The sequence below is a fragment of the Bradyrhizobium sp. CCBAU 11434 genome (genome assembly GCF_028128895.1).
Classification (GTDB): Bacteria; Pseudomonadota; Alphaproteobacteria; order Rhizobiales; family Xanthobacteraceae; genus Bradyrhizobium; species Bradyrhizobium zhengyangense.
The window spans coordinates 169,066-283,274 of sequence record NZ_LBJX01000098.1; the positions used below are offsets into that span (position 1 = coordinate 169,066).

Annotated in this window: 103 protein-coding genes and 1 other RNA gene (2 of these 104 only partly in view); 44 read left to right on the plus strand and 60 right to left on the minus strand. The window is 64.8% G+C overall.

What is annotated here, in order from left to right:
• Positions 1-773 carry the 5' portion of an FAD-binding oxidoreductase gene (locus XI06_RS30135; RefSeq protein ID WP_271607113.1) on the minus strand. 652 nt of this gene lie to the left of the window's left edge, so 773 of the gene's 1,425 nt are visible here — the first part of the coding sequence; its start codon is at positions 771-773; the stop codon falls past the left edge of the window.
• Between the two features lie 87 nt (positions 774-860).
• On the opposite strand from XI06_RS30135, the gene XI06_RS30140 reads away from it, so the two are divergent.
• Positions 861-1,364, plus strand: coding sequence for a thioesterase family protein (locus XI06_RS30140; RefSeq protein WP_237866153.1), 504 nt, complete (start codon positions 861-863; stop codon positions 1,362-1,364).
• A 53-nt stretch (positions 1,365-1,417) separates the two neighbouring features.
• On the opposite strand, the gene XI06_RS30145 is transcribed toward XI06_RS30140, so the two are convergent.
• Positions 1,418-1,588, minus strand: coding sequence for a DUF1328 domain-containing protein (locus XI06_RS30145; RefSeq protein ID WP_128950323.1), 171 nt, complete (start codon positions 1,586-1,588; stop codon positions 1,418-1,420).
• Between the two features lie 240 nt (positions 1,589-1,828).
• Here XI06_RS30145 and XI06_RS30150 point away from each other — a divergent pair, with 240 nt between their 5' ends.
• The 9 genes from XI06_RS30150 to XI06_RS30190 all read left to right on the plus strand — a co-directional run bounded on the left by XI06_RS30150 (position 1,829) and on the right by XI06_RS30190 (position 10,230).
• Positions 1,829-4,417, plus strand: coding sequence for an ATP-dependent helicase (locus XI06_RS30150; RefSeq protein ID WP_271607114.1), 2,589 nt, complete (start codon positions 1,829-1,831; stop codon positions 4,415-4,417).
• Positions 4,418-4,425: 8 nt separating this feature from the next.
• Positions 4,426-4,707 (plus strand): type II toxin-antitoxin system HicB family antitoxin, encoded by a 282-nt coding sequence (locus tag XI06_RS30155; RefSeq protein ID WP_237866155.1) that lies wholly within the window; start codon positions 4,426-4,428, stop codon positions 4,705-4,707.
• A gap of 88 nt (positions 4,708-4,795) precedes the next feature.
• Positions 4,796-5,212, plus strand: coding sequence for a hypothetical protein (locus tag XI06_RS30160; RefSeq protein ID WP_237866191.1), 417 nt, complete (start codon positions 4,796-4,798; stop codon positions 5,210-5,212).
• Entirely contained in the window at positions 5,212-5,880 is a 669-nt protein-coding gene (locus XI06_RS30165) for an OmpA family protein (RefSeq protein ID WP_237866192.1), read from the plus strand. The genes XI06_RS30160 and XI06_RS30165 overlap by 1 nt, the downstream gene beginning before the upstream one ends.
• Before the next feature lie 152 nt (positions 5,881-6,032).
• Positions 6,033-6,569, plus strand: coding sequence for an Mpo1 family 2-hydroxy fatty acid dioxygenase (locus XI06_RS30170; RefSeq protein WP_271607115.1), 537 nt, complete (start codon positions 6,033-6,035; stop codon positions 6,567-6,569).
• A gap of 29 nt (positions 6,570-6,598) precedes the next feature.
• Positions 6,599-7,630: an NAD-dependent epimerase/dehydratase family protein gene (locus XI06_RS30175; RefSeq protein ID WP_271607116.1), complete on the plus strand. Its 1,032-nt coding sequence runs from the start codon at positions 6,599-6,601 to the stop codon at positions 7,628-7,630.
• A 30-nt stretch (positions 7,631-7,660) separates the two neighbouring features.
• Positions 7,661-8,287, plus strand: a complete 627-nt coding sequence (locus XI06_RS30180) for a methyltransferase family protein (RefSeq protein WP_237866158.1) — start codon at positions 7,661-7,663, stop codon at positions 8,285-8,287.
• A gap of 202 nt (positions 8,288-8,489) precedes the next feature.
• A complete protein-coding gene (locus XI06_RS30185) occupies positions 8,490-8,699 on the plus strand; it encodes a hypothetical protein (RefSeq protein ID WP_237890556.1) in 210 nt (69 codons plus the stop codon).
• A gap of 226 nt (positions 8,700-8,925) precedes the next feature.
• Positions 8,926-10,230 carry a PQQ-dependent sugar dehydrogenase gene (locus XI06_RS30190; protein WP_237890555.1) on the plus strand — a complete coding sequence of 435 codons (1,305 nt, stop codon included), beginning with the start codon at positions 8,926-8,928 and terminating at the stop codon, positions 10,228-10,230.
• Positions 10,231-10,233: 3 nt separating this feature from the next.
• On the opposite strand, the gene XI06_RS30195 is transcribed toward XI06_RS30190, so the two are convergent.
• Positions 10,234-11,058: an aspartate dehydrogenase gene (locus XI06_RS30195; RefSeq protein WP_271607117.1), complete on the minus strand. Its 825-nt coding sequence runs from the start codon at positions 11,056-11,058 to the stop codon at positions 10,234-10,236.
• A 38-nt stretch (positions 11,059-11,096) separates the two neighbouring features.
• Positions 11,097-12,014 (minus strand): LysR family transcriptional regulator, encoded by a 918-nt coding sequence (locus tag XI06_RS30200; RefSeq protein WP_237890553.1) that lies wholly within the window; start codon positions 12,012-12,014, stop codon positions 11,097-11,099.
• Positions 12,015-12,168: 154 nt separating this feature from the next.
• Between XI06_RS30200 and XI06_RS30205 the strand changes: the two genes are divergently transcribed.
• Positions 12,169-13,242, plus strand: coding sequence for a tartrate dehydrogenase (locus XI06_RS30205; protein WP_237866163.1), 1,074 nt, complete (start codon positions 12,169-12,171; stop codon positions 13,240-13,242).
• Between the two features lie 7 nt (positions 13,243-13,249).
• On the opposite strand, the gene XI06_RS30210 is transcribed toward XI06_RS30205, so the two are convergent.
• The gene (locus XI06_RS30210; protein ID WP_237866164.1) at positions 13,250-14,212 is read right to left on the minus strand and encodes a LysM domain-containing protein; all 963 of its coding nucleotides are present in this window, start codon (positions 14,210-14,212) and stop codon (positions 13,250-13,252) included.
• A 176-nt stretch (positions 14,213-14,388) separates the two neighbouring features.
• Complete coding sequence (locus XI06_RS30215) at positions 14,389-14,991, minus strand: CGNR zinc finger domain-containing protein (RefSeq protein WP_237866165.1); 603 nt, start codon at positions 14,989-14,991, stop codon at positions 14,389-14,391.
• A gap of 136 nt (positions 14,992-15,127) precedes the next feature.
• Between XI06_RS30215 and XI06_RS30220 the strand changes: the two genes are divergently transcribed.
• A complete protein-coding gene (locus tag XI06_RS30220) occupies positions 15,128-15,823 on the plus strand; it encodes an alpha/beta fold hydrolase (protein WP_237890551.1) in 696 nt (231 codons plus the stop codon).
• A gap of 59 nt (positions 15,824-15,882) precedes the next feature.
• Positions 15,883-16,734 carry an alpha/beta fold hydrolase gene (locus tag XI06_RS30225; RefSeq protein WP_271607118.1) on the plus strand — a complete coding sequence of 284 codons (852 nt, stop codon included), beginning with the start codon at positions 15,883-15,885 and terminating at the stop codon, positions 16,732-16,734.
• Between the two features lie 21 nt (positions 16,735-16,755).
• Here the strand turns inward: XI06_RS30225 and XI06_RS30230 are convergent, their stop codons facing one another.
• Entirely contained in the window at positions 16,756-17,745 is a 990-nt protein-coding gene (locus tag XI06_RS30230) for a zinc-binding metallopeptidase family protein (RefSeq protein ID WP_237866168.1), read from the minus strand.
• Positions 17,746-18,160: 415 nt separating this feature from the next.
• Positions 18,161-18,880, minus strand: coding sequence for a hypothetical protein (locus tag XI06_RS30235; protein ID WP_237866169.1), 720 nt, complete (start codon positions 18,878-18,880; stop codon positions 18,161-18,163).
• A 276-nt stretch (positions 18,881-19,156) separates the two neighbouring features.
• Here XI06_RS30235 and XI06_RS30240 point away from each other — a divergent pair, with 276 nt between their 5' ends.
• Together XI06_RS30240 and XI06_RS30245 are read left to right on the plus strand one after the other, a co-directional pair.
• On the plus strand, positions 19,157-20,080 hold the full coding sequence (locus XI06_RS30240) for an ABC transporter ATP-binding protein (protein WP_271607119.1): 924 nt from the start codon (positions 19,157-19,159) through the stop codon (positions 20,078-20,080).
• A complete protein-coding gene (locus XI06_RS30245; RefSeq protein ID WP_237866171.1) occupies positions 20,077-20,838 on the plus strand; it encodes an ABC transporter permease in 762 nt (253 codons plus the stop codon). The genes XI06_RS30240 and XI06_RS30245 overlap by 4 nt, the downstream gene beginning before the upstream one ends.
• A 29-nt stretch (positions 20,839-20,867) precedes the next feature.
• Here XI06_RS30245 and XI06_RS30250 read toward each other — a convergent pair whose 3' ends face one another.
• Entirely contained in the window at positions 20,868-21,191 is a 324-nt protein-coding gene (locus tag XI06_RS30250) for a hypothetical protein (protein WP_271607120.1), read from the minus strand.
• 313 nt (positions 21,192-21,504) lie between these two features.
• Between XI06_RS30250 and XI06_RS30255 the strand changes: the two genes are divergently transcribed.
• Complete coding sequence (locus XI06_RS30255; RefSeq protein ID WP_237890541.1) at positions 21,505-22,293, plus strand: L,D-transpeptidase; 789 nt, start codon at positions 21,505-21,507, stop codon at positions 22,291-22,293.
• A 2-nt stretch (positions 22,294-22,295) separates the two neighbouring features.
• Here the strand turns inward: XI06_RS30255 and XI06_RS30260 are convergent, their stop codons facing one another.
• Positions 22,296-23,561, minus strand: coding sequence for a hypothetical protein (locus tag XI06_RS30260; RefSeq protein ID WP_237866174.1), 1,266 nt, complete (start codon positions 23,559-23,561; stop codon positions 22,296-22,298).
• 54 nt (positions 23,562-23,615) lie between these two features.
• A complete protein-coding gene (locus tag XI06_RS30265) occupies positions 23,616-26,804 on the minus strand; it encodes a CHAT domain-containing tetratricopeptide repeat protein (RefSeq protein WP_271607121.1) in 3,189 nt (1,062 codons plus the stop codon).
• Positions 26,805-26,940: 136 nt separating this feature from the next.
• On the opposite strand from XI06_RS30265, the gene XI06_RS30270 reads away from it, so the two are divergent.
• Positions 26,941-27,939: a glycerophosphodiester phosphodiesterase gene (locus XI06_RS30270; RefSeq protein ID WP_237866176.1), complete on the plus strand. Its 999-nt coding sequence runs from the start codon at positions 26,941-26,943 to the stop codon at positions 27,937-27,939.
• A gap of 108 nt (positions 27,940-28,047) precedes the next feature.
• Here the strand turns inward: XI06_RS30270 and XI06_RS30275 are convergent, their stop codons facing one another.
• Positions 28,048-30,330 carry a spermidine synthase gene (locus XI06_RS30275; RefSeq protein ID WP_271607122.1) on the minus strand — a complete coding sequence of 761 codons (2,283 nt, stop codon included), beginning with the start codon at positions 30,328-30,330 and terminating at the stop codon, positions 28,048-28,050.
• A gap of 215 nt (positions 30,331-30,545) precedes the next feature.
• Here XI06_RS30275 and XI06_RS30280 point away from each other — a divergent pair, with 215 nt between their 5' ends.
• The gene (locus tag XI06_RS30280; RefSeq protein WP_237871316.1) at positions 30,546-32,156 is read left to right on the plus strand and encodes a phytoene desaturase family protein; all 1,611 of its coding nucleotides are present in this window, start codon (positions 30,546-30,548) and stop codon (positions 32,154-32,156) included.
• A gap of 306 nt (positions 32,157-32,462) precedes the next feature.
• On the opposite strand, the gene XI06_RS30285 is transcribed toward XI06_RS30280, so the two are convergent.
• Positions 32,463-32,618 (minus strand): Flp family type IVb pilin, encoded by a 156-nt coding sequence (locus XI06_RS30285; RefSeq protein WP_377802943.1) that lies wholly within the window; start codon positions 32,616-32,618, stop codon positions 32,463-32,465.
• A gap of 160 nt (positions 32,619-32,778) precedes the next feature.
• On the opposite strand from XI06_RS30285, the gene XI06_RS30290 reads away from it, so the two are divergent.
• The gene (locus XI06_RS30290; RefSeq protein ID WP_237890533.1) at positions 32,779-33,666 is read left to right on the plus strand and encodes a 50S ribosomal protein L11 methyltransferase; all 888 of its coding nucleotides are present in this window, start codon (positions 32,779-32,781) and stop codon (positions 33,664-33,666) included.
• A 159-nt stretch (positions 33,667-33,825) separates the two neighbouring features.
• On the opposite strand, the gene XI06_RS30295 is transcribed toward XI06_RS30290, so the two are convergent.
• The gene (locus tag XI06_RS30295; protein WP_237866181.1) at positions 33,826-34,005 is read right to left on the minus strand and encodes a hypothetical protein; all 180 of its coding nucleotides are present in this window, start codon (positions 34,003-34,005) and stop codon (positions 33,826-33,828) included.
• A gap of 185 nt (positions 34,006-34,190) precedes the next feature.
• On the opposite strand from XI06_RS30295, the gene XI06_RS30300 reads away from it, so the two are divergent.
• A complete protein-coding gene (locus XI06_RS30300) occupies positions 34,191-36,020 on the plus strand; it encodes an aminopeptidase P family protein (protein WP_271607123.1) in 1,830 nt (609 codons plus the stop codon).
• Between the two features lie 300 nt (positions 36,021-36,320).
• Positions 36,321-37,601, plus strand: coding sequence for a multidrug effflux MFS transporter (locus tag XI06_RS30305; protein WP_271607124.1), 1,281 nt, complete (start codon positions 36,321-36,323; stop codon positions 37,599-37,601).
• Between the two features lie 118 nt (positions 37,602-37,719).
• On the opposite strand, the gene ligA is transcribed toward XI06_RS30305, so the two are convergent.
• The 20 genes from ligA to rsmH all read right to left on the minus strand — a co-directional run bounded on the left by ligA (position 37,720) and on the right by rsmH (position 63,939).
• Positions 37,720-39,867, minus strand: a complete 2,148-nt coding sequence (ligA, locus tag XI06_RS30310) for an NAD-dependent DNA ligase LigA (RefSeq protein ID WP_271607125.1) — start codon at positions 39,865-39,867, stop codon at positions 37,720-37,722.
• 96 nt (positions 39,868-39,963) lie between these two features.
• Positions 39,964-41,637 (minus strand): DNA repair protein RecN, encoded by a 1,674-nt coding sequence (recN, locus tag XI06_RS30315; protein WP_271607126.1) that lies wholly within the window; start codon positions 41,635-41,637, stop codon positions 39,964-39,966.
• Between the two features lie 24 nt (positions 41,638-41,661).
• Positions 41,662-42,549 (minus strand): outer membrane protein assembly factor BamD, encoded by an 888-nt coding sequence (locus XI06_RS30320; protein ID WP_237865935.1) that lies wholly within the window; start codon positions 42,547-42,549, stop codon positions 41,662-41,664.
• A 244-nt stretch (positions 42,550-42,793) separates the two neighbouring features.
• The gene (gene lpxC, locus XI06_RS30325; RefSeq protein WP_237865934.1) at positions 42,794-43,756 is read right to left on the minus strand and encodes a UDP-3-O-acyl-N-acetylglucosamine deacetylase; all 963 of its coding nucleotides are present in this window, start codon (positions 43,754-43,756) and stop codon (positions 42,794-42,796) included.
• A 363-nt stretch (positions 43,757-44,119) separates the two neighbouring features.
• Positions 44,120-45,910 (minus strand): cell division protein FtsZ, encoded by a 1,791-nt coding sequence (ftsZ, locus tag XI06_RS30330; RefSeq protein ID WP_271607127.1) that lies wholly within the window; start codon positions 45,908-45,910, stop codon positions 44,120-44,122.
• 87 nt (positions 45,911-45,997) lie between these two features.
• Complete coding sequence (gene ftsA, locus XI06_RS30335; protein ID WP_237865932.1) at positions 45,998-47,320, minus strand: cell division protein FtsA; 1,323 nt, start codon at positions 47,318-47,320, stop codon at positions 45,998-46,000.
• Complete coding sequence (locus XI06_RS30340) at positions 47,317-48,333, minus strand: cell division protein FtsQ/DivIB (protein ID WP_237865931.1); 1,017 nt, start codon at positions 48,331-48,333, stop codon at positions 47,317-47,319. Before XI06_RS30340 ends, ftsA begins: the two co-directional genes overlap by 4 nt.
• Positions 48,334-48,681: 348 nt before the next feature.
• Positions 48,682-49,668 (minus strand): D-alanine--D-alanine ligase family protein, encoded by a 987-nt coding sequence (locus XI06_RS30345; RefSeq protein WP_237865930.1) that lies wholly within the window; start codon positions 49,666-49,668, stop codon positions 48,682-48,684.
• A 128-nt stretch (positions 49,669-49,796) separates the two neighbouring features.
• Positions 49,797-50,717 (minus strand): UDP-N-acetylmuramate dehydrogenase, encoded by a 921-nt coding sequence (gene murB / locus XI06_RS30350; RefSeq protein WP_237871320.1) that lies wholly within the window; start codon positions 50,715-50,717, stop codon positions 49,797-49,799.
• A gap of 4 nt (positions 50,718-50,721) precedes the next feature.
• The gene (gene murC, locus XI06_RS30355) at positions 50,722-52,125 is read right to left on the minus strand and encodes a UDP-N-acetylmuramate--L-alanine ligase (protein WP_237865928.1); all 1,404 of its coding nucleotides are present in this window, start codon (positions 52,123-52,125) and stop codon (positions 50,722-50,724) included.
• Between the two features lie 117 nt (positions 52,126-52,242).
• Positions 52,243-53,343: an undecaprenyldiphospho-muramoylpentapeptide beta-N-acetylglucosaminyltransferase gene (gene murG, locus XI06_RS30360; protein WP_237865927.1), complete on the minus strand. Its 1,101-nt coding sequence runs from the start codon at positions 53,341-53,343 to the stop codon at positions 52,243-52,245.
• Positions 53,344-53,488: 145 nt separating this feature from the next.
• A complete protein-coding gene (gene ftsW, locus XI06_RS30365) occupies positions 53,489-54,640 on the minus strand; it encodes a putative lipid II flippase FtsW (protein ID WP_237865926.1) in 1,152 nt (383 codons plus the stop codon).
• 180 nt (positions 54,641-54,820) lie between these two features.
• Positions 54,821-55,213, minus strand: a complete 393-nt coding sequence (locus XI06_RS30370) for a hypothetical protein (protein ID WP_237865925.1) — start codon at positions 55,211-55,213, stop codon at positions 54,821-54,823.
• A 2-nt stretch (positions 55,214-55,215) separates the two neighbouring features.
• Positions 55,216-56,613: a UDP-N-acetylmuramoyl-L-alanine--D-glutamate ligase gene (gene murD / locus XI06_RS30375; RefSeq protein WP_237865924.1), complete on the minus strand. Its 1,398-nt coding sequence runs from the start codon at positions 56,611-56,613 to the stop codon at positions 55,216-55,218.
• Between the two features lie 10 nt (positions 56,614-56,623).
• Entirely contained in the window at positions 56,624-57,727 is a 1,104-nt protein-coding gene (gene mraY, locus XI06_RS30380) for a phospho-N-acetylmuramoyl-pentapeptide-transferase (RefSeq protein WP_237865923.1), read from the minus strand.
• A 159-nt stretch (positions 57,728-57,886) separates the two neighbouring features.
• Complete coding sequence (locus XI06_RS30385; protein ID WP_271607128.1) at positions 57,887-59,266, minus strand: UDP-N-acetylmuramoyl-tripeptide--D-alanyl-D-alanine ligase; 1,380 nt, start codon at positions 59,264-59,266, stop codon at positions 57,887-57,889.
• On the minus strand, positions 59,263-60,735 hold the full coding sequence (locus XI06_RS30390) for a UDP-N-acetylmuramoyl-L-alanyl-D-glutamate--2,6-diaminopimelate ligase (RefSeq protein WP_237865921.1): 1,473 nt from the start codon (positions 60,733-60,735) through the stop codon (positions 59,263-59,265). Before XI06_RS30390 ends, XI06_RS30385 begins: the two co-directional genes overlap by 4 nt.
• A gap of 82 nt (positions 60,736-60,817) precedes the next feature.
• Positions 60,818-62,557, minus strand: coding sequence for a peptidoglycan D,D-transpeptidase FtsI family protein (locus tag XI06_RS30395; RefSeq protein ID WP_237865920.1), 1,740 nt, complete (start codon positions 62,555-62,557; stop codon positions 60,818-60,820).
• Entirely contained in the window at positions 62,554-62,946 is a 393-nt protein-coding gene (gene ftsL / locus XI06_RS30400) for a cell division protein FtsL (protein WP_237865919.1), read from the minus strand. Before ftsL ends, XI06_RS30395 begins: the two co-directional genes overlap by 4 nt.
• Before the next feature lie 3 nt (positions 62,947-62,949).
• Entirely contained in the window at positions 62,950-63,939 is a 990-nt protein-coding gene (rsmH, locus tag XI06_RS30405) for a 16S rRNA (cytosine(1402)-N(4))-methyltransferase RsmH (RefSeq protein ID WP_237865918.1), read from the minus strand.
• Positions 63,940-64,451: 512 nt separating this feature from the next.
• On the opposite strand from rsmH, the gene XI06_RS30410 reads away from it, so the two are divergent.
• Both XI06_RS30410 and XI06_RS30415 read left to right on the plus strand, forming a co-directional pair.
• On the plus strand, positions 64,452-65,234 hold the full coding sequence (locus XI06_RS30410; protein ID WP_237865917.1) for an N-acetylmuramoyl-L-alanine amidase: 783 nt from the start codon (positions 64,452-64,454) through the stop codon (positions 65,232-65,234).
• Between the two features lie 100 nt (positions 65,235-65,334).
• A complete protein-coding gene (locus tag XI06_RS30415; RefSeq protein WP_237865916.1) occupies positions 65,335-66,357 on the plus strand; it encodes a D-cysteine desulfhydrase family protein in 1,023 nt (340 codons plus the stop codon).
• On the opposite strand, the gene XI06_RS30420 is transcribed toward XI06_RS30415, so the two are convergent.
• Together XI06_RS30420 and XI06_RS30425 are read right to left on the minus strand one after the other, a co-directional pair.
• Positions 66,354-67,586 (minus strand): RNA polymerase sigma factor, encoded by a 1,233-nt coding sequence (locus XI06_RS30420; protein ID WP_237865942.1) that lies wholly within the window; start codon positions 67,584-67,586, stop codon positions 66,354-66,356. The two genes, XI06_RS30415 and XI06_RS30420, sit on opposite strands and share 4 nt — an antisense overlap.
• Positions 67,586-67,936 carry a YciI family protein gene (locus XI06_RS30425; protein ID WP_237865915.1) on the minus strand — a complete coding sequence of 117 codons (351 nt, stop codon included), beginning with the start codon at positions 67,934-67,936 and terminating at the stop codon, positions 67,586-67,588. Before XI06_RS30425 ends, XI06_RS30420 begins: the two co-directional genes overlap by 1 nt.
• 150 nt (positions 67,937-68,086) lie before the next feature.
• Here XI06_RS30425 and rnpB point away from each other — a divergent pair.
• An RNA gene (gene rnpB / locus XI06_RS30430) (RNase P RNA component class A) lies at positions 68,087-68,513 on the plus strand.
• Positions 68,514-68,571: 58 nt separating this feature from the next.
• Here rnpB and XI06_RS30435 read toward each other — a convergent pair.
• Both XI06_RS30435 and XI06_RS30440 read right to left on the minus strand, forming a co-directional pair.
• Positions 68,572-69,285, minus strand: a complete 714-nt coding sequence (locus XI06_RS30435) for an alpha/beta fold hydrolase (protein ID WP_237865914.1) — start codon at positions 69,283-69,285, stop codon at positions 68,572-68,574.
• Between the two features lie 76 nt (positions 69,286-69,361).
• Positions 69,362-69,823, minus strand: coding sequence for a DUF983 domain-containing protein (locus tag XI06_RS30440; protein WP_271607129.1), 462 nt, complete (start codon positions 69,821-69,823; stop codon positions 69,362-69,364).
• Positions 69,824-69,872: 49 nt separating this feature from the next.
• Here XI06_RS30440 and XI06_RS30445 point away from each other — a divergent pair, with 49 nt between their 5' ends.
• Entirely contained in the window at positions 69,873-71,249 is a 1,377-nt protein-coding gene (locus tag XI06_RS30445; protein ID WP_237865912.1) for an aminotransferase-like domain-containing protein, read from the plus strand.
• A gap of 6 nt (positions 71,250-71,255) precedes the next feature.
• On the opposite strand, the gene XI06_RS30450 is transcribed toward XI06_RS30445, so the two are convergent.
• The gene (locus tag XI06_RS30450) at positions 71,256-71,534 is read right to left on the minus strand and encodes a hypothetical protein (RefSeq protein WP_237865911.1); all 279 of its coding nucleotides are present in this window, start codon (positions 71,532-71,534) and stop codon (positions 71,256-71,258) included.
• A 267-nt stretch (positions 71,535-71,801) separates the two neighbouring features.
• Here XI06_RS30450 and XI06_RS30455 point away from each other — a divergent pair, with 267 nt between their 5' ends.
• Positions 71,802-72,545, plus strand: coding sequence for a sulfite exporter TauE/SafE family protein (locus tag XI06_RS30455; protein ID WP_237865910.1), 744 nt, complete (start codon positions 71,802-71,804; stop codon positions 72,543-72,545).
• On the opposite strand, the gene XI06_RS30460 is transcribed toward XI06_RS30455, so the two are convergent.
• From XI06_RS30460 to XI06_RS30480, 5 genes are all read right to left on the minus strand, one after another.
• Entirely contained in the window at positions 72,542-73,801 is a 1,260-nt protein-coding gene (locus XI06_RS30460) for an O-antigen ligase family protein (protein ID WP_237865941.1), read from the minus strand. The genes XI06_RS30455 and XI06_RS30460 overlap by 4 nt on opposite strands.
• 72 nt (positions 73,802-73,873) lie before the next feature.
• A complete protein-coding gene (locus tag XI06_RS30465; RefSeq protein ID WP_237871322.1) occupies positions 73,874-75,277 on the minus strand; it encodes an MATE family efflux transporter in 1,404 nt (467 codons plus the stop codon).
• A gap of 53 nt (positions 75,278-75,330) precedes the next feature.
• Complete coding sequence (locus tag XI06_RS30470; protein ID WP_237871324.1) at positions 75,331-77,130, minus strand: ABC transporter ATP-binding protein; 1,800 nt, start codon at positions 77,128-77,130, stop codon at positions 75,331-75,333.
• A gap of 510 nt (positions 77,131-77,640) precedes the next feature.
• Positions 77,641-79,230: a DHA2 family efflux MFS transporter permease subunit gene (locus tag XI06_RS30475; RefSeq protein ID WP_237865907.1), complete on the minus strand. Its 1,590-nt coding sequence runs from the start codon at positions 79,228-79,230 to the stop codon at positions 77,641-77,643.
• A 30-nt stretch (positions 79,231-79,260) separates the two neighbouring features.
• The gene (locus XI06_RS30480; protein ID WP_271607130.1) at positions 79,261-80,568 is read right to left on the minus strand and encodes an HlyD family secretion protein; all 1,308 of its coding nucleotides are present in this window, start codon (positions 80,566-80,568) and stop codon (positions 79,261-79,263) included.
• A 197-nt stretch (positions 80,569-80,765) separates the two neighbouring features.
• On the opposite strand from XI06_RS30480, the gene XI06_RS30485 reads away from it, so the two are divergent.
• Positions 80,766-81,401 (plus strand): TetR/AcrR family transcriptional regulator, encoded by a 636-nt coding sequence (locus tag XI06_RS30485; RefSeq protein WP_237865905.1) that lies wholly within the window; start codon positions 80,766-80,768, stop codon positions 81,399-81,401.
• A gap of 55 nt (positions 81,402-81,456) precedes the next feature.
• Positions 81,457-81,807, plus strand: a complete 351-nt coding sequence (locus XI06_RS30490; protein WP_237865904.1) for a DUF6665 family protein — start codon at positions 81,457-81,459, stop codon at positions 81,805-81,807.
• 18 nt (positions 81,808-81,825) lie between these two features.
• On the opposite strand, the gene XI06_RS30495 is transcribed toward XI06_RS30490, so the two are convergent.
• The 7 genes from XI06_RS30495 to XI06_RS30525 all read right to left on the minus strand — a co-directional run bounded on the left by XI06_RS30495 (position 81,826) and on the right by XI06_RS30525 (position 88,988).
• On the minus strand, positions 81,826-82,569 hold the full coding sequence (locus XI06_RS30495) for a Crp/Fnr family transcriptional regulator (protein ID WP_271607131.1): 744 nt from the start codon (positions 82,567-82,569) through the stop codon (positions 81,826-81,828).
• 70 nt (positions 82,570-82,639) lie between these two features.
• Positions 82,640-83,995: an amidase family protein gene (locus tag XI06_RS30500; RefSeq protein WP_237871330.1), complete on the minus strand. Its 1,356-nt coding sequence runs from the start codon at positions 83,993-83,995 to the stop codon at positions 82,640-82,642.
• Positions 83,996-84,057: 62 nt separating this feature from the next.
• Positions 84,058-85,068 carry a taurine ABC transporter substrate-binding protein gene (locus XI06_RS30505; RefSeq protein ID WP_237871332.1) on the minus strand — a complete coding sequence of 337 codons (1,011 nt, stop codon included), beginning with the start codon at positions 85,066-85,068 and terminating at the stop codon, positions 84,058-84,060.
• Between the two features lie 23 nt (positions 85,069-85,091).
• Positions 85,092-85,925, minus strand: coding sequence for an ABC transporter permease (locus XI06_RS30510; RefSeq protein WP_237871334.1), 834 nt, complete (start codon positions 85,923-85,925; stop codon positions 85,092-85,094).
• A complete protein-coding gene (locus tag XI06_RS30515) occupies positions 85,922-87,220 on the minus strand; it encodes a M20 family metallopeptidase (protein ID WP_271607132.1) in 1,299 nt (432 codons plus the stop codon). Before XI06_RS30515 ends, XI06_RS30510 begins: the two co-directional genes overlap by 4 nt.
• Positions 87,221-87,502: 282 nt before the next feature.
• A complete protein-coding gene (locus XI06_RS30520) occupies positions 87,503-88,705 on the minus strand; it encodes an extensin-like domain-containing protein (RefSeq protein WP_237865898.1) in 1,203 nt (400 codons plus the stop codon).
• Positions 88,706-88,763: 58 nt separating this feature from the next.
• Positions 88,764-88,988, minus strand: coding sequence for a hypothetical protein (locus XI06_RS30525; RefSeq protein WP_237871338.1), 225 nt, complete (start codon positions 88,986-88,988; stop codon positions 88,764-88,766).
• Positions 88,989-89,244: 256 nt separating this feature from the next.
• Between XI06_RS30525 and XI06_RS30530 the strand changes: the two genes are divergently transcribed.
• Both XI06_RS30530 and XI06_RS30535 read left to right on the plus strand, forming a co-directional pair.
• On the plus strand, positions 89,245-90,015 hold the full coding sequence (locus XI06_RS30530) for a DUF2147 domain-containing protein (RefSeq protein ID WP_237871340.1): 771 nt from the start codon (positions 89,245-89,247) through the stop codon (positions 90,013-90,015).
• Positions 90,016-90,208: 193 nt separating this feature from the next.
• Positions 90,209-91,678 (plus strand): FecR domain-containing protein, encoded by a 1,470-nt coding sequence (locus XI06_RS30535; RefSeq protein ID WP_237871490.1) that lies wholly within the window; start codon positions 90,209-90,211, stop codon positions 91,676-91,678.
• A 157-nt stretch (positions 91,679-91,835) separates the two neighbouring features.
• Here the strand turns inward: XI06_RS30535 and XI06_RS30540 are convergent, their stop codons facing one another.
• Complete coding sequence (locus tag XI06_RS30540; RefSeq protein ID WP_237871342.1) at positions 91,836-92,405, minus strand: NUDIX hydrolase; 570 nt, start codon at positions 92,403-92,405, stop codon at positions 91,836-91,838.
• A 69-nt stretch (positions 92,406-92,474) separates the two neighbouring features.
• Positions 92,475-93,338, minus strand: coding sequence for an archaetidylserine decarboxylase (gene asd / locus XI06_RS30545; protein WP_237865894.1), 864 nt, complete (start codon positions 93,336-93,338; stop codon positions 92,475-92,477).
• Positions 93,339-93,373: 35 nt separating this feature from the next.
• On the opposite strand from asd, the gene XI06_RS30550 reads away from it, so the two are divergent.
• Positions 93,374-95,038 (plus strand): aminotransferase class III-fold pyridoxal phosphate-dependent enzyme, encoded by a 1,665-nt coding sequence (locus tag XI06_RS30550; RefSeq protein ID WP_237865893.1) that lies wholly within the window; start codon positions 93,374-93,376, stop codon positions 95,036-95,038.
• A 290-nt stretch (positions 95,039-95,328) separates the two neighbouring features.
• Here the strand turns inward: XI06_RS30550 and XI06_RS30555 are convergent, their stop codons facing one another.
• The 3 genes from XI06_RS30555 to XI06_RS30565 all read right to left on the minus strand — a co-directional run bounded on the left by XI06_RS30555 (position 95,329) and on the right by XI06_RS30565 (position 97,917).
• Positions 95,329-95,988 carry a hypothetical protein gene (locus XI06_RS30555; protein WP_237865892.1) on the minus strand — a complete coding sequence of 220 codons (660 nt, stop codon included), beginning with the start codon at positions 95,986-95,988 and terminating at the stop codon, positions 95,329-95,331.
• A 153-nt stretch (positions 95,989-96,141) separates the two neighbouring features.
• Entirely contained in the window at positions 96,142-96,831 is a 690-nt protein-coding gene (locus XI06_RS30560; protein ID WP_237865891.1) for a class I SAM-dependent methyltransferase, read from the minus strand.
• A 33-nt stretch (positions 96,832-96,864) separates the two neighbouring features.
• Complete coding sequence (locus tag XI06_RS30565) at positions 96,865-97,917, minus strand: glycosyltransferase family 4 protein (RefSeq protein ID WP_237871344.1); 1,053 nt, start codon at positions 97,915-97,917, stop codon at positions 96,865-96,867.
• Between the two features lie 274 nt (positions 97,918-98,191).
• Here XI06_RS30565 and XI06_RS30570 point away from each other — a divergent pair, with 274 nt between their 5' ends.
• Entirely contained in the window at positions 98,192-98,896 is a 705-nt protein-coding gene (locus tag XI06_RS30570) for a L,D-transpeptidase (RefSeq protein WP_237871346.1), read from the plus strand.
• A 92-nt stretch (positions 98,897-98,988) separates the two neighbouring features.
• Positions 98,989-99,486 carry a GNAT family N-acetyltransferase gene (locus tag XI06_RS30575; protein WP_271607133.1) on the plus strand — a complete coding sequence of 166 codons (498 nt, stop codon included), beginning with the start codon at positions 98,989-98,991 and terminating at the stop codon, positions 99,484-99,486.
• A gap of 51 nt (positions 99,487-99,537) precedes the next feature.
• Here XI06_RS30575 and XI06_RS30580 read toward each other — a convergent pair whose 3' ends face one another.
• Complete coding sequence (locus tag XI06_RS30580) at positions 99,538-99,795, minus strand: hypothetical protein (RefSeq protein ID WP_237865887.1); 258 nt, start codon at positions 99,793-99,795, stop codon at positions 99,538-99,540.
• Positions 99,792-100,577: a DUF899 domain-containing protein gene (locus XI06_RS30585; RefSeq protein ID WP_237865886.1), complete on the minus strand. Its 786-nt coding sequence runs from the start codon at positions 100,575-100,577 to the stop codon at positions 99,792-99,794. The genes XI06_RS30580 and XI06_RS30585 overlap by 4 nt, the downstream gene beginning before the upstream one ends.
• 99 nt (positions 100,578-100,676) lie before the next feature.
• Between XI06_RS30585 and XI06_RS30590 the strand changes: the two genes are divergently transcribed.
• The 9 genes from XI06_RS30590 (at position 100,677) to XI06_RS30630 (ending at position 111,118) form a co-directional block, all read left to right on the plus strand.
• The gene (locus tag XI06_RS30590) at positions 100,677-101,897 is read left to right on the plus strand and encodes a helix-turn-helix domain-containing protein (RefSeq protein WP_237865885.1); all 1,221 of its coding nucleotides are present in this window, start codon (positions 100,677-100,679) and stop codon (positions 101,895-101,897) included.
• Positions 101,898-101,983: 86 nt separating this feature from the next.
• Positions 101,984-102,622, plus strand: a complete 639-nt coding sequence (locus tag XI06_RS30595) for a Vgb family protein (RefSeq protein ID WP_237871354.1) — start codon at positions 101,984-101,986, stop codon at positions 102,620-102,622.
• 77 nt (positions 102,623-102,699) lie between these two features.
• On the plus strand, positions 102,700-103,545 hold the full coding sequence (locus XI06_RS30600) for an SMP-30/gluconolactonase/LRE family protein (RefSeq protein ID WP_237871356.1): 846 nt from the start codon (positions 102,700-102,702) through the stop codon (positions 103,543-103,545).
• 110 nt (positions 103,546-103,655) lie between these two features.
• Entirely contained in the window at positions 103,656-105,224 is a 1,569-nt protein-coding gene (locus tag XI06_RS30605) for a DUF4403 family protein (RefSeq protein ID WP_237865882.1), read from the plus strand.
• A 133-nt stretch (positions 105,225-105,357) separates the two neighbouring features.
• Positions 105,358-106,467 (plus strand): ABC transporter ATP-binding protein, encoded by a 1,110-nt coding sequence (locus tag XI06_RS30610; protein ID WP_237871358.1) that lies wholly within the window; start codon positions 105,358-105,360, stop codon positions 106,465-106,467.
• A gap of 47 nt (positions 106,468-106,514) precedes the next feature.
• Positions 106,515-107,585 (plus strand): ABC transporter substrate-binding protein, encoded by a 1,071-nt coding sequence (locus tag XI06_RS30615; protein ID WP_237871359.1) that lies wholly within the window; start codon positions 106,515-106,517, stop codon positions 107,583-107,585.
• 69 nt (positions 107,586-107,654) lie between these two features.
• Positions 107,655-108,917 (plus strand): ABC transporter permease, encoded by a 1,263-nt coding sequence (locus XI06_RS30620; protein WP_237871361.1) that lies wholly within the window; start codon positions 107,655-107,657, stop codon positions 108,915-108,917.
• A complete protein-coding gene (locus XI06_RS30625) occupies positions 108,914-109,741 on the plus strand; it encodes an ABC transporter permease (protein ID WP_237865878.1) in 828 nt (275 codons plus the stop codon). The genes XI06_RS30620 and XI06_RS30625 overlap by 4 nt, the downstream gene beginning before the upstream one ends.
• A gap of 168 nt (positions 109,742-109,909) precedes the next feature.
• Positions 109,910-111,118: an ABC transporter substrate-binding protein gene (locus XI06_RS30630; RefSeq protein WP_237865877.1), complete on the plus strand. Its 1,209-nt coding sequence runs from the start codon at positions 109,910-109,912 to the stop codon at positions 111,116-111,118.
• A gap of 105 nt (positions 111,119-111,223) precedes the next feature.
• Here the strand turns inward: XI06_RS30630 and XI06_RS30635 are convergent, their stop codons facing one another.
• Positions 111,224-111,751, minus strand: coding sequence for a PRC-barrel domain-containing protein (locus tag XI06_RS30635; protein ID WP_237865876.1), 528 nt, complete (start codon positions 111,749-111,751; stop codon positions 111,224-111,226).
• A 217-nt stretch (positions 111,752-111,968) separates the two neighbouring features.
• The gene (locus tag XI06_RS30640; protein ID WP_237871363.1) at positions 111,969-112,547 is read right to left on the minus strand and encodes a hypothetical protein; all 579 of its coding nucleotides are present in this window, start codon (positions 112,545-112,547) and stop codon (positions 111,969-111,971) included.
• Positions 112,548-112,728: 181 nt separating this feature from the next.
• Between XI06_RS30640 and XI06_RS30645 the strand changes: the two genes are divergently transcribed.
• Both XI06_RS30645 and XI06_RS30650 read left to right on the plus strand, forming a co-directional pair.
• Positions 112,729-113,469, plus strand: a complete 741-nt coding sequence (locus tag XI06_RS30645; RefSeq protein ID WP_237865874.1) for a response regulator — start codon at positions 112,729-112,731, stop codon at positions 113,467-113,469.
• Positions 113,470-113,484: 15 nt separating this feature from the next.
• A protein-coding gene (locus XI06_RS30650; protein WP_237871365.1) for an ATP-binding protein crosses the window boundary here: on the plus strand, positions 113,485-114,209 show its 5' portion. Its footprint extends 613 nt past the window's final position; only the first 725 of its 1,338 coding nucleotides appear in the window; it begins with the start codon at positions 113,485-113,487; its stop codon lies beyond the right edge, outside the window.

Consider the following 114,209-nt stretch of genomic DNA (forward strand, 5'->3'; position numbering starts at 1 on the left):
ACGGGAATGCCGGTCTGGATCGCCAGAATCACCGCCTGACACGCCCCGTGCACGGTCTCGAACGACACCGCGCCAGCGGCGATCGTATCCGGGATGCCGCGCAGGCGAATGGTCAGCTCGGAGATGATGCCGAGCGTGCCTTCGGCACCGACGAACAGATGCGTCAGGTCGTAGCCGGCCGACGACTTTTTCGCACGCGTCCCTGTCGTGATGATCTCGCCGTCGCCACGCACCACCTTCAGCGCCAGCACGCTGTCGCGCATGGTGCCGTAGCGCACCGCGTTGGTGCCGGAGGCACGGGTCGAGGCCATGCCGCCGAGCGAGGCATCCGCGCCGGGATCGATCGGGAAGAACAGGCCCTGGTCGCGCAGATGCTCGTTGAGCGCCTTGCGGGTGACGCCGGGCTGGATCACGCAGTCGAGATCCTCGGCATGGACCGCGAGCACCTTGTTCATGTCGCGCAGATCGATCGAGATGCCGCCGGCGGGCGCGTTGACCTGGCCTTCGAGCGAGGTGCCGGTGCCGAAGGGAATGACGGGCACGCCGTTCCTCGCGCAGATCCGCACCACGTCCTGGATGTCGGCCGTCTCCTGCGCCATCACCACGCCATCGGGCGGCTGGTTGACGATCCATGTCGTGGTATGGCCGTGCTGTTCGCGGACGGCCTGCGAGGTGATGAGGCGGTTGCCGAAGCGTGCGGCAAGCTGCTCCAGCGCGCTTGCAAGGGCTTTCGGCTCCGGCCGCGGCGGATTATTGGTGATTGATGTACCCACGGATCGTCCTCCCGACAGAAGAAACCGTGGCAAAGGACATCTCACCGGTCAAGTCAAGCGACCGGACGCATAGCCAGGGAATGAGACATGCCGGAGAGTGCCGCTTCGAAGCCCGCCGAGCCGTTCCGCAGTTCGATCATGCAGATCGAGCCGCAATGGATCGATTATAACGGCCATCTCAACATGGCCTATTACAACGTGATGTTCGACCGGGCGATCGACCAGATGTGGCTGCAGCTCGGGATCGGACCAACCTATATGAAGGACCGCAACGGCTCGACCTTCACGGCCGAATGCCACGTGCGGTATTTGCGCGAGATTCATCTCGGCGATCCCGTGCAGGTCTCGGTCTGGCTGCTGGAAGCCGACGACAAGCGCCTGCACACATTCCAGGAACTGCGTCACGCGACCGAAGGCTGGCTGTCGGCCACCTCCGAGAACATGTCGCTGCACATCGACATGGGCTCGCGAAAGGTGGCGGCGTTTCCGCCAGATATCCGCGAGCGCATCGCAGCCGTCGTCAAGACCCACAGCGCCGTGCCGCGGCCCGAGGGCATCGGCCGGAACGTGGCGATGCCCTCGAAGCGATAAGAGAAGATGCTGCCGTCCACCTCTCCCCGACGGGGAGAGGTGAAGAGCGCGCGCTAGATCCTGCGGCCGCGGGCGAGGCCGACCACGGCCGAGACCAGGAACAGCACGACCGCGACGAAGAAGATGATCTTGGCGATTTCGATCGACGCGCCGGCGAGGCCGCCAAAGCCCAGGATACCGGCGATCAGTGCGATAATCAGAAACGTCACAACCCAGCTCAGCATGGTCAAAACCTCTGTTTCGATGACTGCCTGCGTTCGGCGCGACTGAGGCGCCTCACTTGCAGAAACAATCGCCGGCTCGGAACATTGGTTCCGGCCGCCGGCCGCCGGAAATTCGCTCGGCGTCCAGGAACAAATCGGCCCGCCGTGCACGTGGAAAACCTCGTCGGGCCGCCCCATATAGGGGCCAATCCCTGTTAAGAAGGCTCCCTTCCGCCACCCCGCGGTGCCATCGTGGGGCCAATGATTCGCATGACCGAGCCGAGCAAGATCACCAGCGTACCCGACCACCAGCCCGCAGCCGGCGGCATCGCCGCGCGTGCGCGCGCCTCCGTGGGCCCGAAATACCTCTCCGGCCTCAATCCCGAGCAGCGCGAGGCCGTGGAGACGCTGGACGGCCCGGTCCTGGTGCTGGCCGGCGCCGGCACCGGCAAGACCCGCGTGCTGACCACGCGCATCGCGCACATCCTGAGCCAGGGCCGCGCCCGCCCCGCCGAGATCCTGTCGGTGACCTTCACCAACAAGGCCGCGCGCGAGATGAAGCACCGGCTCGGCCAGATGCTCGGCCATGCCGTCGAGGGCATGCCGTGGCTCGGCACCTTCCACTCCATCGGCGGCCGCATCCTGCGCTTCCATGCCGAGCTGGCGCAGCTCAAGTCGAACTTCACCGTGCTCGACGTCGACGACCAGGTGCGGCTGCTCAAGCAGCTCCTGCAAGCCGAGAACATCGACGACAAGCGCTGGCCGGCGCGCATGCTGGCCGGACTGATCGACGGCTGGAAGAACCGCGGCCTGACGCCGTCGCAGGTACCGTCAGGCGAAGCCGCGATGTTCGCCAACGGCAAGGGCGGCAAGCTCTATGCGAGCTACCAGGAGCGGCTGAAGATCCTCAACGCCGCCGATTTCGGCGATCTCTTGCTGGAGAACATCCGCATCTTCCGCGAGCACCCGGATATTTTGCGGCAATATCAGCAGCGCTTCAAATTCATCCTGGTCGACGAGTACCAGGATACGAACGTCGCGCAATATCTGTGGCTGCGGCTGCTGTCGCAGGCGCCGTCGTCTCTCGCCTCTCCCCGCGTGCGGGAAGAGGCCGACGCGCAAAGCGCGGCGGGTGAGGGGGACTCTCCGCAAGCTGGGTTCGTGGAAGCAGCCCCTCACCCCAACCCTCTCCCCGTAAAGGACGGGGAGAGGGAGAAGAACCACGTCAAAAACATCTGCTGCGTCGGCGACGACGATCAGTCGATCTATGGCTGGCGCGGCGCCGAGGTCGACAACATCCTGCGCTTCGAGCACGATTTCCCGGGCGCGAAAGTGATCCGCCTCGAGCGCAACTACCGCTCGACCGGCCACATCCTCGCCGCCGCCTCGCACCTGATCGCGCATAATGAAGGCCGGCTCGGCAAGACGCTGCGCACCGAGGACCATGACGGCGAGAAGGTCACGGTCACGGGCTCCTGGGATTCCGAAGAGGAAGCTCGCGGCATCGGCGAGGAGATCGAGCAGATCCAGCGCAAGGGCGAGAAGCTCAACGAGATCGCCATTCTCGTGCGCGCGTCCTACCAGATGCGCGAGTTCGAAGATCGCTTCGTCACGCTCGGCCTGCCCTATCGGGTCATCGGCGGCCCGCGCTTCTACGAGCGCGCCGAAATCCGCGATGCGCTGGCCTACTTGCGCGTCATCAATTCGCCCGCGGACGATCTCGCCTTCGAGCGCATCGTCAACGTGCCCAAGCGCGGCCTTGGCGATGCCACCATACAGTTGCTGCACGATCACGCCCGCAAGCGCCGCATTCCCTTGTTCGACGCGGCGCGCGCGGTGATCGAGACCGACGAGCTGAAGCCGAAGGCGCGCGGGTCCTTGCGCGACGTCGTCGCCCAGTTCGATCGCTGGCGCGCCCAGCGCGAGGTTACCGCGCATACGGATCTCGCCCAGATCGTGCTCGACGAGAGCGGCTATACCGAGATGTGGCAGAAGGACCGTTCGGCCGATGCCGCGGGCCGGCTGGAGAACCTCAAAGAGCTCGTGCGCTCGATGGAGGAGTTCGAGAACCTGCAAGGATTCCTCGAGCACATCTCGCTGGTGATGGACCGCGAGGGCGGCGCCGAGGACGACGCAGTGTCGCTGATGACACTGCACTCGGCCAAGGGCCTCGAATTCGACAACGTGTTCCTGCCCGGCTGGGAGGAAGGCCTGTTCCCGAGCCAGCGCACCCTCGACGAGCAGGGCCGCGCCGGGCTCGAGGAAGAACGCCGGCTCGGCCATGTCGGCCTGACCCGCGCCCGCCGCCGCGCCATGATCTATTTCGCCACCAACCGCAGGATCCATGGCACCTGGTCGACCACGATCCCGTCGCGCTTCCTCGACGAACTGCCGGCGGCCAATGTCGAGATCACGGAATCCAAGGGCGGCTCGGCCTGGGGCGGCACCGGCGGCTACGGTGCTTCGCGCTTCGACGACATGGAAGCCTTTGGCTCGACCTATTCGACGCCGGGCTGGCAGCGCGCGCAGGCCAATCGCAACCGCGGTGGCGGCCGCAATGGCGGTGGCGGGCGCGGCGGCTTCGAGGAAGAAGCCGCAACGTTCTCCTCGTCGTCGTCAGGCCCCGATTTCGGCAGCTTCTCCTCGCGCCGCCGCGGTCCCCTGACGATCGAAGGCGAGTTGGTCGCCAAATCCACCGGCACGACGTCGGAATTCTCGCTCTCCGACCGCGTCTTCCACCAGAAATTCGGGTACGGCCGCGTCACCAAGATCGACGGCAACAAGCTCACCATCGCCTTCGACAAGGCCGGCGAGAAGAAGGTCGTGGACAGCTTTGTGCAGCGGGCGTGAGCGCCGACATGGCGCACTACGTGGCCATCATTGAAGACAACGGCCCTGACGACGTCAGCCTGTGGTTTCCGGACCTGCCCGGCTGCATGTCCGGCGGCGACGACATCGACGAGGCCCTGGAGAACGCACCCGAGGCCATCGCATTCTATGCCGAGGAGGTGATCGCGGACGGTGGCGAGCTTCCTCCGCCGCGAACACTGGACGAGCTCAAAGCTGCCCCGGAATTTGCCGACGCGATCCGGAACCACACGGCCGTCCTGATCGAATGGCCACCCCTCGCCGAGGAGTGAGGACTGTTCGCCGCACTCGCCGGACTCTCGACAGTTCGGGGGCGATCAGCCCTTGACCATGGCGAACTTCCCCGTATCAGATGCAACCATGATCCGGGGCTTCATCACACTGATCGTGCTTGCATTGGGGACGCCGTCGCTCAGCGCGGCGGAGACCATGAGCTTTGGCGATTCGATCGGGCTCCTGGCCAGGAGCTGCGGTGCGGAGATCGTCGCCAATTGCCGCGGCGTCAATCCGGACTCGACCCGCCTGAAGGAATGCCTGTCCCGCAACCGGGACGTGCTCTCCCAGCAGTGCCAGAGCGATTACCTCACCGCGTTCGACGCCATCCAGAAGCGCGTCGCCGCCCGTGTCACGGTCGCGAACGCCTGCCAGCGCGAGATCGTCAAGGTCTGCGGCGGCTCGACAAAGGAGACCAGCAAGTCGATCCCCTGCCTGATCTCGACGCCCAAGGGCATCAGCAACAACTGCCTGAAGGCCGTCGACGAGGCGGGGTATCGATGATGCGCGCAACCGGGCACAGCACCGCCGGCATCGGCATCGCCTTGGGCCTCGCGCTGCTCGCAGGCGCCGCGGCCGCGCAGACTGCGCCGACCCGCGACGACATCGTCGGCAAGCTCAATCATTTCGAGGAGGCCCCCGAGGTCGACCTGCCCGCGCTGAAGCAGCAGGTGATGGAGCGGGCCAAGGCGAGGATCAAGAACGATCCGGGTCCGGTGAACCGGCCGCCGATCGCGCCCGACCTCGCCAAGCTGCCCGCCTTCAACGCGCAGATCCAGTTCGACGCCGATACGCCGATCATCCAGCCGGAGTCCTACCAGACCGTCGGCCGGATCGCCGACGCGCTGGTTCACGCGTCGCTGCTTCCCTACACGTTTCTCATCGTCGGCCACGTCGAGTCCAATCAGAAGACGCGCGAGGCCAACGCGATCCTGAGCCAGCGCAGGGCGGATGCGATCCGCGACGTGCTGGTGAACACGTTCAAGATTTCGACCAAGCGGCTCCAGCCGATCGGCCTCGGCGAGGAGCAGTTCCTGGACCGCGCCAAGCCGACCTCGGCCGTCAACGGCCAGTTGCAAATCCTGACCTTTGCCAAAGTGCCCGAAGAAGCGCCTGCGCATCCGGCGGCGGCCCCTGCGCCTGCGGCGAAAAAGCCCGCCAAGAAACGCTGAGCGCCCGGCCTTCACGGCAGCGGAACCCGTTGAAGTTTTGATTATTTTGTGACCTGTCTCACAGCGCGACATCAAGGTCTTGCGCGACAATAGTGCCGGTTTGTGCACTGCCCTGTCAGGTGCTATAGGCTGTTTTCGCCCTTCCCGACCCCGTGCTGCACGAGACTGAAATGGCTGGCTATTTTCAACGCCAACTGGCCGACTATGTCGAATATCATCGCGATCCCTGGAATTGCGCGATGCATGTGGTCGGCATTGTCCTGCTCTTCACTGGCGCGACGCTGCCGCTGACCCTGGTCCATTTCTCCGTGTTCGGGGTCGAGGTGAGCCTGGCGGTGATTTTGGCCCTGCCAGTGCTGGTATACTGGCTGATGCTGGATGCCGGCGTCGGGCTCGGCATCCTGGTGTCGATGATCGTGCTGCTATCGGTCGCAACCGCGATCGGCAATCAGGTTTCGACCGCCATGATGTGGTCTATTTTTGTGGTGCTGATCGGGTTCGGCGTCGCGGCCCAGACCGTTGGTCACAAGGTGTTCGAGGAACGACAACCGTCCATGGTCGACCACCCCACGCATTTCCTGCTTGGACCGATGTTCGTTATGGCAAAATTATTCATTGCATTGGGCTTCCGTCGCGACCTTGCCGCGATTCTGGCGCCAGTTCCGACCAATTCCCTTTCGACCCGTTAGTTCTAGAAGCGAAACAGCAAACCTTCTGCATGACTCTCGTACTGGTTACCGGTGGCAGCGGTTTCATCGGACAGCATCTCGTCGAAGCGCTCCGCGCCCGTGGGCAGCGGGTACGTGTTCTCGATGTCAGGCCGCCGGCGACCGCGAATGCGGACGTCGAGTATGTGCGCGGCTCGGTGCTGGACGCTGCCACGGTCGATGCTGCGGTTTCGGGAGTTGATCAGGTCTATCACCTTGCCGGCCTGCCCGGCATGTGGGTCGCCAACAAGCAGGACTTCCACGACGTCAATTTCCGCGGCACCGAGGTCGTGCTTGGAGCTGCGATGAAGCGCAACATCTCGCGCTTCCTGCATTGCTCGACGGAATCGATCCTGTTCCCCTACGCCAACCTCAACGGCGTGGCCGCCGAGGAAGCCTTGCAGCCGGCCGACGCGATGCCCGGCGCCTATACGCGTTCGAAATCGCTCGCAGAGCATCACGCCGCGAAGGCCGCGGCCAGCGGCTTCCCGCTCGTGATCGGCACCCCGACCATGCCGATCGGCGCTGCCGACCACAATCTGACGCCGCCGACGGCGATGCTGTGGTACTTCCTGCAGAAGAAGGTGCAGCCGCATCTCGACTTCCTGGTCAATCTCGTCGACGTCCGCGACGTCGCCATGGGCCTGTTGCTGACGATGGAGCGTGGCCGCATCGGCCAGCGCTACATCCTCGGCGGCGATTGCGTCAGGCTCGGGCAGATCCTGCGCATGATGTCGGCGATGAGCGGACGGCGACAATATCCGGTCGTCGTTCCCGGCAAGATCGCCGAGCTCTCCGCGATCATGCTCGAGAAGGTCTCCGATCACATCACGCGCCGTCCGCCCAACGGCACCGCCGAGGGCGTGCGCATCGCGCTGGCCGCGAGCGACCTTTCAATCGGCAAGGCGCGTGACGAGCTCGGCTATGCGCCGCGCCCGATCGAGCCGGTGCTGCGCGAAACCATCACCCACCTGCTCACCCGCAACGGCCAGCAGCCCTCCGGCGCCATCGAGCATCACGCGCTCTCCTCGCGCGCGAGCTGATCTGCCGCCCAAACCAAAGAACCTTTCCGCATGTCCTTTGATTTCAGCAAGCTTCTCTCCGTGGCCTGGGGTGGCTGGACCACGACCTGGCCGACCGAGCTCCTGGCCCTGATCTGGCTCGCCTTTCTCGCCAGCTGGGTGGGCGCTTCGTTCTGGCAGGGACAGACCAAGAAGCAGGTCATGACGCTGGAGTCGCAGCGCTATCGCCTGCCGATCCTGGTCGGCGGCATCCTGTACACGCCATTCATTGCGGAGGTCATGGGCTGGAAGCCGCTCTGGGTGCTCGGCAACACCGGCATCGCCATCGCCGCGATCCTCTCGGTCGCCGGCATCGCCTTCGCATGGTGGGGGCGGCTGCATCTCGGGAAGTTCTGGTCCAACACCATCACCCACAAGGAAGACCACCGCGTCATCGACACCGGCCCCTACGGCATCGTCCGTCATCCGATCTACACCGGGTTGATCTTCGGCATGCTGGTGACCGGCGTTGCGATCGGCATGGTGACGACGATCCTCGGCGCCATCCTGATCTCGCTCGGCATGTGGCAGAAGGGCCGGATGGAAGAGGTGTTCCTCTCGAAGGAGCTCGGCGAGGACGCCTACGGCGCCTATTGCCGCCGCGTGCCGATGATCATCCCGTTCACGTCGCCGCGGTGAAGCTGCGGACGTCCGCCTATCGCATTCGCCGCAGAGCGCTCCCCTCGTCCCGTCATCCTGAGGTGCGAGGTTTGTGATGCGCATGCATCGCAAGCCGAGCCTCGAAGGATGACGGATTGGTAAGCGCGGGATCAGGCAGGAACCGCCTCTCCACTCACCCGTTAGCCCCGTGACACCTGCTCCAGACGCAGAGCATTGCGCCATGTCGGACGCCTACGATTATTTTCGCGCGCACGCGATTGCGGCACTCTGCAAGGCGCGGGCGCTGCCGCCAGGGCGGCCGAAGCTGAAGCAGCGCACCGTCGCGCGCGTCTATCATCTCCTGTCCAAGGAGGCAGCGCTCACGCCGAACGTCCATCATCTCGATGATTTCAGGCATGCCCGACGGCTGGAGCAGCAGGTTCGGCACTGATCCGCATCCCCCCTATGCAAATTCGATCAGCAGCCATTCCACGGGAATAGCCACGGATCGAGTTCCGGCCCGGTTGACCTTTTGACCGTCACCCAGTTGGATGCGCGCGCAAAAAGGGCACGTCGACGTTCCATCGTCGATCTGGCGAGATCGACGGTCAGGCCTCAAGCCCGCGCGGGGCTTGGTGCGATCCGGACTGTGCCGCAGGGTTCGACAGGGGCTTCTCATGACTTTTTCCAGCATCTTTGCGCAGTTCGTCGCAGTGCTCGGCGGCATCGCGCTGCAATGGCGGAAGCTGACCGGCACTGAAGCGGCGCCGGCCTGGGGCCAGGCCCCTTCCATTCCCGAGGCCAAGCCGCAAGGCGCGATCCCGACCTTGAAGATGCCGACCGCGCGCGGCTGGAGCCAAGGCCAGAAGCCGACGGTCGCAGCCGGGCTCAAGGTCAACGCGTTCGCGAGCGAGCTCGACCATCCGCGCTGGATCGAGGTGCTGCCCAATGGCGACGTGCTGATCGCTGAAGCGACGCAGATCGCGGGCGCCCCGCGCAGCGTGTTCCACTACGCGATGCAGGCGACGATGCGGCGCGCCGCGGCGCTGGGCGTCTCCGCCAACCGCATCACACTGTTGCGCGACAAGGACGGCGACGGCGTTGCGGAAGTCCGCGGCGCCTTCATGGAGAACCTCAACCAGCCCTTTGGCATGGCGCTGATCGGCGACACCTTCTATGTCGGCAACACCGACGGCGTGATGGCCTTTCCTTATGTCGCCAATGCCGACAGCATCACCGCGCCGGGCAAGCGGCTCACCACGTTCAAGCCGAGCGGCCACTGGACGCGCAGCCTGCTCGCCAGCCCCGACGGCAAGAAGCTCTATGCCGGCGTCGGCTCGCTCAGCAACATCGCCGAAATGGGCATGGAGGTCGAGCAAGGCCGCGCCGCGGTCTACGAGCTCGATCTCGCCGCCGGCACGCATCGCATCTTCGGCGCGGGCCTGCGCAATCCGGTCGGGCTTGCGTGGGAGCCAACGACGGGCGTGCTCTGGACCGTCGTCAACGAACGTGACGGTCTCGGCGACGAGACGCCGCCCGACTATCTCACCTCGGTGCGCGACGGCGGCTTCTACGGCTGGCCCTATTGCTATTGGGGCAAGACGGTGGACGACCGCGTGCCGCAGGATGCGGCGATGGTCGCCAAGGCGCTGCAACCTGATTACGCGCTCGGCGGCCATACCGCTTCGCTCGGCCTGTGCTGGATGCCCGCAGGGACCCTGCCCGGCTTCGGAGACGGCATGGTGATCGGCCAGCACGGCTCGTGGAATCGCAGCACGCTGTCCGGCTACAAGCTGGTCTTCATCCCGTTCGCGAACGGAAAACCCTCCGGCCCCGGTCGCGACATCCTGTCGGGCTTCCTGTCCCCGGACGAGAAGGAGTCCTACGGACGCCCGGTGGGCGTCGTGATCGGCCCCGACAAGAAGTCGCTGCTGATGGCCGACGACGTCGGCAACGTGATCTGGCGCGTGACGGGCGCTTAAGAATTACGTTCCAACGCAAAGCGTGGCGCGCTGCTTGCGGAGCAGCGCGATCACGGACAGTGCGGTGATCATTCCGGTCTTGGGATTCTCGGACGGGATGTTCTCGATGCTCATCGAGAACCGCGCCGAATCCGCTTCGACCTCGATACGGTGAACGTTGCGCGTCACGGTGGGATCGGCCCACACCTGCATCTGGGTGCGATCAGGCCCGATGCCCGCCAGCGACAGCGCAACGGCGACATTGACGTTCGCCGGAAAGCCCTTTGCGGCGTCACGTGCGGATCCCTCGAACAGCTTGAGCGGCTCGCGCAGATTGTCGATGTCGATGTTGTTCTGAACGATGAACGGCGCGCCCCTCAGCCCGTCGATCGGCTTGCGCGTGACCATCTTCACCGAATGGATGGTGCCGACTGCCGCGGCGTTGACGGCATCGAGCCCGATCAGCGCACCGGTCGGGACAAGAATGCGACCGCCCTTGACGCGGGCCAGATCGACGAGATCGAAATTGTCGAGCAGCCCGCCGACGCTGACGACGACCGCGGACCTGCCGCGCTTCACCGCGGGCTCGACGATCGCGCGTAACTGGCTGCTCGGCGCGCATTCGACCACGATGTCGGCGGCGTCGCCAAGCTGGTCGATCGGCAGGATTTGCGGCCGATGACGCAGGCCACTGAGGAAAGCCTGATGCTTGGCGGGATCGCGCACCGCCACGGCTGATAGCGCCAGTCCTTCGATGCCCTGATCGAGCGCGGTCACAATCTTGCTGCCGATCGAGCCCAGGCCCGCGATCGCTACCCGCAAGTCGTTCGAGGCTTTCTGATCGGTCATCGCATCCACCTTTTTATCCAGACCAGTGTCATAGCCGCTCACGCCTCCCGCGCATAGAAGCGCAGGCGCGCCTCCAACACCGCCAGCATCGCATCGCGGGCCGGATCACGCGAGCCGCGCAGCCAGGCCGCCGCCAGCGGCAGCCGGCCGACCGGTCCGCTCTGCTTCGGTCGGAGCGACACGAAGCGCACGCCCGTCACCGCCATCCGCGTGGTCCAGCGCGGAACGATGGCAACACCGAGCCTCGTTGCCACGAGATTGATGATGGTCTGCTTCTCATCGGCGACCTGCACGATGCGCGGCGTCAAGCCCGCCTGCTCGAACAGTTTGATCGTGAGGTCGTGGCTGTGCGGCCGCGATCGGCGGTCCGGCACCAGCATCGCCTCGCCGGCGATATCAGCCAGCGTGATCGATTTCCGTGCCGCGAGCGCGTGCCGCTGCGGAAACGCCACGATCGCGGTCTCCTGGAGCAGCGGGCGTAACTCGAGCCGCTTGTCCGCCGGGTCGGGAGGGCGAACGAAGGCGAGATCGAGCGCCCCTGTCAGGATCTTTGGCAATAACCTGATGGTCTTGTCCTCGATAAGCTGGACCGCGACGTCGGGATGCCTGGCGCGGAAGTCGCGCAGCAATGGCGGCAGCAACCCTGCCGCCGCGCTATCGACGGCACCGATCCGCAGCCGCCGCGCGGCACCTGCGCGCGAGCGGTTGCGCAAATTGCTCTCGACGGCCTCAACTCTAGCAAGGATGGCGCGGGCGTCGCGCAGCAACGTGTTGCCGTCCTCGGTGAGCGAGACCGCGCGGGTCGTGCGCGCGAACAGTCGCGCTCCCAGATCCTCTTCCAGCAGCCTGATCTGGCGGCCGAGCGCAGACGGCAGCATCTGCAAATGCTGCGCGGCGCGGCCGAAATGCAGCTGCTCGGCGGCCGCCACGAAGCATCGAAGCTGATGCAATTCCATAAAAGGACTTTCCTCGTTTCGCCAAGCGATGATTATATCATTTTTTTGTATAAACCAGCGCCAATTGAGTAACCCGACACGCCCGCCTAGACTCGGTGGCGAGGTGGACCATCCAGTTTCTGCAACTCCACCGCCATCTTCAACGGAGCTTCCCATGCGCACCCATTCGATCGCAGCAATCCCCGCCGACGGCATCGGCCCCGAGGTGATCTCTGCCGGTGTCCGCGTGCTGGAGGCGCTGGCCAGGCGCAGCGGCGACATCGCCTTCAACGTGAGGACGTTCGACTGGGGCTCGGACTATTACAAGAAGCATGGCGTGATGATGCCGGCCGACGGTCTCACGGAGCTGAAGAAGTTCGACGCGATCTATTTCGGCGCGGTCGGCGCCCCCGACGTGCCCGATCACATCACGCTGTGGGGCCTGCGCCTGCCGATCTGCCAGGGCTTTGACCAGTACGCCAACGTGCGTCCGACCAAGATCCTGCCGGGCGTGGCCTCACCGCTGCGCAATGTCGGCGTCGGCGATCTCGACTGGGTGATCGTGCGCGAGAACTCGGAAGGCGAATATGCCGGCATGGGCGGCCGCGCGCATAGGGGCCTGCCAGAAGAAGTAGGCACCGAAGTCGCCGTCTTCACCCGCGTCGGCGTCACGCGCATCATGCGCTATGCGTTCCAGCTCGCGCAGTCGCGTCCGCGCAAATTCCTGACCGTGGTGACCAAGTCGAACGCGCAGCGCCATGGCATGGTGATGTGGGACGAGATCGCAGCCGAGGTCGCGACCGAATTCCCTGGTGTGACCTGGGACAAGATGCTGGTCGATGCCATGACCGTGCGCATGACGCTGCATCCGAAGAGCCTCGACACCATCGTGGCGACCAACCTCCACGCCGACATCCTCTCCGATCTCGCCGGCGCGCTTGCCGGCAGTCTCGGCGTGGCGCCGACCGGCAACATCGATCCGCAGCGCCGCTTTCCTTCGATGTTCGAGCCGATCCACGGCTCGGCCTTCGACATCACCGGCAAGGGTATCGCCAACCCGGTCGCGACGTTCTGGACCGGCGCACAGATGCTGGAGCATCTCGGCGAGAAGGATGCAGCCGCGCGGCTGATGAAGGCGGTCGAGCAGGTCTGTGCGGCCGGCGTGCTGACACCCGATGTCGGCGGCAAGGCGACGACAAGGGAAGTGACCGACGCCGTGATCGACGCGATCCACGGATCGAACGTCTGAGCGAAAGCTACTTCTTCCGTCCAGAAGGTGCCGCCGGCGGCGGCACCGCCATCGCGGCCGCGGCCGCTGTGTCCGGCGGCGTCAAATGCCTGGGAACAATGATCGACTGGCCCGGCGTGAGCGTCGCATTCTCCGTCAGCGAGTTGCTCTGCGCGATGGCCCAGACCGGCACGCGATGGGTTGCCGCGATGCTCTCCATCGTATCGCCTGTGCGGACCGGTATACGGACGCCGCTGTCCCACAATTCGACCAGCGTGTCCCCGGGGACCTGATAACGCAGCGGCACGGCATCGGCCTCGGTCTGCCCCGCCTGGATGCGCGGCAACTGCGTCACCATTTCGACGATCTGGCGGTGGATGTCGTCCGACTTCTCGATGTTGATGTGCGTGACGCGGCTGTTCAGCTTCAGATCGTAGCTCGCGTAATGGCCGCGAAAGCCGGGCACCGCCACCACATCGCCGCCGCCGAGAACACTGTCTGACAGGAAGATGTTGATGAAGCGCTCGACGTTGAGCGGCACGTCGTCGGTCGCGTGCGCGGGATCGATAGCGATGACGAGGCTGATCGGGATGTTCTCCTTGGCCGCCATCTCGGAAATGAGGACCGAGCACAGACCGCCCATCGAATGGCCCATCAGCACGATCGGCGCCGGGCTCTCCTTGTAGCTGGCGATGGCGCGGTTGCCGATCAGGCGGCACAAGGTGAATTCGTAGACGTCGGACGAGAAGCCGGCCTTGGTCAGCTTCTCGCTGAGCCGGTCGATCCCGGTCGAGAAAAATGGCCCCATGGCGCCGCGAAACAAGTAGATCTTCGGCGGCGGCAGCGGCTCGACCGGCGGAGCAGGAGGCGGCGGCGCGACCACAGGACTCGCAGCCGGCTTCGGCTTGGCGGGTGAGGCCGCGGCCAGAGGAGGATTCAAGGCGAGCAGCACAAGAGCTGCCAACACCACAAGTCGCCTTGGATCAATCATCAAGTCCCGCAGTCCTACCACGAGGGGGCAAGCGCCCCCTCCGCGGCGGTTAGTGACCGCCGATTGGGTGGTTTTTGGGGCACGAAACCCGCCGGGTCAACCGGCTCCGTGACGCGCGATCAGCTGGTCAGCGACATCGTTGAGATCGTTGCCGACCAGTTGCGGCTGTGGCCCGATTATTGACGGCTCTTGAGTCTGCTCCGATGCGCCGCCTGCTTGGCTCGGTTGCCGCAGACCGCCATGATGCACCATCGCCGCGCACGGCGACGTGTGTGGTCCGCAAACAGCATCGTGCAGTTATGGCCCTCGCACGCTTTCACGTCCGAAAAGTCTTCGTCGCAGACGAACTTCGCCATCGCCTCGCCGATCGGCAACAGCAGCGACTCCGGTGATCGCCAGTGCCGCGTGGTCCGCAACGCGAGACCGTGATGGCTGACGTCGTGTCGCGGTTCGATCCGGCTAAAGACTTCGTCCTGTTCCAGAAGACTGTTCAGCGGACCGAGTTCTTTCAGAGCCGTCGCTGTCAGCGGCCGGCCCGCATGCTTGCGCACGAAGCCCCTGAACCATTCGCGCAAGGCCCGCGCCTGATCCGCGACCTTGTCCAACTCGTCGGGCTTCGCGCGTGCGCTCAACGCCTCCAGCTCGTCCGTGGGCACCAGTTTCGCCTGCGCCAGCCAATCGATCAGCCCGTCGCCATCGTCGATCCAGTCGACGGGCGTATCGACCGGCGTCGCGATCGAGTTGAGGAAATCGAGACCGACCGAGTCGGCGATGAACATGGCAGGCGGTCTGTTTGGCACGCTTGGCTCCCAGCCGAAAACAACCACAACGTAACCTGTAAAATACATATTGACAAGTTACTAAGCCAGTCGTAACCCTATTAGTGCTATTGTACAGGTTACTGCGGAGGCAATGATGGCCAAGAGCGACGTCACGGTGGTCCTGGCCCACGGCGCGTGGGCGGATGGGTCGAGTTGGGCGCGGGTCATCACGGCCCTCGCTGCCGAGGGCATCAAGGCGAAGGCGGCACCGCTGCCGCTGACCTCACTCGCGGACGATGTCGCCGCCCTCAACCGGAGTTTGGATCGTACCAATGGCCCGATCGTGCTCGCGGGACACGCCTATGCCGGTGCGGTGATCGCCCTCGCGCGCCCCGAGCGGGTGAAGGCGCTGGTCTATGTGGCGGCGCTGGCGCCCGACGAAGGCGAGAAGGTTGCGGACGTGTTCTACCGTCTTCCTCCGCACCCACAGGCCCCCAAGCTTGCGCCCGACGACAATGGCCTGATCTGGTTGCCCGAGGACGCCTTCGCCGTGGCCTTCGCGCAGAACGCCGCCTCGGAAGATCACGCTGTGCTGACGGCCGTGCAGCGGCCGATCTCGTTGAATTGCATCACCGTGCCCGCGGGGCGCCCGCTCTGGAGGAACGTTCCGAGCTGGTTCTTGATTGCCGAGCAGGACCGCATGATCGTTCCGGAGACGCAGCGCTTCATGGCGGAGCGCATGAAAGCGAACATCCGTTCGCTCGCCGTTGATCACACCCCAAGCGTCACCGCGCCCGGGGTCGTCGCCGACATCATTGGCGACGCAGTACACGCGGTGAACGGCAAGTAGCACGCCACCGCGCGAGCATCGGATCTCATCTCGTCAAGGCAACACTAATGGAGACTATCATGACCTCCACCAGATATCGCACGGCCGACGTCAACGGCTTCAAGGTGTTCTATCGCGAAGCCGGTCGCCTCGGCGCGCCGAAGCTTCTGCTGCTGCACGGCTTCCCGAGCGCAGGTCACATGTTTCGCGACCTGATCCCGCTGCTGGCGGACAAGTTTCACATCGTCGCGCCGGACCTTCCAGGCTTCGGCCAGTCGGACATGCCTTCGCGCGAAACCTTCAGCTACACCTTCGACAACATCGCGCGCGTGATCGAGCGCTTCACCGAGGTGATCGGCTTCGACCGTTTTGCGATCTACGTCTTCGACTACGGCGCCCCGACCGGCTTCCGGCTCGCGCTCAGCCACCCTGAAAGGATCACCGCCATCATCTCGCAGAACGGCAATGCCTATGAGGAGGGCCTCAGCGACGGCTGGACTCCGATCAAGGCTTATTGGCAGGCCCCCTCGCCCGCCAATCGCGAGGCGCTGCGCGGATTTCTCACACCGGATACGACACGCTGGCAGTATACGCATGGTGTCCCCGATACGACCATGGTGTCGCCGGACGGCCAGAATCTCGACAATTTCTATCTCGCACGGCCGGACTCCGACGAAGTGCAGCTCGATCTGATCGGCGACTACAAGAGCAACGTCGCGCTCTATCCGGCTTTCCATGAGTATTTCCGCAAGCACAAGCCGCCTTTCCTCGCGGTCTGGGGCAAGAACGATCCATTCTTCATTCCGCCCGGCGCCGAGGCGTTCAGGCGCGACAATCCCAACGCCGTCGTGAAATTCTTCGACACCGGCCATTTCGCGCTGGAGACGCACGCAACGGAGATCGCCGATGCGATTCGCGCCTTCTTGACGTAACAGGAGCTGCCCGCTGCCGCGTTACGCCGCTAGCTTCTGTTGATCGCGAAACGCGCTGATCGCCATGTGGACGAGATGCAGCTTGCCCTTTACCGCCGGCGAGATGTCGAACGGATAGGCGTCGCTCATCCCAAGCGACCGGTTGAGTTCGTTGATGCCGCGGGACAGCGGCACCCATAACGCCAGCAGCGCCTCGAAGTCGCTCTCGAAATAAGGATCGGTCAGGGTCTGCCGGGCGCGCCCGTCCAGGGACAGCGGCAGGCCGGCCAACGAGTCGAGAGTCGACACGATGTGGAGAAAATGCGCGAAGGTCTCCGCCCAATCTTCCCAGGGATGCGACGTCGCGTATTCGCTGATGAAGCCGCGCCGGTCGTATGAACGATCGGCCCGACTGTAATAGGTACTGATCGCGGTCTGATAGTCCTGCGTCTCGTCGCCGAAGACCAGCTTGAACGGCGCCTGGAAAGTGGTGCTGTTGACCAGCAGGTCCCAGTAGAAGTGGCCGATCTCGTGCCGGAAATGCCCGAGCAGGGTGCGGTACGGCTCCCGGAATGCGACGCGACGGGCCTCGCGCTCGACGTCGTCAGCTTCCGCCAGATTGAGCGTGATCACCCCCGCAAGATGCCCCGTCAGGATCGGATTGACGTCGTCGGAGAGAATGTCGAACGTCACCTGCGCGCCGCTGCGCGATACCAGCGGGAGTTGCAAGCGGCGGAGGTCGTAGAGAAGACGGCGCTTGGCTTCCTCCATGCGCCGCCAGAGCATGATGTTTCTCGTGCCGCCAAGGTCAGGAGTCGTGCGCGTCAGACGGCAGGATCCGCAATACCAATCCGCACCCTCGACGCACCAGTTACAGCCGATGATCTCGCGATTGCGGCAGGCCTGGTTCGGCCCAAGCTTTCTCATGTCGATGCATGCGGCGTCGAACGCCAACTGAGTGCCACAATTTGCGCACGCGACGTGCTCGAACGAAACGGGCTCTCGGCACGACGGACACTGAAATTCTTTCACGTACTGCAGTCCTGAACCGACGGCTCACCGGAAAACGGGCTATGACTTCGCGGAGCCCTTGCCGCTTATAGCGGAAAGCAACGCGCGCTGCATCCGGAGTGCGTGCTGCCGCAACAAGCCGGCCCGCGTCGCACTCAAACGGGTCGATCGCGGCTGCGACGTGTTTGCGGGCGCACTTTCGGCGACCGGTCGAGCCGCCCACATACGTTCGGGCTGGACAAGCATGGGGCCGACGTCTCGTCTCTTTGCCATGGTGTGACAACACCAGATTGTGCGCCGGGTTCCTCAAAACGCCTCCGAAGAACCCACTTGTTGGCATCGCGATCGATTGGTTGATGCATGGGCAAGACAATGCCGCCGACGACACTCAAGTCGACGGCGGCACGATCAAATCAGCATCTTCAGGCGCCAGGCTTCAGTTCCTCGCCGGCGCCGTTGCCGCCGCCGAGCGTGCGGCCCGCGGTGCGGTGCCGGGTTCGGCGACCGGTCCAGCCGGACCGCGCGAGCGGGCGATCGCTGCGTCGATCTCGGCGATGACGCGGCGCTGGATCGCCTCGTTCTTGTCGATGGTGATGTGGCCGACGCCGCTGCCGCGAACGTCGACATTGTCGAGCTTGCCGCGGAGGCCAGACGCGGCGCGCACGGGTTCGCCCGGACCGTCGCCGATATAGATGTTGATGTAGCGCTCGGCGCCGGTCGAGAGCTTGGTCTTGAACACGGAGTCGAGGCCGATCGCGAGCTTCACGGGCACGCCGAGCTGGTTGAGCTTGGCGATCATGTCGGGTAGCGCGGTTGCGCCCGAGGAATGCCCGACCAGCACGATGGTCTTGAGGCGGCCGGCCTTGTAGGCGGTCGCGGCTTCATCGGCGAGCGAGGACCAGGACACGAAGTTCGCGACGGTCACCGGGATGCCCTGCGCCTCGAGCCTTGAGCCGATCGTGTCGAGCCCGAGCGAGAAGATGTTGAGCACACCGCGGAGCAGATAGACATGCGTCGTCGCGGCTGCCTGGGTCGGCGCCGCCTTGGCGGTGGTCGGGTTCATGGCAACAGCTGACAGCAGGAGCAGGCAGATCGCCCACACCCGGAGGGCGGGCAACTGGCTTGCGCCGGCGGTGTGACGGCCGTTCAGTCTCATTTGTTTTTCCCTGGGGACATACGCTTTGCGATTGGCTGGAATCGTAGCCCCGGCCCGCTCGCAGACGCAACAAAGAGCCGCGTGAACGGCGATCTTCGCCGCTGTCCGTGACCATCGCGCAACACCTGCCCGAAACCTACCACCGAAGGGCCGGTTTTGAGACCATTTTTCTCCAGGCGATTGCGACCGGGCAAGGCCGTTCCTATTTCGGGGGTCCGCCGGACGCCCCCGCCAGGGTGCAGGTTCCGGCGCATCCCCCACCCCTAGCGGGCCCTCATGTCCTCCATCATTTCCGTCGCCAACCTGTCGAAGACCTATGGGTCTGGGTTCAAGGCACTCAAGAACGTCAATCTCGACATCAAACGCGGCGAGATCTTCGCGCTGCTCGGCCCGAATGGTGCCGGCAAGACCACGCTGATCTCAATCATCTGCGGCATCGCCAATCCGAGCGAAGGCAGGGTTTTGGTCGGCGGCGAGGACATCCAGACCTCCTACCGCAAGGCCCGCTCGCTGATCGGCCTCGTGCCGCAGGAATTGCACACCGATGCCTTCGAGAGCGTGTGGGCGACCGTGAGCTTCTCCCGCGGCCTGTTCGGCAAGCCGAAGAACCCCGCCCATATCGAGAAGGTGCTGAAGGACCTCTCGCTCTGGGACAAGAAGGACAACAAGATCATCACGCTTTCCGGCGGCATGAAGCGCCGCGTGATGATCGCCAAGGCGCTCTCGCACGAGCCGCAGATCCTGTTTTTGGACGAGCCAACCGCCGGCGTCGACGTCGAGCTGCGCAAGGGTATGTGGGAAGTGGTGCGCGGCCTGCAGCAATCCGGCGTCACCATCATCCTCACCACGCATTACATCGAGGAAGCCGAGGAGATGGCCGACCGCATCGGCGTCATCAACAAGGGCGAGATCGTGCTGGTCGAGGACAAGACGACCCTGATGCAGAAGCTCGGCAGGAAACGGCTGACGCTGCACCTGCAGAACAAGCTCGGTGCGCTGCCGGAGAGCCTCAGCCAATACAAGCTCGACCTCTGCGACAGCGGCGCGACGCTGGTCTACGACTACGACACCAAGGGCGAGCGCACCGGCATCACCAGCCTGCTCAGCGACCTCCGCACCGCCGGTATCCGCTTCAACGATCTCGACACGACCCAATCGTCGCTCGAGGACATCTTCGTCGACCTCGTGAGGACGTCATGAACCACCGCGCCATTCGCGCCATCTACCTTTTCGAAATGGCACGCACCTGGCGCACGCTGCTGCAAAGCATCGTCTCGCCCGTCGTCTCGACCTCGCTCTATTTCGTGGTGTTCGGTGCTGCGATCGGCTCCCGCATCAGCCAGGTCGAGGGCGTGAGCTACGGCACCTTCATCGTGCCGGGCCTGATCATGCTCTCGGTGCTGACGCAAAGCATCGCCAACGCCTCGTTCGGCATTTACTTCCCGAAATTCACCGGGACGATCTACGAGATCCTGTCGGCGCCGATCTCCTACTTCGAGATCGTGCTCGGCTATGTCGGCGCCGCCGCGACCAAGTCGATCATTCTGGGCCTGATCATTCTCGCCACGGCCGGGCTGTTCGTGCCGCTGCACATCCATCATCCGGTCTGGATGCTGGCCTTCCTGGTGCTGACGGCGGTCACCTTCAGCCTGTTCGGCTTCATCATCGGCATCTGGGCCGACGGGTTCGAAAAGCTGCAGATGATCCCGATGCTGGTGGTGACGCCGCTGACCTTCCTCGGCGGCAGCTTCTATTCCATCGACATGCTGCCGTCGACCTGGCGCACGCTGGCGCTGCTCAACCCCGTCGTCTACCTGATCTCCGGCTTCCGCTGGAGCTTCTACGAGATCGCTGATGTCAGCGTCTCCGTCAGCATCGGCATGACGGTCGCGTTCCTGGCGATTTGCCTCGCCGTGATCTGGTGGATCTTCCGGACGGGTTATCGGCTGAAGAACTGATGCGGCCAGTAGCTCGGATGGAGCGGCACCTACCGATAGCAACGGAAGTGGTGATAGCCGTCATAGTAGCCGCGGCAATGGCGGCGGCCGTGGTACGGAATGCCCAGGATGCCGTCGACGGCGCCCACAGCGCCACCGACACCGGCTCCGACGACACCGCCGACCGCACCGCCCACCGGACCGGCGATCCTGTTACCTTCATAGGACCCTTCCTGGGCACCGCGCACGATACCCTGGGCGTGGCCGGTTCGCGGTAGCGGCAACAGGGCGAGCAGGACGGCAGCGACTGCGAACAGCAGGCGGACAGGCAAGCCGGCCGGCATAGCGGCGGCGATAGCACTGGCTTTGTTCATCTTGAGTCCCCGGAAGAGACGGCGGCGAAAGCCGCCGAACGGTAGGACATGATCAACGCGCGAGGCGGCCAAATGGTTGCGTCTTTGTGACGAATTGTCGGCGTTATGAACGTCTGTCCGCTCGCGAAAATGTCAGCGGCGCCAGAGCCGGCGCGGCACAAAGCGGCCTTGCTTACGCCCGGCATCGCGTTAACGATGGCAGGAAGGCTAGCTCGGCAGGCCGCTGGAACGAAAGCCGGATTGCAGGCATAGTGCATGCCGGGGGACGGTGAGCCGCGGCGCTAGCAAGAACAGGCCGGAGGCCAGACGTCAGATGCGTTCCTTTTTCATTGCGTTCACTTCGCTATTGCTTTTGGGCGCGGGCACCGCGCAGGCCAAGGTCGACATTACCGTCGACAAGGACAATCAGCAGATGACGGTCGTGGTCGACGGCGTGACGCGCTACCACTGGCCGGTGTCGACAGGCATCCCCTCGCGCGAGACGCCGAACGGCTCCTTCCGCGCCTTCCGCATGGAAGAGGATCACTTCTCCAAGGAATTCGACGACGCGCCGATGCCGCACTCGATCTTCTTCACCAAGATCGGGCACGCCATCCACGGCACCGACTCGGTTGGACGATTGGGCACGCCCGCTTCGCATGGCTGCGTGCGGCTGTCGCGTCAGAACGCTTCGACGCTCTACGCACTGGTGCAGGAGCAAGGCGTGCTCAACACCACTGTGACTCTCACCGGATCTGCGCAGGTCGCGCTGGCCCGCAACCCGCGCGGCCGCGCCAACAATGCGGTGGCCCGCGCCCAGCAGCCGGCCGAAGAGCAGTACACCACCTCAGGCGATCCCGTCAGCCTGACGCCGCCGATGCAGCCTGCGCGGCGCTATGACGACAACTACATCTATCCCGCCGACGGCAGCGACACCGGTGCGCGCTATCCGGCGCCGCGCCCGATCTCCCGCCCCTATGGCACGCAGGTCTACCAGCAGCTGCCGCAACCACAACCGGGCTACGGCTACGATCCGGCCTATAGCCAGCAGCAGGGCTACTACTATCAGCAACAACAGCCGCGCCAGTATTACCAGCCGCGTAACTATTACTACCAGAACTGACGCTATTGTTTGAACGCGGCCTCGCCGCGTTCAACGATTGTCCGCGCAGCATCGACGAAGGCGCGCGCGACCGGCTCGAGGATGTCAGGTCCGGTCGCGCTGAGATCGTCCGCGGGCGTGTGGAAGGTTTGATGGCGGCCGGCCATGCCGAGGAAATTGGCGTAGCCAGCCGCATGGACGTCACGAAGCTCTCCGACCGCCTGCTTCTCCGTTACCAGGCGTTTGGCCGCAACCCCAGCAAAGGCCTCGTCCGTCAGCGCAACGGCTGACTTGCTGAGCACCAGATAGCGCTCCTCCTCCGGCGTGCTGGTACGCGCGCCTTCCGCCAAGCCATAGCACGCGTTCGACGAGCCGAAGTGAATCCAGGCCAGCGTCTCCTTCGGCGCGGGCGCACCGTCCTTCAGGAACAGCTCCATGCCGCCATGGCCGATCTCGTGGCCTGCGGTGGCGATGAAGACGAAATGCGCAGGCCATTTCTCCGCAGCCGCGGTGCGCGCCAGCGCCAGGAAATTGGCAATGCCGGGACCGCGCTCGCAGACACAAGTGTACCAGCCGGTCATCGGCGTGGAGACCACGATGGTCGGCCCACGGCCCATGCCGGTCTCGGCGATGACATTGCGCCCGGACACATTGCGCTCGTAATGACCTGAAACTTCGAACGTGACAGGCGCGGCTGATGCGAGCGCACGCTCGAATGTCGCACGCGCCTTGGCGCCGACCACCATCACCGGCACCGGCCAGGGTGTGTCCTCCTGCGCGACGTTGTAGGCGAAACGATCATCGGCGGGATTGCCTATCATCAGCAGAATCGCGGCGGGCTTCTTTGCTGCGGCCTCTGCGATCGCAGCACGATGGGCCGGACCAAGATAGGCGCCACGATCGAACGGCAGCTCGAGCCAAAGAATCTTGCCGGCAACATCGCCATCGCGCACGAGCGGCGCCGACAGATGGAAGCTGGCCTTGTCCTCCGGCGGCCACCAGAACGGCGTCGCCTCGACAGACGTGCCGGCCGCTTCAGCGCTGGCTTTTTCGACGGCATACTGCCGGCCCAGCACGACGGGCTGGAACTTGATCGCGTAGCCGGCTCCGGACAACTCGCCCGCAATCCAGTCGGCCGTCGCACGATCGCCGGATGAGCCGAAGCGGTGCAGACCGAAGGACGCATAGCGCGCCACATCGGCGTAGAGACTTGCGCCAGACAACACGTCCTTGGCCGCCGCCTGTCCAACCATCAGAGCCGCCGTCGTTGCAATGAAGATGATCCGCATGTGAGTAGCTCCGGATCTTTTTTGCAGACCAGTTTCGGCTTTCTTCGGCCGTCGTCAACCACCCTCGCCGACCAGCACGAATGGCGCCCACACGGCCGGATCGGCGTTACGCGGGGACGACCGATCCGCAATCAGGGCCTTCATCGACCGCCGCAACGCCTCGGCACGGCCGATGCCGGGATGCGCGGTGAGCTCGGAGAACGCGCCCGTGGTCAGACGCACCGCCGCATCGGAATCGACCGGCCAGTGCGAAACCAAGAGCGCCCGCGCGCCGGCATAGAAGAAGGCGCGCGCGAGACCCGACAGGCCTTCCGCGCCCGGCTTGTCGCCCGCGGCGGTGTTGCAGGCCGACAGCACCGCCCAGTCGGCATCGAGCTTGAGTTTTGCGACACGGCTCGCGGTGAGCAAACCGTCGTCATCGCCGGTTGGCCGGTCCGGCAGCGTCAGCACCAGCGCGGGCTCGCTGAGGCCGTTGACCTCACCTGCGACCAGCCCATGCGTGGCGAAATCGACGACACGGTATTGGTCCAGCGGCAGCTGGTTGACGTTGGTCACGGTCGCGGCTGCGCCGAGCTTGACGTCATCCTGCGGCGAGGCTCTGAGCGCCCTCGCCACGGCCTGGAGCTCGCCTGCGGTCTCCGGCAGCGCCGGCAGGCCGGTGCGCAGGCGGTCGAGATCAACGGCAGAGCCCTCATAATAATTCTTGTAAGGCTGCACGTTGCGTCCTGCGCGCTTGTCGCCGGGCGTGCTTTGGAACACCGGATCGCCAAAGCCGATGAACGGCTTTTGGGCACGCGAGTCCCTGGCAAAACTGCGCAGCGCGCGCAGGCTCGGCACCGAGGGCAGCACCGTAATGGCGTGATCGTTGAGCAGCCACGCGGCCCGCCGGTAGCGATCTGCGGATGCACCATCGGGCTTCTTTGTCACCAGCACGTGAAACGGCAGGCTGGTCAGCGCGCCCGCAGGGACGATCAGCAGTTTCGGCTTGCCGGCGATATCGGCGCCGATCGGGCCGAACAAGGCGTTGTAGAAATCGAACGACGCATCGAGGTCGAACGCGGATCTTGCCGCCTCGGGATCGCTGAGCCCCAGCCGCAGATGCGCGACGCGGTCGCTGATCTCGCGGCTGCCGAGGGTGATCCGGCGTAGCGCGCTCGCCTCGCGCGTCACCGCGAAAGCATAGGTCGTGTCAGCGAGCACGATGAACGCCACCAGCGCCTCGTCCGGCTTCAACAAGCCTTGCGTCTGCGCAAGCGACAGCGGCTGCGGATTGGACAGGTCGGCATAGGCCGGAAAGCTGCGATCAAGCTGCGCCGCGACGTCATCGAGCGACTTCTGCGTTTGCGACATTTGCGCACGCAGGCTCGCAATCAGCTGGTCGTTGCGCTTTCCATCTCCCCGCCCAAGCTCGGACGTCACGCGCTTGTCGAGCGTCTCGAGGCTCGCCTTCAGATCCTGCTGCCGCCGCACCAGCCCCGCGATCGCATCATTGCCGGCACCGAAGCGGGCCGCCATCTGCGCCAGCGCAGCGCCCGCCTTGGTCTCATGCGCGCGCTGCGCGGCACCGAAGGCTTCGTCCCTGGCTGCGGCGTCGGGCCTGCCGCCGGAGACACGCCAGACCGCATCGATCAGCCAGGGATCAAGCTCGGTGAAACGAGTGAATTGAACGGTCCTCTGCGCATTGAGCGCGGTCTCGGCGATCCGCAACCTTGCCAGCGCATCCTGCCATTTCCCGTCACGACGATCGACGTCGGCGAGGTTGATGAGCGTTGCGATGCTGTCGTGATGGTTCGGCCCGAGCTTGTTCTGGGCGATCGTCAGCGCGCGGTCGAGCCGGCCGCGAGCCTCAATTAGGTTGCCTGTCTGCAGGTCGAGCAGCGCGACGGCGCGCAGATCCTTGATCAGTTGCGGGTGCGCTTCGCCAAGCACGCGCTCGTCGATCTCGAGGCAGCGCACCAGATATGGCCTGGCTTCGTCGGTCTTGCCGGCCTCCATCAAGGCCTGTCCGAGTGAGCCCGCCGCCAGCGCGCTCGCGCCGCTGCCTTCGCCGAATTTGCGCTCCATCACCGCCAGCGAGCGGCGGTAGAGGTCGAGCGCCTGCTCGTTGCGGCCGAGGCTGGCATAGCTGTTGGCGAGATTATTGAGGGCGCGTCCGACATCGGGGCTATCGGGGCCAAAGGCCTTTTCATCGATTGCGAGCACGCGCTCCTGCAGGCCGGCGACGGCTTCGTTCTTGCCTTGCGCCGAATAGACGTTGGCAAGGTTGTTCAGCCCGATCGCCGTGGTGGGATGGTTCGCCCCGTAGATCCGCTCATAGGCCTGCAGCGTCTGCTGATAGAGCTTCTCGGCCTCGGTGTAGCGCGCCTCATGCTCCAGCACAGTCGCGAGATTGCCCATGGTGGCGGCAACGTTCGGATGCGCATCGCCGCTGCGCGCCCGCGCGATGGCCAACGCGCGCCGCATCGTGGCTTCAGCGTCGGACAACCGGCCGGCATCGAGATAGAGGTTGCCGAGATCGTTCAGCATCTTGTCGTAGTTCGGCGCAGCTTCTGCGTTGCCGCCAAAGCTGCGGTCGAGCAGATCAAGCCCCCGCTTCAACGTCCGCTCGCCGTCGTCGAAGTGCCCCTGCAGACCGTAGACATCGCCGAGATTATCCAGGGCGGAAGCAACATCGATCGGCGGCGCGTTGGCAGCCTGCAACCCCGCGAGCACGCGTTCGAAATAACCGGCCGCTTCCTTGTAGTTCTCCCTGTCGCGCGCCAATCCGCCGAGCGCGGCCAGCGTGTCCGAGAGACGGACGTCATTGGCGCCGAACGCGGTGGTGCCGAGCGCCAGCGCCCGTTCGGCCACCGTCGTCGCCTCGGCCCGCCGGTCGAGCATACCGAGCGATCCGACCAGGAGGTTGGAGGTACGTAGCGTCGAGGCAACGTCGTTGTTGCGAAGCTTGATGGCGAGCGCGGCATTGAGCTTGTCGACGGCCTCGCCGTAGCGCCCGAGATTGTGCAGGAACATGCCCTCGTTATGCAGCACGCCTGCATAATTGACGTTGTCGGCGCCCTGGCGGCGCCTCACGAGGTTTTCCAGCTTCTGCGCGGCAGCCAGCCCCTCGGCCCAGCGCCCTCCTTGCGTCGCCGCGTTCATCTGCGCGAGGAGCGCATCGAAGTCATTGGCGCGCTGGGCGGAAGCTGGTCCGCAAGCCAGGACCGCGAGGAAGAATGCGACGAACAAGGGGGCGCGTCTCATGTGAAAATCCCGTCACGCGCATCGAATGGCAATCCTGAGAGGATAAGGGCGCCGGCGCCCCCTGTCGACCACGGGACTGGACGAATGCAGCGAAGATTTCATATGCTTTTTCTTTTCACTTGCGCTGTGAGCTCTGATGCCGTCACGTGTTGCGACAATTCTGACCGTGCTTTCGGTTCTCACCACAGGACAAGCCATGACTGGCAAGGCGATGGCGTTCGATCTCGAGGCGCATCGCGGTGGACGGGCGCTGCTGCCGGAAAACACCCTGCCAGCCTTCGCCAACGCACTCACGATGGGCGTGGACACGCTCGAGCTCGACGTCGGCGTGACCTCGGACGGCGAGGTGGTCGTGTCGCATGAGCGCGGCCTCAATCCCGATCTCGCGCGGGATGCGAACGGCGCTTATGTCGCGGCACCGGGCACGCCCTTCGTCAAGCTGCGGTTCACCGATGTCAGAACTTACGATGTCGGCCGGATCCGGCCGGACAGCGCCTACGCCAAGCAGTTTCCCGACCAGCGTGCCGTGCCGGGGACGCGCATTCCCACACTGAAGGAGCTATTCGCGCTGGTGCGCAAATCCGGCAACGAACGCGTGCGCTTCAATATCGAGACCAAGATCGATCCGGATCATCCCGATGAATCGCTGGGGCCGCAGGCCTTCGTCACGAAGCTGCTCGGCGTGATCGAGGACGAGAAATTCTTCGACCGCGTCATGATCCAGTCGTTCGACTGGCGGACGCTGCTGCTCGTTCAGCAGCAGGCCCCGAAAATTCCAACCGTGTACCTGACGCTGCAGCGCGGCTCGGCACCGACGAACGCCCTCGACAAGGCCACCAGCTGGACCGCCGGCTTCAACCCGGCCGATCACGGCGGCTCGCTGCCGCGCACCATCAAGGCCGCGGGCGGTGCGGTGTGGTCGCCCTATTTCGGTGACGTAACCGCGGCGCTCGTCACGGAGGCCCATACGCTGGGATTGCGCGTCGTGGTCTGGACCGTCAACAAGCCAGACGACATGGCCCGGATGATCGAGTTCGGCGTCGACGGCATCATCTCCGACAGGCCGGACCTGCTGAGGCAGATCGCCGGCGAGAAGGGCATCGCGCTGCCGGCTGGGACGCCGGTCCAGCCGTAAAGCGCGATGAGATTTGGCTGAATCGTCGTCGCGCTTTAGCTCTTTGTTTGAGCATGATCTTTCGGAAAACCGCTTCACACTTTTCTGGATCATGCTCTAGCAAGCGAGCTACTGCTCCCCGTACCGCAAGCGCCGGTACAGCGCGCCGAGGATGTTGGAATAGTCGTCGGTCCAGACCCGCACCTTCTCGTCGGGGTCGGTCTCCTCCCACTGCTTGGAGGACGCCAGCTTGCCGACGTCTTCGGCCTCGCGCGCGGAGATGACGACGTCGGTCGAGAAGATGTAATCGGCATCGCGGCCCGAATCCTCGTCATAGACCCAGCTCTTGAGATCGTTGGCGTCGGCGATCCCCACCACGACGGGCTCGAGATCGAGATGCCGGTTGGAGACGTGCATCACCACGGCGCCGTGCGGGGTGAGCTTGTCCTTGTAGATCTTCATCGCCTCTTCGGTTGCGAGATGAATCGGGATCGCATCCGACGAATAGGCGTCGACGATGATGAGGTCGTAGATGCCGTCGGGCTCTCTTGCGAAGGTGAGGCGCGCGTCGCCAATCACCGGCTTCAGGTTCGGCAGGCAGCTCGAGATGTAGCGAAAATTCTTCGGGTCGCGCGCAGCATCCACCATGGACTGGTCGATCTCGAAGAATTTCCAGTCCTCGCCGGGCTCGGCGGCGCAGGCAAGCGTGCCCGATCCGACACCGATAGCCGCGACCTTCAACGGCGCACCCTTGCGCTCGCGGATCGCGGTGATGGCCTGACCGATGCCACCGTCCTTGTGATAGTAGGTGATCGGCTCGGGTCGGCCGGTGACCGGCGTGCCGTCATTGTTGCGGAAGCGCTCAGCACCGTGAATCGTGGTGCCGTGCATCAGCACATGGAAATAGCCGCCTGGCGTCTCCACGATCTTGTGCACGCCGAAGAAGCTGCGAACCGTCGTGACGCGGCCTTCGTCGGCCGGATAGATCCGCGTCAAGGCCAGCGCCAGCGCGACGGTGGCAAAGATCTTCCAGCGGCCGGCATTGAGCGCGAGCGCCAGCAGCGCTGCAAGCACGCCGACGGCGCCGGCGACCCAGACGCGCTGATCCTCGAACCAGGTCGTGAGTCCGCCCGTCGTGTAGGACGGTACAATCAGCGCGACCGCGAGCACGGCCAGTGCCAGCCAGTACCATCTCACGATGCCCGCAAGACGCTCGTTCGCCGACGGCCGGCACAGCGCGGCAAGCGCGACCAGGATCGGGTATTCGGCGATCCATGAGAAGGTGAAGGGCGCGACGAGACCGGCGAACAGGCCGCCGACCATGCCGCCGAACGACAGCGCGACATAGAAGCCGGTCAGGTACTTTGCGGCCGGCCGCGTCCGCGCCAATTCGCCGTGGCAAGCCATGGCGATGATGAAGAAGCAGAGTTGATGGCCGCCGAGCGTCAGCAGCAAATTCTGCTCGCCGCCAAAGGCCAGCAGGATGACGACGCCCGCGATCGCGACAGGCTGGAGCATCAGCATCCATTTGTGCGGCAACAGCGGCCGCGACTGGAACACCACCACCCAGGTCAGGAGATACAGCGACAGCGGCAGCACCCATAGCAGTGGCGCCGCCGCGACGTCGGTGGAGATATGCGCTGTGACCGCGATGAGCAGGCCTGACGGCACCGCGGCGAGGAAGATCCAGCGCAGCCGCGTCGCAATGCCTGGCGCCGGCGCATTCGCCTCTTCGGTCCGCACATCGGCCAATGCAACCTTCGGCGAGCGAAGCAGCAGAACTCCGCAAGCGGCGATCAGCAGAATGAGAAGGCCATAGCCGCCGGTCCAGAGCCGGTTCTGCGCATGCAACGTGAACATCGGCTCCAGCAGAAAGGGATAGGACAGCAGCGCAAGGAAGCTGCCGATATTCGAGGACGCATAGAGGAAGTACGGATCGCGGCCATCAGGGTGGCCCGTGCGGACGAACCAGGCCTGGAGCAGTGGGTTGTTGGCAGCGAGCGCGAAGAACGGCAAGCCGATCGACATTACGAACAGGCCGAGCAGCCAGAATGCGTAGCCCGACGCCGGCGGCTCGCCATAGGCGCTGGCGATGCCAAGCGGGAGCGTGACGAAAGCCGCGATCAGCAGCAGCAGATGCACCACGACCGGAACCACGCGGCTTTTGACCTGCATCAGCAGATGCGCGTAGGCATAACCCGCCAGCAGCAACGACTGGAAAAACACCATCGCCACGGACCACACCGCCGGCGAGCCGCCGAGCCGCGGCAGCACCATTTTCGTGAACAGCGGCTGCACCGAAAACAGCAGGAGCGCGCTGACGAAGATCGCGGCGGTATAGACCGTCAGCAGCAGCCGGTTGCGCGAGGCGGACGGCTGCTCCGTGGCGGCGGGTTGCACGATCGAATCCATGGGAGCTCCGGCTTTCCCCCGGCGGGCGCCGGGCGCGCGCAATGGAGCACACCGCGCCTGAACGGGCAATAAAGGGTGTCGTGATGTTGCAGCGAGGAATGCTTGATATAGAGATGTCATTCCGGGGCGCCTCGAAGAGGCGAACCCGGAATCTCGAGATTCCGGGCAGGTCCTTCGGACCATCCCGGAATAACAGCGGAACACCAGAACTCCTCATGACCGAAACCGACGTCGTCATCATCGGCGCTGGCCATAATGGCCTCACCTGCGCGGCCTATCTCGCGATGGCGGGCTTGCGCGTGCATGTTGTCGAGCGCCGCAAGGTGGTCGGCGGGGCCGCGGTCACGGAGGAGTTTCATCCAGGCTTTCGCAACTCGGTCGCGGCCTACACGGTGAGCCTGCTCAATCCGCAGGTGATCCGCGACCTCGGACTTACAGAGCAAGGCCTGTGCGTGGTCGAGCGGCGTGCGCAGAACTTTCTGCCGGCGCCCGGTGGCGCCTATCTCCTCACTGGCGAGGGCCGGACGAGAGCGTCGGTCGCGCGGCTCAGCGCGCGCGATGCCGATGCGCTCGACGGCTTTTCGCGCGAGCTCGAGGACATTGCCGACGTGCTGCGACAGTTCGTGCTGCGCGCGCCGCCGAACCTGCTCGACAGTTTTGGCATTGGCGCGATCCGCGAGGCCGCGAATGCGCTCGCGACGGCAAACATCCTGCGCGGCCTGACGCTTGAGCAGAGCCGCAGCCTGCTCGATCTCTTCACCCGCTCTGCCGGCGAGATGCTGGACGAACGGTTCGAGCACGATCTGGTCAAGGCGCTGTTCGGCTTCGATGCCATTGTTGGCAATTATGCCAGCCCTTACGCCGCCGGCTCGGCCTATGTGATGCTGCATCACGCCTTCGGCGAGGTGAACGGCAAGAAGGGCGTGTGGGGCCACGCCATTGGCGGCATGGGTGCGATCACGCAGGCGATGGCGCGCGCGGCACGCGGGCGCGGCGTCACGATCGACCTTGATGCCGGCGTGCGCGAGGTGATCGTCGAGCGCGACCGCGCCGTCGGCGTGGTGCTGGAGAACGGCAAAACCATTCGCGCGAAATATGTCGCGGCCAACGTCAATCCAAAGCTGCTCTATACGCGGCTCATCTCCACCGACGCCCTGCCCGCAGATTTTCTCGCCCGCATCCGCCACTGGAAGAACGGCTCCGGCACCTTCCGCATGAACGTGGCGCTGGACCGCCTGCCCTCCTTCACGGCATTGCCCGGCAGCGGCGACCACCTCACCTCCGGCATCATTCTGGCCCCTGATCTCGGCTACATGGACCGCGCCTATCTCGATGCGCGGGTGCAGGGCTGGAGCAAACAGCCGATCGTCGAGATGCTGATCCCCTCGACGCTCGACGACACGCTCGCGCCTGCGGGGCAACATGTCGCGAGCCTGTTCTGCCAGCACGTCGCGCCGGAGTTGCCCGACGGCAAGTCCTGGGACGACCATCGCGAGGAGGTCGCCGATCTCATGGTCGCGACGGTGGACAGTTACGCGCCGGGCTTTGCCGCAAGCGTGCTCGGCCGCCAGATACTCTCCCCGCTCGATCTGGAACGGCAATTCGGCCTGTTAGGGGGCGATATCTTTCATGGCGCGCTGACGCTCAACCAGCTGTTCTCGGCGCGTCCGATGCTGGGTCATGCCGATTATCGCGGACCGCTGAAGGGCCTCTATCATTGTGGCTCGGGCGCTCATCCCGGCGGCGGCGTCACCGGCGCCCCCGGCCACAATGCGGCACAGACGATCTTGCGAGATCACCGCAGCCTGTTCGCAAGCCGTGGATAGGCCTGTGGATGGGCTGTGGACGGGCCTGTTGGCAGCTCTGTTGGCAAAGCTGTGATGAAGCGGTGGGATCCTCCCGCTACCGCCGGGTGCAACCAGGTATCAAGCTGTGGAGAAGGGACTGGATCGACGGCGGACAAGCCGGTGGAAGGCTGCACAATTGCGAGTGGATAAGCTGTGGGCACAGGCGATGTCAGCCTCGCTTGCCCAAAAACGACATCGCCCACCGGGGGGCAACTCCCCGGCGGGCGGTCGTCGAAAAAGCCGTCTATGAAGAAAATTGCCCCGCCGGGAAATGGGAGGCAGAAATCACTTCAAGGAGGTGCTAATCGAACCGAACTTGTCGTTCATCGTGGTGCCCAGGCTGTTCACCACAGTGATGATCGCCAGCGCGATACCGGCCGCGATCAGGCCGTATTCGATCGCAGTCGCGCCGGATTCATCGGACCAGAACTTCGAAATCATATGCTTCAAGACTCGCCTCCATTTCCATTCCGAGCGGTGTTGGTTGGAACATCAGGAAATCTACGGAGGACAACCTACGGTCCAGTTAACCTGGGAACCGCAAGTTATGCGGAAAATTGGGAACAAAAGTTCCCCAAATTGAATTCAACGGAACCCTTGCATGCAGCCCCTGCCCACCCATCGCGCCAGCTTTTCGATCGGCAACGAGGCGGCTGCCAAGCGTGTCGTCGATGTGCTCACGGAGGTATTTTTCGACGGCGATGCCGCGGTCGCCGCTTTCGAGCGGCCGGACGGACAATGGGACGTCACGCTGCATTTCGCCGAGGCGCCGGATCAGGAATTGCTGCGCGAACTCGTTGCAACTTCAGCAGGAAATGACATCGCCGCCACGCTTGCCTTCGACACGGTCGAGGCCAAGGACTGGGTCAAGGCGAGCCTGGCGGACCTCGTGCCGGTGCCGGCCGGACGCTTCGTCGTCCATGGCAGTCACGACCGCGACCGTGTGGCGCCAAACAAGCTCGCCATCGAGATCGAGGCTGCGCTCGCCTTCGGCACCGGACACCATGGGACCACGCGCGGCTGTTTACTTCTGCTTGACCATGTCCTGAAACATGCGCGGCCGAAGCGCGTGCTCGACCTCGGCACCGGGACCGGCGTGCTGGGGATCGCGGTTGCCAAGGCGCTGCATCAGGCGGTGCTGGCCTCAGACATCGACCCGCCCTCGGTACGGGTTGCAGCCGAGAACGCGGCCCTGAACGAAACAGGTCAATATTTGCGGGTGATCCGCGCCACAGGCTTTGCCGCGCCGGACTTTGCCAAAGGCGGTCCGTTCGACCTGGTACTGGCCAACATCCTGGCCAATCCGCTGCGGCAATTGGCGGGCCCGATGGCCCGGCATCTTGCGCCCGGCGCTCGCGTCATCCTCTCCGGCCTGCTGACTCACCAGGCCCCCGCCGTGATCGCCGCCTATCGCGCCCGCGGCCTGGTGCCGCTGCGGCATCTGCGGATCGAGGGGTGGAGCAGCCTGTTGCTAAGGAAGGTGGGGTGAGCGAGGTGCGCTCCCTCGCCCCGCTTGCGGGAAGAGGGTTGGGGTGAGGGGGAGTCTCCACGGGGACGGTGAGAGTTGAACTCGCGGAGATTCCCCCTCACCCGATCGCTTCGCGATCGACCTCTCCTCGCAAGCGGGGCGAGGTGGAAAAAGAGCGCCCTACTCCGCCGGCTTCTCGTCCTGGCTCGTCGCGCGCTCGCCCTGCAGCGCCCGCCTTGCCCGACGTTCGGCGAAACGGTCCATCACCTGGCTGATGAGGCCGCGCGGCTTCTTCGGTGTCGTTGCAGCCGGCGCGCGGCGCACCGGCGGCGAAATCTTCTCAAAGGTGAACGCTGGCATCGTGTGTCCCCTCGCCGTTGAGATGAACCACTTGCTCGAACTTCCCTGTTATCCGGACGAAGCGCAACAGCCGCATCCATTACTCCACTCAATTCGAATGGGATATTTTCAAGCACAGTCCATGCCAGATGAGGGGGCAATTGCGTCTACATTGCGGACTGATCCCCATGATCCTAAACTGAGCCATGTTCGAAGCACACTTCCAGACATTCGAGGAGCCCGAGGCCGGCGTCGCATTGACGGCGCGCCTCGCTGCGCTTCGCGAAGAACTCGCCCGCCGCAAGCTGACCGGCTTCGTCGTTCCGCGCGCCGATCAGCAGCAGAATGAGTATGTGGCGCCCTCCGAAGAGCGGCTCGCCTGGCTGACCGGCTTCACCGGTTCAGCGGGGCTTGCCGTGGTGCTGGCCCAGGAAGCCGCCTTGTTCGTCGACGGCCGCTACACGATCCAGGCGGCCAAGCAGGTCGACGCCAAGGCATGGGGGGTGGAATCGCTGATCGATCCCCCACCGGAGAGCTGGGTCTCGGCGCATCTCAAATCGGGCGATCGCCTAGGATTTGATCCGTGGCTGCACACTTTTGCGGCAGCCGAGCGCCTTTCCGCCGCTTGCACCAAGGTCGGTGCCGAGCTGGTCGCGGTCGACAGCAATCCCATCGACGCGGTCTGGCAGGACCGGCCGCAGCCGCCGATCGCACCGGTCGCGATCCACGGCCTGCAATATGCCGGCGTTGCCGAGGCCGAGAAGGTGGCGCAGATCAAGAACCAGATCGAGAAGCTGGGCGCCGATGCGCTGGTGCTGTCGGACAGCCACGCGGTCGCCTGGACCTTCAACATCCGCGGCGCCGACGTCGCGCATACGCCGCTGCCGCTGTCCTACGCGCTGGTGCCGAAGGTCGGCCGTCCCACCGTGTTCATCGACAACCGCAAGCTCTCCAATTTGACGCGTGACCATCTCGAGCAATCGGCCGACGTGCGCGAGCCCGATGCGCTGGCGCCGACGCTGATGGCGCTGGCCAAGAGCGGCGCTGCGATCGCACTCGACGGCGCCACCGCGGCCGACGCGCTGAGCCGCTTGATCGCCGATGGCGGCGGCAAGCCGCTGCGCGGCAGCGATCCGATCGCGCTGCTGAAGGCCGTCAAGAACGCGACCGAGATCAAGGGGACGCAGACGGCGCACCGCCGTGACGCCATCGCACTTGCGCGCTTCCTCGCCTTCATCGATCGCGAGGCGGGAAGCGGCAAGCTCACCGAGATCGACGCGGTGGAGGCGCTGGAGACGTTCCGCCGCGACACCGGCGCGTTGAGGGACGTGTCGTTCCCGACCATCTCAGGCACCGGCCCGAATGGCGCCATCGTGCATTACCGCGTCACCCGCAAGAGCAACCGGCGGATCGTGCCCGGCGATCTGCTGCTGATCGATTCCGGCGCACAATATGAAGACGGCACCACCGACGTCACCCGCACCATGGCGATCGGCGAGCCGACGGACGAGATGCGCGACCGCTTCACGCGCGTGCTGCGCGGCCATATCGCGATCGCGCGCGCGGTGTTCCCCGACGGCACCACGGGCGCGCAGCTCGACACGCTGGCGCGGCAATATCTCTGGGCCGCCGGAATCGATTTCGAGCACGGCACCGGCCACGGCGTCGGCAGTTATCTCAGCGTGCACGAAGGCCCGGCGCGGATCTCGAAGCTCGGCACCACGCCACTGAAGCGCGGCATGATCCTCTCCAACGAGCCCGGCTACTACAAGACCGACGGCTTCGGCATCCGCATCGAGAACCTCGAGCTGGTGGTCGCGGCCGACATCAAGGGCGCCGAGAAAGCGATGAACGCGTTCGAGACGCTGACGCTCGCGCCGATCGACCGCCGGCTGATCGATGCCGCGATGCTCAGCCGCGACGAGCTCGCCTGGCTTAATGCCTACCACGCGCGCGTCCGTGCTGAAGTGGGGCCGGCGCTGGATGGGGCGACCAAGGCCTGGCTCGATCAGGCTACGGCGGAGCTGAAGCCGTAGGCGCATAGCACCACGCGATTTGTGCAAGGCTCTTTCCCCACGATAACTGTCATGCCCCGCGAAGGCGGGGCATCCAGTATTCCAGAGACAGCAAACGTATGCGGAGAAGCCGCGGCGTACTGGATTCCCCGCTTTCGCGCGGAATGACACCGTCATTGTGGCGCGAGCACGCGCCCAATTCCTCATCATTGCGCTGTTATCGCGACCGTCCCAAAATCCGTATAGCCGCATTCCGAAACGCCGATATCCGTCCTGTGCGACCACGCTACAGTCCGATTCGACTTCGAAAGACGGACACGCATGCACGGCATGATCAGCAGGACGCCGGAGACGGCGAATAAGAACATCGCGACCTCGCGCGTGGTGTTGCTGTTGCTGGTCGTCATGACCGGGATCGCGCCGATCTCGCTCTACATCCTGGTTCCGGCCCTGCCCGTGCTGGCGACCACGTTCGGCCGGGACATCTCGATCGCGCAGATGACGGTGTCGCTGTACATGGTCGGCATCGCGCTGTCGCAGCTCACCATGGGGCCGCTGTCGGACAAGTTCGGCCGTCGTCCGGTGCTGCTTGGCGGCCTTGCGCTGATGGTCGCGGCGAGCGTCGCCTGCATCTTCGCCGAGACCTTGCCGCAGCTGATCGCGGCGCGCTTCTTCCAGGCCCTCGGCGGCGCCTCGGGCATGGTGATCAGCCGCGCCATCATCCGCGACATCTATGAGCGCGAGCGCGTCGCCTCCATGATCAGCCTCGTGGTCGCAGCCCTGATGATCGGCCAGATGGTCTCGCCGCTGACCGGCGGCCTGATCGAGACCGCGTTCGGCTGGCGCGCGATCTTCTACGCCGTCACGTTCGGCGCGGTCGCCGTTGCCGTCGGCATCGCAATCGCGCTGCCGGAGACGCGGCGCGATCGCGCGGCCGGCAGCGGTGGCTTTCGCAGCGACGTCGGCAGCCTGATCAAGAGCCGCGCCTTCATCGGCTATGTGATGTGCCAGGTGCTGGCGTCGCAAATCATCTTCACCTTCGCAGGCGGCGGTCCCTACATCGTGGTGACGCAGATGGGCCGGACCAGCGCCGAATATGGCGCGTGGTTCGCGACGACCGGCTTTGCGTATCTCGTCGGCAATCTGCTCTGCGTGCGCTTTGCACCGCGGCACTCGCTGGAGAAGCTGATCTGGTTTGGCCTGGCGCTGCAACTCTGCGGCAGCCTGCTGAACCTGCTCTGGAGCTTCATCGGCTGGAACGAGGCCCCAAGCTGGCTGTTCGGCACGCAGATGATCGTGATGGTCGGCAACGCCTTCGTGATGGCCAATTCCGCCGCCGGCGCCATCAGCATCCGCCCCGAGGCCGCCGGCACTGCGTCGGGCGCCATGGGCTTCCTCCAGCAAGGCATCGGCGCGCTGATGTCGCAATCCGGCGCCTATCTCGGCGGCCATTCCGCAACGACGCTGCCGCTGACCTCGGCCGTCCTTGCAATCTCGCTGCTCTGCGCCTGCATGATGGCCTTCGTCGTGCCGCGCCGCGAGATCGTGGTGAGCGAGGAAATGATCGAACAGGCAGAGGAGGAAGAGACGGGGATGATGTGAGGCGCGGCGCGTCCTATCCCCGTCATTGCGAGCGCAGCGAAGCAATCCAGACTGTCACTGTGGAAAGATTCTGGATTGCTTCGTCGCAAGAGCTCTTCGCAATGACGAGGAGAGACCTTCACTCCCCGATCAGCGTCAGCCACTCATCCTCGGTCAGCACCTTGACGCCGTGCTTGTTGGCGTCCGCGAGCTTCGAGCCTGCGCCGGGGCCGGCGACGACGAGGTCCGTCTTCTTGGACACCGAGCCGGAGACCTTCGCGCCAAGCCGCTCCGCGGTGGCCTTGGCCTCATCCCGCGTCATCTTCTCAAGCGAGCCCGTGAACACGACGGTCTTGCCAGCGACCGCCGAGTTGCTCTTCGGCTTTTCGGCGTCGACGATCTCGACCTCCTTGGTCAGCCGCTCGACGATGCCGCGATTATGGTTCTCGCCGAAATAATCGGCGATGCTCTTGATCACGGTGTCGCCGATCTGGTCGAGCGCGTCCATCTCCGCCATCGCCTCCTCGTCGCCCTTGGCGACCTTGAGGCAGGCGTCGTGGAAGGCATCCCAGGAGCCGTAGCCACGCGCCAGCGCGAGCGCGGTGGTTTCGCCGACATGGCGCATGCCGAGCGCATAAACGAAGCGCTCCAGCGCGATTCTGCGCCGGCTCTCGATGGCGCCGAACAGGTTGCGCACCGAGGTCGCGCCGTAGCCCTCGATCTCCTCGAGCTTCAGCTTCGCATTGCGCTTCTCCAGCGTGAAGATGTCAGCGGGCTCCTTGACCCATCCCTCGTCGAAGAAATACTGAAGCTGCTTCTCCCCCAAACCGTCGATGTCGAAGGCGCGTCGCGACACGAACAGTTTTAGGTGCTCGATCTTCTGATAGGGGCAGGCGAACTCGCCACTGCAGCGGGCGCGAGACTCTTCTTCGCCGGCAGCCGTTTCTCCGCGCACGACGTCGGTGTGCAGCGGACACGGGCACTTCTTCGGGAAAGAGAATTCCTTGGCGCTCTTCGGCCGCTTGTCGAGCACGACATCGACGATCTGCGGAATCACGTCGCCGGCGCGCTGAATCACGACGGTATCGCCGATCCTGATGTCGCGCCCCTCGCGCAGCACCTCGCCCTTGTTGCCGATACCCTTGATGTAGTCCTCGTTGTGCAACGTGACGTTCTGCACGATCACCCCGCCGACGCCGACCGGCTCGAGCTTGCCGACCGGCGTGAACGAGCCGGTGCGGCCGACCTGGATCTCGATGTCGCGCAGCACCGTCATGGCGCGCTCCGCCGGGAATTTATGCGCGATGCCCCAGCGCGGCGTGCGCGAGACAAAGCCGAGCCGCTCCTGCCAGTCGATGCGATCGACCTTGTAGACGACGCCGTCGATGTCGTAGTCGAGCTCGGCGCGCTCTTCCTCGATGCTCTGGTGGAACGCGATCAGCTCCTCAACGGAGTGACACAGCTTGGTCAGCGGATTGGTCTTGAAGCCGCAGCGCTCGAACCAGTGGATCATGCCGGTCTGCGTCCCCTCCGGCATCGCGCTCATCTCGCCCCAGGCATAGGCGAAGAATCCGAGTGGCCGCGAGGCGGTGATGCCGGGGTCCTTCTGCCGCAAGGAGCCCGCGGCCGAATTACGCGGATTGGCGAAGATGGTGTCTCCCGCTGCCTTCTGCCGCTCATTGAGCGCGAGGAAGGCCTTCTTGGTCATGTAGACCTCGCCACGCACCTCGCAGATGTCAGGGACGTTGCGGCCCTTCAGCTTCTGCGGCACGTCTTCGAGCGTGCGGATGTTGGCGGTGACGTCCTCGCCCTCTGCGCCGTCGCCACGCGTCGCAGCGGTGACGAGCTCGCCGCCCTCGTAGCGCAGCGACATCGACAGGCCGTCGATCTTCGGTTCGGCGGAGAAATTGATCTTGTCGTCATCGAGCTTCAGAAAGCGCACGATACGTCCGACGAAGTCGCGCACGTCCTCGTCAGCGAAGGCATTGTCGAGCGACAGCATCGGAACGGAGTGCCGCACCTTCTTGAAACGTCCCGATGGCGCAGCGCCGATCCTCTGGGAGGGCGAGTCCGCGCTGACGAATTCCGGAAAGCGTTTTTCGATCGCGTTGAAGCGCTGACGTAACGCATCGTACTCCGCGTCGGTCACGGTCGGCGCGTCGTCCTGATAATAGCGCTTGTCGTGCTGTTCGAGTTCGAGCGTCAGGCGCATGTGCTCGACCTTGGCCTGCGCCTTGGTGAGATCGGCGACGTCGCGAAGCGGTTTTGTTTTTGCTGCTCTGGCCATGGTGCTTGGATACGACGGAGCGGGCGGGGCGGTAAAGGCGGGTTAGTCTCTTTGTTCCCCGGATGCAGCGCAACGCGCCGCGTCCGGGATACACAACTAAGCCGTCGCCGCCTTGAGCAGCCGGTCCGCGGCCGCCCGCGCCTCGGCCGTGATCTCGGCGCCGGCGAGCATGCGGGCGATTTCCTCGCGGCGGTGGTCGGCGGCGAGCGCGTTGACGCGGGTGGCGACGCGCTTGCCCTTGTCCAGCGCATCCTTGGAGATGAGCAGATGCTGGTCGGCGCGGGCGGCGACCTGGGGAGCGTGGGTCACGGCCATCACCTGCACCTTGCCGGCGAGCCGTGCCAGCCGCGCGCCGATCGCATCCGCGACCGCGCCGCCCACGCCGGTGTCGATTTCATCGAACACGAGGGTCGGCGCCGAGCCGCGGTCGGACAGCACGACCTTGAGCGCCAGAAGGAAGCGCGAGAGCTCGCCGCCGGAGGCGACCTTCATCATCGGACCCGGCTTGGTGCCTGGATTGGTCTGCACCCAGAACTCGACGCGATCGAAGCCTTGCGGCCCCGGCGTCGCTTCGTCTGATGTGACCTGGGTGATGAATTTCGCGCGTTCGAGCTTGAGCGGCGCGAGCTCGGCGTTGACCGCCTTGTTGAGCTTCTCGGCCGATTTCTGCCGGGCCGCGGAGAGCTTTTTCGCTGCCGCCGCAAAGCGTGCGTCAGCCTCGATCGCGGCCTGCTCCAGCTTCTTCAGGCGCGAGGCGCCGGCATCGATCAGCACGACGTCGGCGGCATATTTGGCGGCGAGCGCGGCGAGGCCATCGACCGGCGTCGAATATTTGCGCGAGGCGGCGCGCAGAGCGAACAACCGCTCTTCGATGCGTTCGAGCTCGGCCGGGTCGAAATCGGTTGCGGCGAGCGCGGCCAGGAGATGCTGGTCGGCCTCCTCCAACGCATTGATCGCGACGTCGATCGCCTTCACCGCGGGCTCGACCAGCGCCGGCGAATTGACGCCGCGGCGCTCGAGTCGGCGCACGGCGGCCGACAGCGCCGCAACCGGCGAGTTGTGGCCACCGACCACCTCCTGCGCCTCGCGCAGATCGGAGGCGATCTTCTCGCCCTGCATCATGGTGGTGCGGCGATGGGCGAGCGAGGTCTCCTCGCCGTCCGTCGGCGCGAGCTGCTTCAGTTCGCCCGAGGCATGGCGCAGATAGTCGGCCTCGCGCGCGGCACGCTCCATGCTGGCGCGATGCTCTTCCAGTTCGGTGTTGGCGGTTCGGCGCGCGTCCCAGAGCGCTTCGACGCCAGCGACGTCCTTTTCGAGGCCGGCAAAGGCATCGAGCAGGAGGCGATGGGTGGCGGCATCGACCAGCGCGCGCTCGTCATGCTGGCCATGGATCTCGACCAGCGCGGCGCCGACCGCCCTCAGCGTCTGCACGCTGATCGCCTGGTCGTTGATGAAGGCGCGGGTGCGACCATCCGCGAGCTGCACGCGGCGCAGAATCATCTCGCCGGTATCGTCGAGCCCGTTCTCGGCCAGGATCTTCGTTGCGGGGTGATTCTTCGGGATATCGAAGACGGCAGTCACCTGCCCCTGCTCCGCGCCATGGCGCACGAGGCCCGCGTCACCGCGGCCGCCGAGGGCCAACGCAAAGGCATCGAGCAGGATGGATTTGCCTGCACCGGTCTCGCCGGTCAAAACCGCAAGTCCGGTGGCGAATTCGATATCGAGCCGTTCGATCAGGACGATGTCACGGATCGACAGACGCGCCAGCATGGAACCAGATTTCCTAGCCGAGACTTAGAGGCCTATCTTCTTGAAGGTCTGGCTGATCCAGGACCCCTGATTCTCGCTCGGCTCGAGACCGCCGGATTTTACAAGATTATAGGCGTCCTTGTACCAGCGGCTGTCAGGAAAATTGTGGCCGAGCACGGCGGCGGCAGTCTGGGCCTCGCCGACGATACCGATCGACATATAGGCCTCGGTGAGGCGGTAGAGCGCCTCCTCGACGTGACGCGTGGTCTGGTACTGCGTCACTACGGCCTTGTAGCGGTTGATCGCGGCCGTGTAGTCGCGCTTCTGCATATAGTAGCGACCGACCGACATTTCCTTGCCGGCGAGCTGGTCGCGTGCCCCCTCGATCTTGGCCTTGGCGGAGGTCGCATATTCGGAGTTCGGATATTTGCGCACCACCTCTTCCAGCGAGGCGATCGCCTTTTCGGTGCGGCCCTGGTCACGGTTGATGTCCGGGATCTGGTCGTAATGCGAGGCGGCGATCAGATATTGCGCGTAAGCGGCGTCCGGGCTGCCGGGATGCAGGGTGACGTAGCGGGTCGCAGCGCCGATGCAGCTGTCATAGTCGCCGCCCTGGTAGGATGCGTAGGCCGACATCAGCAGCGATTTGCGCGCCCAGTCGGAATAAGGATGCTGGCGGTCGACCTCCTCGAACTTCTTGTTCGCCGCCTTCATGTCCTTCTTTTCGTTCATGAGGTACAAGCCCTCATTGTAGATCTTGTCGGCAGGCTCCTCGACGAAGGTGTCGTCCTTGTTCATGAACTTGTCCCAGAGCGCGCCGGTGCCGCAACCGGCCAGCGGCAATGCGAGCAGGACGAGTGTCGCGACCTGAAGCAGCCCACGGGCTCGCGGTGAGACCAAGAGATATCCGCGCGTCATACGCTGTGCCGACATGAATTTAAGACCTGACGCCCTGTGATGCGGTGCCCGCCAGCCCATGATCCCCGTCATGGGCGCGAAATGTGTCCGTGGCGCCTGCCATGCGACCACGTCGGTGTAACCGGAAAACGATCGTTAACCCATCGGATAGGCAGGCATTCCGCCCGGATTAAGGCGAAAGCGCCGCAATCCTAGCCGATCATGGTTACCAGGAGTTTCCCGGAGAAATCCCCGCTTAGCCGTCTGCCGCAACTGCCCTTCAGGACACGTCCGGACCGTAGGCCGCGGCGATCCGGCCGCCAACAATACCGCTGCCGACCTCGACCACGGGACGAGTGGTGCGGCGGGCTGCCTCACCCTCGACCACCCGCCAGGCGGTACGGTCGGCGAGCAATGCAGTCAGGACGGCGTGGTTGAGCTTGTGGCCGCCACGCACAGAGCGATAGGCGCCGAGCAGCGGCAGGCCGGCCAGCGCAAGATCGCCGATCACGTCCAGCACCTTGTGGCGGGCGCATTCGTCGGCGTAGCGCAGGCCCTCGGTGTTGAGCAGCCGCTCCTCGTCGAACACGACGGTATTTTCGAAGGAGGCACCGAGCGCGTAGCCCGCGCTCCAGAGCCTGGCGACATCGCCCATCAGACCGAAGGTCCGGGCGCGGCCGACCTCGCGGCGGAAGCGCTCGGGGCTCACGTCGAAGCCATAGCTCTGCTGGCCGATGACGGGATTGGTGAAGTCGATTTCGACCTCGGCACGGAAGCCGTTGGCGTAGGGCCTGAGCTCGCCGAAGGAGTCGCCCATCTTGACCGAAACAGGCTTCAAAACCTGAATGAACCGGCGCTGCGCCGGCTGGGTCACGACGCCAGCCTGATCGATCGCTGCGATGAAAGCCGCGGCGCTGCCGTCCATGATCGGCACTTCGGGACCATCGACTTCGATGATGGCGTTGTCGACACCCATACCTCGCAGCGCAGCAAGCACATGCTCGGCAGTGGAGATGAGCGGACCATTGCGATCACCGAGGACAGTCGCGAGATCGGTTGCCACCACCTGCTCGGCGGTCGCCTGGATCTCGCGGTCACTTCCCTCAAGCCCGGTGCGGACAAAAATAAAACCCGCATCGACAGGTGCAGGTCCAAGCGTAAGGGTGACGGGAAGACCGGAATGAACGCCGACGCCGGCCACGGTGGCTTGCGCACGAAGCGTTGTTTGCCGGCTAAATTTCATCAGGAACCCGCCCCACTACGACCCACTGCGACTTATACTCAACTCGACTGATCGATTGAGATCGACCGTTCGAATCTCCGTATCCCCAAGTCACGGCAAACCATAGTCACTGCCTCAAAGAGCGCCAACTCACGCTTTTTTACCGATTGTTACCCCAAACCCGCCGTATTCGCGCCAAGGCTTAACCAAATTGCACCTGGGTTTGGGGCCGTTATTGGCAGCTTTACTGAAACACCCAACAGGTAATTAATGATTTAAAATCAGTTGCTTGAACGTGCAATCCGGATATGCACGGGGAATAGGAAAAGGCCCCGGCGAGCATCCCGCCGGGGCCTTTTTGCGTCTGCCTTATTGTAACAATTCTCAGGTCGCCTGCCGCCGCAGGAAGGCCGGGATATCAAGATGGTCGTCTCCCTGTGGCGCCGGCGCAACAGGTGCCGGGCGGCCATGGGCGTCGAGTCCCTGCGGCGCGGGCCGGCGGGCATACTCCGAGACCGGCTCGTTGGCAGCGATCTGCTGCGCTACCGACCGCTGCGGCTTGCGCTCGGGCAGCGCCGGCATGGCGGGGCCAGCGGTGCGGGCTGCGATCGGCGCCTCGGTTTCCTCGTCGCGACGGCCGAGGCCGACATTGGCGAGGCGCTGGAGCAGCGACAGGCGGGTCTTCTGGGGAGTCTCTTCTTCCACCTCGCCACGAGCCTGACGAAGCTCGGCCTGGGCCGGCATCGGCAGCTCGTCGAGGCGCGGCATCCGGGGCGCGCGAGCCGGGGCGCGCTCGGCCTGCGGCGGGATGAAGGTTTCCGGCGTCATCGGCTCCTGGATGGCAAGCGGGGCCTGCTCAGGCTCCGGAAACAGCGTGGGCTTCTGCGCGATCGGACGCACGGTGACGTCGCCGTAAGTCTGCGGCGCGGGCGGGACTTCGGAAACGGCCGCTGCGATGGCGGCGAGCGCAGCACGCTCGACATTGGGACGGGCGGCGGGCGCAGCCGCGACCGGTGCGGCGGCCGGGATCTGCGCCTCCATCTTCTGGGCACGCTCGGCCAGGCGCTGATTGTCGGCGCGCAGGCGCGCGGTCAGGTCGGCGAGACGGCTCTCGGCGGCAGCGGCCGGAGCCGCGGGAGCCTGCTGCACCTGCTGCGGCGCGGCGTTCGCGACCGGAGCCGAGGTCGCCTGGCTGTTGCGGGCGATCGCGGCCTGCTCGATGCCGGTGGCAACGACCGAGACGCGGATCAGGCCGTCGAGCGCTTCGTCGAAGGTCGCGCCGACGATGATGTTGGCGTCCTGGTCGACTTCCTCGCGGATGCGGGTCGCGGCTTCGTCGACCTCGAACAGGGTCAGGTCCTTGCCGCCGGTGATCGAGATCAGGAGGCCCTTGGCACCCTTCATCGACGAATCATCGATCAGCGGATTGGCGATCGCGGCTTCCGCGGCGGTCAGCGCGCGCTTGTCGCCGGAGGCCTCGCCGGTGCCCATCATCGCCTTGCCCATCTCGCGCATGACGGCGCGGACGTCGGCGAAGTCGAGGTTGATCAGGCCTTCCTTGACCATCAGATCGGTGATGCAGGCGACGCCCGAGTAGAGCACCTGGTCGGCCATCGCGAAGGCGTCGGCGAAGGTGGTCTTCTCGTTGGCGACCCGGAACAGGTTCTGGTTCGGGATGATCAGCAGCGTGTCGACGACCTTGTGCAGCTCGTTGATGCCGGCTTCCGCGGTGCGCATGCGGCGGCCGCCCTCGAAGTGGAACGGCTTGGTCACGACGCCGACGGTGAGGATGCCCATGTCGCGCGCGGTCTTGGCGATGACGGGAGCTGCGCCGGTGCCGGTGCCGCCGCCCATGCCGGCGGTGACGAACACCATGTTGGCGCCAGAGAGATGGTCGCGCAGCTCGTCGATCACTTCTTCAGCAGCCGCCGCGCCGACGTTCGGCTGCGAACCCGCGCCGAGCCCTTGCGTCACCGCGGTGCCCATCTGCACGATGCGCTGTGCCTTCGACATCGTCAGCGCCTGCGCGTCGGTGTTGGCGACCACGAAGTCGACGCCCTGAAGGCCCGCCGTGATCATGTTGTTGACGGCGTTGCCACCGGCGCCGCCGACGCCGAACACGGTGATGCGGGGCTTCAACTCGTGAATATCAGGAACGTTGATGCTGATGGTCATGTTTGCCTCTCGATCACGCGCGCGTGGGTTCGCCCCGGCCTGCGGCCGCGGGAGTTGGTGAAATCAGACATTTGCGGAAATGGGTCATCAAAAGCCCTCGCGTAGCCATCGTCCGACCTTTCCGAAATAACCGCCGGTCCCTGTCTTGACCTGCTGCCGCGTATGCCGCGGTTCGACATGTTCGAGGTGAACATATTGCGGGTAGACGAGAAGTCCGGCCGGCACCGCGAACGCGGCGTTCTTCGCCTCGTTGGGCAGCCGGCCAAAACCGAGCGGACGTCCGACCCGCACGGGCCGGCCGAGAATTTGCGTTCCAAGCTCGACGAGGCCGGTGAGCTGCGAGGCGCCGCCCGAGAGCACGACACGGCCTTTGGGCTCTGCCGCGAAGGGCGAATCCTTCAGCTTGTCCCGAACCATTTCGAAGACTTCCTCGGCACGATGCTTGACGATGTTGGCGATGGTGGCGCGCGAAACGATCTGCGGCAGATCCTGATCGTCACCGGCTGTCGGTACAGACATCAGCTCACGCGAGTCCGATCCACCGGTGATAACGGTGCCGTATAACGTCTTGATTCGCTCGGCATCGGCAATGGTCGCCGAGAGTCCGCGCGCAAGATCCATCGTGATGTGTTGCCCGCCGACCGCAAATCCGGCCGCGTGCACGAAGCGGCCGCCGGAATAGACCGCGATCGTGGTGGTGCCCGCGCCCATCTCGATCACGGCGGCGCCGAGATCGGCCTCGTCGTCGGTCAGCACCGACAGGCCGGCCACATATGGGCTCGCTGCCATGGCTTCGACATTGATGTGGCAGCGTTCCACCGCCAGCATCAGATTCCGCGCCACGGTGGCGTCGCAGGTGACGACATTCATGTCGACGCCGAACTGATGCGCGACCATGCCGCGGGGATCGCGGATGCCCTTGACGCCGTCGAGCGTGTAACCGACCGGCAGCGCATGCAGCACGGTGCGGCCCTCGCCGGTGGCGTGGCGCATGCCGGTGGAGGTCACGCGGCTGACATCGGCCGGCGTGACCGCGCCGCCGCGGATATCGGCGGCAGCTTCGACCAGCTGGCCGGAGAGCCTGCCGCCGGAAACGGACAGCAGCACGGACTCGACGCGTACTTTCGCCATTTTCTCGGCAAGCCCTACGGCTTGGCGCACCGCCTGCTCGCATTCGGCGAGATCGACCACCGCGCCGGCCTTCATGCCGCGCGACTGGATCTGGCTGTAACCGATCAGTTCCACCGCATGGGTGCGGCCTTGCAGGGCTTCGCTCGGCGCCGACGGCTTCAGCCGCGCGATCATGCAGGCGATCTTGCTGGTGCCGATGTCGAGGCAGGCAACAAGGCCGCCGCGCTTGTGCGAGATCGGGCGCGTCTTCGGCGTCTGGGTGCGATCAAGACCGGTCATGCGGCGTCCCCGGCCTTCTTTTTCTTCTTGTCCTTGAACAGATCCTCGCGCGCCTTGGCGGCGTCATCGGACAGCTGCACCACCAGACGGTCGGGCAGGCGCATGTCGATCGCGACGATGTCCTTCGAGAACAGCCTCTCATCCTTGTCGAGCTTGGAAAGCGCGGCGAGTGCGTTGCCGACGTCCTGCTCCGGCAGGCGGACGTCGAGGCCGTCCTTCAACCTCAGGTTCCAGCGCCGCTCACCGACATAGATCGCGGCCTTAGTCACTGAATTCACCTGCGGATAGCGCGCCAGCAGCGCCAGGAAGTCGCGGGCCTGGGTGTCGGCGCCCTTGCCGACCACGAGCGGCAGGGACAGGAACCGGCGCGAGACATAGGGCTCGAGCAGCGCGCCGTCGTCGGCGATGACGGAGAGCCGGCCGGCCTCCTGCCACAGCGCGAAGGCCTTGCGCTCGGTGATCTCGATCATGAGCTGGCCCGGGTAGAGCTTCAGCACGGTCGCGTCCGCAATCCAGGGATTGGCCTTGAGCTTGTCGCGGACGTCGTCGGCATCGAGGAACAACAGCGAGGAGCGGCCGCTGACCCCACCGATCGCGAGGATCTCGTCCTGACTGAGCTGCTTGCGGCCGTTGATCACGACCGAGGTGATGCGGAAGCCGGCCGAATTGGCCATCGCGTTGCGCGCGTCGCTGACCGCGGTGATGAAATCCTGGAGATGGCCGCCCTTGACGATGCCGAGGCCGCAACTGCCGATCAGCAGCAGCACCGTCATCGTGATCCCGACCCGGCGCGGCAGATAGCGCTCGACCAGCGCCACCAGGCGCGGCGGCGGCTCGCGCTCGACGACAGCCTTGGCCTTGATTTTCTGCTTGCTGGCGGCGCGCTTCTCAGCACGCTTCTCCTGCACCCACTCGCGCAGAAGCACGACCGCTCCGATAGCGGCCGCCTTCAGGTCAGCTTGGGGCCTCAGCGATCTCATAAACGATCGGGTGAGGCTTCCTGCTCCATCCATTGCACGAGCTCGTCAACAGTTTGCCCACGACATCGCGTGGGTCCTGGCGAACATGACGTCTCGGACGTGCCGGGCCGGGTGATGGTCTTCAGCAGAAGAAACCGCTCCCCTTCAAAGCGTTCGCCGATCGGGAACAATCCGAAACGGTTCACGCGCCGGCAGCCCAAACGCCATATGCGCCGCCAGCGTTAACCTTCGGACGTCCTGGTAAACAAAAGGTAAAGTTCGTTAACGCGGCGTGCTTTTTGCCCAACCTTGTGAGGCGTTTATGCCACGATCCCCGGCATTTTACCGGTTTTGGCCACCAAACCGGGCGTTTTTGCCGGTTCGGCCGTTAACCAATCCTAACTATTTCCGCACCCGCCGCTCGGCGAGCTCGATCAGGCCGCGGAGGAAGTCGACGAAGGCGATGCCCTCGGCTTTCAGCGCCTTGGGGTAGAGCGAGGACTTGGTCAGCCCGGGCAGCGTGTTGGTTTCGAGATAGACCAGCCCCTTCTCCGAGACGATGAAGTCGGAGCGGGAATAGCCGGTGCAGGACATCGCCCGGTGCGCCAGCATCGCCTGGGTCTTGAGCGCGGCGGTGATTTCGGGCGTGAAGCGGCCGGGGCAGATCTCCTGGGTCGTCGACAGCAGATATTTGGCGGCGTAGTCGAAATTGCCCTCGCCCGGAATGATCTCGATCGGCGGCAGCGAGACGATCGATCCATCCAGCCGCTCCAGCACGCCGCAGGTCGCCTCGATGCCCGCGATGTAGGGCTCGATCACATACTCTTCGTGCTTGGCGGCGTTGCGAACGGCGATGAGATCCTGCTTCGCGTTGACGAAGATCAGGCCGTAGCTCGAGCCGTCGCGCGCCGGCTTTGCGATCAGCCTTCCATGGTCGGCGAAAGCATCATCGATATCCTCGAGCGCAATGCCCACAGGCGGCGTCACGCCGCCGAGCGCGGCAAAGCGCTTGGCCGCGATCTTGTCGAAGGCAAGATGGGAGGAGGCCGAGCCGGAGCCGGTGAACGGCACGCCGCGCGTCTCGCACATCAGCTGCAATTCGCCGTTCTCGGCGCAGCCGCCATGCAGGCTCAGCACCAGCACGCGATCTTCCGCCTTGGCCTGGTCGAGCGCTTGCGCCAGCGGAATGCCACGCGTTCCTGGCTTGAACTCGTCTTCGAACGGCCTGACATGTTCGAGCAGTTGCTTCGATTGCACGACATGCACCTTGTCCTCGACGTCCCAGAACCAGAGATCTGCCTCGGGCAGAGCCTGGTGCAGCGCCTGGGCTGAAGCGACCGAAACCAGACGTTCGCGATTGGAGCCGCCGAAGAGGATGGTGATGCGCATGTTTTTTGGTCCGTCACCTGTCTATGTTCGTCATTCCGGAGCGATGCGCAGCATCGAACTATGGTTCGCACTTGCGCACCTGAGAATCTCGGGATTCCGGGTTGCGCTTCGTGCCCCCGGAATGACGCTCACGCGGAAACCCCGATCCGCTTGATTTCCCAGTGCAGCTCGATTCCGGAATTTGCCTTCACGCGTTCGCGCACGGTCTCGCCGAGCGTCTCGATGTCGTGCGCGGTGGCCTCGCCCGTGTTGATCAGGAAGTTGCAGTGCATCTCGGACACCTGGGCACCACCGACCCGCAAACCACGGCAGCCGGCAGCATCGACAAGTTTCCAGGCGGAATGGCCCGGCGGATTCTTGAACGTCGATCCGCCGGTCTTTTCGCGGATCGGCTGCGCGGTCTCGCGGTGGGTCTGCACCTCCGCCATCCGCGCGCGGATCGCCTCCGCATCCCTGATCTCGCCGCGAAAGCGTGCGGACGTAAAGATGATCGAGGGATCGACACCGCTGCTGCGGTAGACGAACTTCATATCGGCGTTGGAGAAGACGTGCTTGGTGCCGTCGCGCCCGACCCCGCGCGCCTCGACCAGCACGTCCTTGGTCTCGCCGCCATTGGCGCCCGCATTCATCCGCAGTGCGCCGCCGATGGTACCGGGAATGCCGAAGTAGAATTCGAGCCCACCGATATTGGCGCCAGCCGCGACCTCCGCGACGCGCTTGTCGAGCGCGGCCGCCCCTGCGGTGACGACATCCCCACTCGCCGTCGCCTCACCGAAAGCGCGCGGCGCCAGCCGGATCACCACGCCCGCAATGCCGCCGTCGCGCACGATCAGGTTGGAGCCGACGCCGACGACATAGACCGGGACGTCGCTGGCGAGATGCGCGAGGAAATAAGCGAGATCGTCCTCATCCGCCGGCGTGAACAGCACCTGCGCCGGCCCGCCGACGCGAAACCAGGTCAGCTCGGCCAGCGACTGGTTCGCAAGCAACCGACCGCGCAAGTCTGGCATCGCGGCTTTGAGTGAGGGGGTGATGTCGGGGAAGCTCACTGCTCTACCCCAGCGCCTTCAACTGATCCGGCAGCGCATAGGCCCATTGCGTGATGTTGCCGGCGCCGAGACACACGACCAGATCGCCCGACTTGGCGAGCCCTTTGACGATGCCCGGAAGCTCCGTCGCTGCCGGCAGCGGGATCACCTCGCGATGGCCATGCGCGCGCAGGCCCGCGACGAAATGCTCGCGGTCGATGCCGTCGATCGGCGTCTCGCCCGCGGCATAGACGTCGGCGACAACAACCGCATCGGCATCGTTGAAGCAGGTGCAGAATTCCTCGAACAGCGATTGCAGGCGGGTGTAGCGATGCGGCTGCACCACGGCGATGATCTTGCCGTTGGTGGATTCCCGCGCCGCCTTCAGCACCGCCGCGATCTCGACGGGGTGATGGCCGTAATCGTCGATCACCGTGACGCCGTTCCACTCGCCTGTTTTGGTGAAGCGGCGCTTGACGCCGCCGAAGCCGGCGATGGCTTTACGGATCGCATCGTCCGACACGCCGAGCTCGCGCGCAACCGCGATTGCGGCCGTCGCGTTGGAGGCATTGTGGCGACCCGGCATCGGCAGCATGAGATCGGCGATCTCGGGCACGGCGCCGGTCTTGCGATCGCGGAATGCGACCTTGAATTTCGAGCCGCCACCCATCGGGGCGAGATCGAGCAGCCGCACGTCGGCCTGCGGATTCTCGCCATACGTGATGATACGCCGATCCTCGATCTTGCCGACGATGGTCTGCACCACGGGATGATCGATGCACATCACGGCAAAGCCGTAGAACGGCAGGTTCTCGACGAAATGGCGGAACGCATCCTGCACGGCATCGAACGTCTTGAAGTGATCGAGATGCTCGGGGTCGACATTGGTGACGATCGCGACATCCGTCGGCAGCTTCAAGAACGTGCCGTCGCTCTCGTCGGCTTCCACCACCATCCAGTCGCCGGCCCCCAGACGCGCGTTGGAGCCGTAGGCGTTGATGATGCCGCCGTTGATGACGGTCGGATCGAGCCCTCCGGCATCGAGCAGCGTTGCGACCATGGTGGTCGTCGTGGTTTTGCCATGCGTGCCGGCAATTGCGACGCAGCTCTTCAGCCGCATCAGCTCGGCCAGCATCTCGGCGCGGCGCACCACGGGAATGCGACGCTCGCGCGCCGCCATCAGTTCCGGATTGTCGCGCTTGATCGCGGTGGAGACGACCACGACCTCGGCGCCATCGACATTCTCGGCCTTATGGCCGACCGAGACCTTTGCGCCCTTCTTGCGCAGGCGGTCGAGATTGTAATTGTCGGAGGCGTCCGAGCCCTGCACGGCATAGCCGAGATTGACCAGCACCTCGGCGATGCCGCTCATGCCGATCCCGCCGATCCCGACGAAGTGGATGGGTCCGATCTCGCGCGGCAGTCTCATGCTCTGTTCCCTGACCTCGCCGCCTTGCGCAGGCGGCGTCTGGATCACGGCCAAATCAGCCGCGCCGTCCTTACTGGATGCCCCGCTTTGGAAGACGAAGACAAGGGCTTTTTCGCGTCAGATTCCCGCGACTTTGACCACGAGATCGGCCAGCCGCTCGGCGGCGTCGAGCCGGCCTGCCGCTTTCGCCGCGGCAGCCATGGCGGCAAGGCGCGCCGGCTCGGCGGCAAAGGCGGAGATCTCCGAGGCGAGCCGATCGGAGGTAAATTCGGTCTGCGGAATACGAACCGCGCCGTCGACCTTGGCCAGCACGCCCGCATTGGCGAACTGGTCCTGGTCGATCGAGCCCGGCAACGGCACCAGGATCGAGGGCCGCCCGATCGCGGCCAATTCGGCCACAGTGCCCGCGCCGGAACGCGACACGATCAAATGGTTGGAGGCGAGACGCGCCGGCAGATCGGTGAAGAAAGGCGCGAGCTCCACCTTGATCTTGAGCTTGTCGTAGACCGCGCGCACGCGCGTCATGTCCTCGTCGCGGACCTGCTGGGTGAGGACGAGCCGCCCCCACAGCGCGGGCTCGAGCCGCTCGATCGCATCGGGCACAATGTCGGCCATGATGCGTGCGCCCTGGCTGCCGCCGACAACGAGCAGACGCAGCGGTCCGTTCACTTCCGGTGCGGCATAGGGCACGGCGGCGGCCGCAAGGACCGCGGGACGCATCGGCGTGCCGACCGTCGTGGTCTTGCCCGCGAGCGCAGGATCGCGGTCGAGCACGCCCGGCAACGACGTTGCGATGGCCTGGACGCGGCTCGACAGGAAACGGTTGGCGCGGCCAAGCACGGCATTGGCCTCGTGGATGATCCCAGGCACGCCCGCGAACTTTGCCGCAACCAATGGCGGCAAGGTCGGGTAACCGCCGAAGCCGACGACAGCAGCGGGCTTCAGCCGCTTGATCAGCCGGTAGGCAGAGAGCGTGCCGGTCGCGAGCGTGAGGCCGGCATAGACGAGTTGCAATGGATTGCGGCCGCGCGCGGTCTCGCTCGCGACAACGTCGATCATGTCCTTGCTGAACAACCCGCTATAGCGCAGCGCGCGCTCGTCGGTGACGAGACGCACGCGAAAGCCGCGCCGGATCAATTGGACGCCGAGCGCCTCGGCCGGAAACAGATGGCCGCCGGTGCCGCCCGCGGCGAGAAGAATCAAGGGGGAGGTGTCCATGACGATGCCTTTTACAAGGTCTTTCCCGTCATTGCGAGCGAAGCGAAGCAATCCAGAATCGCTTCACGGGGATAGTCTGGATTGCTTCGTCGCTTCAGTGCAAAATTGCTCTGCAATTTTGTCACGAGCTCCTCGCAATAACGGCTTACGCGTAGCTGCGCATCGCCTCGGCGTGGCCGCTGGCCTCGACCTCGGTGCGCGGGCGCAGGCGCGTCAGGGCCAGCATCATGCCGACGCCATAGGAGAGCGACACGATTGAGGAACCGCCGTAGGAGATGAACGGCAGCGTCATGCCCTTGGCGGGAATGAGCTGGAGGTTGACCGACATGTTGATCGCCGCCTGCACGCCGAACAGGATCGCTAGCCCAGAGGCCGCAAAGCGCGAGAACATGTCCTCATTGGCATAGGCGCGCGACAGCGTGCGGATCACGACGAAGGCAAACAGCGCCAGCATGGCGAGGCACAGGATAATGCCGAACTCTTCGGCGGCAACCGCGAACACGAAGTCGGTGTGACTGTCAGGCAGGCTGCGTTTTGCAATTCCCTCGCCCGGTCCCAAGCCGAACCAGCCGCCGTTGTAGAAAGCCTCCATCGCGGTATCGACCTGGAAGGTGTCACCTGAAGCCGGATTCATGAAGCGCTTGATGCGGCCGGCGACGTGCGGGACGAACAGATAGGCGCTGAACAGGCCGGCCGCGCCGAGGCCGGCAAGGCCAAACACCCAGATCATGCGCATGCCCGCGATGAAGAACAGCGAGCCCCACACCATCAGGATCAGCATGGTCTGGCCGAAGTCCGGCTCCATCACCAGCAGGGAGACGAGCATCAGCAGCAGTACAAGTGCCATTGAGGTCGCCGGCATCTCCGGCCGCTTGGTCGATTCCGCGAACAGCCAGGCCGCGATGACGACGAAGGAGGGCTTTGCGATTTCGGAGGCCTGGATATTGATGCCGAGCAGCGTGATCCAGCGCCGCGAGCCCTTCACTTCGGGGCCGACCGCGAGCGTCACCACGATCAGGATGATGCTCAGCGTGAAGATGATCAGCGCCGAACGGCGGATCGTGCGCGGCGACAGAAAGGAAACGCCGAGCAGCACCATGAAGGACGGCGCCAGGAACATCACGTGACGGCTGAAGAAATGGAAGGGATCGAGGCCGATACGGGTCGCGACCGATGGGCTCGCCGCCAGTGACAGGATGACGCCTGTCAGCATCAGCAACAGGATCGCGCCGAACAGCGGCTTGTCGACGGTCCACCACCACTCGGAAAAGGGGGTGCGTTCTTCACGGGAGAGCATGGGCGGCCGCTTTCGGACAGAGGTCCGTCCATTGGTCGCCGAGGTTGGTTACCGGGAGGTTAATAGACCGTTCAAGTTTTGAAGAGTCTCGTGCCCCGGACGCCGCGCAGCGCGGCGCCTCTTCGCGGCGCGGTGCGCTGCAGAGCCGCGCGCTGCACCGCGTCCGGGACACGAGAGGCCTTACTCATAATTGATCGCGACGTCACCCGCGCGCTGATCGCGCTTGTAGACCTCGCCTGGCTCTGGAATGAAACCGATCCTGACCGACCGCTCGCTGCTCCAGGCGACCACGACATCGAGATGCCCGGCCACGCTGACAAAGGTCGGTGTGTCCTCGGGCGAGAAGGTCCGGCCGCGCGCCACGAGGCTGGCTTGCGTACTGTCGGTTGCTCCGCAGGTCTTCCAGACCACGACAACCAACTGACCACCGCCCGGGGAGGCAAATGCACTTTGACGAACGACGCGGCACGCGCCGAATTGGTGCATGAGGCTGTCAACGAGGACGACACCCAAAAAACCCATCGGAATAGCAAGAGCAGCGACGACAATTGCGATCCGGCGTCGCCGCGACATGCTCACACCGCCGGCTTCACGCCCGGCAGCGCCTGCACCAGCTCGCGGAACTTTGTGCCGCGGATCTCGAAGTTGCGGTACTGGTCGAATGAGGCGCAGGCCGGCGACAGCAGCACGACCGCGTCGGCAAGACCCGATGCTTCCGCGTCGCGCGCGGCGTGCTCGACAGCAACGTCCAGCGTCTGGCTGATCTCGTGCGCGACCGTACCGAGTGTGCCGGAAAACTCCGGCGCGGCCTCGCCGATCAGATAGGCCTTGCGGATGCGCGGGAAGAAACCGGTCAAGCTGGTGATGCCGCCCGCCTTGGGCTTGCCGCCGGCGATCCAGAAGATGTCCGCGAAGGACGACAGCGCATGCGCTGTGGCGTCGGCGTTGGTGCCCTTGGAATCGTTGACGAACAGCACATTGCCGCGGCGGCCGACCTGCTCCATCCGGTGCGCCAGGCCCGGAAAGCTGCGCAGGCCGTTCTGAAGCACGTCGAGGCTGATGCCCATCGCGAGCGCGGCTGCGGCGGCGCAGGCGGCGTTCTGCGCGTTGTGCAGGCCGCGCAGCGAGCCGATGCCGCCAAGCTTGGCGATCTCGTTGCGGGCGCCGCCGGAGGTGCGCACGATGGTTCCGTGCTCGACATGGATGCCTGAAGCGAGCGGATTCTTGACGGAGATGCGCACCACGTTCTTGCCGGCGCGGTCGAGCCGATCGGCAATGTCGCGGCAATAGCCGTCATCGACGCCGACGATCGACGTGCCGCCTGCCTGCACGTTCGCAACCAGGCGCTCCTTCACTTCAGCGTAATGCTCGATGGTGCCGTGACGATCGATGTGATCCTCGCTGACATTGAGCAGGATGCCGACGGAGGGATCGAGCAAGGGCGTGAGGTCGATCTGATAGGACGACATCTCGATGACATGGACGCGGCCCGTGCGCGGCGGCTCCAGCGACAGGATCGCGGTGCCGATATTGCCGCCCATCTGGGTGTCGTAGCCGGCGACCTTGGTCAGATGCGCGATCAAGGCCGTCGTTGTCGACTTGCCGTTGGTACCGGTGATGGCAACGAACGGCGCGTTCGGGGCGTGACGGCGCCGCTCGCGGCAGAACAGCTCGATGTCGCCGATCACCTCGACGCCCGCCTCGCGCGCCTTCAGCGCGCTCCAGTGCGGCACCGGATGGGTCAGCGGCACGCCGGGCGCAAGCACCAACGCTGCGAAATTGTCCCAGGCAACATTGCGCAGATCCGCGGTGATGAAGCCGGCCTGCGCCGCCTTGGCGACGTTCTCGGCATTGTCGTCGGCAGCGATCACCTCGGCGCCGCCGGCCTTCAGCGCACGGCAGGAGGCGAGCCCCGAGCCGCCGAGGCCGAACACCGCGACCGTCTTGCCGGCGAAGGATGTGACGGGGATCATTGCGGGACCATCACCGCAGCTTCAGCGTGGAGAGACCGGCGAGTGCCAGCATCACCGAGATGATCCAGAAGCGGATCACGATCTGCGGCTCGGTCCAGCCGAGCTGCTCGAAATGGTGGTGGATCGGCGCCATGCGGAAGATGCGCTTGCCCGTCAGCTTGAACGACACCACTTGCACGATCACCGAGACCGCCTCCAGCACGAACAGGCCACCGATGACAGCGAGCACGATCTCGTGCTTCACCGCGACTGCGATCGAACCCAGCATGCCGCCGAGCGCGAGCGAGCCGGTGTCACCCATGAAGATCGAGGCCGGCGGCGCGTTGAACCAGAGGAAGCCGAGACCGGCGCCGATAAGCGCGCCGCAGAGCACCGCGAGCTCGCCGGTGCCCGCGACATATTTGATCTGGAGATAGTCGGCGAAGACGGCGTTGCCGGCGAGATAGGCGATCATCGCAAAGCTCGCGGTCGCGATCATCACGGGCACGATGGCAAGGCCATCGAGGCCGTCGGTGAGATTCACCGCATTGCCGGCCCCGACGATGACGAAGGCGCCGAACACGACGAAGAACCAGCCGAAATGCAGCACGGTGTCCTTGAGGAAGGGGATCGTCAGCGCGGTCGACGCGGGATCGCGGTTCAACCGCACCAGCGCGTAGCAGGCGACCAGCGCGATGATGGCCTCGATCAAGAGGCGCAGCTTGCCGCCGAATCCGCTCGTGGTCTGCTTGGTCACCTTGAGGTAATCGTCGTAGAAGCCGACGAAGCCGAAGCCGAGCGTCACCGCAAGCACGATCCAGACGTAAGGATTGAGCGGATTGCACCAGAGCACAGTGGCGACCGTCAGCCCGGACAGGATCATCAGCCCGCCCATCGTGGGCGTGCCCTTCTTGGCCAGATGCGATTGCGGACCATCGGTGCGGATCGGCTGGCCCTTGCCCTGACGGATGCGCAAGTGATCGATGATCCAGGGCCCGAACAGGAACACGAACAGCGCGCCGGTGACGATCGCACCGCCGGTCCGGAAAGTGATGTAGCGGAAGACGTTCAATACGGTGCGTACCGCACCGAAGCTCGGAAATGTGTTGGAGAGCTCGATCAGCCAGTAAAACATTCAGTCGGTCCTATGGCGCCTTTCGCACGCGGCCTTCGCGCAGGCCTCAATCTCTCACGCACCTTCTCTGGTCTTCATCATGGGGTCGGCGACCTCAAAGAAACCGGACGGCGGCGCGCCGCAAAGGGTGGGATTCGGGAACTGCGCCTTCCAAGCAGTTTACGCCTTTGCCTGCAAGGCGGCCACTAGGCCCGGCACAAACTTGTTGACCCAGAACATCTTCTTGCTGCCCTTGACAACAACGACATCGCCTGCCTTCAGCAAGTTAGCGACCTCGCTGGCCTTCAGCGTGGCGGGATCGTCGTGCCAGCCGAGCCCCTTGCCTGATGGAAGCGTGTCGAAGAGGTGACGCATCAGCGGCCCGACGCAATAGATGCCGTCAATGCCGTCGAGATGCGAGGCCAGCGCGGTGTGGTAGTGCGGGGCATCGTCGCCCAGCTCCAGCATGTCGCCGAGCACGGCAATGCGGCGACCGCCGGTCATGTTACGCGCCTGAAGGCTCTGCAGCGCGGCGGCCACGCTCGCCGGATTGCCGTTGAAGCTGTCGTCGATCACGGTGACGCCGCCGACCGCCTGCTCGACGCCGCGGCCGGTCATGATGCCGACACGATCGAGCTTGATCGCGAGCGTCGCGACATCGAGATGCGCGGCATGAACAGAGGCGAGCGCGGCCAGCGCATTCTGTACGCGGTGCGGCGCGCCCGGCGTCAGGCTGAAGGCAATCTCCTTCCTGCCGATCGCGGCCACGACCTGCCAGCTCTCGCCATGCGGCGCGTGCTTGACCTCGTGCACCTCGGCATGCTCGCCGAAGCGCACCACCTTGCCCTTCCATTCCGACGCCTTGAGCCCGGCGGGAAGCACCAGCACGCCGTTCTCGGGCAGGCCGAGCGCGATCGACACTTTTTCGCGTCGGATCGCCTCCAGCGAGCCGAGCTTTTCGAGATGCACCGGCTGGACGTTGACGACCAGGGCGACGGTCGGCCGCGTCAATTCGCTGAGCCGCGCGATCTCGCCCGTCTGGTTCATGCCCATCTCGACGACCCAAAGGCTGGCGTCAGGCCGGGCATTGCACAGCGTCAGCGGCACGCCCCAGAAATTGTTGAAGCTCGAGGGGCTCGCATAGGCATTGGGATAGGCAGCGAGAAATTCCTTGGTGCTGGTCTTGCCGGCGCTGCCGGTGAGGCCGATGACCGGGCCTTTAAAACGCGCGCGCGCGGCGCGCGCGAGGCCCCAGAGGCCGTCGATCAGCGTATCCTTGACGATGATCTGGGGAATGCGGATGCCCGCGATCTCGTGCGGCACGATCATGGCGACTGCGCCTGACGCTTCCGCCTTGTCCGCGAACTCCCAGCCGTCGCGCGCACTGGCGAAGGCCGAGATGAAGCCGCCGCTCGGCGTGCCTGATAGCGCCAGGAACAGGCCGCCGGGCTTCACCAGGCGGCTGTCCTGGGTGACGAAGTCGATCGGGGTATCAGGGAATGATCCAGACACGCCCAGTGCACGCGCCACCTCGGCAACCGTCCATAATGGCCCGCTCATGCGACCCTCGTTGCTAATGCGGCGGCGACCGCCTCGTGATCACTGAACGGCAGGACCTCGTGGCCTACGATCTGCCCGATCTCGTGGCCCTTGCCGGCGACGAGCAGCGCATCGCCATCTTCGAGCTCCTCGATCGCAGCGCGGATCGCGGCCGCGCGGTCGCCGATCTCTCGCGCGCCCCTGGCGGCGGCGAGGATCGCGGCGCGAATGGCTTCCGGCTTCTCGCTACGCGGATTGTCGTCGGTGATGATGACGAGATCGGCGTTCTCCGCAGCAACCTGCCCCATGATCGGGCGCTTGCCGGCGTCGCGATCGCCGCCCGCGCCGAACACGACGATCAGTCTTCGTTTGGCGTAAGGCCGCAGCGCCTGCAACGCCTTCGCCAGTGCATCGGGCTTGTGCGCATAGTCGACGAAAACAGGGGCGCCATTGCGCTCGCCGACGCGTTCGAGCCGGCCCTTGGCACCTTCGAGATGTTCGAGGCTCGCAAACACGTTGGTAGCATCGCTGCCGGTGCCGATCGCAAGGCCGGCCGAGACCAGCGCGTTCTCGATCTGGAATTCGCCGACCAGCGGCAGCCGCACCGCGTGATGCTTGCCGCGATGTTCGAGGGCTAGCTTCTGCGAAAAGCCTTCGACCGTGGCCTCGACGAGACGGATGCCCTCGCCGGCCCCATCGCCGTAGCGTCCTACCGCCATCACGCGCAGACCGCGCGTCTTCGCCGCATCGATCGCCTCCGCCGAGCAATCATGATCGGCTGAGATCACCGCAGCGCCACCTGATGGAATGAGCTCACGAAACAGCCTGAGCTTTGCCGCGAGGTAGTGCGCAACAGTCGGATGATAATCCATGTGGTCGCGCGTGAGATTGGTGAAGCCGCCGGCGCAGACGCGCACGCCGTCGAGCCGATATTGGTCGAGGCCATGCGAGGACGCCTCGAACGCAAGATGCGTCACGCCTTCGCGCGCGATCTCATCAAGTTGCCGATGCAGCGCGATCGGATCCGGCGTGGTCAACGAACCATAGACGGTGCGCTTGGGCGAGACGAGGCCGATGGTGCCGATGCTGGCCGAAGCATGCCCGAGCCGCTCCCAGATCTGACGCGTGAACGCGGCCACCGAGGTCTTGCCGCTGGTGCCGGTCACCGCCGCGATCGTCGCAGGCTGTGCCGGGAAAAATCTGGCCGCCGCCAGCGCGAGCGCGCGGCGCGGATTGGCGACCGTGATGAACGGCACCTTGCATCCGTCGGGTGCGTGATCCCCAACCACGGCCACAGCACCGGCCGCAACGGCCGCGTCGATGAAGCGCGCCCCGTCGGTCTTGCTGCCCGCAAGTGCGAAGAAGAGATCGCCTGGCTTGACCACCCGGCTGTCGAGCGCAACGCCTGTCACATCGAGCGCCGCAACGGCGGGCTCGATTGCGGCATCATTGCCCAAAATATCCTGACCTATGAGGTCGCGCAGCTTCATGGTCTTCCAGTTGCCGCGCCGGAAAAGCCGAATCCTGAGGGAAAATCCCCGACTCAGCAGCGGCTGCGGCCTACCCGATTGATTACTGGGTTGTCCTGGATGCTGCAAGAATAAGGCGGTCCGCGGGCGGCAGGTCGTAGCGGGGCTCGATGCCGAGCAGCGGCCCGATACGGGTGATGACGTTGCCGGCCGTCGGAACGGCGTTCCAGCCCGAGGTGATGAAGCCGTAGGTCTCCTTCAGCGGCTGCGGCTCGTCGAGCATGATCAGCAGCTGGTACTTCGGCTTGTCGGCCGGCAGGATCGCGGTGAACGCGGTCAGCACCTTCTTCTTGGCGTAGCGGCCGTTGACCACCTTTTCCGCGGTACCGGTCTTGCCGCCGATATAGTAACCGGGAACGTTGGCCTTCTTGGCGGTGCCGATTTCAGCGTTCAGCCGCATCAGGAACCGCATCTTGTCAGACGTCTCGGGCTTGATCACGCGCTTTGCGATCGCCCGCGCTTCCTCTTCGGTGCGCTTGAGGAAGGTCGGCGGAATCAACAGGCCGCCATTGGCCAGCGCGCTGACGCCCATCACGGCCTGCAACGGCGCCACGGCCATGCCGTGGCCGAAGGCGATAGTGATGGTGTTCAGATCGCCCCAGCGTTTCGGCACGATCGGCGAGGCGCTTTCCGGCAATTCGGTCCGCAGCCGCTCGAGCTGGCCCATCTTGCGCAGGAAGGCCTTGTGGGCTTCTACGCCCTGCGACAGTGCGATGCGCGCTGCGCCGACGTTGGAGGAGAAAGTGAACACTTCCTTCATGTTCAGGAAGCGCCCCTTCGGCTCGTCGTCATGGATCGCGAACTTGCCGTAGTGCAGCGGCCCGCGCGCATCCCACATCGAATCGAGGCCGTACTTGCCGGTATCGAGCGCCATTGCGAGCGTGAAGGCCTTGAACGTCGAGCCCATCTCGTAGACGCCGGTGGTCAGCCGATTGATGCGATCGGGATCGTGGGCTTCCTTGGGATTGTTCGGATCGAAATCCGGGACCGACACCATGGCTATGATTTCGCCGGTGTTGACATTGGTGACGAGACCGGAGGCCGCCTTGGTGTGGAACTTTTCCTTGGCCTTCAGCAGCTCGTCGCGCAACGCGTGCTCGACGCGCAGATCGACCGATAGCTCGACCGGCTTTTGCAGGCGGTCGGTCGCAAAACCGGCGCGGTGGAGATCGGCGAGGCCCTGGTTGTCGAGCCACTTCTCCATGCCGGCGATGCCCTGGTTGTCGATATTGACGAGACCGATGAGGTGGGCGACTTCGTTGCCGGTCGGATAGACCCGCTTGTTCTCGCGCAGGAAGCCGATGCCGGGAATGCCGAGCTTGTGGATGTCCTGCTGCTGCTTCGCCGTAATCTCGCGCTTCAGCCACACGAAACCTTTTCGCGACGACAGGCGCTCGCGCACCTCGGTCTCGTCGAGGTCGGGCACGGTCGCGGTCAACAGCTCGATTGCCTCATCCTTGTCGATGATGCGGCGCGGCTCGCCGAACATGCTGGCGGCCTTGACGTCGGTCGCGAGGATCGCGCCGTTGCGGTCGACGATGTCGGGCCGCGCGGTCGCGACCACTTCCTGCGAGGCGGCGCGGCGCGCACTATGGGCGTCGGCGCCGATCGCGAACATCACGAGCCGACTGCCGATCAGGGCATAGACCATGGCAAAGGCGACCATCGCCAGCCCGACGCGCGCGCGCGCCTTCGCGGCGCGATCGACATTGCGCCCGTAGAGCAGGCTGCGGATCAGACGCTGGCGCCACGGTTCGGTCGGTTTGGCCGGAACAGCGCTCATTGCTTGTCCTCGGGCTGCGGCACCGAGCCCGTCACGCTGTCGGGATCGCTCGCGGCTTCGATGGTGTTGATCATGGACCCGATCGGATCAGGCTCGCCCGGCCGGAACATCCGCGGCGGACGGTCGGGCAGGTTCTTCAGTGAGTCATATTGCGTGCCGTTGACGGGCTTGAGCGGCAGATGCCGCTCGACGAGGCCTTGCAGGCGCAAGGGCGCATCGAGCCTGGCCCATTCGGAGCGCAACTGCGCGATCGCATCGCGCTGCTCGCGGATCTCCGCATGCAGCCGCAGCACCTTCTCGGTGCGCGCGGTGGAATCCATCTTGATCCGGTAGACATAGGCCGCCGCGAAAATCAGCGCGCCGATGACGAGAAGGTGGATGAAGCGCATCTGCTAGCCGCCCCTCATCACGTCGGAGAGTTTTGGCCAGGACGATGGCTCGTCGTCGGCATGCACCGGCGCCGAAGTGCGTTCGGCGGCGCGCAGCTTTGCGGAACGCGCCCGCGGATTGTGCGCAACTTCTTCTTCGCCGGCGATCACGGGCCGCCGCGTCAGAAGCTGGAAGCTCGGCGCTGTTTGCGCCACCTCGGGCAGATGCCGCGAGCCGCCGCCGGTCTTGGCACGCAAGCTAAGGAAATTCTTGACGATGCGGTCTTCAAGCGAGTGGAACGAGACCACAACGAGACGGCCACCAGGCTTGAGCACATGCTCGGCGGAAGCAAGCGCGGTCTGGAGCTCTTCGAGCTCTTCGTTGACGAAGATGCGCAGCGCCTGGAACGTTCGTGTTGCCGGATGAATATCGCCGGGCTTCGAGCGCACCACGCGTCCGACGAGATCGGCGAGCGCGCGCGTGGTGGTGAACGGCGTCTCCTGCCGGTCGGCAACGATGGCGCGGGCGACGCGGCGCGAATGCCGTTCTTCGCCGAAGAGATAGATAATGTCGGCGAGATCGCTCTCCGAGGCGCGCGCGACAACATCGGCGGCCGTCGGCCCGGTCTGCCCCATCCGCATGTCGAGCGGACCGTCGAGACGGAACGAGAAGCCGCGGCCGGCCTGGTCGAGCTGCATCGAGGACACCCCGACATCCATCACGACGCCGTCGACCGCATCGATGCCTTGCGCGGCGCAGACCTCGGCGAGGTTCGAGAAACGGTCTTCGACCAGCGTCAGCCGGCCGCCAGCGCGCGCGACCAGCTCGGCGCCGCCGGAGATCGCGGTGCGATCACGATCGATCGCGATGACGCGGGTTCCCGGTACATCGAGTATGGCGCGGCTGTAGCCGCCAACCCCGAAGGTGGCATCGACGTAGATGCCGCCCTGGCGCGGCGCGAGATGCTCGATCGCCTCACGGCCAAGCACGGGAATGTGCGGCGCATCACTCATGCGCCGCACCCGTCGGACGGACAGGTGAAATCGGGGGCGAGCAAGCCCATCACGCCTCGAATAACTCCGCGTCGCGGCGGTTCCACGACAAAGCCCCAGTTCAGCAAGCGCACCGCGTCCGGTCGTCCCGGGCGGCAGACCCGGTGTTCCCAGCGGAATATGTCGGGCTGCCATGGGATTTCGAGCCAAAAGCGCTTTTGGCCGCCTCCGGACGCGGGTCGGCTCTTCACCTCTCAGTAACGGCGCTTAGCGTTAAGAAAGCGTTGATCGGCTCATTACATCTCGAAAAGGTGCTTGGGTGGTGATGCGTCGTCCACACACTGGGCCCAAAATGCACGCGTTAACTGACCTGCGCGATTGCGCGGACCGGACAGTAAAGAAATAGTAAAGAGAAGGGCTTGGCCCACTCGTCCTCCGATTCTGAGCTGTTTATGTCGTCCGGTCCGTCCACACCGTCTGGAACTGATTCGAAGCGTCAGCGCGTTCTCCCGGTTCCAAAGGCCGCAGCGAGCATGCGGACGTTCGAGCCGGATTCGTCGATCGTCTCCGACATCATCCCTTCGCCCAATCACGGCGACCGCAACAAGGGACGGCAGGTGGACATGATCTTGCTGCACTACACCGGCATGCCCGACGTCGAGGGCGCGCTGGCGCGGCTGTGCACGGCCGGCACCGAAGTGTCGGCCCATTATGTCGTGCTGGAGGACGGCCGCATCGTGCAATGCGTGCCGGAATCGCGCCGCGCCTGGCACGCCGGCGTCTCGTCCTGGGCCGGCGAAGACGACATCAACTCCTGCTCGATCGGGATTGAGATCATCAATCGCGGCCACGACTGGGGCTATCCGGAATATCCGCTGCGCCAGATCGCCGCCGTGATCGCGCTGTGCCGGGGCATCATGCTCCGCCGCAAGGTAACGCCGCAGCGGGTGCTCGGCCATTCCGACGTCGCGCCCGCGCGCAAGAAGGATCCCGGCGAAAAATTTCCCTGGCATTCCCTCGCCAATTCCGGTGTCGGCCACTGGGTGACGCCGGCGCCGATCGTGCGCGGCGAAACCCTGATGCTCGGCACCATCAGCGACGAGGTGCTGAGCCTGCAGCAGGCGCTCGCCCGCTACGGCTATGGCGTGCCGCTGTCGGGCAAATACGACGCATCGACCATGGAAGTCGTCACCGCCTTCCAGCGCCACTTCCGCCCCGCGCGCCTCGACGGTGTTGCCGATCACTCGACGCTGTCGACCTTGCAGGCGCTGCTGGCGAGCCTGCCGGCGGATGGGACTGCTGCCGCGTCGAAGTAGCGCGTCCCAGAGTTCGCCTGAATGTGATCGCACTATCGTCCCTGCAATTCCCGACGTCGGGCTATGGTCCGATCGTCGGACACACGGGACGAGGCAAACGATGCCTGGGGATCGCAAGCCGCTGATCGACCGCCTCGCAGCCTTTCCGCGCCTGGGCCTCGCCAATCTTCCCACGCCGCTCGAGCCCATGAAGCGACTGACGGCTCATCTCGGCGGGCCGCGGCTGTGGGTCAAACGCGACGACGCGACGGGGCTTGGCTTCGGCGGCAACAAGTTGCGCAAGCTCGACTACGTCCTGCACGATGCAGTCTCGAAAGGCGCGGACACGATCGTCTCAGGCGGTGTCGTGCAATCGAATAGCCAGCGGCAGGTCGCGGCAGTTGCGGCAAAGCTCGGTCTGCCCTGCCATCTCGCCGTCTATCACGGCCGGCTCGCGCCGCCGACACCGGAATACGAGACCTCGGGCAATGCCTTTCTCAATCGGCTGTTCGGCGCGCATCTGCACGACGTGCCCTGGACCGGCGACCGCAATGCCGCCATCCGCACGCTCGTCGACGATCTCCGGACGAAAGGACGCAAGCCATATTTCGTGCCCTACGGCGTCTCGAATGTACTGGGCGCGGTTGCCTATGCCACCACGATCGCCGAAATCGCGCAGCAGGCGGCGCTGTCTGGCTTCAAACCATCCGCGATCGTGCATTGCTCCGGTAGTGCCGGCACGCAGGCTGGTCTCATCGTCGGCGCGGCCATCTCCATGCCGGACACGAAAGTCATCGGGATCGACATCGATGCCGAGCCGGCGCGGGTGCGCACTGACGTGGTGGGGCTTGCGCGGCAAGCGGCGGATCTGCTCGACGCAGATTTCGACGAGGCCTTGGTCGAAGTGGTCGCCGGTCACGCCGGCCCAGCCTATGGCGTGCCGCACGCGGCTACGATCGAGGCGATCCGGCTCGCCGGACAAACGGAGGCGCTCGTGCTCGACCCCGTCTATTCGGGCAAAGGGCTCGCCGGCCTGATCGCGATGATCCGGATGGGGCGTTGGCGCAATGACGAGGACGTCATCTTCCTGCACACGGGCGGCGCCCCCGCCCTGTTCGCCTATCAGAGTGCGCTCGGCATCTAGTCGAGCTCCCGCAGCCGCCGCGCATACAGCCGTCGCAACGGCTCGAGCTGGGTCGCCTCGCTCGCCACGCGATAAGCCTCGCGCGCGTCATCCTTGCGGCCGAGCCGTCGCAGCAGATCGGCGCGCACCGCCGGCAACATCTCGTAACCATCGAGGCCGCCACGCGCGGTGATCGCGTCGACGAGATCGAGCGCGCGGGCGGGGCCGTCGACCATCGACACGGCGGCGGCGTGGTTGAGCTCGATCACCGGTGACGGGCTGATGCGCAACAGCACTTCATAGAGCCCGGCGATCTGCGGCCAGTCGGTCGCCTCGAAGCTCGGCGCGCGGGCATGCAACGCGGCGATCGCGGCCTGCACCGCATAGGGCTGCGGCCGGCCCGGCACGCGCAGCGCGTCATCGACGAGGCGCAAGCCTTCCTCGATCTGCGCGCGATCCCAGAGCGAACGGTCCTGCTCTTCCAGCAGGACGATGTCGCCGGCCGCGGTCTCGCGGCCGGCGCGGCGCGCATCGTGCAACAGCATCAGCGCCAGCAGGCCCTTGATCGCGGCGCGATCCGGCATCAGACGGTCAAGCAAGCGCGCCAGCCTGATCGCCTCAGTCGCGAGATCGGGCCGCATCAGGTCCGTGCCCGAGGTTGCGACATAGCCTTCGGTATAGACCAGATAGATCACGGCAAGCACGCCGTCGAGCCGAGGCGCCAGCGCGTCGCGCTCCGGCACCTCATAGGGAATGCCGGCGAGCCTGATCTTCTGCTTGGCGCGGACGAGGCGCTGCGCCATCGCATCCTCACCAATGAGGAACGCGCGCGCGACCTGCGCGGCGGAGAGGCCGCAGACGGTGCGCAGCGTCAGCGCGACCTGGACCTCGACCGCGAACGCCGGATGGCAGCAGGTGAAGATCAGCCGCAGCATGTCGTCGTCGAGCACCGCGGGCGGCTCAGCCGGCGTATTCGCGTTGAGCTCGAGCTCATGCAGGAGCGCCTGCTGCTTGCCGCGAAAGGCGGCCTGGCGCCTGATGCGGTCGATCGCCTTGTTGCGGCCGACATTGACCAGCCAGGCGCGCGGATTGTCAGGGATCTCGCACGCCGACCAGCGCTCCAGCGCGACCGCGAACGCATCCTGCAGCGCGTCCTCGGCCAAATCGAAATCGCCGACGAGGCGGATCAGGGTGGCCAGCGCCCGCCCCGCCTCGTCGCGGAAGATCTTGTCGATGTCGCTCGGTGCGATCAATTGTAGATCATGACCGGCCGGACCTCGATCGAGCCCCGCTTCGCCTCGGGAATTCGCGCGGCGAGCGCAACGGCATCGTCGATATCCTTGGCTTCGACCAGATAGTAGCCGCCGAGCTGCTCGCGCGTTTCCGCGAACGGTCCGTCGGTGGTCATGGTCTTGCCGTCGCGAACGCGCACCGTGGTCGCGGTCGTCGTCGGCTGCAGCCCATCGCCGGCCTTGAAATGGCCGCTCTGGATGATCGACTGGGTGTAGGCGCCGTATTCTCCCATCAGCTTCTGGCGGTCGGTGGCGCTCATGTCGGTCATGTAGTTTTCGTTCCGGTAGATCAGCAGCAGATATTGCATCGCTTTACTCCTGTGCTTCGGCTGGATCGCCGACATCCAGTCGAACGGGGTCCGCGCCCAACGACATCTTCAGGATAAATTATTTCCGCCGCCGCGTGCGCCACGATCTTGGCTTGACGAAACCGTCACAAATGCCCATTGCCTTGTCAGTCAGTCGGCCGGACGGCCGCTCCGGCAAGCGCCGAAAGGCCGCCGGGGAGGAAAGTCCGGGCTCCCTTGACATACGGTGCCGGATAACGTCCGGCGGGGGCGACCCCAGGGAAAGTGCCACAGAGAACGAACCGCCCCGCTTCGCCTTCGGGCTTCGCGGGGTAAGGGTGAAAAGGTGCGGTAAGAGCGCACCGCGGGTCCGGCAACGGAGCCGGCATGGTAAACCCCACCGGGAGCAAAACCGAATAGGGACGGCATAGCGGGCTGTTCGCGAAAGCGATAACGCCGCGGGGCGATGTCAGGCCCGCCGTCCGGGTAGGTTGCTCGAGGTCATGTGCAAACATGGTCCCAGAGGAATGGTCGTCACGTATCGTTTGCGCAAGCAGGCGGTGCCCTACAGAACCCGGCTTACAGGCCGGCTGATATCTTGCAACGAGGGGTTCGATGCCAACGCATCGGACCCCTCACCAATTTTGGGCGCCGCTCTACGCCACGATCTCGTGCAACACCTTCATCAATGCCCCCGGTGCCGTAACGTTCGGCGCGTGGCTGGCGTCGAGCTCGAAATAGCGCCAGCCCTGCTCGCTCCTCGCCCGCCTTGCGAATTGCCCGAACACATCACCGGGCGGGATGCGGGCGCAATAGATGTAGCTGCGCGGCATTGCCGGCTCGCCGTGCTGAAGCTTCAGCTTCGTCTCGAAGCATTTGATCGGCATGTTGATTCGGCGGGCGTTGAGCCAATCGAGATCGGCCTGTGGCGTATCAGGGGGCGGCGGGTTCGGCGGGATGCGATAGCCATCGCCGGCGGCGGCAGCCTTGCGCATCGGCTCGCGTCCACCTTCGTTGAGATCGAACAGCGACTGGCCATCGCGCGGCACGAAGGCGTCAAGATAGATCAATTGCGTCACGCGCTCACGCGCGCGATCGGCAACGCCCGTCGCGACCATGCCGCCATAGCTGTGGCCGAGCAGCACGATGTCGTCGAGATCCTCGAACTTGATGACGCCCAGGATGTCCTGGATGTGCGTGTCGAGATCGACCGCGGGACTGGCGAGATGCGATCGTTCACCGAGCCCGGTGTAGGTGGGCGCGACCAGGCGGTGGCCGGCCTGCGCCATCAGCGGATGCATCTTGCGCCAGGACCAGCCGCCGGACCACGCGCCATGACAAAGCAGGAAGGTTTTTGCGCGTGCGGCCATTGGCGTTTCCATCGTTCTTGTTTTGATGCGATGGAGTGTAGCAATGGGCCGCGCGATGTAAACGCCGCGAGCTGCCTCAGGCCGCGCGCTGTGCCTTCACCAGCACGGGCGCAAGCTGGCCGGCTTCCCGCCGCAGCTTGCTCGCCTCAAACCCGTGCATGCCGATCTGCCATTGCAGGCCGACGATCGCGCCTTTGGTCGGTTGCAGCAGAGCAAGCGAAGCAAACAGCGTCACCGGCAGCCACACTGCGAGTTGCAGCCAGACCGGCGGCGCATAGGCGGTCTCGACCGCAAGGATCGCCGGCACCACGAGATGGCCGACCACGACCATGACGAGATAGGCCGGGAAGTCGTCGGCGCGCTGATGGAACAGCTCCTCGCCGCAATGATCGCAAGCGCTGGCCACCTTGAGGAAACGGCCGAACACGTGCCCTTCGCCGCAATTCGGGCACTTGCCGCGAAAGCCACGCCACATCGCCTTTGCCAGAGAGACTGAACCGGTCGTCATGACGACACCTCTTCCGTTTTGATGATCCATACAATAATATCCTGCATCCATACATTCAAAGGATATGGGCCTAAATTGCATGGATTGGACCCCTACAATTTCGGAGCTCTCAGGGCCGCGCTACCAGCGCATCGTCGACGCAATGGAGGCCGACATCGCGACGGGCCGGCTGGTGCGGGGACAGCAATTGCCGACGCAGCGTGCGCTGGCAAAAGCGCTGGGCATCGACCTCACCACGGTGACGCGCGCCTACACCGAGGCACGACGCCGCGGCATCATGGAGGCCCGCGTGGGCCAGGGCTCGTTCGTGTCGGAGACCAGTGCACGCCGTACGGTCGACCTGCCACATCCGGTCACGATCGACCTCTCCATGAACGTGCCGCCGCATCCGCTCGAAGCGCAGCTCGACGAGCGCATCATCGCCGGCTTTGAGGCCCTTCGCGCGCAATCGGGCCTGACCGCATTCCTGAACTACCAGCCGCCGGGCGGCAGCGCGCATGAGCGCGAGGTCGCCGCGCGCTGGATGCGTGCGCGCGTTCCCCATGCGCAGGCCGACAAGCTCGTGATCTTTCCGGGCGCACAGACGATCCTGTTCAACCTCCTCGCCCACCTCGCGCGGCCAGGCGACGTCGTGCTGACGGAGGCCCTCACCTTTCCCGGCATTAAAGCGGCGGCTGCGCAGCTCGGCGTCAAGCTCGTCAGTGTCGCCATGGATGACGGGGGCATTTTGCCGGATGCGCTGGCGAAGGCCTGTCGCACGCACGGCCCGAAGGCAGTCTATCTCATTCCGACCCTGCACAATCCGACCACGGCGACACTCTCCGCCGAGCGACGCAGTGCAATCGCCAAGATCGTCCGCGATGCCGATACTGCCCTGATCGAGGACGATGCCTACGGGCTGCTCGACCGATCGGCCTCGCCGATTGCGAACCTCATCCCGGAGCGGACATATCTCGCGACGACACTGTCAAAATGCATCGCGCCGGCGTTGCGCGTTGCCTATCTCCTGGCGCCCGACGTCGACGCGCAGCTTCAGATGCGCGGCCATCTGCAAGCGACAGTGCAGATGCCGGCGCCGCTGATGGTCGCGCTGGTGACGCATTGGCTCGAGAACGGTGTCGCCGACCGCATCATCGCGGCCATCCTCAACGAGGCCGTCGGCCGCCAGCAATTGGCGCAGCGCGCACTGAAGGGGTTTCAGTTCCAGGCCAACCCCGCCGCGCATCATCTGTGGTTGCGGCTTCCGGAGGGATCGGGCCGCCGCGATGTCGCCGCGCAGCTGTTGCGCGATGGGCTCGCCGTGGTGGCCAGCGACTCTTTCGTGGTCGATGGCAGTCCGCCGAATGCTGCACGGCTGTCGCTCGGCGCCGCGCGCAATCGCGCGGAGCTGACGCAAGCACTCCGGATTCTGATCGGCACGCTGCAGAGGCCCGCGGATACCAGGCAGATCGTCTAAGGCGCGTCAGCCGCCTCGTCTCACGCTGTCGAGAAATTGCTCGCGTTCGCCAGGCGCGTAGCCCTGGGAATCCCGCGGATACATTTCATATTCACCGTACGGTGCCGAGCGGGGATAGATCGCCGGCCCGGATGGTGCGTAGCCAAAGGCCGAAGCGGGGTCTGAGGCGCCTCCTCCCTGATCGGGACGAACAATGACATGCTGTCGGTGCGCATGGTGCACCGTAGCCGCGTTCGCAGAGCCCATGAGGGCGATCAAAAGGCTCGAAGCCAGAATCATACGCATTGCTGTCTCTCCAATCGACGGCCGCCCCGGCTCAGATACGAATGAGGTCCCGCCGTTCCAACAAGGAGCGGGTTCACGATTAGTCACTTCGGTGGCATCACCGGCGCGGCGCACCTATGGTTGTTCTCCATTTTCCTGGGCGTATCGTTCGAAAATGCCCGACGATTGCAGGTCGCATTTGCGTGCAAGCATGCATTGACCTCGACGTCCGCGGCTGTGCTATGCACGGTGCGGTGATCACGAGATCGCGACAACAGGAACTTAGGCGTGGAAACGTTCACGATTGCGCTGCTGCTGTTCGGCGCGCTGGCCGGCGGGTTCGTCTCGGGGCTGGCCGGGTTCGGCACCGCGCTGATGGCGCTCGGCATCTGGCTTTACGTGCTGCCGCCCTCGCTCGCGGTGCCCCTGGTGCTGATCTGCTCGGTGATCGCACAAACCTCGACGCTGCCATCGATGTGGAAAAGCTTTGACCTCTCGCTGGTGTGGCCGTTCCTGATCGGTGGGTTGCTCGGCGTGCCGATCGGAACCACGCTGGTCGCTTCGGCCGATCCAAAAGTGTTCAAACTGAGCGTCGGCGTCCTGTTGCTGATCTTCTCGAGCGCGCTCTACTTCAACAAAAAGCAGTTCGCCGTCACCTTCGGCGGCCGCATCGCCGACGGCGTGATCGGCTTTGCCGGCGGCATTTTGGGCGGGCTCGCCGGCCTGTCCGGACCGCTCCCGATCCTGTGGGCCAATATCCGCGGCTGGAACAAGCACGAACGGCGGGGCATCTTCCAGCTGTTCAATTTCACGGTGCTTGCGACCGCGCTGGTGCTGCAAACCGCCTCGGGCCTCGTCGCATTCAAGGTGGTGTGGCTCGCGATGGTCGCATTCCCGGGCACGTTGATCGGCGCATGGCTGGGGGCGCGCGTCTATCACGCCCTCAGCGACAAGCATTTTGGCGACGTCGTGCTCGGCCTGCTATTCCTCTCGGGCGCGACCCTGGTTTGGAACAGCGTCAGTGCGTTCTAGCTCTTCTTCGCGAGCGCCATGCCGCCCGCGACACCGAGCACGTAGATCCAGCCCGGCGTGAAGTCGAACAGATGGGTGTTGAGCATCGAGGACAGCATGTTCTGCACCACGACCAATAGGCCGATCCAGCAGGCGAGCCCCTCGCCGCGGAACATCAGCAAATGCGCAAACCATAGCGCGTAGAGAACCAGCACGCCCACCACGCCCCATTGCACCGCAACGCTCAGCGTCTGATTGTGCGGATTGCTGACGATCTCGCCGCGCAGCGGATCGGCCTCCGCATCCGCAGCCGCGCCTGCGAACAGAGCGCGGATCGAGCCGGTGCCGTGGCCAACCAGCGGCGCATCAGCGACGAAGCCCAGGGATTTCCGCCAGTACTCCAGACGTGAACCCATGCCGCTGACCTGCTTGTCCTCCACGCTCATCTCGTAGTCGCCCTGGAACTTCGCGACGGTTGCGCGCAGATGCGGCGAGACCGTCCAGAGTGACACAGCCAACCACGCCATCGCACCCGCGGCCAGCAAGGCGGCGCGCCAACGCAGATGCAGGAGAGCAAAGACCACGAGCAGGATCGGCAGCGTCACCAGTGCCGTGCGCGAGACCACGACAAACGTCATATTGGCGAGAAAGCCGATCGCGATCGCGGTAAGCAGCATCGCGATACGGACGCGTCCCTCGCGAAACAACGCCACGATCGGATAGATCGACGCAATCGCGCAGAGCCCGAACTCCTGGCTCTGGTCGATATAGTTGCGCACCGCGACACCGCTCTCGATCTTATACGGCCCGCGCGACAGATAGAGCTTCAGCGACAGATCGGGGTCAACAGCGACGGCGAAGGAGACCAGCATGACCAGCGCGCAGGATGTGAGAAAAGCCACGAACACCCAGACGCCGTAGGGCCAACGCTCGAACTGGTAGATCAGAAGCGGGATCACCAGGAGCTTCAACACCGGTCCGATCGCATGAACTTTTTCCGGCCACGGGGCCTCCGACCAGAGCATGCCGACAAGCGCGAGGACCACCAGCGCGATCGGCAGCAGGCAGACCGGACGCAGCAGCGAGCGCGGGAAGTCGCGCAGATCGAGGAACGCGAAGGCAATCAGCCAGGGTATCAGCGCGAACGTCGTCCCGCTCGTCGTCCACGGCAGCAGCAGCGCGATCAGCGCGACAAAACGAGCCGGCGTGCGGTAGCGCGCCGCCCAGATCGCCGAGAGCCAGGTCGCCGGCCGCCCCTCGTTCGCCACTCCGCCCATTCGTCCCTTCGACAATCCCACCCTCGCAGCCCGGCAAATTAGCCGGAGCCGCGGGGATGGAACAAGCCGTCGCTACGCAGGCTCGCGGGCCAGAGGCGCGCTGGGCTCCGAACTCACCGGCTCTTCAGCATTCTCCGTCGGAGTCACCAGCCGCTTCCTGAACTCGCGGCGCAACAACCACAGGCTCTGGACGGCCTGGAGCGTCGTCGCCGCGTTCGATATGTACCAGACGTACTCGATCCGAAAGCCCGGCCGCGTCGAAAGCCAGATCGCCGGCAGAGAATAAGTGAGGACGCGTGTCGCCGAGCTCCACAGCACCGGCTTGGTGTTGCCGAGGCCCTGGAACATGCTGGAGCAGACAAAGATGAATCCCTGCGCCACCATGTTCAGCGAGATCATTTTCAGAAACAGCAACGCGACCCTCATCGTCTCCGGATCATTCGAGAAGCCGGTGAGCAACAATCCGGGTGCGAGCTGCACGAAGACAGTGAGCGCGATCATCAAGACCGTCGCAATCAACGCCGCCCTGACGAAGGTCTCCCGCACTCGCTCGCTGTTGCCCGCACCGAAATTCTGGCCCGCAATCGGCCCCGCCGCGAGGGCGACGGCAAGCGCCGGCATCTGGATCAAGCCGATGACGCGCGTGCCGATGCCAAATCCGGCCTGGGCCGCCGGACCGAGATCGCGCAGCACGTAATAGATCGCGGCCATGAAGATAAAGATCATCGCGAACTCGCCGCCCGCGGGCAGACCGACATTGAGGATCCGTTTCCACTCCCGCAGCCGCGGACGCCATTGCTCCGGATGGAAGGCGACGTAGCGCTCCAGCCTGTGATAATAAGCGAACAGCATCAGCACGCCGATGAAGACGGCGATTGAGCTCGCAAGGCCCGCTCCGGCGACACCGAACGCGTGTCCGGTGCCCCAGCCCGTGATCAGGACCGGCGCCAGCGCGATGTTGAGGAGCACGGCGAGCACCTGCACCAGCATGCTCGGCCGCACGATGCCGGTGGCCCGCAGCGCGGCCCCCATCACTTGCGTCACGAATTGCAGGGCCAAGGCCGGCATGAACCAGTGAAAATAGGTGGCGCCAGCCTCGATCGTGGCCGCGTCGACCGAGATCGCGCGCATATAGGGGCGCGCCAGCGCCAGGCCGCCGAGCAGCGTCAGCAGCCCGAACAGCACCGACAGCACGACCGACTGGTTGAAGATGATATTGGCGTCGTCGCGGTCCTTGCGGCCCACGGCATGCGCGATCAACGCGACCGCGCCGACACCGAGCATCTGCATCAGCCCGTTGACGAGGAAGCCGGCGTTGCCGGCCGCGGCGACACCGGCAACAGCGGCGTCGCCGAGCCCGGACACGAAGTACAGGTCGACGAGTTGGCAGATCATGATCGTGATCATGCCGACCACGATCGGTGGCGCCATGCTCAGAATGTGGCTCACGATGGAGCCGCGCGTCAGGTCCTTCATGTCATTCCATCCTCGACGACGTGACGGCAAGGCTTTCGCCCTGCCGCCGCGCGTCATTCCGCTGCTGCGATATGCCCGAGCTCCACCACTTGGCGCTCGAACAGGCTGCGATAGATCCCGCCGGGCTTGCTCGCGAGCATGGCATGCGTGCCTTGCTCGACGATCTCGCCGCGGTCGAACACGAGAATGCGATCGAGGCTCTTCACCGTCGACAGCCGGTGCGCGATCACGATCGAGGTGCGGCCTTTCATCAGCCGCTCCATCGCCTGCTGGATCAGCGCCTCCGATTCCGAATCGAGGCTCGAGGTCGCCTCGTCCAGGATCAGCACCGGCGCATCCGCCAGGAAGGCGCGCGCCAGCGCAACGCGCTGCCGCTCGCCGCCCGACAGTTTGACGCCGCGTTCGCCGACCAGCGTGCCGTAGCCCTTCGGCAAGCGCAGGATGAAATCGTGCGCATTGGCGAGCCGCGCCGCCTGCTCGATCGCCTCCAGGCTGGCGCCGGGCCGGCCGTAGGCGATGTTCTCGGCGAGTGTGCGGTGAAACAGGATCGGCTCCTGTTGCACGATCGCGATCTGGCAGCGCAGCGATTGCTGCGTTGCGAGCGCGATATCCTGCCCGTCGATCAGCACCTGGCCGCCGGTGACGTCGTAGAGCCGCTGCACCAGCTTGACGAACGTCGTCTTGCCGGAGCCGGAGCGGCCGACGAGACCGACACGCTCGCCGGCGCGGATCGTCAAGGACAATCCGTCGTAGAGCGGCGCGCGATGTCCGCCGTAATGGAACGTGACGTCGTCGAACACGATCTCGCCGCCTTCGATCGCGATCGGCAGCGCGCCTTCGGCATCCGCGATGCCGATCGGCTCGTCATGGATCGCCACCAGTTCCTCCATGTCGTTGACCGAACGCTGGAGGTTGTTGATGTGCATGCCGACATCCCGCAGGTAAGCGTGGATCACGTAGTAGCTCGTCAGCACGTAGGTGACGTCGCCGGGCGAGGCGCGACCCGACATCCACAGCAGCACCGAACCGCCGATCACGGACGCACGCAGGCACAGCAGCAGCGAGAGCTGCGACATGGCCGTGTAGTTGTAACGGAACCAGGTCCGTCGCACCCGCACGCGCCAGCGCTTGATGACGCGGGCGAGCCGCGCATCCTCGCGCATTTCCGCGCCGAACGATTTCACCACCGCGTTGCAGGTGAGCGCGTCCGCCAGCGTGCCGCCGACCTTGGTGTCCCAGGCATTGGAGACACGCGCGGTCGGCGCGATGTAGCGCATCGAGAACAGCACCGTCATCGTGACATAGGCAGCCGCGCCGAGCGCGATCACCGCACCAAGCGAGGCCCAGTGCACGCCGAGCAGGATCATCGATCCGATCAGCACCGCTAGCGACGGCAGCAGCGCCAGCAGGATGGTGTCGTTCAGCAGGTCGAGCGCCCACATGCCGCGCGTGATCTTGCGCACGGTCGAGCCGGCGAAGGAATTGGCGTGCCAGTCGGTCGAGAAGCGCTGCACGCGCAGGAAGGCATCCTGCGCGACGTCAGACATCAGCTTCAGCGTGAACGGCACGATCACCTGGAGTCCGCTCAGGCGCAGCACCATCGACGCAGCGCCCAGCACCACAATGCCACCCAGCGCCACAAGGGCGGCGTGGCGCGCATCGGGATCGGACGGCCCGCGCGTCAGCGCATCGACCAGATGTCCTGAGAACACCGGCATAAACAGATCGGCGACGGTCGCACCTAACAGGCCGACGGCGATGGCAAGCGCCCGCCCCGGCTGCTTCAGCCAGTGCCGGAACACAAAGCGCAGAACCACGCGGATAGCCGCGGGCTTTTTCGACAAGGCGGTCATGACATTATCCGGCCGCTGTTGGCGCGGGCCGGCTCCATCGATGGACACAAGCCGGCCGCGAGGGCCGAAGCAGCGTCACTTGAATTGGCTTACAGTTGGGAAGCGGAGCGATCGGGGTAAAAAATCCGATCGAAGCTGGCGGAAGCGGCCTCTAGGCGGCCAAGCAGGTACCGAGCCAGAACATCGAGCGCGGGCGTACGATCTGCGAATGCGACGAAATCATGCAAATCTCTCCCCGGTTCGATTGAAATGAGGTGCGCTTTATAGATGTGTGATTTGCAGTTTGCAACGGGGCCTGCGCGAGATCACGCACGAGTGTTGCATTTTGGTGCGAGGGGCTGCCGCCTCAATTGTCGCTGTCATGCCCCGCCTAGTGCGCAATTGCGCGCGGGGGGCGGGGCATCCCGTGCGTCGCGGCGGACATGGTGAGAGCGAGCTCTCCAATGCACGCCTCCGGGATACTGGGGTGCCCGGTCGAGCCGGGCGACGACACCAAATATATGGCTCGCGTCAGTGTGCGTCACCGCCGCCTGCGCCAAATGGCGAGGCCGGCCTTTTCAGCAACGTGACCAGCACGCTGAGGCTGAGGTAGAACAGCGTCAGAATGAAGAACGCGTCGCCAAAGCTCATCACCACAGCCTGACGGTGCACGATCTGGGTGAGCTGCTTCATCGCCATCAGCGCGGAGTCGCCGAGGCCCTGGAATTTTTGCTGGAGCATGGTCAGGGTTTCGGTCGCGGTCGCATTGCCCCAGGTGATGCGCTCCTGAAGGCGCGTGATGTGCAGGTCGGTACGATCGTTGAGCACGGTGTTGATGACGGCGAGCCCGACGGCACCACCGAGATTGCGCATCAGGTTGAACAGGCCGGAGGCGTTCTTCACCCGATCAGGCGGCAGCGTGCCGAGCGCGATGTTGTTGGTCGGCACCATCGCGAACATCATGCCGACGCCGCGCAGGATCTGCGGAATGAGCAGCTCGTAGAAATCGTAGTCGCGCGTGATCCAGGTCATCTGGTAGGAGCCCATCGCGAACACGATCAGGCCGAACGCGACCATGTAGCGCATGTCCAGGCTCGCCATCAGCCGGCCGACCAGCGGCGCCACCAGGAACATGGTGATACCAGAGACGAACATGGTTTCGCCGATCATCAGCGCGCTGTAGCCGCGCACCTCGGCGAGATAGCGCGGATAGATGTAGGTCAGGCCGTAAAGGCCGATGCCGATGCAGAATTGCAGCGTGGAGCCGACGGCGAAATTGCGGTTGCTGAAGGTGCGCAGATTGACGATGGGCTCGGCCGCCGTGAAGACGCGCACGAAGAAGGCGATCGCCGAGACGACGCAGATCCAGGCGCAGATCGCCACCGAGGTGTCCTGCAGCCATTCATATTGCGGCCCCTCCTCCAGCACGTATTCCAGCGTGCCGAGGAAGCCGGCCATGAACAGCAGGCCCCACCAGTCGAAGCGGTCGAGCAACTCGAAATGCGGCTCGTCGAAATCGACCAGCGCCCACACACCGAGGGTGATGCCGATGCCGGGCACGACGTTGATGAAGAACAGCCAATTCCACGACATCAAATCGGTGATGTAGCCGCCGACCGTCGGACCAATCGTGGGAGCAAGGGTCGCGACAAGCCCGATGATGGGACCGACAATGTGGAATTTCGAACGCGGAAACACAGTGTAGGCGGAGGCGAAAACCGTCGGGATCATGCCGGCGCCGAGAAAGCCCTGCAGCGCGCGCCAGAGGATCATCTCCTCGATGGTCGTGGCGAAGCCGCAGAGCAGGCTCGAAATCGTGAAGCCGGCCGCCGAGATCGCGAACAAAAGCCGCGTGCCGAACGCGCGCGACAGGAATCCCGACAGCGGGATCGCGATCACTTCCGCGATCAGATAGGCAGTCTGGACCCAGGAGACCTCGCTGGAGCTCGCCGACAGGCCGGCCTGGATTTCGCTCAAGGACGCTGAGACGATCTGGATGTCCAGGATCGACATGAACATCCCGAACACCATGATGATGAAGGCGAACAGCCGCTTCGGCGCAATGCGCTCCGAAGCGGGATCTGCCATCATGGCAGGTGAAGCAGTCGTGGCGTTCGCCATGGTCTGACCCTCGCAGCGCCGATCGCGCGCCTATTGCGGATGGATCATGGTCGGATCGTCGAGATCGGTCTCGCTGTCGGCGTCGGCCGCGCCCTTGTTGGTGTCGACGGTGGCGTAGACCGACATGCCGGCGCGGAGCAGGTTCTGCCTGGCGACCGACTTCGGCACACGGATGCGGACCGGGACGCGCTGCACGATCTTGGTGAAGTTGCCGGTGGCGTTGTCAGGCGGCAGCAGCGTGAACACCGAGCCAGCGCCCGCTGCGATGCTGTCGACAACGCCGGAGAACTTGCGCATGCCGTAGGCGTCGACCTTGATCGTCACCGGCTGGCCGGGACGGATGCGCTTGAGCTGGGTCTCCTTGAAATTGGCGTCGATATAGACCTCGTCGAGCGGCACGACATTGCCGAGGCGCTGGCCGACGGCAATGAAGTCGCCGGCGTTGACGAGACGGTTGGAGAAGGTGCCGTCGACCGGCGCCCGCACCGATGCGAAGGCGAGGTCGCGCTCGGCCTTGGCGAGCGTAGTCTTGAGCTCGGCGAGCTGCGCCTGGGCTTCGGCCTGCTGGGCCTTGGCGACATCGACATTGCTCACCGCAACGTCATAGGCAGCCTGCGCGGCCTTGACCGCGGCGGCGCCCTGGTCGCGGCCGGCTTCCGAAGTTTCGAAGGTGGCGCGCGAGGCAAAGCCCTTGCTGCTCAGCGCCTGCTGGCGCTCATAGTCGAGATCGGCGCGCTTGAGCCCCGCCTCGGCGGAGACGAGTTGCGCCTTGGCCTGCGCGACCTGGCTGTCGAGCGCCGCGATCTGGCGGCCGATGCGGTCGATCGTGGCCTGCTGGGTCGCGATCCGGGTTGCGGCTGCATCGACCGCGATCTTGTAGTCGCCGTCATCGATACGCATGACGATGTCGCCGGCATGCACCAGCGTGTTGTCCTTGGCGAGGATCGAGGAGATATGACCGGCCACGCGCGCGCCCAGCATGGTGTTGTTGGCGCGGACATAGGCGTCGTCGGTCGAGACATAGAAGCGGCCGACCAGCGTGTAGTAGCCGGCGTAGCCTGCTGCCGCGAGCGCCAGCACGAGGCCCACACCCATCATGACGAATTTGCGCTTGCCGGGTTTCGGCGCGGCAGTGGTGGGTGCGGTCGGAGCCGGCTGATCGGCCACAGGCTTCTCCGGCGCCTCGCTGGTGCGGCGCTTGCTTTCTTCCACCACATGAGACCGCAGCTGCTCGGCGAGGGCTACCGATGCCCCGGGCGCAGCTTCGCCGTTCGTCGCATTCGTCTCCACCGCTTCCTGGCGAAGGACGCGCGCAGCCTGGTCTCTCGATGTGGCCATAAAGGCCTCCCCAATAAAAACGCGAACCGGGGCAGCCGTCGCGCGGCCGCAATCCCGTTCGTCCATCCCAAATATCATTGACCGAACGGTTCGGTCAATATACATAATATTCCCGGGCGAACCCTATTGGCCCGAATCCTTTATTTGGGTTTCATGCTTCGACCCCTGATCCGAAAACCTTCCGAGACGCTGAACCAATGGTTGTAGCCGGCCGCGAACATCTGCAAATCCTCCAAGAGGAGGACAGCTCGAAGCGCCGCCAGATCCTGGCCGGCGCCCGTAAGGTGTTCATGGATCTGGGTTTTGACGGCGCCAGCATGGGCGAGATCGCGCGCGCGGCCGGCGTCTCCAAGGGGACGCTCTATGTCTACTTCGCCGACAAGAGCGCGCTGTTCGAGGCCATCCTCGAGGAGGAAGCGCTGTTTCACGGCCAGGTCGTGTTCAATTTCGACCCTGCGCGCGACGCCGAGACCACGCTGAAGGATTTCGGCCAGGCCTATCTGCACCTGCTCTGCCGGCCCGGCGGCGGATCGGCGATCCGCACGGTGATGGCGATTGCCGAGCGCATGCCCGACGTCGGCCGCCGCTATTATCTGCGCGTGCTGGACAAGACCATCAACCGGCTGTCCGAATATCTGAAGGCCCATGTCGCCTCCGGCGATCTCGCCATCGACGATTGCGACCTTGCGGCCTCGCAGTTCATGGAACTGTGCAAGGCCTCGCTCTTCCTGCCCTTCGTCTTCCAGGCCGCGCCGCCGCCCTCGGAAGAGCGCATGGCGGAAGTGATCGACAGCGCGACGCGGATGTTCCTGGCCGCGTACAAGGCGAAGTGAGCGGAAGCCGGCGACGCGTTGCGCCTGCAGTTGGCGCCGCATTATAGTGAGCGCCATGTCCCGTGATCTTCGCCCGCCGGTCGATATCCTCCATTATGAGATCGTCCAGGAACAGGCCTCAGCGCTTGGACGGATGGGCCGCACACTCGAACAGGCGCTGGCGCACTTGCGCGAATTCGACGCCGCCCATGAGTCCTCGGAGTCGTCCTCGGAGACGCCGGCCGCGATGCAGCCGGCGAGGCGCAAGCTGGTAATGGAGGCCGGTCAGGCGCTCTGGATGTTCGTGGTCCAGCGCGAGGCCACCGGCCTGCGCGACAGCCGCCATATCATGCGGACTTACAACGTGCCGGCCGAGGTGCAGCGCTGCATGGGGCTGGCGCCGCCAACGAAGCTCGCTTCGAAATGACTTTCTGCTGCGCGCTCGCTACTCGGTCACCTGCTTCCTCAACGCCGCAAGATCATTGACGACCATTTTGGTCGGACCGGTCGAGATGATACCGTCGTCCTGCAGGCGGCTGAGGATCAGGCTGATCGACTGTCGTGTCGCACCAATCATGCGCGCCAAGTTGGCCTGCGTGATCCGACCGAGCGAAATTGGGCCACTCTCGTCCTGAGCAGCGTTTTCGCAGAGCTTCACCAGCAGCAATACCAGCCGCTCCGCCGCCTTCTGCCCCGCCAGCGTCTGCGCCAGCATCGAATAAGTCTCGCCCTTGAAGCCGAGGCACTCGATCAGTGCCACCGCAAACGACGGAGATTGCGCGATCAACGTTCGGATCGCGTCCTGGTCGAGATGCAGGGCCTCGACCCGGCCAAGCGCGCGGGCCGACCAGCTATGGCGGTGATCACCGAGAATGTAGGGCGCACCGACGAAGTCGCCGGCCTCCCAGGTCGCCAGCATCAGCTCGCGCCCCTGCGTACCGGCATGGGTACTTTCCACGATCCCGTTCAGGATGATGTGGATGCCGTTCGCAGGCTCCCCTTCCCGCAGCAGATATTCGCGGTTCTGGTAGGCCGCGAGCCTGCCGGTCCGCATCACCAGGTCGAGATCGGCCTTGTCGAGCGCCTTCAGCACATAACGTCCGGTCCCGGCCCTTTGCATCTCGGCGCAAGGCTCACTTGGAGCCTCACCCGGATCGGCCACCTCCTGCGCATGACTGCGCCCCACCATCGGTCTCCCTTCGAGTGCCGGCTCGAAGGCTAGGAGGTCTCCGGTCAGATTGCAACGCGAGGGAAAGTGTTCAAGCCTGGGCTTCCGCTTCCATGAATGCACAGGCGAGGTCGGTGAGCAGGCGCTCCCGCCCCGCCGGCGCCAGAAAGGTGACGCCATGGGGCACGCCTGCCCCGGTCATCGCATTCGGCACCGCGATTGCGGTGAGCCCCAGCGGATTGGCGTAGTTCGTGTAGTAGCCATTGTTGAAATTTGCCGTCAGCGGATCGCGCGCGACGTCGTCAATCCTGAGCACGGTTCCGACCGTGGGCACGACCAACGCGTCGTGAGATTGCCAGAAGTCGCGGAGCACGCGCTGGACCTCCTTGACCTCGTAGAGCGCGCGATAAGTGTCGGCCGCGTTGAACTTCCGGCTGCCGATAACAAGATCGCGCACGATCCTGATGCCCGCGTCCGGATTGGCCTCGAGGAACGCGCCAACCGAAACATCACGCTCGGCGAGGAACGGCCCAAAGAACATCAGATCGTTGATCGAGGCGAACGGCGAAAAATCGGTGGAAGCGACCGACATGTCAAGCCGCCGCAACTTGCGAAGCCCGCTGCCGAACAGCCTCTCCGTCTCCTCGTTGCCGAAGAACCTGAGCTGGTCCGGTCGAGGTGTCGCGATCCGGAAGGGCCGAGCCGGAGAGATCTGCTCCGTCCAGCCGGCAAAATCGACCGGCGAAAAGCAATCCGCGGGGTCGCGTCGCGCCAGCACGCGATAGACGTCATAGCCGTCGCCCGGCTCCCGCGTGTACAGCGAGATGGTATCGAAGCTTCGGCAGGCATAGACCATGCCGCGCTGGCTGAACGCACCCGGTGCCGGCTTGAAGCCGGTGACACCGCAATAGGACGCCGGCACTCTGCCCGATCCGCCGGTATCGGTGCCGAAGGCAAAGGACGACGTGCCGGTTGCGACCGACACTGCGGCGCCCGAGCTGGAACCACCGGGAATGTAGTCCGCATTGTACGGGTTGCGCGCGATGCCATAGGGCGAGCGCACACCGACGAGGCCGGTGGCAAACTGATCCATGTTCGTCTTGCCGATATAGATGGCTCCGGCGGCGATGGCGTCAGCGACAACCGGGCTCGTATCTTTCGCGACATAGGCGAATTCCGGGCAGGCCGAGGTGGTCTGCTCGCCGGCGACATCGATACAGTCCTTCACCGAGACGATCAGCCCGTAAAGCGGCAGCTTGTCGATTTCATTGGCGCGCGCATCGAGCGCACGCGCGGCGGCCATGACATTCTCGGGTTTGGCTTTCGATATCCAGACGCCGCTCTGGTCGGCGTCCGTAAGGCGCGACAGCACATGCGCGACGACATCGGACGGCTTGAGCGCGCCGCTGCGATAGGCGGCGCGGAGACGGCGGGGGGAGATATCCATTGTCGCTGATGTACCTGCAGGAACGGGACTGTGCCGGCGGGACAAGCGCGCCGGCACTCGCCTTAGTGGCCGATGACTTTCTCGATATAGGCCGGCTGGATGAAGGCTTCGAAGTCGGTGCGCGGTAGAAGTTTCGGCAGTCGTTCCTGCTTGACCAGAAAGTCGGCGGTCGACACCAGCGTATCGACGAACTTGCCCTTCTTCGCGGACGTGCCGAGATACTCCCCGGTAAGCTGCTTGTCGCAGGGGACCATGCCGGTGCCTTTCATCATGCGCGTTGCATCCTCGAGCGGCAGCGACAGCTCCTCCGCGATGATCTCGGCCGTCTTGTCCGGGTTCTTCAGCCAGAAATCGATCCCCTCGCACTCGGCCTTGACGAACTTCTCGACGTAGGAAGGATATTTGTCCGCGAACGCATTCATGACAACCCCGATGTCCCAGGTCGGGTAACCGCGCTTGGCCATTTCTCCCGAGGTGACGAGGATCTTGCCGCCGTTCTTCACGGCCTTGTCGAGGTTCGGTTCCCAGAACCAGGCGGCATCGATGTCACCGCGAAGCCATGCCGCTGCGATATCCGACGGCGCGAGATCCAGGATCTTCATGGAGGCGGGATCGACGCCCTCGTCCTTCAACGCCTGGAGCAGCAGATAATGCGTGGTCGAGCCGAACGGCGCGGCGACCGTCTTGCCCTTGAGGTCCTTGAACGAGGTGATGTTCTTGTCGGCGCGGACTACCATCGCCTCGACATAGTCGAGCATGTTGATGACGAGGATGCCCTTGATCGGCAAGGCACGCGTTACCCCGATCGCCGTCGGCGGATTGCCGAGGCCGCCGAAATCAACGTCGTTGCCGGCGATCGCGCGCAGCATGTCGCCGCCGCCGCCGACCTTGACGTATTTGATGTCGACCCCCGGCATCTCCTTGGCGAGCAGGCCGAGGTGTTTCGTCACGAGCTGCGCGTTCACCAGGTTCAGATAGCCGACCGTGATCTTGGCCGGCTTGTCCTCGGCGCGTGCGGTGGACGTGAGTGCAAACGTGGCGACAGCAAGCGCGGCAACAAGTCTCTTCATCATACTGGTCTCCCCTCGGATTGGAATCAGGCCCATGGCATCAATAGTTTCGCGACGCCGCGCATCATGAGGTCGAGCACGACGCCGGTGAGGCCGAGCACGATCAGGCCCATGATCACGACATCGGACAGCAGGAACTTCGCGGCGTCCCAGATCATCCAGCCGATGCCGGCGGATGCGGCAACGATCTCGGCGGCGACGAGAACGGTGTAGGTGAAGCCAAGCGAGATCCGCATGCCGGCGAGGATCAACGGGCCGGCTGCGGGCAAGTAGACGTGAAACAGCAGGTCGCGCCGAGTCGCGCCGAGCGACTGTGCGGCACGCACATAGACGGGATCGACGCTGGTGACGGCCTGGATCGTCGAGATGACGATGCCTGGCAGGCCGGCGAGGAACAGCAGCGACAGTTTTGAGCTCTCGCCGATCCCGAGCCACATCACCAGCAGCGTATAGAGCCCGAGCGGCGGCAGCGGTCGGTAGAACTCGATCAGCGGATTGAGCAGCGCGCGCGCATTGCGCGAGACGCCCATGAGGACGCCGAGCGGAATGCCGATCAGGCAGGCCAGGGCGAAAGCGACGAGAATGCGATAAAGGCTGGCGCCGAGATGCTGAAGCAGCGTTGCGCCCTGATAGCCCTTGGTCATGGTCTTGATGAAGGCAGCCCACACCGCCTGCGGCTTCGGCAGGAAGAGCTCGTTGGCCCAGCCCATCTCCGTGACGACGGCCCATGTCGCCAGCAGCGCGGCGATGGTGAGCGTCGACAGCAGAACGGACCGCGAGACCTTCGGGAGCCTCAGGCTGCCTCGCCGCGTGCGATCAGCCGAGATCGGAATGGCCATGGGGCTAGCCTCGACGCTCATGTGCGAACTCCCAGGATCTGCATGATGGTCAGCGCATAGATCCGCGTTGCCATCACCGACTTGGTGATCGAGATGTTCTCGTTGTCGACAGCCCAGCCGTCCTCGCCGGGACCGAAGGTCACCGCGTTGATGCCGGCCTCGCGGAAGCGAATGGTGTCGTTGAAGGCATTCTTGCGGTTGACCCCGGGCTCGCGGCCCATCAGGCGCCGGTACACGGCACGCAAGGAGCGGCAAGGCTCCTCCTCCACAGGCACCGGCTCGGTTGCGTTGACGAACAGCGAGCCGGGCACCTGGCGCACCGCGACCTTGACGTCGTTGGCGCCCGCAAATGTTTCCCGGCCGACACGCTCGATGTCGGAGATGACGCTGTCCAGCGTCATGCCCGGCACGATGCCGACCACCGCAAGCGTGATGGTGCAGGCATCCGGAGAGAACTGCATCTCGCCGGGCAAGCCGCCGCGGATGCGCACCACCGAACAACACGGCGGCGTATGGCCCATGAACTTGCTGGGGATATGCGTGAAGGCCATCTCCTTCAGCCTCGGCAGCAGCTTGGCCGCCTCCATGATGGCATTGACGCTGTTGTCGGGTCGCCAGATGTGCGACTTGATCCCCTGGACCGCGACCTCGACCAGGCAATGACCGGAATTGGCGACCGAGAGGTTCATGCCCCAATCGCCGGACACGTCACCCCAGGCGGTCGGCTCCGCAGTGATCTCGTAGTCGGCGGTCAAGCCGACCTCGTTGAGCATGTAGATGGAACCCTCGGTGCCGTTGCGCTCCTCGTCGACGGTGTAGCAGCACAACAGGGTGCCATCGAACCTCACGCCCTCTTCGATCAGCGCCTGCACCGCCAGCAGCGATGCGGCGAGATTGCCGCGGGTGTCGGACGTGCCGCGGGCATAGAGCAGGTCGCCATGACGCGTGGCCTTGAACGGATCGAAATCCGTCATGTGCCATTTCTCCGGCTCGACCACCGGATAGGTGTCGAGGTGATCGTTGAGGATCAACGACGGCGCGCCTTCGCGTCCCTTCAACACACCGAGCACGTTCGGCCGGTGCGGCTGGGCGCAATGCTTGGTGACCTCCATGCCGAGGGCTTCGAGCTTGCCCGCGACCAGCATCGAGATCGCCTCTTCCTCCGCCGGCGGCAGGTCGGGATCGAGCGGATTGCCGGAGCGCGGCTGGCCGGTGCGGATCAGCTCCGATGCCAACTCGAGCCAGCGCTGCTCCGTGATACGCGACAGCACGCGCTGCTCGAGATCGGAATAGGGCGGGGTGACGGGCATCTGCATGACGGGTTCCGCTGGCTCACGGCGCCGGCCGCGCCGCTTCGTTGCAGCACCTTCATTGCAGCGACTGTGCCAACCGCCCGAAATACCGGTCAGGGCGTGATTAATGATTGCGGTTCAATGATTTGGGCGGAAATTTCGACCGCGCAAATTTTTGCGCCCGAGATGCACTTTGCCGAAGACGCAGCGCAGGCTGAACAGACTGTCCTCAGCGTGCGGGCGGCTGGTCAAGGTCGTCCGTGCAGGCGCCAGACGCGGAGAGCGGAGGATTCGGATCGCGCCGGGCTACTCGTCCGCGAACTCGTCTTCCTCGTTGATCTTCTCGTGCTTGCCGCTCTTGCGCCCACCGAGCGAGCCGGTCACGTAGGGATCGCGATTGTTCGCGTAAGGACTGCGGCCGCCCGCGCGCGCGGCGACCTCTTCGCCGGACACCGCGGCCGGCTGGCAGATCAGGCGACGGCTGGCACGGCGCATCAAATCGACGTGGATGTGATCGTAGTGATAGACGTTGGAACCCGGCGCCAGCACCGTGGTGAAATGCGCGCACGCGCCCGACTGGACGTCGCGTAGGAACCCCTGCTCTTCCGGCATGCCGTGCCAGCCATCCTTCACGGTGATGCGGCGGCCGTCGGCGAGCACGAAGGCGGCGACATCGAGCGCGTTGCCGAAAGCGTGCTCGGAGATGTGGGCGTGCGGGTTGCCGTTCATGCCGCGGCAGGAATAGGCAGAGATCTGCTTGATCTCGACCACACGGGCGCCGAACCAGCGCATCGCCGACGGCTGCACGGTGTCGGCAAACCAGCGGTCGAGCTCCGAGACGATCGGACAGGCGAGCGTTGCGGTCGGCTTCACCGCGACCGGACCGACGGAAGTAACCGGATTGCCCTGCGCGGGACCAAGACGCGGCAACGATTGTTGCGCTGGCGCCTGCGAGTAAGGCGCAGGCCCGGGCGGCCGTGCCGGATAGCTCGGCGCATTCATGTAGCGCGCAGCACCTGCGGCGTCAGTGCCCTCGGGCGGCAGGTCGATCTCGTCTTCCTGCGGCGCGACGCCGGGGGCGCTGAGCGACACCGGTCCTGAAGACGCGCCATAGCCGGCAGGCTGGCGCACAGCGCTTTCAGGATAGTTCGAGTGCTGCGGATAGCTGGAGGCGGGATAATTCTGTTGCGGCTGGGTCACCGGCCAGCGCGGCTGGTTGCCGACATTGCCGGGCGGACGCAGCTCTTCATCGGCGAAACCGTAGCTGCTGGAGGGTTCACCGATGGCTGCGACCTTCAGCGGGAACTCGGCTCCGCACATGCCGGGGCCGGAGATCGGATCGATCCGGACGATGTCAGCGCTCTCTTTCACGGCGCCCGATTTCAGGCACGCCGCTTCGGCCTCGGCTCGCCACGGTTCACGTTCGGCCTGGAAAAAGCCGCGTCCGCAACCCGCGAGAGAAACGAGGACGATGGAGCCGACGAGATACAAACGAACTCCGCGCGTCATGCGCGCACGTTCGGTGAATTTACTTAAAGACTCTTCAACGTGTTGATTTCAACATTCCTTAACCATACCGGCCGCGCGGTGCGCGCATGCAGCGCTTGTACGGCGCCGATGTCGGCGTGCCGTTCTGTGGTGCGCCGAGCTGCGCATCGCAGAACGAGCTGTCAGTGTTGAGTGCGTCGTCGCCGCGCTTCTGCTTCAGCACATTGGTCCAGATATCGGTGTCGGCGTGCGCCGAGATTGCGCTGCCGATCAATAGCGCGGCGATGAGGGCGAGACGTTTCATGTGCATTCTCCTTTGCATGCGTCGCCGGCCATCGGTCGCGTGCAAGGCGAATGCGGGTTCGGTGCGGGGGAATTACAAATTGGACAGAGGTCGGCGCGACGTTGTCCAAGTGCAACCGAATGTTCGCTGGCTCACGCAGGCAGCGGCTGTGAGGTTCGTCACAGAAGACCGAAGCGGTCTGGCATAGGGTCGAACCACATCGGGCCCAGGGGCGACTTCAATCCATCTCGGGACCCACGCCATTTCGGAGGTTGTCATGAACAAGCTCACCATCGCAGCCGCAGCACTCTTCCTCGCCTCGACTGCCGTCGCGCATGCCGGCAATTCGATCTCGTTCCGGATCGAAGGCCAGAACATCCGCATCGAAACGCCGCGCAATTGCGCCTCGCTCGATTGCGTCACCATCGTGGCGCCCGGCCTGTCGAACAAGCCGATCAAGCTGAACGACATCAACCTCAAGGGCCTTGGCTCCAAGGACGATGACGACAGCACGGCGCCCGCGACGACGGCGCAGCCCGCGCCGGTGCAACAACCCGCGCAGCAAGCCCCCGTGCAGGCGACCGCGCCCGCGGTTTCGCCCGCCGCCCCTGCCCCGGCCGTTGCCGCCGCGCCGTCCGTCGATACGACCACGCCGCCCGCACCTGTTGCGGCTCCCGCTCCGGTCGTTGCGCCTGCGCCGGTTGCTGCTGCACCCGCTTACACACCACCGCCGGCCCCGGCACCCGTTGCGCCAGTGCAGGCCGCCAACACGCCAATCGGCGTGTGGGCAACCGAAGAGAACAAGGGCAATGTTCGCGTCGAACAATGCGGCTCTAATCTCTGCGGCTATGCCGAGAAGACCAACGAGCGCATTCTGATCAACATGAAGCCCGACGGCGCCAAGTGGAGCGGCCGCATCCACGATCCCGACTCCGGCCGCAATTACGACTCCACGATCGCCATGAAGGGCCCGAACGCAATGCGCGTGCAGGGCTGCGCCTTCGGCGGCATGTTCTGCGGCGGCCAGACCTGGAAGCGTGTGAGCTGAGGCTGCGGCTGGCAAGCATTCTTGTTCTTATGATGGCGCCACGTCCCTGTTTCAGGGGGCGTGGCGTTTGAGCGTTGGCGTTTGAACGTTCGCCCCTCCCATGCGATAGATGTTCATCCGCCGTTCAGCAATCTCCGGCTGATATCGCTCGATCTCGCCTCGCGTTCTCACCGGGATCTCATTCGTGGCTTTGATGGTGGCTTGGCGCCGCTTCGTGTTCGCATTGCCGCTGCTGGCGCTGCCGCTGGCCGGCGCAGACAACGCGCGCGCATCCGACGCAATCGAGCTCGCGCAGGCGCAGCCGCAAGTACAATCCTCGCCCGCTCCTTCGCCGACGCCAGCAGCTTCGCCCGCGCCCGCTGCGGATGCACAGTCCACCACGGTCGAGCCGATCGGCAACGTCGCCACCGTGACCGGAATCGCGACCGTGATCCGCGACAAGAACTCCTATCCGCTGAAGGTGCGCGACGACATCTATCTCAACGACGTCGTGCAGACGTCCTCGAACTCCTCGCTCGGCATCACCTTCAACGACGCCACCACGTTCAATCTCTCGGCCAGCGCGAAGATCACCATTGATAACTACGTCTATGAGGACGGCGGCAAGCAGAACTCGGCCATCTTCGACATCGGCAAGGGCACCGTCGCCTTCGTCGCCGCAGCCGTGGCGAAGACCGGCGACATGAAGATCGCGACCCCGACCGCAACGCTCGGCATCCGCGGCACCACCGGCGTCGTCGACGTGCCCGAGAATGCGACCGCCAACGCTGCGAACAACGTCAACATCAAGCTCTATCCCGACGCTGACGGCCGGGTCGGCCATATCGACGTCAACGACCGCGCCAGCGGCACGCGGCTTGGCGCGCTGACGCAAGCCTCGAGCGGCTTTGCGATTCGGCCGGGTGCGGCCGGCCCAGGCGGCATGCGCTTTGCCGCAGTCCCGATCACGATTCCCCCGCAGCAGATCGCGCGCGACCGCGGCTTCGTCAGCCAGGTGCACGCAGCGCAGACCACGGGACGGCAGATCGTCACCGAACAGCGTGACTTCCGCCGCGCCAATCCGGCAGCAGTGAGCCGCATTCCGCGGCCGGCGCAGGTGCCGCAGCAACAGCAATTGCGCCCGAACCCGGCGCCGACCCCGCAGCAGCCGCAGCGGCCGAATGGCCAGCCTGGTCAACCCGGCCAGAACAACCGTCCGGGTCAGCAGCCGCAGCCGGGAGCTCCCAACCGTCAGGGAACGCAACCGGGCACGCAGCAGCCGCAGCGCCAAGGACAAGGCGGAGCGACACAGCTAGGTGCGCCGCGCGCGGGCCAGGGTCAGCAGCAACCGGGCCAGCCGGGCACGGGTCAACCGGCCGGGCAGCCGCGCACCGGACAGGGCACGCAACCGAGCGGCGCGCTCCAGACGCCGACACAGCGCAGCCGACAATCTCCGCAGCGACCTGGACCAGTCACGCCCGCGCAGCCGAACGGCACCACACCGCAAACGCCGCACACCGGATTGCAGCCCGGTCAGCCCGGAGCGCCGCCGACCGTCCAGCCGCAACAAGGCGCAGCACCACGCCAGCCCGGCTTCCAGCAGCGCCTGCCTGGCGCACAACGCCCCGCCGCGCCACGCAGACCCGCGCTGGCTCCGCCGCCGAAGGAAAAGAAGAAGCGATAGGTTGGAGAGCGGGTCTCTCCATCATTGCGGGAAGTATTGTAGGGTGGGCAAAGCGAAGCGTGCCCACGCATCTTTCGCGATGGAGAGAGGTGGTGGGCACGGCGCAAGGGCGCCTTTGCCCACCCTACGATTCCGGAATCGCGGAGAGAGAGCTAGCTCACGCTTCGCCGCGCAGCCAGGCTCGCACCTTCTGCAACAGGCCGTGCCGCAGCTCGTCGACGGAGGCAGCCTCGGCCGGTGTCAGCGTCTGCAAGGCAGCATCGATCTCGTCGGCGGCCAGCGTTGGCGTCGGTTCGGGCGCGGGTGACGGTGCAAGCCCCGCCGCGGCGATCGCGATCGGGCCGACCTGGGTAAGGAAGGCGCGCTCATATTCGCGCGACAGGCGCGCGAGCGCGTCGTCCAGCGGCAACCAATCGACCGCCTTGATGTCGTTCATCAACCTGCGGACCTGGCCGCCCTCGGCCTCCATTCGCCAGAAATGCACGACCTTGGAGCGACCGCCGGACTGGTACACGAGCGTGCCCAAAAACTCCTGAATGGCGACCTCGTGGCCGGTCTCCTCCAGCACCTCGCGATGCGCGGCCTGTTTCGGCGTCTCGCCGTCGTCGAGCTTGCCCTTGGGCAGGACCCATTCATTGCGTTTGCGCTGGCGCACGATGGCAATCAGCGGCGGCGCACCACGCCGCAGCACAATTCCACCCGCCGCCATCACCGGCGCCCGCGCCATCACCAATCCCGTCGTATCGTCTATTCGTCCCCGTGAACGATATAGGCCGCCGACGCGGCGGAATGAAGACTATGTCCGACGAAGCAGGGCCTGACCCGCGCGGATACGCGTCCCCTCGCCGATGCCGTCGCAGAACGAAAAGTCACCGGGCGCGAGAATGATAATGGTCGAGCCGTGCTCGAACCAGCCGAGCTCCTCACCCTTGGCGACGTTGGCGTCGCAGGAGAAATTGACCGGCCCCCTGGTCTGCGCGTTCAGCACCATGTCGAGGAAATGCAGCCGGATGCTGGCGACCAGGATCGCCGCCACCGGCACCAGCGTCACCGCCTCACCGGTCGACAAATGCGTGCGGATCACCGCGCGCTCGTTCTTGCAGAACAACCGCTCGACCCGCTTCAAGGCGATCGGATTGACGTTCCAGACATCGCCATGGATCAGCGTGACGCGCTCGATATGCGCATCATAGGGCGCATGGAAGCGATGATACATGCTCGAGGTCAGCCGCAGCGTCACGAAGCTTCCGTTGCGGTGTTGCTCGACCAGCGCGGGATCGCCGAGCAGGTCGAGCAAAGAATAGGGCGCGCCCTTGACCTGGAACAGCTCGGTGTCCGCGATCCGGCCATGAGCGCCGATGATGCCGTCGGAAGGGCTGGCGACCACCGAGGGATCCGGATCGAACGGACGCAGACCCGGCTTCAGCTCGCGCGTAAAGCAATCGTGCAGGCTGGTGAAATGGGTCTTGCGTGCTTCCGACAGGTCGAGGTCGGAGAACAGCTTCCACAGCGCGATGGAAAAATCCCGCACCAGCGGATTCCTGATCTTGGAGAACCAGCCCATGAAGCGGGTCAGCGCCGCGCGGGGAATGCGGTTGGTCAACAGGAAGTTGAGGTCTTCCTGCTGGGTGAAAGAGGCGATGAAGGCTTTGACTGTCATGAATCTGTCAGCTCACAGTATTAGCGCTTGTTGTCATGGAAACGACACTCCCGATTCTCTCGATGTCCGTGGCCGCCGCAGCGTCCGCTGCCGCCGTCCTCCCGAAGATCAAGGCGCGGGTCGAATTGTCCCGCGCCAAGCACCGCTCGCTCGCCGGGCACTCCAAGATGTCGCGCCGCGTGGCAAAGCTGCTGCCGTTCTACGAGTTCGAAGGCGATAAGTACTTCGGCTGTGACGGCGCGCCCGCGAATGTGGTGATGCAGCGCAAGGACGCCTTCTTCCGCCTCGCGCGCCTCTATGCCGATCGCTACCCCAAGGGCCGCGCCATGACGAAGGAGGCGGCCGAGACGATCTCGGACCTCAACTTCACCGAAAGCTACCGCGTGCCGTTCCAGTTCTCGCGTCTCGTTCGCGAGCATCTGGGCACCTCGACCTTCATGGAATCCTCGAGCGGCGTCACCGTCACCGATGTCGACGGCAACACCTCCTACGACCTCACCGGGTCCTACGGCGTCAACATCTTCGGTAACGACTTCTACAAGGAATGCATCGAGGGCTCCGAGAAGCGCGCCCATGCGCTCGGTCCGGTGCTCGGCCCCTACCACCCCGTCATCCTCGAGAACGTGCAGCGGCTCTGCCAGATATCGGGCCTCGACGAAGTCTCGTTCCACATGTCCGGCACAGAAGCCGTGATGCAGGCGGTGCGCCTTGCGCGCTACCACACCAAGCGCACGCATCTGGTTCGTTTCGCCGGCGCCTATCACGGCTGGTGGGGCGACGTGCAGCCCGGTGTCGGCAACCCGATCCCTGCGCACGAGACCTACACCCTCTCCGAAATGTCGGAGAAGACGCTGCACGTGTTGCGCACGCGCAAGGACATCGCCTGTGTGCTGGTCAATCCGCTCCAGGGCCTGCATCCGAATGCCAACGCGCCCGGCGATTCCTCGCTGGTCGACTCCTCTCGCGGCGGTCATTTCGATCGTGGCGCCTACACCGAATGGTTGAAGAAGCTGCGCGAGATCTGCACCGAACGCGGCATCGTGCTGATCTTCGACGAGGTCTTCGTCGGCTTCCGTCTCGCTGCCGGCGGCGCCCAGGAATATTTCGGCGTCAAGGCCGACATGGTGACCTACGGCAAGAGCCTCGCCGGCGGCCTGCCGGTCGGCGTGGTCTGCGGCAGACGCGACCTGATGCGCCGCTTCCGCGATGATCGCCCGGCCGACGTCTGCTTTGCCCGCGGCACCTTCAACTCGCATCCCTACGTCATGACGGCGATGGACGAGTTCCTGAGCCGGCTCGCCAGCCCGAACTTCCGCGCCATCTATGACGGCCTGGATACGACTTGGAACGGCCGCGCCGCGAGGCTCAACAAGATGATGCGTGATGCCAAGCTGCCGGTGGAGTTCGCCAACTTCTCGTCGATCTGGACGGTGAAATACACAACCCCGTCGCGCTACAACTGGATGCTGCAATACTACCTTCGCGCCGAAGGCCTGGCGCTGAGCTGGGTCGGCACCGGCCGGCTGATCTTCAGTCTGAACTACACCGACGCCGACTTCAGCGAAGTCTCCGACCGCTTCGTCCGCGCCGCCGAGAAGATGAAGGCGGATGGCTTCTGGTGGCACGATGGTGCACTCACCAACAAGACCATCAAGCGGCAGATTTTGAAAGAGATGCTGGCCAAGCGCTTTGGGCGCTGAGGCTGATTCTCCACTCATAGCCACCGTAATTCCGGGGCGAGCTCTCTGCTCCCCCTCTCCCCGCTTGCGGGGAGAGGGTTGGGGTGAGGGGGACTCTCCGCGCGCGCGGTGAGCGTTGGCGCACGACCATCTGGCAGCCCCCCCGCGGAGACTCCCCCTCACCCGGATCGCATCTACGATGCGCTCCGGCCTCTCCCCGCACGCGGGGAGAGGCGAAAGAAGGATGCCCGGCACGAGGCCGGGCATGACGTAACCATCAGACATCGGAGTATTGGGTGAGACCAGCGCGCTCAGGCGTGCTGCTCTTCGAGCACGGGCTCGGAGATGAGGCCCAGCGTGTGCTCGGGATTGAGGTGCAGGCCGGGGTCCATCAGCTCGCCGCGCATCAGGGCCAGCGGAGCGCTGCGATACAGCATCAGGTCGTGGAACGGGTCGGTCAGGATCTTGGTCATCCAGACGAGGCCGGTCTCGACGTCGCGGATGAAGAACAGGTGCACGGTGCGGAACAAGAGACCGCCACCGCCGACCGCCAGCCAGATCTTGGCAACCTGCCGCACGAAGTCGGTCGCATTCGCCCAGGGCGTGAACAGGCCGAACAGCGTCGGATCGACGACCAGCACCAGCGGCGACAGCGCCCAGATCGCCATCAACACCACCTTGCGCTGAAGGTTATAGCCGACCTTGATCTCTTCCTTGTATTCGTGCGTCGCCTGGTTGACGTGGTCGTAGGTGTGCGGCTCGAAGAAAAAGTGACCGGCCTGGCGCGAGGTCATCGAGACCAGCCAGCCGACCAGCGCCGAGATCATGGGATCGACGAAGAGCCAGAGATAAGCAAAGAGGAAGCTCAGCGCGCTGACGAAGTGCAGGCTCTGATTGATGCGGCTGTGGTGATAATAGCGATGGTCGTCCCAGCGCTGGATCCGCAACTGCTCGAGGTAGTTCTTGATCATGCTCTCCCCCAAAATGCTTTCGGGTTCAGGATTTACAGAGATTCGATGTACGCCGTGTGACATCATCATTTTGTCATGTGACGATGTGCAGCGACGCGGTGACGCACGCGAACGCGTGAGCGGCGGACAGAGCCGCCGCTCTTGCAGCCTTGCTCAGGCTGCCTTGGCGATGTCGACCTTGCGGAAGCGCACCAGCGAGAAATGACCGAGCGGCGGAATCAGGCGGCGCTCGGCGAGCTCGATACCCTTGGCGCCGGCGAGCCATTTGGCATAACGCGACCAGGCGAACTCGGCCGTGCGGAAACCGAGCGGACGCACCACCGGCTGCAGCTTCTGCTCGATGAAACGGCGCATGCCGGTGTCGGCGCTGACGCGGGTGAGGATGATCAGCTCGCCACCCGGACGCAGCACGCGAGCGAATTCGTCGAGCGCCTTCTCCGGGTTCGGCACCGCGGTGACGACATACTGCGCCATCACGACGTCGAAGGAATTGTCGGGGAATTCGAGCTTCTCGGCGTCCATCACCGCGAGGCCCTCGACGTTCTTGAGGTTGCCCTCGCTGACGCGCCGGCGGGCCTTGTCGAGCATCGCGTCCGAAATGTCGGTGCCGAAGATGCGCAGATGAGGAGCGTACAACGGCAGCGAGATGCCGGTGCCGACACCAACCTCGAGCACGCGACCACCGATCTTGTTAGTGGCTGCGATCGCGGCCTGACGGCCCTTGGCAAACACACCGCCGAACACGAGATCGTAAACGGGCGCCCAGCGGTCATAGGCCTGCTCGACCGAGCCACGGGTGAGGTCGAGCTGCTGGGTGCCGTCAAGGTTCATGATCTTAGCCATCGATGAGGTTCTCGCTGTGGGTCAAAGTATGAATCAACCGCGCACTGGCCGCCGCGCCATGCGAGGCGAGGCGCGCAAGGCACGGCTGGGCTGGAGTGAGGTGAGATTGCCGACGAACTGACGCGCGCTGTTCTCCCAGGAGCGCTCCAGCGCGAAGTTGCGGCAAGTCTCGCGCGACATCGTGAGCGCGCGCAGGCACGCGGCGCGCAGATCGCCGTCGATCGCGCCGATCGGATGATCGGCGATGACGTCCTTCGGTCCCGTCACCGGAAACGCTGCAACCGGCGTACCGCAGGCGAGCGCCTCGAGCTGCACCACGCCGAACGTATCGGTGAGGCTCGGGAACACGAAGACGTCAGCAGCGGCGAGATGCGCAGTGAGATCCGCGCCCTTCTTCTCGCCGAGGAAGACCACATCAGGATATTTCCTTTCCAGTGCGGCCTTCTGCGGACCATCGCCGACGACGACCTTGGTGCCCGGCAGTTCGAGCGAGAGGAAGGCTTCGAGATTCTTCTCGACCGCGACGCGGCCCATGGTCATGAAGATCGGTCGCGGCAGATCGAGCGCTGCGGGAGAGTCAGGATGGAACAGCTCGGTGTTGACGCCGCGTCCCCAGAAGCCGAGCCGCTTGAAGCCGCGGCCTGCGAGCTCCTGTCGCAGCGACGGCGTCGCCACCATGGTCATGGCGGCGGCATCGTGGAAGTGGCGCAGCACGGCATAGCCGACGGCATCGGGAATGCCAGTTCGTACCGAGACGTATTCCGGAAAGCGGGTGGTATAGGATGTCGTGAAGGCGAGGCGGTTGCGGCGGCAATAGGCCCGCGCCGCCCAGCCGATCGGGCCCTCGGTCGCGATATGCAGGGCTTCAGGCGCGCACCTCTCGATCCGCCGCGCGATCTCTTTCCCGCTCGGCAGCGCGATGCGAATGCCCGGATAGGTCGGCAGCGGCCAGGACCTGAAGCCGTCAGGGGTCAGGAAGTCGATCTCGACATCGAGCGCCCTGGCGGCGGCCGCCAGCGAGGTCAGCGTCCGGACCACGCCGTTGACCTGCGGATGCCAGGCGTCAGTCGCGATTAATACCCGCATGGGGAAATCCCGAGAGTTTGATGATTCTCAGGCATCGACCATCAACGATGGATATTTCAGGCGTGTGACGTCACATAAGTGTCGGCGCGCTGTTTTGTTCGTTAACGAACCTCCGCGGCCACGAAACTGTCATGAAACAATCCTTGCCGCGATGAAACCGTTTTCGGTTTTCCGCGCAAACGTCCCGAAACTTGTTTCCGTTAGGAACTTAAGCAACGGAGCACCGCAACGGTGCCGGGGTGACCAAGAAACACCACGCAAACAGGGGCGACCAATGTTCAATCTGGACACGTTGAAGACGCATTCGCGCGCCGTTGCCGTCAGTGCAGTGGCCGTTGCTGCAATCGCATGTGCCGGCCCGGCCGAAGCCGCGCCCGTACAGCTGTTTCCGTTCTTCCAGCCGCTGCCGGTGATGACTGCGCCGCAGCCGCTTCAGCCCTTCCAGCCCTATTCTGCGCCGACCTACCAGACCGCGCCGTCCGAGGATCAGGACGCAGTCGAGACGCCGGCCCGCTTCCGCCGCCAGACCGTTTCGTATGCGACGCGCGAAGCGCCGGGTACCATCATCATCGATACGCCCAACACCTATCTTTATTACGTGCTCGGTAACGGTCAGGCGATCCGCTACGGCATCGGCGTCGGTCGTGACGGCTTCACCTGGTCCGGCACGCAGTCAGTGACCAAGAAGGCGGAGTGGCCGGACTGGACGCCGCCGCCGGAAATGATCCAGCGCCAGCCCTATCTGCCGCGCCACATGGCCGGCGGCCCCGGCAACCCTCTCGGCGCCCGCGCCATGTATCTGGGCGGCACCGTCTACCGCATCCACGGCACCAACGCCCCCGATACGATCGGCAAGCACGTCTCGTCCGGCTGCATCCGCCTTACCAATGACGACGTCTCCGACCTCTACTCCCGCGTCAACGTCGGCACCAAGGTGATCGTGCTTCCGATGACCGAGCGCCGCGCTGAGCTGAGGTAACGCGAGGCGGGGATCGAGATACGAACGGCCCCGGCGCTGTCGGGGCCGTTTTCGTTTGGGCACATGGTCTGTCGTGAGATATCTTCATCAACATGATCCGACTGCTCACACCCGCAGACGCGGCTCTTTACCGGGCGATCAGGCTTGAAGCGCTCGAAGCGCATCCCGAAGCTTTCGCCAGCACCTTCGCGCGCGAGCAGGAAAAACCGCTCGCCTGGTTCGAGGAGCGCCTCACCGCGTCCGACATCTTCGGCGCCTTCATCGACGGCGAGTTCGTCGGCATCGCCGGCTTCCACCGGCAGGATGGTCCGCAGACCATGCACAAGGCCCATCTGTGGGGCATGTATGTGCGACAACAGGCAGGGCGAGCCGGCGTGGGCCGGCATCTCGTCGACACGGTGATTGCCCATGCGGCAAAGCATGTCGAAAAGCTCCAGCTGAGTGTTATGAGCAAGAATGAAGCGGCGCTGCGCCTCTACAAGACGACCGGCTTTGTCGAATACGGCCGCGAGGTGAAGGCCTTCAAACAGAACGGCCAGTATTTCGATGAAGTGCTGATGGAGCTATTCCTCGACGGAAGCAACAAATAGCAAAGCGGCCCCGGCAATGCCGGGGCCGTTTTTCCTTGCAATGATCCCCGTCTACCGCCGCGGCGAGAACAGCCGCAGCCACGCCGCTGAATGAAACGCGCTCATCAGGAGATACATCGGCACCATCCCGCCCAGTGACAGTCCGTGCCCGGCGGAGCAGAGCATATCCGCCGGGCCGCCACTGAAGGCGGCCGTCAGCAGGGCCATGACCGCGAAGGTGGGCGTGGCCGCAAGACCCAGCCATCGGGCAAGCTGAGATGCGGCCTCGCTGCCGTCACGCCTGGTGCTGGCGGGATGGACGTCGCTCATTGCGCGCCTGGCGCACGAAGCGCGATTTCGCCGGCGTCCGTGATCTCGACCCACTTCTTGTCGGGCTCGCTGCCAGCCTCATAGCTGTCGTTCCAGTTCCACCATTTGTAGGTCGGGCTCTTCGGATAGCCGGGCGGCGAATCCTCCCAGGGCTCCTGGCGGCCGAGCGGGGTGATGTCGAGATAGTTCCAGGTTCCGCCCATCTGCTCGTCGCCGCGGCTCTTGATCAGATAGGTGCGGAAGATCCGCTTCCCGTCGCGGTAGAACACGTTGGTGCCGTGCCATTCATCGACGCCAAAATCGGCATCGAAACTGTCGGTGATGGTAACCCACGGAATGTTCCAGCCCATCCGCGCTTTCAGCCGCGCGATATCCGCCTGCGGGGCGCGCGAGGCGAACACCAGCGTAGTGTCGCGGGCGTTCAGGTGCGACACATGGGCGACCTGGTCGGCCACCATGGAGCAGCCACGGCAGGCATGGTCGGGCCAGCCGAACACGCCCGGCTCGAAGAACGCCCGGTAGAGGATGAGCTGCTTCCGGCCCTGGAACAGATCGAGCAGACTGGCCTTGCCCGAGGGCGCCTCGAATGCGTAGGTTTTGGTCACTTCCATCCACGGCATGCGCCGGCGTTCGGCGGCGAGTGCGTCGCGGGCGCGGGTATGTGCCTTCTCCTTCACCAGCAGTTGCTGTCGGGCGGCCTCCCATTCCTGCGGCGACACCACCGGCGGTGTCTGCATGACGGTCTGTTCGTTAGTCCCTGCTTTGCTTGCTGATGTCATCATGGCTCTCCAAATCTCTCGCTCACCGCACATCGTCGGCCGTGGGGGAGTTCTCGCACCGGAGGAGCGGACGGTGGGAGTAACAAGTGTGGCGGGATTTTCATGGAGTCGCTGATCACGGCCGCCGCACGCGCCCTCGAGGCCGGCGATCCGCTCGGCGCGCTGAACCGCGTCGCACTGCGCAACGATGCGCCCTCGCTGGCGCTGCGCGGCATCGCGATGGCGCAGCTCGGCGATCTCGCCAAGGCCAAGGCGCTGCTGCGGAGCGCCGCCCGCGCCTTCGGGCCGAGAGAGGCGGTCGCGCGGGCGAGATGCGTAGTGGCCGAAGCCGAGATCGCGTTGGTCTCGCGCGACCTGAACTGGCCGGCGAAGACTCTCGCAGCGGCGCGGGCGACGCTGGCAAGCCACGGCGATCTCGCCAATGCCGCCCATGCAGGCCATATCGAGGCGCGCCGTCTGCTCCTGCTCGGACGCGTGGACGAGGCCGAGCGGACGCTGGCCGAGATCGGCGCCTGCCCGCTGCCGCCTGCGTCCCTGGTCGTGCGCGAGCTCGTGGTTGCCGGCATCGCCATCAGGCGGCTCAAATCAAAGGAGGCGCGCTCGGCGCTTGACCTGGCGGCCCGCGCCGCGCGACAGGCCGACATCCCGGCGCTGGTGGCCGAGGTCGACAGCGCAAGCCTCATCCTGAACACGCCGGCCGCGCGCCTGATCGCGCGCGGCAGCGAGCACCCGCTCCTGCTCGGCGAGGTCGAGCGCCTTGCGACCTCGACGGCGCTCGTCGTCGACACCTTTCATCATGTGGTGCGCAGGCAAAACGTTGCCGTGCCGCTTGGAACGCGGCCCGTGCTGTTCGCACTCGCTCGTCTGCTGGCACAGGCATGGCCTGAGGATGTCTCGCGCGAGGCGCTGATCTCAGGCGCGTTCCAGGCCAGGCACGCCGACGAGTCTCACCGCGCGCGCTTGCGCGTCGAGATCGGGCGGCTCCGCACCCAGCTCAAGCCGCTGGCCGAGATCAGCGCAACCAAGCAGGGCTTTGAGCTGGCGCCGCGAAAAACGCGCGACGTCATCGTGCTGGCGCGCCCCGTCGAGGAGAAGCACGCCGCCGTCCTTGCCATCCTTGCCGATGGCGAGCCCTGGTCGAGCTCGGCGCTCGCGCTCGCGCTTGGCATGAGCGCACGCACGGTGCAGCGTGCGCTCGAGGAGCTTGCACGATCGAACAAGGTGCAGTCGTTCGGCCACGGCAGGGCGCGCCGCTGGATGACGCCGCCGGTCCCGGGTTTCCCGACAGGCTTGTTACTCCCCTCGCCGCTGATAAAGACGTAGGCTAAAGCATGATCCGGAAAAGTGTGCAGCGGTTTTCCGACAAGATCATGCGTAAACAATAAAGCCGCATCACAGGGATCGAGCCGATGAAGCGTTCCGCCGCCGAGATCATCCGAGAGTACGGGCCTTTCCCGGACGTCAAGGCCGTCCACGGCGTCACCTATGATGGCAGCCAAGTCTGGTTCGCGTCGGGCGACAAGTTGAATGGCCTCGATCCGGCGAGCGGCAAGATCTCGCGCTCCATCGACGTCGCCGCACATGCGGGGACGGCGTTCGACGGAAGGCACCTGTTCCAGATCGCGGAGGATCGCATCCAGAAGATCGACGCGGCGAGCGGTGCGGTCGTGAGCACGATTCCCGCACCGGGCGGTGGCGGCGATTCCGGATTGGCCTGGGCCGAGGGATCGCTCTGGGTCGGTCAGTATCGCGAGCGCAAGATCCATCAGGTCGATCCTGAAACGGGAAAGATCCTCCGCACCATCGAAAGCAAGCGCTTTGTCACAGGCGTGACCTGGGTCGACGGCGAGCTCTGGCACGGCACCTGGGAAGGCGATGACAGCGACCTCAGGCGGATCGATCTTGACACCGGCAAGGTGCTGGAGCAGCTCGATATGCCGGAAGGGACGATGGTCTCGGGGCTGGAATCCGACGGCGGCGACCAGCTGTTCTGCGGCGGCGGCGACAGCGGGCGTGTGAGAGCGGTTCGCCGCCCCAAACGCAGCTAGAGGAGCGCAGCTAACAGCGATAGCCGAGTCCCGCGATCACGGTGTAAAGATATGGCACCGTCTCTCGGGAGAAACCAATGACCGCGCTGACCACGCTGCTCGACGGCGGCAAATATTACGAGGCGCCGCGCTGGCATGACGGACGCCTCTGGTTCGTCGACTGCCTGGCGCGGACGCTACTGAGCACCGACACCGCGGGCCAATGCAGAACGCACGCGACGTTCGAGGACGACACGCCGTGCGGCACCGGCTTCCTGCCCGATGGCAGGCTGATCGTCCTGACCATGTTTCGCAAGCGCCTGTTCGTCTTCGCCGAGGACAAGCTCTCGCTGTATGCCGATCTGTCGGGCGTCGCGACCGGTGTCATCGACGACATGATCGTCGATGGGCTCGGGCGCGCCTATGTCGGCGACCTCGGCTTCAACTTCCCGCCTCCACCGGATCGCGGCGCCGACGGGCGCATCATCCAGGTCGCACCGGACGGCGCGACGCGCCTGGTCGCCGAAGGACTGCGCTTTCCCAATGGCATCGCGATCTCGCCCGACCACCGCCGGCTCGTCGTCGCGGAGATGGATGGCGAATGCGTCGCCGATTACGAGATGGCGCCCGATGGCAGCCTCACCTTCCGCCGCAGGCTGCCCTGCGGCAAGGAGCCGGACGGCATCTGCCTCGACCACGACGGCGCGGTCTGGGTTGCCGCCTATTCCGAGGATGCCTTCATCCGGATCGACGCCAGCGGGCAGGAGCTGCAGCGCATCGCCGTCCCCGGCCGCCGCGCCATTGCATGCGCGCTCGGAGGCCCCGAGCAGCGAACCTTGTTCTGCATCAGCGCCGCGACCTCGCATGAGGACCTGCGGCGCGGCAAGTCCTCCGCGCGGATCGATACCGTCACGGTGGATGCGCCCGGCGCGGGCTACCCCTGAGCCGCGGCCGCTGCCATTAACCCCTTTGCCGCAATTCCACCCCATCGGTGCGCTCTAGCGCCCTCCTCGCCCGCCCTGTAAAATCCTCCTCGGGGCGGCCTGGGGGATTGATGCGTCTGACTTTGAATTTGAAGACTGTGCTGATCGCCGCCGCGGTGCTCGCGGCGTCTTTTTTCGTCAGCTTGAGGGTGATGGACTGGCTGTCGCCGCGCGCGACCAATTCGGCTCCCCCGATCGCGCAGTTGCCGCCGCTGCCGCCGGCCTCCAAGAGCTCGATCGTGGTCGCCCCCGTCGCGATCGCGCTGTCGGCGATCCGCGACCAGGCCGAGAAGGCCTCGCCGCGCAATTTCGCCGGCAAGGCCGAGAACCCAATCTCACAAATCCTGGAGAACGCCGATATCGGCTGGACAGCCGCGCGCGGGCCGATGTCGGCGACCGGCGACAAGGACGTGCTGACGCTATCGACGCCGATCACCGGCAAGCTGAATGTCACGGGTTCGCTGTCGTCGAAAGCCACCGGCGCGCTGGGCGATGCCCTGGGTAGCGTGCTCGGCGGCGACGCGGCAAAACGGATCGGTGCGGTCAACATCAAGAACCTGAATGCCAGCGCCGAGATCAAGGGCAGCGTGGTCGTCACCTCGCGTCCCAAGCTCGCGGCCGCCTGGCATCTCGAGCCGAATTTGGGCGCGCAGGTCAATCTCGGCGACACCAACGTCAACGTCGCCGGCGCCAAGGTCAACGTGCCGGCGCAGGTCAAGCCGCTGATCGACAAGACCGTCGGCGAGCAGCTCAATGTCGTCGCCGAGCGCATCCGCAACGACCCCAGCCTGCGCGAGAACGCTAGGGTGCAATGGGCCAAGGCCTGCCGCTCGATCCCGCTGCAGGGCACCGGCTCCTCGGCGACGCTGCCGCCGCTCTGGCTCGAGATGAAGCCGACCCGCGCCATCGCGGCGCAGCCGCGCGTCGATGCGCAGGCCGTGACCTTGCTGCTCGGCCTCGAGGCCGAGACGCGCGTGACCTCGACGCAGACCAAGCCGGACTGCCCGTTCCCCGACAAGATCTCGATCGTGCCGCCGACCGGCACCGGCGTGAACATCGGCGTTCCCATCGACGTGCCCTTCACTGAGATCAACAAGCTGATCGCGGCCCAGATGGTCGGCCACACCTATCCCGAGGACGGCTCCGGCCCGGTCGAGGTCACCGTGAAGAGCGTCAACGTGATCCCCTCTGGCGATCGCCTTCTGATCTCGCTCCTGGTGCGCGCCAAGGAGAAGAAGAGCTGGCTCGGGCTCGGCGCCGAGGCGACCGTGCACATCTGGGGCCGGCCGATGCTCGACCAGGCGCAGCAGACGCTGCGGCTCGCCGACATCCAGCTTGCGGTCGAATCCGAGGCAGCCTTCGGTCTGCTCGGCGCCGCGGCGCGCGCGGTGGTACCGCAGATGCAGCAGGCGCTGGTGCAGAAGGCGACGCTCGACCTGAAGCCGATCGCCGCCAACGCGCGCGAGAAGATCGCGGCCGCGATCGCCGACTTCCAGAAGAGCGAGGACGGCGTCAAGGTCGACGCCTCCATCAGCAGCCTCACGCTGGCCGACATCGCCTTCGATTCCAAGACGCTGCGCGTGGTTGCGGAAGCCGGCGGAACGCTGAACGTGTACGTGACCAAGCTGTCGGGGATGTAGCGCGCTTTCATGCACGGAATCCGCGCAGTCCCTTATCGCTTGCGCGGCTGGCATTCTCGTTGGAGGATGCTAAGCTGATCGTCGCAACCTCCGACGAGGTGCCGAGGGTTTGTAGGGGACATCGCGAGGTATCATGGAAGCCGGCATCGTCACAACTGCGCCGGCCCTGGTGCGCTTTTCCGGCATCCAGAAGACCTATGATGGCGAGCACCTCGTGGTGAAGAACCTCGATCTCGACATCAGGAAGGGCGAGTTCGTCACCCTGCTCGGCCCATCGGGCTCGGGCAAGACGACCACGCTGATGATGCTGGCCGGCTTCGAGGTCCCGACCCAGGGCGAGATTTATATTGCAGACCGCCCGATCAAGAACATGCCGCCGCACAAGCGCGACATCGGCATGGTGTTCCAGAACTATGCCCTGTTTCCGCACTTGACGATCGAGGAAAACGTCGCCTTCCCGCTGTCCGTCCGCAAGACGAGCAAGGCGGAAACGCAGGAGCGCGTCAAGGCGGCGCTGCGGATGATCAAGATGGAAACGCTGGCGCAGCGGCGCCCCGGGCAACTGTCGGGCGGCCAGCAGCAACGCGTGGCGCTGGCCCGCGCGCTGGTCTTCAACCCGCAGCTCGTGCTGATGGATGAGCCGCTTGGCGCACTCGACAAGCGCTTGCGCGAGCAGATGCAGCTGGAGATCAAGCAGTTGCACGAGACGATGGGCATCACCGTCGTCTACGTCACCCACGACCAGAGCGAAGCGCTCACCATGTCGGACCGCATCGCCGTGTTCAACGACGGCATCGTGCAGCAGATCGACAGGCCCGACGCGCTGTACGAGCGCCCGGTGAACAGCTTCGTTGCCAATTTCGTCGGCGAGAACAACGTGCTCTCAGGCACCGTCGAGACGATCGACAAGGACTATTGCCGCGTCGCGCTTAAGGCCGGCGGCACCGTCATGGCCCGTGCGGTCAACATATCAGGCGCGGGCGCCGCGACCTCGCTGTCGGTGCGGCCGGAGCGGATCGCCATCGTCCCGGATGGCGCGTCCAGCGATGGACCGAACCGGCTGCCGGCCAAGGTACAAAACACCATCTATCTCGGCGACCACGCGCTGGCCGTGCTCGACGTCGCAGGGAATAGCGAGTTCATGGTCAAGCTGCAGCCGGGCTTGCTTGACAGCCTGAGCCACGGTGAAAGTGTCTTCATCACCTTCCGCCCCGAGGACTGCCTCGCGCTCGACCCCGTTTGATTGATCGATCAACCTCAACGCAACTCACCTGAAGAAGGACAAGGACCATGTTGAAGCGCAAGACCAGCAAGACGACTGGCAAGATTGCTCTGGGTTTCCTCGCGGCGTTCACCGTCAGCGCAGCGCTGGTGACGGTTGCGCAGGCGCGTGACCTCACCGTCGTGTCGTGGGGCGGCGCGTATCAGGATGCACAGAAGAAGGTGTACTTCGAGCCGTTCAAGAAGGCATCAGGCGTTCCCATGAACGACGAGTCCTGGGACGGCGGCGTCGGCGTGTTGCGCGCCAAGGTGCAGGGTGGCGCCGCCACCTGGGATGTCGTCCAGGTCGAGAGCGACGAGCTCGCCGTCGGCTGCGAGGAAGGCCTGTACGAGAAGCTGGACTATTCCAAGATCGGCGGCGAGGGCGCCTATATCAAGCCGTCGGTCAATCCCTGCGGCGTCGGCGCGATCCTGTATGACTTCGTGCTCGGCTACGACAAGGACAAGCTGAAGGAAGCGCCCAAGAGCTGGGCCGACTTCTTCGACACCAAGAAGATTCCGGGCAAGCGCGCCTTGCGCCAGGGCCCGAAGACCACGCTGGAGATCGCCCTCATGGCCGACGGCGTGCCTCCGCAGGACGTCTACAAGGTGCTGGCGACCGACGAGGGCGTCGATCGCGCATTCAAGAAGCTCGACACCATCAAGGGCGACCTCGTCTGGTGGAAGGCCGGCGCCCAGCCGCCGCAATTGCTCGCCTCCGGCGAGGTGGCGATGACCTCGGTCTATAACGGCCGCATCGACACCGCGAACAAGAACGAGAAGAAGAATTTTGGCATGGTGTGGGATGGCGCGCTCTTCACCCTCGACAGCTGGGTCATCCTGAAGGGCAGCCCGAACAAGGACGCGGCCTACAAGTTCCTGGAGTTCGCAGGCAAGGCCGAGAACCAGTCGAAGCTTTCGGAGAACATCGCCTATGGCACTTCGAACAAGGACGCCGCTGCGCTGATCCAGCCGGCCGTGCTGAAGGATCTGCCGACCGCGCCCGATAACATCAAGAACGCGGTCGAGATCAATGTCGCCTTCTGGCTCGAGAACATCGACAAGTTGACCGAGCGCTTCAACAAATGGGCCGCGAAGTAATGCGGCCGTATGGCACAGGCGGAGAGGCGCTCCCCTTCGCTTGTGCCTCTTGCCTGAAATGATCACGCCATGACAGCAGCGTCCTTCACCGGCGCCGGTGCCGAGACCGAAGTGCCGCTCAAGCGCCGCCTGAAGCGGGCGGAGCGCGCGCGCCAGCTCAAGGCGTTCGCGCTCGTCGGACCGTTGCTGCTGTTTCTGCTGTTCACCTTCGCCGGGCCCATCGCCGGCATGCTGTGGCACGCCGTCGATGACCGCGAGGTGCGCCAGGTTCTGCCGCAAACCGTCGTGGCTCTCGCCAATTGGGACGGCAAGGAACTGCCGGACGAAAAGACCTATGCAGCCCTGGCAGGCGACATTCAGGCTGCGCGCGACGCCGGCACCATTGCCATCGCGGCCAAGCGGCTCAACTACGCCCAAAACGGCTTTCGCACGATCCTCACCAGCACCGCGCGCAATCTGAAAGCGATGCCGGGGCCGGGCACGGCCAAGGAGACGCTGGGCAAGATCAACGCAGCCTGGCGCGACCGCGCCACCTGGACGACGATCAAAAGGGCAAGTGGTCCAGTCACCAGCTTCTACCTGCTGGGGGCGCTCGACCTTGTCAGGAACGCCGACGGCGCAATCGTCGCGGCCCCGCCTGATCAGGCCATCTACCGCGAGGTGTTCGCCCGTACCTTCCTCATCAGTCTTGGTGTCACGGTGCTCTGCCTGATCCTTGGCTTTCCGGTCGCCTATTTGCTGGCAACGCTGCCGCCGGGCCGGTCGAACCTGCTGATGATCTTCGTGCTGCTGCCGTTCTGGACCTCGCTTCTGGTCCGCACCTGCGCCTGGATCGTGCTGTTGCAGAGCAAGGGCGTCGTCAACGACAGCCTGCGCTGGCTCGGCATCATCGACGAGCCGCTGCGCCTGATCTACAACCGCTTCGGTGTCTGCGTGGCCATGACCCACGTGCTACTGCCGTTCATGATCCTGCCGCTCTACAGCAGCATGAAGGCGATCTCGCCGGCCTACATGCGGGCCGCCGCCTCGCTCGGCGCGTCGCCCGTCACCGCCTTCCTGCGAATCTATTTGCCGCAAACGCTGCCCGGCATTGGCGCCGGGAGCCTGCTCGTCTTCATCCTGGCGCTCGGCTATTACATCACGCCGGCGCTGGTCGGCGGCGCCGCCGACCAGATGATCAGCTACTTCATCGCGCTCTACACCACCGAAACAGCCAATTGGGGCCTTGCGTCGGCGCTGGGTGCAGTGCTGCTGCTGGCGACCGTCCTGCTCGCGCTCGTCTACGGCAAGCTGGTGCAGGGCCAGCAGGTGACCGGAGGGATGAAGAATTGAGCGACGCGCCTTCCCTCCGCACGCCCAGCCAGCGCATCGCATGGATCGCGACCATCGTCATCTCGACGCTGGTGTTCATCTTCCTGATCGCGCCGATCCTGGCGATCATGCCGTTGTCCTTCAGCTCGGGCTCCTATCTCACCTATCCGCTGCCGGGCCTCTCCTTGCGCTGGTATGAGGATTTCATCAGTTCGGCGCGCTGGATGAATTCGCTGAAGAACAGCATGATCATCGGCGTCGCCTCGACGCTGCTGTCCATGGTTCTGGGCACGCTGGCAGCTCTTGGGCTGGCGCAGTGGAAGAGCCGGTTCAAGCCGTTGGTGCTGGCGTTCGTGCTGTCGCCGGTCGTCGTGCCCGGCGTCATCACCGCAGTGGGTCTCTATTTCTTCTTCGCGCCGATTGGCCTCACCGGCAGCTATCTCGGCCTGATCCTCGCTCACACCGCGCTGGCAACGCCGTTCGTGGTGATCACCGTCGGCGCGACGCTGCAAAGCTTCGACACCAACCTCGCCCGCGCCGCCGCCTCGCTCGGCGCCGCGCCGCTTGAAGCGTTCCGCCGCGTGATCCTGCCGCTGATCCTGCCCGGCGTCGCATCGGGCGCCCTGTTCGCCTTCGCGACCAGCTTCGACGAGGTCGTGATCGTGCTGTTCATGGCGGGGCCTGAGCAGCGCACCCTGCCGCGCGAAATGTTCAGCGGCATCCGCGAGAACATCAGCCCGACCATCACGGCAGCCGCGGTGATCCTCACGACGGTCTCGGTCATCCTGCTTGCGACGCTGGAAGGCCTGCGCCGGCGCAACGAACGGCTGAAGGGTAGCGGTTGAGGGCTTCTCCCTCGGCCCGCCTGCAAGCGGGGAGAGGCGAAGGCACACCGCCCGCCCCTTCCGATTTTGCATCCTGCTATGGCGTGGAGCGCTTAGCTGCGATCTCCAATAGCCGCTAGAACAGTCCCCGCAACAAAGCCCAAACAACAATGCTGAGGGAGAAACGATATGCATAAACTCATCGCCGCGGTCGCGGCAAGCTTCGCCGTCGCCGCAAGCTGCGGCGCGGCGCAGGCGCAGATTTCCGACAACGTGGTCAAGCTCGGCGTGCTCACGGACATGTCGAGCCTCTACGCCGATGCGACCGGCAAGGGCTCGCTCGCCGCCGTCGAGATGGCCGTCGCCGATTACGGCGGCAAGGTCGCGGGCGTGCCGATCCAGATCGTGTCCGCCGACCACCAGAACAAGCCCGACGTCGGCGTCAATATCGCCCGCAACTGGTACGACAATGAGAAGGTGGACGCCGTCATGGACGTGCCGACCTCCTCGGTCGCGCTGCCGATCTCGGCGCTGACGCGCGAGAAGAACAAGATCAACATCAATTCGGGCGGGGGCTCGTCCGACATCACCGGCGTCGCCTGCTCACCCAACACCGTGCACTGGACCTACGACACCTACGCGCTGTCCAACGTCGCCGGCAAGGCCATGGTCAAGCGCGGCGAGGACACCTGGTTCTTCGTCACCGCCGACTACGCCTTCGGCATGGCGCTCGAGCGTGACGCCGCCAACGTCGTCAAGGAGAGCGGCGGCAAGGTGCTCGGCGACGTCCGCCATCCGCTCAATTCGTCGGACTTCTCCTCGTTCCTGCTGCAGGCCCAGGCCTCGAAAGCCAAGGTCGTCGCGCTGGCAAACGCCGGCGGCGACACCACCAATGCGCTGAAGCAGGCGGCCGAATTCGGCATCACGCAAGGCGGTCAGAAGATGATCGCGCTGCTCATGGAAATCACCGACGTTCATTCGCTTGGCATCAAGGCGACGCAGGGCCTGATCATCACGGATGCGTTCTACTGGGACACGAATGACGAGACCCGGGCCTTCTCCAAGCGCTTCAACGACAAGGTCGGCCACATGCCGACCATGATCCAGGCCGGCCTCTATTCGGCGACGATGCACTATCTGAAGGCGATCGAGGCCATCAAGACCGACGAAGCTCCGAAGGTGATGGAGCAGATGCGCAAGACGCCGATCAACGACTTCTTCGCCAAGAACGGCAAGATCCGCATTGACGGCCGCATGGTCCACGACATGAATCTGTACGAGGTGAAGAAGCCGGAAGAATCCAAGGGCGAGTGGGACCTCTACAAGCTGGTCACCACGGTGCCCGGCGACGAAGCTTTCCGTCCGCTCGACAAGGGCGGCTGCCCGCTGGTGAAGTAAAGCTCCTCTCCCCCCGCAACCGGGGAAAGGTGAAAGAAAAGAAGACGCGACAGCGCGCCCGGTCAAAGCCGGGCGCGCTTCGTTTCAGCACTCACGCGACGTTTATTACTCGGAGTACTTGAACTCGGGCATGTTCTTCAGCTCGTCCTTGGACGCATTGAACACGGCGTGGTCCGGATACCACTTCGAGCTCGACGATGCCGTCGTGGTGGTGGTCGTCTTCTCGGTGCCGGTCGCGGCGCCGGTCGTAGTGGTCGCGGCGGGCTTGGCATTCGGGTTCGCACTGGTGCCGGTATAGGCCACAGCCTCATTGACGAACTTCAGCTTCTCATAGGGCACGGCGACGAGATGCTCGCCCATGCCGAGGAAGCCGCCGACGCCGATCACGGCGATCTTCACGGCGCCGCTCTTGTCCATCAGCAGGTCGTTGATCGAGCCGATGTTCTCGTTGGCGTCGTTGTAGACCTTCACGCCCGCCATCTTCGAGACGCGCCATTCACCCGACGCACTTGTGGTTGTCGTCGTCGTAGCGGTCGGCGCCTTGTCGGCGGTGGTGGTCGGATTTTGCGCAAACGCAACGGTCGCAAGCAAAGCGGTGCCGGCAAGGCCGGCGGCGATCGATTTCATCAACATGGTTGTCCTCTCCTTCAGCAGAAAACTTGTGCTGAGAGAACAGCGACGAACACGCACGGTTCCTAACATGCGGCAATTTCGTTGCGCCCTTGCGGCGCTGCGGCGCGAGGAAAAGTTCCTGGAACGTGCGGGGATGCACAGTTCCCCGCCGACGATCATGCGCCCTGGGACGAAGCATGCTCGCGGCGAGGAACGCGCCGACCTAGCGTCGCGCAGGTCAGCTCTTGTAGTCGATCAGAAGCGCGGAGATGTCCGTGCTGCTCGCGCTCGTCGCACTGCCGTTGGCGCCGTATAATGAATTCGACGAAGACTGCGACTGCTGCAGCGCCTGGAGAAACTGCTCGAGGATTTTCGCCGTGCTGCTGTCGGTCGAGCTGCTGCTCGTCGCGTCCGTCGTCGATGTCGAAGAATCCGAAGAGCCGCCATCCGACGGCGGCGGCCCCGCAGGCGGACCACCGGCGCCGTGAGCGCCGCCGGGCCCCTTGCTAAAGGCGGACTGAAACACGCCCTTCAGCTCGTCGGCCTGGCTCGACGTCAGCGTGCCGTTCGAGACCTCATTGGAGATGAGGTCGTCGATCTTGGACTTCAGGCCATCCTTGGACGGCTTGGTGCCGCTGGATTGATCGCTGGGCTGGCTCTGCTGGAGCGCCGTATCGATGTCCTGCAGGGCTGTGGTGAGAGCGGACTGGTCGGACGACGAGATCGTGCCGTCCGACACTTGCGATTGCAATTCCTGCTGCAGCCGCTGGAGCGGCGACTGGTGAAGACTGGCGGAGGCTGCCGAAATCGAAGTCATGATAGCACCGTGGTTTTTGCGGGGGTTTCGTACGCAACTGCGCCACGGTATGGTTACCGGACTTAACGAGACCTTGCCGTACGACGACGGTGTCGTTGCGGGGCGTTGCGGACATTCGCCCGGAAACACACTGAAACAATAATCTTCGCCTTTTGGCCCGAATCTTGGACAAACAAGGCCCATGGCCATTCCATCTCCCAATATCCTGGTCGTCGAGGACGATCGCGAAACCCGGACGTTGATCGCGAAATATCTGCGCAACAACTCCTGCAACGTCACCGCCGTGAGCGACGGCCGCGAGATGTCGCGCGCCATGGCGGACCACCGCGTTGATCTCATCATCCTCGACGTCATGCTGCCCGGCGAAGATGGCCTCAGCCTGTGCCGCAAGGTACGTTCCGAGGCGCAGACGCCAATCATCATGCTGACCGCGCGCGGCGAGGACGTCGACCGCATCGTCGGCCTCGAGATGGGCGCGGACGATTACCTGCCGAAGCCGTTCAACCCGCGCGAGCTGCTCGCCCGCATCAACGCGGTGCTGCGGCGTCAGGCCTCCGCCCAGGCCGCGAGCTCGATCGAGGGCGCCTCTACACTTGTCTTCGAAGGCTGGCGCATCGACTTGCGCCTGCGCGAGCTGCGCAATCCGGAAGGCGCCCGCGTCGCGGTGACCAGCGCCGAGTTCGACCTGCTCAGGACGTTCTGCGAGCGCCCCGGGCGCGTGCTGTCCCGCGACAGCCTGCTCGACCTCACGCAGGGCCGCAACACCGGTTCGTTCGAGCGCTCCATCGACGTGCTGGTCAGCCGCATCCGCCGCAAGATCGAGCCCAATCCGGCCGACCCCACCATCATCAAGACGGTGCGTTCGGGCGGCTACCTGTTTACGCCTCGGACGGAAGTGTTTGCCACACCCCAGAGCAACTGATCGGGCTTTGCGACGATGAAGCCGTTCGGGTTCTTTCACCTCAAGGGTATCGGCGGACAGATCGCCGCGCTGGTGCTGGCTTCGACCGTCGCGCTGCATCTCGTCGTCACCACCGCCTTCCTGCTCAGCCGCCCCGATCGTCCGGACAGCCCGCCTGATGGCGCACATCAACTGACCGACGCGGCGCTGCTGCTCGGCTCGGCGAGCCCCGACGACCGGCCGCGCCTCATCGCAGATCTCGCGCGCGCCTTCCCGAAGCTCAACCTCGAGAAATTGGCGCCCGGCACGGCGGCGTCGGTCGACGACAGCGAAGCCCAGCACCTGCGTGGGATCCGCCGCCATCTCGCCCGCGGCTACAAGGTGGTGCAGCTTGCGCCAAAGGGCGATGCGCATCGCGTCGGCGTGGAATTGCCTGACGGCACCGTGATCGCAGGCCACGTCGAGAACGGTCCGCGTCCGTGGTTCTGGGGCGCACCGTGGCTGGTGACGCTGATGACCGCCTTCATCTGCATCACCGTGCTCGGCCTGTGGGCCGCGCGCGCGCTGGCGGCGCCCTTGTCGTCCTTTGCCAAGGCGGCCGAGAATTTCAGCCTGGACGGTGCTGCCGATCCGCTGCCCGAGCGCGGCCCGGAGGAGATCCGCTCGGTGGCCCGCGCGCTCAATCGCATGCACGAGCGCATTGCGCGGTTGATGTCGGATCGCACCAAGATGCTGGCGGCGATCAGCCACGACCTGCGCAC

Coding starts and splice junctions, on each gene's coding strand:
- ligA (WP_271607125.1), bottom strand. CDS start 39,867: ATGGCCAGAGCAGCAAAAACAAAACCGCTTCGCGACGTCGCCGATCTC.
- rsmH (WP_237865918.1), bottom strand. CDS start 63,939: ATGAGTGATGCGCCGCACATTCCCGTGCTTGGCCGTGAGGCGATCGAG.
- XI06_RS30165 (WP_237866192.1), top strand. CDS start 5,212: ATGCGCGCAACCGGGCACAGCACCGCCGGCATCGGCATCGCCTTGGGC.
- XI06_RS30560 (WP_237865891.1), bottom strand. CDS start 96,831: ATGGCTAAGATCATGAACCTTGACGGCACCCAGCAGCTCGACCTCACC.
- XI06_RS30295 (WP_237866181.1), bottom strand. CDS start 34,005: ATGCCAGCGTTCACCTTTGAGAAGATTTCGCCGCCGGTGCGCCGCGCG.
- XI06_RS30390 (WP_237865921.1), bottom strand. CDS start 60,735: ATGAAGCTGCGCGACCTCATAGGTCAGGATATTTTGGGCAATGATGCC.
- XI06_RS30480 (WP_271607130.1), bottom strand. CDS start 80,568: ATGGCCACATCGAGAGACCAGGCTGCGCGCGTCCTTCGCCAGGAAGCG.
- XI06_RS30235 (WP_237866169.1), bottom strand. CDS start 18,880: ATGAGACTGAACGGCCGTCACACCGCCGGCGCAAGCCAGTTGCCCGCC.
- XI06_RS30605 (WP_237865882.1), top strand. CDS start 103,656: ATGCGTCTGACTTTGAATTTGAAGACTGTGCTGATCGCCGCCGCGGTG.
- XI06_RS30155 (WP_237866155.1), top strand. CDS start 4,426: ATGGCGCACTACGTGGCCATCATTGAAGACAACGGCCCTGACGACGTC.
- XI06_RS30495 (WP_271607131.1), bottom strand. CDS start 82,569: ATGGTGGGGCGCAGTCATGCGCAGGAGGTGGCCGATCCGGGTGAGGCT.
- XI06_RS30500 (WP_237871330.1), bottom strand. CDS start 83,995: ATGGATATCTCCCCCCGCCGTCTCCGCGCCGCCTATCGCAGCGGCGCG.
- XI06_RS30450 (WP_237865911.1), bottom strand. CDS start 71,534: ATGCGTATGATTCTGGCTTCGAGCCTTTTGATCGCCCTCATGGGCTCT.
- asd (WP_237865894.1), bottom strand. CDS start 93,338: ATGACAGTCAAAGCCTTCATCGCCTCTTTCACCCAGCAGGAAGACCTC.
- XI06_RS30415 (WP_237865916.1), top strand. CDS start 65,335: ATGCCTGGGGATCGCAAGCCGCTGATCGACCGCCTCGCAGCCTTTCCG.
- ftsL (WP_237865919.1), bottom strand. CDS start 62,946: ATGCGCTTCATCCACCTTCTCGTCATCGGCGCGCTGATTTTCGCGGCG.
- XI06_RS30210 (WP_237866164.1), bottom strand. CDS start 14,212: ATGATTGATCCAAGGCGACTTGTGGTGTTGGCAGCTCTTGTGCTGCTC.
- XI06_RS30550 (WP_237865893.1), top strand. CDS start 93,374: ATGGAAACGACACTCCCGATTCTCTCGATGTCCGTGGCCGCCGCAGCG.
- murC (WP_237865928.1), bottom strand. CDS start 52,125: ATGAGACTGCCGCGCGAGATCGGACCCATCCACTTCGTCGGGATCGGC.
- XI06_RS30615 (WP_237871359.1), top strand. CDS start 106,515: ATGTTGAAGCGCAAGACCAGCAAGACGACTGGCAAGATTGCTCTGGGT.
- XI06_RS30285 (WP_377802943.1), bottom strand. CDS start 32,618: ATGATTTCGAAGTTCTGGTCCGATGAATCCGGCGCGACTGCGATCGAA.
- XI06_RS30445 (WP_237865912.1), top strand. CDS start 69,873: ATGGATTGGACCCCTACAATTTCGGAGCTCTCAGGGCCGCGCTACCAG.
- XI06_RS30150 (WP_271607114.1), top strand. CDS start 1,829: ATGATTCGCATGACCGAGCCGAGCAAGATCACCAGCGTACCCGACCAC.
- XI06_RS30440 (WP_271607129.1), bottom strand. CDS start 69,823: ATGGATCATCAAAACGGAAGAGGTGTCGTCATGACGACCGGTTCAGTC.
- XI06_RS30145 (WP_128950323.1), bottom strand. CDS start 1,588: ATGCTGAGCTGGGTTGTGACGTTTCTGATTATCGCACTGATCGCCGGT.
- XI06_RS30640 (WP_237871363.1), bottom strand. CDS start 112,547: ATGACTTCGATTTCGGCAGCCTCCGCCAGTCTTCACCAGTCGCCGCTC.
- XI06_RS30250 (WP_271607120.1), bottom strand. CDS start 21,191: ATGAACAAAGCCAGTGCTATCGCCGCCGCTATGCCGGCCGGCTTGCCT.
- XI06_RS30195 (WP_271607117.1), bottom strand. CDS start 11,058: ATGACCGATCAGAAAGCCTCGAACGACTTGCGGGTAGCGATCGCGGGC.
- XI06_RS30540 (WP_237871342.1), bottom strand. CDS start 92,405: ATGGCGCGGGCGCCGGTGATGGCGGCGGGTGGAATTGTGCTGCGGCGT.
- XI06_RS30475 (WP_237865907.1), bottom strand. CDS start 79,230: ATGGCGAACGCCACGACTGCTTCACCTGCCATGATGGCAGATCCCGCT.
- XI06_RS30435 (WP_237865914.1), bottom strand. CDS start 69,285: ATGGCCGCACGCGCAAAAACCTTCCTGCTTTGTCATGGCGCGTGGTCC.
- XI06_RS30300 (WP_271607123.1), top strand. CDS start 34,191: ATGTTCGAAGCACACTTCCAGACATTCGAGGAGCCCGAGGCCGGCGTC.
- XI06_RS30490 (WP_237865904.1), top strand. CDS start 81,457: ATGTCCCGTGATCTTCGCCCGCCGGTCGATATCCTCCATTATGAGATC.
- XI06_RS30245 (WP_237866171.1), top strand. CDS start 20,077: ATGAACCACCGCGCCATTCGCGCCATCTACCTTTTCGAAATGGCACGC.
- XI06_RS30580 (WP_237865887.1), bottom strand. CDS start 99,795: ATGAGCGACGTCCATCCCGCCAGCACCAGGCGTGACGGCAGCGAGGCC.
- XI06_RS30340 (WP_237865931.1), bottom strand. CDS start 48,333: ATGGATGGAGCAGGAAGCCTCACCCGATCGTTTATGAGATCGCTGAGG.
- XI06_RS30370 (WP_237865925.1), bottom strand. CDS start 55,213: ATGTCGCGGCGACGCCGGATCGCAATTGTCGTCGCTGCTCTTGCTATT.
- XI06_RS30520 (WP_237865898.1), bottom strand. CDS start 88,705: ATGACGCGCGGAGTTCGTTTGTATCTCGTCGGCTCCATCGTCCTCGTT.
- XI06_RS30410 (WP_237865917.1), top strand. CDS start 64,452: ATGCGGACGTTCGAGCCGGATTCGTCGATCGTCTCCGACATCATCCCT.
- XI06_RS30575 (WP_271607133.1), top strand. CDS start 98,989: ATGATCCGACTGCTCACACCCGCAGACGCGGCTCTTTACCGGGCGATC.
- XI06_RS30280 (WP_237871316.1), top strand. CDS start 30,546: ATGACCGAAACCGACGTCGTCATCATCGGCGCTGGCCATAATGGCCTC.
- XI06_RS30590 (WP_237865885.1), top strand. CDS start 100,677: ATGGAGTCGCTGATCACGGCCGCCGCACGCGCCCTCGAGGCCGGCGAT.
- XI06_RS30570 (WP_237871346.1), top strand. CDS start 98,192: ATGTTCAATCTGGACACGTTGAAGACGCATTCGCGCGCCGTTGCCGTC.
- ftsA (WP_237865932.1), bottom strand. CDS start 47,320: ATGACCGGTCTTGATCGCACCCAGACGCCGAAGACGCGCCCGATCTCG.
- XI06_RS30255 (WP_237890541.1), top strand. CDS start 21,505: ATGCGTTCCTTTTTCATTGCGTTCACTTCGCTATTGCTTTTGGGCGCG.
- XI06_RS30185 (WP_237890556.1), top strand. CDS start 8,490: ATGTCGGACGCCTACGATTATTTTCGCGCGCACGCGATTGCGGCACTC.
- XI06_RS30160 (WP_237866191.1), top strand. CDS start 4,796: ATGATCCGGGGCTTCATCACACTGATCGTGCTTGCATTGGGGACGCCG.
- ftsZ (WP_271607127.1), bottom strand. CDS start 45,910: ATGACCATCAGCATCAACGTTCCTGATATTCACGAGTTGAAGCCCCGC.
- ftsW (WP_237865926.1), bottom strand. CDS start 54,640: ATGCTCTCCCGTGAAGAACGCACCCCCTTTTCCGAGTGGTGGTGGACC.
- XI06_RS30530 (WP_237871340.1), top strand. CDS start 89,245: ATGAACAAGCTCACCATCGCAGCCGCAGCACTCTTCCTCGCCTCGACT.
- XI06_RS30240 (WP_271607119.1), top strand. CDS start 19,157: ATGTCCTCCATCATTTCCGTCGCCAACCTGTCGAAGACCTATGGGTCT.
- XI06_RS30565 (WP_237871344.1), bottom strand. CDS start 97,917: ATGCGGGTATTAATCGCGACTGACGCCTGGCATCCGCAGGTCAACGGC.
- XI06_RS30345 (WP_237865930.1), bottom strand. CDS start 49,668: ATGCGCATCACCATCCTCTTCGGCGGCTCCAATCGCGAACGTCTGGTT.
- XI06_RS30425 (WP_237865915.1), bottom strand. CDS start 67,936: ATGCAATATCTGCTGCTGATCTACCGGAACGAAAACTACATGACCGAC.
- XI06_RS30505 (WP_237871332.1), bottom strand. CDS start 85,068: ATGATGAAGAGACTTGTTGCCGCGCTTGCTGTCGCCACGTTTGCACTC.
- XI06_RS30635 (WP_237865876.1), bottom strand. CDS start 111,751: ATGTTGATGAAATCGATCGCCGCCGGCCTTGCCGGCACCGCTTTGCTT.
- lpxC (WP_237865934.1), bottom strand. CDS start 43,756: ATGAAATTTAGCCGGCAAACAACGCTTCGTGCGCAAGCCACCGTGGCC.
- XI06_RS30535 (WP_237871490.1), top strand. CDS start 90,209: ATGGTGGCTTGGCGCCGCTTCGTGTTCGCATTGCCGCTGCTGGCGCTG.
- XI06_RS30175 (WP_271607116.1), top strand. CDS start 6,599: ATGACTCTCGTACTGGTTACCGGTGGCAGCGGTTTCATCGGACAGCAT.
- XI06_RS30265 (WP_271607121.1), bottom strand. CDS start 26,804: ATGAGACGCGCCCCCTTGTTCGTCGCATTCTTCCTCGCGGTCCTGGCT.
- XI06_RS30525 (WP_237871338.1), bottom strand. CDS start 88,988: ATGAAACGTCTCGCCCTCATCGCCGCGCTATTGATCGGCAGCGCAATC.
- XI06_RS30305 (WP_271607124.1), top strand. CDS start 36,321: ATGCACGGCATGATCAGCAGGACGCCGGAGACGGCGAATAAGAACATC.
- XI06_RS30140 (WP_237866153.1), top strand. CDS start 861: ATGCCGGAGAGTGCCGCTTCGAAGCCCGCCGAGCCGTTCCGCAGTTCG.
- XI06_RS30470 (WP_237871324.1), bottom strand. CDS start 77,130: ATGACCGCCTTGTCGAAAAAGCCCGCGGCTATCCGCGTGGTTCTGCGC.
- XI06_RS30215 (WP_237866165.1), bottom strand. CDS start 14,991: ATGTTCATCGCCGACTCGGTCGGTCTCGATTTCCTCAACTCGATCGCG.
- XI06_RS30515 (WP_271607132.1), bottom strand. CDS start 87,220: ATGCAGATGCCCGTCACCCCGCCCTATTCCGATCTCGAGCAGCGCGTG.
- murG (WP_237865927.1), bottom strand. CDS start 53,343: ATGGACACCTCCCCCTTGATTCTTCTCGCCGCGGGCGGCACCGGCGGC.
- mraY (WP_237865923.1), bottom strand. CDS start 57,727: ATGTTTTACTGGCTGATCGAGCTCTCCAACACATTTCCGAGCTTCGGT.
- XI06_RS30630 (WP_237865877.1), top strand. CDS start 109,910: ATGCATAAACTCATCGCCGCGGTCGCGGCAAGCTTCGCCGTCGCCGCA.
- XI06_RS30645 (WP_237865874.1), top strand. CDS start 112,729: ATGGCCATTCCATCTCCCAATATCCTGGTCGTCGAGGACGATCGCGAA.
- XI06_RS30260 (WP_237866174.1), bottom strand. CDS start 23,561: ATGCGGATCATCTTCATTGCAACGACGGCGGCTCTGATGGTTGGACAG.
- XI06_RS30180 (WP_237866158.1), top strand. CDS start 7,661: ATGTCCTTTGATTTCAGCAAGCTTCTCTCCGTGGCCTGGGGTGGCTGG.
- XI06_RS30555 (WP_237865892.1), bottom strand. CDS start 95,988: ATGATCAAGAACTACCTCGAGCAGTTGCGGATCCAGCGCTGGGACGAC.
- XI06_RS30200 (WP_237890553.1), bottom strand. CDS start 12,014: ATGGAATTGCATCAGCTTCGATGCTTCGTGGCGGCCGCCGAGCAGCTG.
- XI06_RS30510 (WP_237871334.1), bottom strand. CDS start 85,925: ATGAGCGTCGAGGCTAGCCCCATGGCCATTCCGATCTCGGCTGATCGC.
- XI06_RS30395 (WP_237865920.1), bottom strand. CDS start 62,557: ATGAGCGCTGTTCCGGCCAAACCGACCGAACCGTGGCGCCAGCGTCTG.
- XI06_RS30320 (WP_237865935.1), bottom strand. CDS start 42,549: ATGTCGGCACAGCGTATGACGCGCGGATATCTCTTGGTCTCACCGCGA.
- XI06_RS30595 (WP_237871354.1), top strand. CDS start 101,984: ATGAAGCGTTCCGCCGCCGAGATCATCCGAGAGTACGGGCCTTTCCCG.
- XI06_RS30485 (WP_237865905.1), top strand. CDS start 80,766: ATGGTTGTAGCCGGCCGCGAACATCTGCAAATCCTCCAAGAGGAGGAC.
- XI06_RS30270 (WP_237866176.1), top strand. CDS start 26,941: ATGCCGTCACGTGTTGCGACAATTCTGACCGTGCTTTCGGTTCTCACC.
- murD (WP_237865924.1), bottom strand. CDS start 56,613: ATGATCCCCGTCACATCCTTCGCCGGCAAGACGGTCGCGGTGTTCGGC.
- XI06_RS30225 (WP_271607118.1), top strand. CDS start 15,883: ATGACCTCCACCAGATATCGCACGGCCGACGTCAACGGCTTCAAGGTG.
- XI06_RS30190 (WP_237890555.1), top strand. CDS start 8,926: ATGACTTTTTCCAGCATCTTTGCGCAGTTCGTCGCAGTGCTCGGCGGC.
- XI06_RS30385 (WP_271607128.1), bottom strand. CDS start 59,266: ATGAGCGGGCCATTATGGACGGTTGCCGAGGTGGCGCGTGCACTGGGC.
- XI06_RS30460 (WP_237865941.1), bottom strand. CDS start 73,801: ATGGGCGGAGTGGCGAACGAGGGGCGGCCGGCGACCTGGCTCTCGGCG.
- XI06_RS30205 (WP_237866163.1), top strand. CDS start 12,169: ATGCGCACCCATTCGATCGCAGCAATCCCCGCCGACGGCATCGGCCCC.
- XI06_RS30620 (WP_237871361.1), top strand. CDS start 107,655: ATGACAGCAGCGTCCTTCACCGGCGCCGGTGCCGAGACCGAAGTGCCG.
- recN (WP_271607126.1), bottom strand. CDS start 41,637: ATGCTGGCGCGTCTGTCGATCCGTGACATCGTCCTGATCGAACGGCTC.
- XI06_RS30600 (WP_237871356.1), top strand. CDS start 102,700: ATGACCGCGCTGACCACGCTGCTCGACGGCGGCAAATATTACGAGGCG.
- XI06_RS30610 (WP_237871358.1), top strand. CDS start 105,358: ATGGAAGCCGGCATCGTCACAACTGCGCCGGCCCTGGTGCGCTTTTCC.
- XI06_RS30220 (WP_237890551.1), top strand. CDS start 15,128: ATGGCCAAGAGCGACGTCACGGTGGTCCTGGCCCACGGCGCGTGGGCG.
- XI06_RS30275 (WP_271607122.1), bottom strand. CDS start 30,330: ATGGATTCGATCGTGCAACCCGCCGCCACGGAGCAGCCGTCCGCCTCG.
- XI06_RS30290 (WP_237890533.1), top strand. CDS start 32,779: ATGCAGCCCCTGCCCACCCATCGCGCCAGCTTTTCGATCGGCAACGAG.
- XI06_RS30585 (WP_237865886.1), bottom strand. CDS start 100,577: ATGATGACATCAGCAAGCAAAGCAGGGACTAACGAACAGACCGTCATG.
- XI06_RS30465 (WP_237871322.1), bottom strand. CDS start 75,277: ATGAAGGACCTGACGCGCGGCTCCATCGTGAGCCACATTCTGAGCATG.